This is a genomic window from Streptomyces sp. AM 4-1-1 (assembly GCF_029167625.1).
Taxonomy (GTDB): Bacteria; Actinomycetota; Actinomycetes; order Streptomycetales; family Streptomycetaceae; genus Streptomyces.
In genome coordinates this window covers 2,468,337-2,583,679 of record NZ_CP119145.1, presented here as the reverse complement: position 1 = coordinate 2,583,679, position 115,343 = coordinate 2,468,337, and the positions used below count along the sequence as shown (strand labels likewise).

General features: G+C 70.8%; 93 protein-coding genes, 1 tRNA gene, 3 rRNA genes and 3 pseudogenes (1 of these 100 only partly in view). 57 read left to right on the top strand and 43 right to left on the bottom strand.

Annotated elements, in window-relative coordinates; genetic code table 11:
• Positions 1 to 105: 105 nt before the first annotated feature.
• The 8 genes from PZB75_RS10860 (at position 106) to PZB75_RS10825 (ending at position 7,835) form a co-directional block, all read left to right on the top strand.
• A tRNA-Leu gene (locus PZB75_RS10860) sits at positions 106 to 188 on the top strand.
• A 453-nt stretch (positions 189 to 641) separates the two neighbouring features.
• On the top strand, positions 642 to 1,880 hold the full coding sequence (locus PZB75_RS10855) for a helix-turn-helix transcriptional regulator (protein ID WP_275535092.1): 1,239 nt from the start codon (positions 642 to 644) through the stop codon (positions 1,878 to 1,880).
• Positions 1,881 to 2,251: 371 nt separating this feature from the next.
• Entirely contained in the window at positions 2,252 to 2,437 is a 186-nt protein-coding gene (locus PZB75_RS10850; protein WP_275535091.1) for a hypothetical protein, read from the top strand.
• A gap of 904 nt (positions 2,438 to 3,341) precedes the next feature.
• Positions 3,342 to 4,472 (top strand): hypothetical protein, encoded by a 1,131-nt coding sequence (locus PZB75_RS10845; RefSeq protein ID WP_275535090.1) that lies wholly within the window; start codon positions 3,342 to 3,344, stop codon positions 4,470 to 4,472.
• Positions 4,426 to 4,848: a hypothetical protein gene (locus PZB75_RS10840; protein ID WP_343286225.1), complete on the top strand. Its 423-nt coding sequence runs from the start codon at positions 4,426 to 4,428 to the stop codon at positions 4,846 to 4,848. Before PZB75_RS10845 ends, PZB75_RS10840 begins: the two co-directional genes overlap by 47 nt.
• Positions 4,845 to 5,978, top strand: a complete 1,134-nt coding sequence (locus PZB75_RS10835) for a hypothetical protein (protein ID WP_275535088.1) — start codon at positions 4,845 to 4,847, stop codon at positions 5,976 to 5,978. Before PZB75_RS10840 ends, PZB75_RS10835 begins: the two co-directional genes overlap by 4 nt.
• A gap of 453 nt (positions 5,979 to 6,431) precedes the next feature.
• Positions 6,432 to 7,319 carry a Bax inhibitor-1/YccA family protein gene (locus PZB75_RS10830; protein WP_275535087.1) on the top strand — a complete coding sequence of 296 codons (888 nt, stop codon included), beginning with the start codon at positions 6,432 to 6,434 and terminating at the stop codon, positions 7,317 to 7,319.
• Positions 7,320 to 7,517: 198 nt separating this feature from the next.
• Positions 7,518 to 7,835, top strand: coding sequence for a hypothetical protein (locus tag PZB75_RS10825; protein ID WP_275535086.1), 318 nt, complete (start codon positions 7,518 to 7,520; stop codon positions 7,833 to 7,835).
• A gap of 153 nt (positions 7,836 to 7,988) precedes the next feature.
• Here PZB75_RS10825 and PZB75_RS10820 read toward each other — a convergent pair whose 3' ends face one another.
• From PZB75_RS10820 to PZB75_RS10810, 3 genes and pseudogenes are all read right to left on the bottom strand, one after another.
• Positions 7,989 to 8,852 (bottom strand): hypothetical protein, encoded by an 864-nt coding sequence (locus PZB75_RS10820; RefSeq protein WP_275538668.1) that lies wholly within the window; start codon positions 8,850 to 8,852, stop codon positions 7,989 to 7,991.
• 488 nt (positions 8,853 to 9,340) lie between these two features.
• A complete protein-coding gene (locus tag PZB75_RS10815) occupies positions 9,341 to 10,561 on the bottom strand; it encodes an acetyl-CoA C-acetyltransferase (RefSeq protein ID WP_275535085.1) in 1,221 nt (406 codons plus the stop codon).
• A 407-nt stretch (positions 10,562 to 10,968) separates the two neighbouring features.
• A pseudogene (locus tag PZB75_RS10810) lies at positions 10,969 to 11,913 on the bottom strand (GDSL-type esterase/lipase family protein); the annotation flags it as partial.
• A gap of 153 nt (positions 11,914 to 12,066) precedes the next feature.
• Between PZB75_RS10810 and PZB75_RS10805 the strand changes: the two are divergent.
• Positions 12,067 to 13,467 carry a cystathionine beta-synthase gene (locus PZB75_RS10805; protein WP_275535084.1) on the top strand — a complete coding sequence of 467 codons (1,401 nt, stop codon included), beginning with the start codon at positions 12,067 to 12,069 and terminating at the stop codon, positions 13,465 to 13,467.
• Between the two features lie 508 nt (positions 13,468 to 13,975).
• Here PZB75_RS10805 and PZB75_RS10800 read toward each other — a convergent pair.
• Positions 13,976 to 14,938, bottom strand: a complete 963-nt coding sequence (locus PZB75_RS10800) for a LysR family transcriptional regulator (RefSeq protein ID WP_275535083.1) — start codon at positions 14,936 to 14,938, stop codon at positions 13,976 to 13,978.
• A gap of 130 nt (positions 14,939 to 15,068) precedes the next feature.
• On the opposite strand from PZB75_RS10800, the gene PZB75_RS10795 reads away from it, so the two are divergent.
• On the top strand, positions 15,069 to 16,316 hold the full coding sequence (locus PZB75_RS10795) for an MFS transporter (protein ID WP_275535082.1): 1,248 nt from the start codon (positions 15,069 to 15,071) through the stop codon (positions 16,314 to 16,316).
• Positions 16,317 to 16,389: 73 nt separating this feature from the next.
• Here the strand turns inward: PZB75_RS10795 and PZB75_RS10790 are convergent, their stop codons facing one another.
• Entirely contained in the window at positions 16,390 to 16,818 is a 429-nt protein-coding gene (locus PZB75_RS10790) for a hypothetical protein (RefSeq protein WP_275535081.1), read from the bottom strand.
• 197 nt (positions 16,819 to 17,015) lie between these two features.
• Entirely contained in the window at positions 17,016 to 17,594 is a 579-nt protein-coding gene (locus PZB75_RS10785; protein WP_275535080.1) for a thioredoxin domain-containing protein, read from the bottom strand.
• A gap of 165 nt (positions 17,595 to 17,759) precedes the next feature.
• Between PZB75_RS10785 and PZB75_RS10780 the strand changes: the two genes are divergently transcribed.
• Both PZB75_RS10780 and PZB75_RS10775 read left to right on the top strand, forming a co-directional pair.
• Positions 17,760 to 18,611, top strand: coding sequence for a MurR/RpiR family transcriptional regulator (locus tag PZB75_RS10780; RefSeq protein ID WP_275538667.1), 852 nt, complete (start codon positions 17,760 to 17,762; stop codon positions 18,609 to 18,611).
• 279 nt (positions 18,612 to 18,890) lie between these two features.
• A complete protein-coding gene (locus PZB75_RS10775) occupies positions 18,891 to 19,457 on the top strand; it encodes a hypothetical protein (RefSeq protein ID WP_275535079.1) in 567 nt (188 codons plus the stop codon).
• A 75-nt stretch (positions 19,458 to 19,532) separates the two neighbouring features.
• Here the strand turns inward: PZB75_RS10775 and PZB75_RS10770 are convergent, their stop codons facing one another.
• The 4 genes from PZB75_RS10770 to PZB75_RS10755 all read right to left on the bottom strand — a co-directional run bounded on the left by PZB75_RS10770 (position 19,533) and on the right by PZB75_RS10755 (position 21,989).
• On the bottom strand, positions 19,533 to 19,907 hold the full coding sequence (locus tag PZB75_RS10770; RefSeq protein ID WP_275535078.1) for a hypothetical protein: 375 nt from the start codon (positions 19,905 to 19,907) through the stop codon (positions 19,533 to 19,535).
• Positions 19,908 to 20,077: 170 nt separating this feature from the next.
• Entirely contained in the window at positions 20,078 to 20,557 is a 480-nt protein-coding gene (locus tag PZB75_RS10765; protein ID WP_275535077.1) for a roadblock/LC7 domain-containing protein, read from the bottom strand.
• A gap of 38 nt (positions 20,558 to 20,595) precedes the next feature.
• Positions 20,596 to 21,330 carry a transcriptional regulator gene (locus PZB75_RS10760; RefSeq protein ID WP_275538666.1) on the bottom strand — a complete coding sequence of 245 codons (735 nt, stop codon included), beginning with the start codon at positions 21,328 to 21,330 and terminating at the stop codon, positions 20,596 to 20,598.
• 161 nt (positions 21,331 to 21,491) lie between these two features.
• Positions 21,492 to 21,989, bottom strand: coding sequence for a hypothetical protein (locus tag PZB75_RS10755; RefSeq protein ID WP_275535076.1), 498 nt, complete (start codon positions 21,987 to 21,989; stop codon positions 21,492 to 21,494).
• 217 nt (positions 21,990 to 22,206) lie between these two features.
• On the opposite strand from PZB75_RS10755, the gene hutU reads away from it, so the two are divergent.
• The 13 genes from hutU (at position 22,207) to PZB75_RS10690 (ending at position 39,054) form a co-directional block, all read left to right on the top strand.
• Positions 22,207 to 23,865, top strand: coding sequence for a urocanate hydratase (hutU, locus tag PZB75_RS10750; RefSeq protein ID WP_275535075.1), 1,659 nt, complete (start codon positions 22,207 to 22,209; stop codon positions 23,863 to 23,865).
• Between the two features lie 179 nt (positions 23,866 to 24,044).
• A complete protein-coding gene (locus PZB75_RS10745) occupies positions 24,045 to 25,268 on the top strand; it encodes an allantoate amidohydrolase (RefSeq protein ID WP_275538665.1) in 1,224 nt (407 codons plus the stop codon).
• 314 nt (positions 25,269 to 25,582) lie between these two features.
• Entirely contained in the window at positions 25,583 to 26,911 is a 1,329-nt protein-coding gene (locus tag PZB75_RS10740; protein ID WP_275538664.1) for a formimidoylglutamate deiminase, read from the top strand.
• A 221-nt stretch (positions 26,912 to 27,132) separates the two neighbouring features.
• On the top strand, positions 27,133 to 28,347 hold the full coding sequence (hutI, locus tag PZB75_RS10735; protein ID WP_275535074.1) for an imidazolonepropionase: 1,215 nt from the start codon (positions 27,133 to 27,135) through the stop codon (positions 28,345 to 28,347).
• 63 nt (positions 28,348 to 28,410) lie between these two features.
• Positions 28,411 to 29,787: a GNAT family N-acetyltransferase gene (locus PZB75_RS10730; protein WP_275535073.1), complete on the top strand. Its 1,377-nt coding sequence runs from the start codon at positions 28,411 to 28,413 to the stop codon at positions 29,785 to 29,787.
• 312 nt (positions 29,788 to 30,099) lie between these two features.
• A complete protein-coding gene (locus PZB75_RS10725) occupies positions 30,100 to 31,791 on the top strand; it encodes a glycosyltransferase (protein ID WP_275535072.1) in 1,692 nt (563 codons plus the stop codon).
• A complete protein-coding gene (locus PZB75_RS10720; RefSeq protein WP_275535071.1) occupies positions 31,788 to 32,657 on the top strand; it encodes a polysaccharide deacetylase family protein in 870 nt (289 codons plus the stop codon). Before PZB75_RS10725 ends, PZB75_RS10720 begins: the two co-directional genes overlap by 4 nt.
• 627 nt (positions 32,658 to 33,284) lie before the next feature.
• On the top strand, positions 33,285 to 34,136 hold the full coding sequence (locus PZB75_RS10715) for an STAS domain-containing protein (protein WP_275535070.1): 852 nt from the start codon (positions 33,285 to 33,287) through the stop codon (positions 34,134 to 34,136).
• The gene (locus PZB75_RS10710; protein WP_275535069.1) at positions 34,133 to 34,507 is read left to right on the top strand and encodes an STAS domain-containing protein; all 375 of its coding nucleotides are present in this window, start codon (positions 34,133 to 34,135) and stop codon (positions 34,505 to 34,507) included. The genes PZB75_RS10715 and PZB75_RS10710 overlap by 4 nt, the downstream gene beginning before the upstream one ends.
• Positions 34,504 to 34,926: an anti-sigma regulatory factor gene (locus PZB75_RS10705; protein WP_275535068.1), complete on the top strand. Its 423-nt coding sequence runs from the start codon at positions 34,504 to 34,506 to the stop codon at positions 34,924 to 34,926. The genes PZB75_RS10710 and PZB75_RS10705 overlap by 4 nt, the downstream gene beginning before the upstream one ends.
• A complete protein-coding gene (locus tag PZB75_RS10700; protein ID WP_275538663.1) occupies positions 34,923 to 36,014 on the top strand; it encodes an ATP-binding SpoIIE family protein phosphatase in 1,092 nt (363 codons plus the stop codon). The genes PZB75_RS10705 and PZB75_RS10700 overlap by 4 nt, the downstream gene beginning before the upstream one ends.
• Positions 36,011 to 37,450 (top strand): sensor histidine kinase, encoded by a 1,440-nt coding sequence (locus tag PZB75_RS10695; RefSeq protein ID WP_275538662.1) that lies wholly within the window; start codon positions 36,011 to 36,013, stop codon positions 37,448 to 37,450. The genes PZB75_RS10700 and PZB75_RS10695 overlap by 4 nt, the downstream gene beginning before the upstream one ends.
• Positions 37,447 to 39,054, top strand: a complete 1,608-nt coding sequence (locus PZB75_RS10690; RefSeq protein WP_275535067.1) for a fused response regulator/phosphatase — start codon at positions 37,447 to 37,449, stop codon at positions 39,052 to 39,054. Before PZB75_RS10695 ends, PZB75_RS10690 begins: the two co-directional genes overlap by 4 nt.
• Before the next feature lie 199 nt (positions 39,055 to 39,253).
• On the opposite strand, the gene PZB75_RS10685 is transcribed toward PZB75_RS10690, so the two are convergent.
• The 6 genes from PZB75_RS10685 to PZB75_RS10660 all read right to left on the bottom strand — a co-directional run bounded on the left by PZB75_RS10685 (position 39,254) and on the right by PZB75_RS10660 (position 46,855).
• Positions 39,254 to 39,631: an STAS domain-containing protein gene (locus PZB75_RS10685; protein ID WP_275535066.1), complete on the bottom strand. Its 378-nt coding sequence runs from the start codon at positions 39,629 to 39,631 to the stop codon at positions 39,254 to 39,256.
• 101 nt (positions 39,632 to 39,732) lie between these two features.
• Complete coding sequence (locus PZB75_RS10680; protein WP_275535065.1) at positions 39,733 to 40,737, bottom strand: hypothetical protein; 1,005 nt, start codon at positions 40,735 to 40,737, stop codon at positions 39,733 to 39,735.
• A 44-nt stretch (positions 40,738 to 40,781) separates the two neighbouring features.
• Positions 40,782 to 41,201: a hypothetical protein gene (locus tag PZB75_RS10675; RefSeq protein ID WP_275535064.1), complete on the bottom strand. Its 420-nt coding sequence runs from the start codon at positions 41,199 to 41,201 to the stop codon at positions 40,782 to 40,784.
• On the bottom strand, positions 41,198 to 44,578 hold the full coding sequence (locus tag PZB75_RS10670; protein ID WP_275535063.1) for a hypothetical protein: 3,381 nt from the start codon (positions 44,576 to 44,578) through the stop codon (positions 41,198 to 41,200). Before PZB75_RS10670 ends, PZB75_RS10675 begins: the two co-directional genes overlap by 4 nt.
• Positions 44,571 to 45,779, bottom strand: a complete 1,209-nt coding sequence (locus tag PZB75_RS10665) for a DegT/DnrJ/EryC1/StrS family aminotransferase (RefSeq protein WP_275535062.1) — start codon at positions 45,777 to 45,779, stop codon at positions 44,571 to 44,573. The genes PZB75_RS10670 and PZB75_RS10665 overlap by 8 nt, the downstream gene beginning before the upstream one ends.
• A 128-nt stretch (positions 45,780 to 45,907) precedes the next feature.
• Positions 45,908 to 46,855 carry an RNA polymerase sigma factor SigF gene (locus PZB75_RS10660; protein WP_275538661.1) on the bottom strand — a complete coding sequence of 316 codons (948 nt, stop codon included), beginning with the start codon at positions 46,853 to 46,855 and terminating at the stop codon, positions 45,908 to 45,910.
• Between the two features lie 285 nt (positions 46,856 to 47,140).
• Between PZB75_RS10660 and PZB75_RS10655 the strand changes: the two genes are divergently transcribed.
• Together PZB75_RS10655 and PZB75_RS10650 are read left to right on the top strand one after the other, a co-directional pair.
• Complete coding sequence (locus PZB75_RS10655) at positions 47,141 to 47,509, top strand: STAS domain-containing protein (protein ID WP_275538660.1); 369 nt, start codon at positions 47,141 to 47,143, stop codon at positions 47,507 to 47,509.
• Between the two features lie 202 nt (positions 47,510 to 47,711).
• The gene (locus tag PZB75_RS10650) at positions 47,712 to 48,203 is read left to right on the top strand and encodes an ATP-binding protein (RefSeq protein WP_275535061.1); all 492 of its coding nucleotides are present in this window, start codon (positions 47,712 to 47,714) and stop codon (positions 48,201 to 48,203) included.
• A 221-nt stretch (positions 48,204 to 48,424) separates the two neighbouring features.
• Here PZB75_RS10650 and PZB75_RS10645 read toward each other — a convergent pair whose 3' ends face one another.
• The gene (locus PZB75_RS10645; protein WP_275535060.1) at positions 48,425 to 49,945 is read right to left on the bottom strand and encodes an oligopeptide:H+ symporter; all 1,521 of its coding nucleotides are present in this window, start codon (positions 49,943 to 49,945) and stop codon (positions 48,425 to 48,427) included.
• Positions 49,946 to 50,456: 511 nt separating this feature from the next.
• On the opposite strand from PZB75_RS10645, the gene PZB75_RS10640 reads away from it, so the two are divergent.
• Positions 50,457 to 51,134, top strand: coding sequence for a response regulator transcription factor (locus tag PZB75_RS10640; RefSeq protein ID WP_275535059.1), 678 nt, complete (start codon positions 50,457 to 50,459; stop codon positions 51,132 to 51,134).
• A gap of 39 nt (positions 51,135 to 51,173) precedes the next feature.
• Positions 51,174 to 52,439, top strand: coding sequence for an ATP-binding protein (locus PZB75_RS10635; protein WP_275535058.1), 1,266 nt, complete (start codon positions 51,174 to 51,176; stop codon positions 52,437 to 52,439).
• Positions 52,440 to 52,505: 66 nt separating this feature from the next.
• On the opposite strand, the gene PZB75_RS10630 is transcribed toward PZB75_RS10635, so the two are convergent.
• Positions 52,506 to 53,024, bottom strand: a complete 519-nt coding sequence (locus tag PZB75_RS10630; protein ID WP_275535057.1) for a GtrA family protein — start codon at positions 53,022 to 53,024, stop codon at positions 52,506 to 52,508.
• Between the two features lie 156 nt (positions 53,025 to 53,180).
• Between PZB75_RS10630 and PZB75_RS10625 the strand changes: the two genes are divergently transcribed.
• Genes PZB75_RS10625 through PZB75_RS10615 form a run of 3 tightly spaced genes read left to right on the top strand, consistent with a single transcriptional unit; the run spans position 53,181 to position 56,143 of the window.
• The gene (locus PZB75_RS10625; RefSeq protein ID WP_275538659.1) at positions 53,181 to 54,359 is read left to right on the top strand and encodes a 5-(carboxyamino)imidazole ribonucleotide synthase; all 1,179 of its coding nucleotides are present in this window, start codon (positions 53,181 to 53,183) and stop codon (positions 54,357 to 54,359) included.
• Positions 54,356 to 54,889 (top strand): 5-(carboxyamino)imidazole ribonucleotide mutase, encoded by a 534-nt coding sequence (purE, locus tag PZB75_RS10620; protein WP_275535056.1) that lies wholly within the window; start codon positions 54,356 to 54,358, stop codon positions 54,887 to 54,889. The genes PZB75_RS10625 and purE overlap by 4 nt, the downstream gene beginning before the upstream one ends.
• Positions 54,890 to 54,946: 57 nt before the next feature.
• Positions 54,947 to 56,143, top strand: a complete 1,197-nt coding sequence (locus PZB75_RS10615) for a dipeptidase (protein WP_275535055.1) — start codon at positions 54,947 to 54,949, stop codon at positions 56,141 to 56,143.
• Between the two features lie 83 nt (positions 56,144 to 56,226).
• Here PZB75_RS10615 and PZB75_RS10610 read toward each other — a convergent pair whose 3' ends face one another.
• The gene (locus tag PZB75_RS10610) at positions 56,227 to 56,589 is read right to left on the bottom strand and encodes a VOC family protein (protein ID WP_275535054.1); all 363 of its coding nucleotides are present in this window, start codon (positions 56,587 to 56,589) and stop codon (positions 56,227 to 56,229) included.
• Positions 56,590 to 56,685: 96 nt separating this feature from the next.
• Between PZB75_RS10610 and PZB75_RS10605 the strand changes: the two genes are divergently transcribed.
• Positions 56,686 to 57,189: a CGNR zinc finger domain-containing protein gene (locus PZB75_RS10605; protein WP_275535053.1), complete on the top strand. Its 504-nt coding sequence runs from the start codon at positions 56,686 to 56,688 to the stop codon at positions 57,187 to 57,189.
• A 77-nt stretch (positions 57,190 to 57,266) separates the two neighbouring features.
• Here the strand turns inward: PZB75_RS10605 and PZB75_RS10600 are convergent, their stop codons facing one another.
• Positions 57,267 to 58,610 carry a UDP-glucose/GDP-mannose dehydrogenase family protein gene (locus PZB75_RS10600; RefSeq protein ID WP_275535052.1) on the bottom strand — a complete coding sequence of 448 codons (1,344 nt, stop codon included), beginning with the start codon at positions 58,608 to 58,610 and terminating at the stop codon, positions 57,267 to 57,269.
• Positions 58,611 to 58,807: 197 nt separating this feature from the next.
• On the opposite strand from PZB75_RS10600, the gene PZB75_RS10595 reads away from it, so the two are divergent.
• A complete protein-coding gene (locus PZB75_RS10595; protein ID WP_275538658.1) occupies positions 58,808 to 59,965 on the top strand; it encodes an acyl-CoA dehydrogenase in 1,158 nt (385 codons plus the stop codon).
• A gap of 70 nt (positions 59,966 to 60,035) precedes the next feature.
• On the opposite strand, the gene PZB75_RS10590 is transcribed toward PZB75_RS10595, so the two are convergent.
• The 6 genes and pseudogenes from PZB75_RS10590 to PZB75_RS10565 form a co-directional block, all read right to left on the bottom strand.
• Positions 60,036 to 60,698 (bottom strand): class I SAM-dependent methyltransferase, encoded by a 663-nt coding sequence (locus PZB75_RS10590; protein ID WP_275535051.1) that lies wholly within the window; start codon positions 60,696 to 60,698, stop codon positions 60,036 to 60,038.
• 72 nt (positions 60,699 to 60,770) lie between these two features.
• Entirely contained in the window at positions 60,771 to 61,253 is a 483-nt protein-coding gene (locus PZB75_RS10585; protein ID WP_275535050.1) for a hypothetical protein, read from the bottom strand.
• Positions 61,254 to 61,584: 331 nt separating this feature from the next.
• Positions 61,585 to 62,424: a DUF5753 domain-containing protein gene (locus PZB75_RS10580; RefSeq protein WP_275535049.1), complete on the bottom strand. Its 840-nt coding sequence runs from the start codon at positions 62,422 to 62,424 to the stop codon at positions 61,585 to 61,587.
• 18 nt (positions 62,425 to 62,442) lie between these two features.
• Complete coding sequence (locus PZB75_RS10575; RefSeq protein WP_275535048.1) at positions 62,443 to 62,970, bottom strand: DUF6879 family protein; 528 nt, start codon at positions 62,968 to 62,970, stop codon at positions 62,443 to 62,445.
• Entirely contained in the window at positions 62,951 to 63,181 is a 231-nt protein-coding gene (locus PZB75_RS10570; RefSeq protein ID WP_275535047.1) for a hypothetical protein, read from the bottom strand. The genes PZB75_RS10575 and PZB75_RS10570 overlap by 20 nt, the downstream gene beginning before the upstream one ends.
• Before the next feature lie 437 nt (positions 63,182 to 63,618).
• A pseudogene (locus PZB75_RS10565) lies at positions 63,619 to 63,776 on the bottom strand (SAM-dependent methyltransferase); the annotation flags it as partial.
• A gap of 86 nt (positions 63,777 to 63,862) precedes the next feature.
• On the opposite strand from PZB75_RS10565, the pseudogene PZB75_RS10560 reads away from it, so the two are divergent.
• Positions 63,863 to 64,645 (top strand): annotated as a pseudogene (locus PZB75_RS10560) (DUF5954 family protein).
• A 44-nt stretch (positions 64,646 to 64,689) separates the two neighbouring features.
• On the opposite strand, the gene PZB75_RS10555 reads toward PZB75_RS10560, so the two are convergent.
• Complete coding sequence (locus PZB75_RS10555) at positions 64,690 to 65,979, bottom strand: LCP family protein (protein ID WP_275535046.1); 1,290 nt, start codon at positions 65,977 to 65,979, stop codon at positions 64,690 to 64,692.
• Positions 65,980 to 66,098: 119 nt separating this feature from the next.
• Here PZB75_RS10555 and PZB75_RS10550 point away from each other — a divergent pair, with 119 nt between their 5' ends.
• Entirely contained in the window at positions 66,099 to 66,647 is a 549-nt protein-coding gene (locus tag PZB75_RS10550; protein ID WP_275535045.1) for an acyl-CoA thioesterase, read from the top strand.
• A 204-nt stretch (positions 66,648 to 66,851) separates the two neighbouring features.
• On the opposite strand, the gene PZB75_RS10545 is transcribed toward PZB75_RS10550, so the two are convergent.
• Positions 66,852 to 68,231, bottom strand: a complete 1,380-nt coding sequence (locus PZB75_RS10545) for an LCP family protein (protein ID WP_275535044.1) — start codon at positions 68,229 to 68,231, stop codon at positions 66,852 to 66,854.
• A 276-nt stretch (positions 68,232 to 68,507) separates the two neighbouring features.
• On the opposite strand from PZB75_RS10545, the gene PZB75_RS10540 reads away from it, so the two are divergent.
• The gene (locus PZB75_RS10540) at positions 68,508 to 69,536 is read left to right on the top strand and encodes a glycosyltransferase family 2 protein (RefSeq protein WP_275535043.1); all 1,029 of its coding nucleotides are present in this window, start codon (positions 68,508 to 68,510) and stop codon (positions 69,534 to 69,536) included.
• A gap of 91 nt (positions 69,537 to 69,627) precedes the next feature.
• Here the strand turns inward: PZB75_RS10540 and PZB75_RS10535 are convergent, their stop codons facing one another.
• From PZB75_RS10535 to PZB75_RS10520, 4 genes are all read right to left on the bottom strand, one after another.
• Positions 69,628 to 71,316 carry an LCP family protein gene (locus tag PZB75_RS10535; RefSeq protein ID WP_275535042.1) on the bottom strand — a complete coding sequence of 563 codons (1,689 nt, stop codon included), beginning with the start codon at positions 71,314 to 71,316 and terminating at the stop codon, positions 69,628 to 69,630.
• 48 nt (positions 71,317 to 71,364) lie between these two features.
• Positions 71,365 to 73,122, bottom strand: a complete 1,758-nt coding sequence (locus PZB75_RS10530) for an LCP family protein (protein ID WP_275535041.1) — start codon at positions 73,120 to 73,122, stop codon at positions 71,365 to 71,367.
• A 221-nt stretch (positions 73,123 to 73,343) separates the two neighbouring features.
• Positions 73,344 to 74,975: an LCP family protein gene (locus PZB75_RS10525; protein WP_275535040.1), complete on the bottom strand. Its 1,632-nt coding sequence runs from the start codon at positions 74,973 to 74,975 to the stop codon at positions 73,344 to 73,346.
• 180 nt (positions 74,976 to 75,155) lie between these two features.
• Positions 75,156 to 75,908 carry a TIGR03089 family protein gene (locus PZB75_RS10520; protein WP_275535039.1) on the bottom strand — a complete coding sequence of 251 codons (753 nt, stop codon included), beginning with the start codon at positions 75,906 to 75,908 and terminating at the stop codon, positions 75,156 to 75,158.
• 138 nt (positions 75,909 to 76,046) lie between these two features.
• On the opposite strand from PZB75_RS10520, the gene PZB75_RS10515 reads away from it, so the two are divergent.
• The 3 genes from PZB75_RS10515 (at position 76,047) to PZB75_RS10505 (ending at position 80,216) form a co-directional block, all read left to right on the top strand.
• Positions 76,047 to 77,732: a peptidoglycan recognition protein gene (locus tag PZB75_RS10515; RefSeq protein WP_275535038.1), complete on the top strand. Its 1,686-nt coding sequence runs from the start codon at positions 76,047 to 76,049 to the stop codon at positions 77,730 to 77,732.
• A gap of 86 nt (positions 77,733 to 77,818) precedes the next feature.
• Positions 77,819 to 78,910: an NDP-sugar synthase gene (locus PZB75_RS10510; protein ID WP_275535037.1), complete on the top strand. Its 1,092-nt coding sequence runs from the start codon at positions 77,819 to 77,821 to the stop codon at positions 78,908 to 78,910.
• 220 nt (positions 78,911 to 79,130) lie between these two features.
• Entirely contained in the window at positions 79,131 to 80,216 is a 1,086-nt protein-coding gene (locus PZB75_RS10505) for a DNA-3-methyladenine glycosylase 2 family protein (protein ID WP_275535036.1), read from the top strand.
• 103 nt (positions 80,217 to 80,319) lie between these two features.
• On the opposite strand, the gene PZB75_RS10500 is transcribed toward PZB75_RS10505, so the two are convergent.
• From PZB75_RS10500 to PZB75_RS10490, 3 genes are all read right to left on the bottom strand, one after another.
• Complete coding sequence (locus PZB75_RS10500; RefSeq protein ID WP_275538657.1) at positions 80,320 to 81,669, bottom strand: coenzyme F420-0:L-glutamate ligase; 1,350 nt, start codon at positions 81,667 to 81,669, stop codon at positions 80,320 to 80,322.
• 98 nt (positions 81,670 to 81,767) lie between these two features.
• Complete coding sequence (gene cofD / locus PZB75_RS10495; RefSeq protein WP_275535035.1) at positions 81,768 to 82,724, bottom strand: 2-phospho-L-lactate transferase; 957 nt, start codon at positions 82,722 to 82,724, stop codon at positions 81,768 to 81,770.
• Positions 82,725 to 82,737: 13 nt separating this feature from the next.
• Positions 82,738 to 83,238, bottom strand: a complete 501-nt coding sequence (locus PZB75_RS10490; RefSeq protein WP_275535034.1) for a cysteine dioxygenase family protein — start codon at positions 83,236 to 83,238, stop codon at positions 82,738 to 82,740.
• Positions 83,239 to 84,024: 786 nt separating this feature from the next.
• Here PZB75_RS10490 and PZB75_RS10485 point away from each other — a divergent pair.
• The 3 genes from PZB75_RS10485 (at position 84,025) to PZB75_RS10475 (ending at position 90,418) form a co-directional block, all read left to right on the top strand.
• On the top strand, positions 84,025 to 84,288 hold the full coding sequence (locus PZB75_RS10485) for a WhiB family transcriptional regulator (RefSeq protein WP_017945871.1): 264 nt from the start codon (positions 84,025 to 84,027) through the stop codon (positions 84,286 to 84,288).
• 605 nt (positions 84,289 to 84,893) lie between these two features.
• A complete protein-coding gene (locus PZB75_RS10480; protein ID WP_275535033.1) occupies positions 84,894 to 88,832 on the top strand; it encodes a glycosyltransferase in 3,939 nt (1,312 codons plus the stop codon).
• Positions 88,829 to 90,418: a DUF5719 family protein gene (locus PZB75_RS10475; RefSeq protein ID WP_275535032.1), complete on the top strand. Its 1,590-nt coding sequence runs from the start codon at positions 88,829 to 88,831 to the stop codon at positions 90,416 to 90,418. Before PZB75_RS10480 ends, PZB75_RS10475 begins: the two co-directional genes overlap by 4 nt.
• A gap of 207 nt (positions 90,419 to 90,625) precedes the next feature.
• Here the strand turns inward: PZB75_RS10475 and PZB75_RS10470 are convergent, their stop codons facing one another.
• Positions 90,626 to 91,057 (bottom strand): metallopeptidase family protein, encoded by a 432-nt coding sequence (locus PZB75_RS10470; RefSeq protein ID WP_275535031.1) that lies wholly within the window; start codon positions 91,055 to 91,057, stop codon positions 90,626 to 90,628.
• A 321-nt stretch (positions 91,058 to 91,378) separates the two neighbouring features.
• On the opposite strand from PZB75_RS10470, the gene PZB75_RS10465 reads away from it, so the two are divergent.
• The 8 genes from PZB75_RS10465 to PZB75_RS10430 all read left to right on the top strand — a co-directional run bounded on the left by PZB75_RS10465 (position 91,379) and on the right by PZB75_RS10430 (position 100,158).
• Positions 91,379 to 91,756 (top strand): DUF3499 domain-containing protein, encoded by a 378-nt coding sequence (locus PZB75_RS10465; RefSeq protein WP_275535030.1) that lies wholly within the window; start codon positions 91,379 to 91,381, stop codon positions 91,754 to 91,756.
• 174 nt (positions 91,757 to 91,930) lie between these two features.
• Positions 91,931 to 93,301: a phosphomannomutase/phosphoglucomutase gene (locus PZB75_RS10460; RefSeq protein WP_275535029.1), complete on the top strand. Its 1,371-nt coding sequence runs from the start codon at positions 91,931 to 91,933 to the stop codon at positions 93,299 to 93,301.
• A 472-nt stretch (positions 93,302 to 93,773) separates the two neighbouring features.
• A complete protein-coding gene (locus PZB75_RS10455; RefSeq protein WP_275535028.1) occupies positions 93,774 to 93,956 on the top strand; it encodes a Trm112 family protein in 183 nt (60 codons plus the stop codon).
• A gap of 124 nt (positions 93,957 to 94,080) precedes the next feature.
• Positions 94,081 to 95,217, top strand: a complete 1,137-nt coding sequence (locus PZB75_RS10450; RefSeq protein ID WP_275535027.1) for an SIS domain-containing protein — start codon at positions 94,081 to 94,083, stop codon at positions 95,215 to 95,217.
• A gap of 99 nt (positions 95,218 to 95,316) precedes the next feature.
• Positions 95,317 to 96,486: a mannose-6-phosphate isomerase, class I gene (gene manA / locus PZB75_RS10445; RefSeq protein ID WP_275535026.1), complete on the top strand. Its 1,170-nt coding sequence runs from the start codon at positions 95,317 to 95,319 to the stop codon at positions 96,484 to 96,486.
• Between the two features lie 183 nt (positions 96,487 to 96,669).
• The gene (locus PZB75_RS10440) at positions 96,670 to 97,683 is read left to right on the top strand and encodes a cation diffusion facilitator family transporter (protein ID WP_275535025.1); all 1,014 of its coding nucleotides are present in this window, start codon (positions 96,670 to 96,672) and stop codon (positions 97,681 to 97,683) included.
• A gap of 257 nt (positions 97,684 to 97,940) precedes the next feature.
• A complete protein-coding gene (gene ahcY, locus PZB75_RS10435; protein WP_275535024.1) occupies positions 97,941 to 99,395 on the top strand; it encodes an adenosylhomocysteinase in 1,455 nt (484 codons plus the stop codon).
• Between the two features lie 145 nt (positions 99,396 to 99,540).
• On the top strand, positions 99,541 to 100,158 hold the full coding sequence (locus PZB75_RS10430) for a hypothetical protein (protein ID WP_275535023.1): 618 nt from the start codon (positions 99,541 to 99,543) through the stop codon (positions 100,156 to 100,158).
• 107 nt (positions 100,159 to 100,265) lie between these two features.
• On the opposite strand, the gene PZB75_RS10425 is transcribed toward PZB75_RS10430, so the two are convergent.
• Positions 100,266 to 101,216 carry an RDD family protein gene (locus PZB75_RS10425; protein WP_275535022.1) on the bottom strand — a complete coding sequence of 317 codons (951 nt, stop codon included), beginning with the start codon at positions 101,214 to 101,216 and terminating at the stop codon, positions 100,266 to 100,268.
• A 124-nt stretch (positions 101,217 to 101,340) separates the two neighbouring features.
• Between PZB75_RS10425 and PZB75_RS10420 the strand changes: the two genes are divergently transcribed.
• Entirely contained in the window at positions 101,341 to 102,348 is a 1,008-nt protein-coding gene (locus tag PZB75_RS10420; protein ID WP_275535021.1) for a stage II sporulation protein M, read from the top strand.
• A 121-nt stretch (positions 102,349 to 102,469) separates the two neighbouring features.
• Here the strand turns inward: PZB75_RS10420 and PZB75_RS10415 are convergent, their stop codons facing one another.
• Positions 102,470 to 102,829: a hypothetical protein gene (locus PZB75_RS10415; protein ID WP_275535020.1), complete on the bottom strand. Its 360-nt coding sequence runs from the start codon at positions 102,827 to 102,829 to the stop codon at positions 102,470 to 102,472.
• A 113-nt stretch (positions 102,830 to 102,942) separates the two neighbouring features.
• On the opposite strand from PZB75_RS10415, the gene PZB75_RS10410 reads away from it, so the two are divergent.
• The 3 genes from PZB75_RS10410 to rrf all read left to right on the top strand — a co-directional run bounded on the left by PZB75_RS10410 (position 102,943) and on the right by rrf (position 108,099).
• Positions 102,943 to 104,470: ribosomal RNA gene (locus PZB75_RS10410) — 16S ribosomal RNA — on the top strand.
• 306 nt (positions 104,471 to 104,776) lie between these two features.
• Positions 104,777 to 107,902, top strand: a 23S ribosomal RNA gene (locus tag PZB75_RS10405).
• Between the two features lie 80 nt (positions 107,903 to 107,982).
• Positions 107,983 to 108,099: ribosomal RNA gene (gene rrf / locus PZB75_RS10400) — 5S ribosomal RNA — on the top strand.
• Together the 16S, 23S and 5S rRNA genes form the textbook arrangement of a ribosomal RNA operon.
• Positions 108,100 to 108,227: 128 nt before the next feature.
• Here the strand turns inward: rrf and PZB75_RS10395 are convergent.
• From PZB75_RS10395 to PZB75_RS10375, 5 genes are read right to left on the bottom strand one after another with little or no spacing between them, the layout of a single operon-like run.
• Positions 108,228 to 109,538 carry a DUF58 domain-containing protein gene (locus tag PZB75_RS10395; RefSeq protein ID WP_275535019.1) on the bottom strand — a complete coding sequence of 437 codons (1,311 nt, stop codon included), beginning with the start codon at positions 109,536 to 109,538 and terminating at the stop codon, positions 108,228 to 108,230.
• 10 nt (positions 109,539 to 109,548) lie between these two features.
• On the bottom strand, positions 109,549 to 110,559 hold the full coding sequence (locus PZB75_RS10390; RefSeq protein WP_275535018.1) for a MoxR family ATPase: 1,011 nt from the start codon (positions 110,557 to 110,559) through the stop codon (positions 109,549 to 109,551).
• Positions 110,556 to 111,731: a DUF4350 domain-containing protein gene (locus PZB75_RS10385; RefSeq protein ID WP_275535017.1), complete on the bottom strand. Its 1,176-nt coding sequence runs from the start codon at positions 111,729 to 111,731 to the stop codon at positions 110,556 to 110,558. Before PZB75_RS10385 ends, PZB75_RS10390 begins: the two co-directional genes overlap by 4 nt.
• Entirely contained in the window at positions 111,728 to 112,381 is a 654-nt protein-coding gene (locus PZB75_RS10380) for a DUF4129 domain-containing protein (RefSeq protein WP_275535016.1), read from the bottom strand. Before PZB75_RS10380 ends, PZB75_RS10385 begins: the two co-directional genes overlap by 4 nt.
• A gap of 40 nt (positions 112,382 to 112,421) precedes the next feature.
• Entirely contained in the window at positions 112,422 to 113,627 is a 1,206-nt protein-coding gene (locus tag PZB75_RS10375) for a glycerophosphoryl diester phosphodiesterase membrane domain-containing protein (RefSeq protein WP_275535015.1), read from the bottom strand.
• A gap of 140 nt (positions 113,628 to 113,767) precedes the next feature.
• On the opposite strand from PZB75_RS10375, the gene mtnA reads away from it, so the two are divergent.
• Both mtnA and mtrA read left to right on the top strand, forming a co-directional pair.
• A complete protein-coding gene (mtnA, locus tag PZB75_RS10370) occupies positions 113,768 to 114,913 on the top strand; it encodes an S-methyl-5-thioribose-1-phosphate isomerase (protein ID WP_275535014.1) in 1,146 nt (381 codons plus the stop codon).
• 4 nt (positions 114,914 to 114,917) lie between these two features.
• Positions 114,918 to 115,343 carry the 5' portion of a two-component system response regulator MtrA gene (gene mtrA / locus PZB75_RS10365; protein ID WP_275535013.1) on the top strand. Its footprint extends 264 nt past the window's final position, so the window shows 426 of its 690 coding nt (coding positions 1-426); the start codon lies at positions 114,918 to 114,920; its stop codon lies off the right edge, out of view.

Genomic DNA, 115,343 nt, shown 5'->3' with positions numbered 1-115,343 from the left:
GGACCCTCAAACGGTCAATAAAATAAGACAACCTCGGGTGGCTGTACGGCTGATCGAGGGACGCCCCCCGATAGGGTCATGTGCCAACGCGGAGCCGCGCGCGACGCCCGGATGGTGGAACGTAGACACGGCGAGCTTAAACCTCGCTGCCCCTCGGGGGCGTGCCGGTTCGAGTCCGGCTCCGGGCACTTTTCTTGGTGGCGGCTTCGAGGCGGAAGAGCGAGGACGGGGAGACCGCGAGCCACCAGGTGCAGCGGTGCCCCGGGCCGATCCGGTGACGTGACCCGGAGGGCGAGCGGTTCGGCGACGAGCCCCGGCGAAGGTCTTCACGGATGCCGTGGCTCGTCGCTTGATGCCGTCGCCCTCGCGCGAACCAGCGGCTCGCCAGACTGTGGCCCGAGTCCGATGAGCGCGGGGCGGTTGGCCCGCCCCCGAGCCGCCACCGGCAGTCCCGTAGCAGGAGCCCCGATCTACGACACTCCGGGCGCGGGGCACCACCGTCTGGCCGCAGTGGCTTCGGGGCCGATCGTGAGCGTGACATCCCAAATGGCCACACGACAGAAGTTCGCAAGGTCCTGCGCCAGTACTGGTCCGGGCGGCGGGGGTACCGTTCCTGGTGGACGCCAGAAATGGAGACAGGCATGCCACGTTGGAGTGAGTACACGACCGGCGAGCGCATCAAGATCTTGCGGGGGAAGGCAATCCGGCAGTCGGATCTTGCGGAAATGACCGAATTGTCCCTCCCCACGGTTCGGGGGGCGGAGCAGGACAAGCGACTCACTCTGCCGACACTTATGAAAATCGCCGCCGCGCTACGCGTGGACACCTCCGTCATCCTCGGGCAGCAGGGACCGCGCCGGGCCATGGAGCACGGGGACCGCATCACGATGCGTGACCTGTCCTGTGCCGTCCATGACTCGGCTGTCGGGCTGCTCCCCGCAGGCATCAACGCGCACAGCGCAGCCGAGCTTCGGCGGACCACGAACCGATGCTGGGACCTCTACTGGAAGGGCGACTACGTGGAGGCCGGCGCGGTCACGGCGCTGCTCCTCGCCGAAGCCGGTGCCCACGCGCACGCGCAACCTGCTGACGCGCAGTCCCAGGCGTGGGGCTTCGTCGCTGACGCCTACCGTCTCGCCGCGTACGTAGCGAACCTCATGGGGTCCCGCGACCTGGCGTACGCGGCGATCGGCCATGCGCAGCAGGCAGCGGACCGGGCGGCGGACGACATGCGGGCAGCCCTGGTGGCGTCAGGCCGGTCCTGGATCTATTTGCGGGACGCGCGGCTGGATGAAGCGCTCGCCCTGGCGGAGAAGTCGGCCGTGGACGTCGAGCCCCGGTTCTCGAAGGCGACCGTGGACCAGTTGGTGGCGTACGGCAGCCACGTGAACTTCGCGGCCGTCGTCGCCTCGCGAATGGGAGACAAGGAACGGGCGGCCGATTACCTGTCGCAGTCCCAGGCGACAGGCGCCCGTATGGGGTCCGAGCATCGCGCCCACGGGACCGTCTTCGGGCCGCTGTCAGCGACGACGCAGGCGGTCGGTGTGAACGTCGCACTTGGGCAGACCGGAAAGGCGCTGACGCTCATCGACTCGATCAAGGATGTGTCGGCGCTCTCCGGAGCAGCCCGGAACCGGTACGCGATGGACAAGGCCATGGCGCAGGCCGACGCGAAGATGTTCGATGCTTCGCTGGATACCCTGGAGGAAGCCCTGCTCGCTGCTCCCGAGTGGGCGCGTCATCAGGCGCTGCCCTCCGTGATCGTCCAGAAGGTGGGAGTGGCCAGCACGGCACGGCTGCGCCGGGTGTCGAAGCTGATCGGCGCAGTCCCGGCCGGGACGGGCAGCTTCATGCCCGCGACCGCGAAGACCGCGCTATGACTCGTACGACACGTACCGATCCTGACGCGTAGTCACTTACCACTGCTACGCCCTGTACGACTCCCTGCCTGGCGGATCGGGGAAGTCGTACGGGGCGCTTCTTCATGTCAACGTTCTTCAGAAGCAAGCTTCTTGCATGAACCAGACCCCCCAGCAACGGACTCGCCGCGCAGTCCTGGCCGAGGCGGCAAGCGGCGGTCACCGTGAGGGATTGCCCGCACGCATCTCCAGTGTCCGCGTCGTGCTGTACGACTGCCGACCGGTGGTCCGGGCCGGACAGCCTCTGGCTTCGCACCGCATATTCGCTGAAGCGCGAGACTGGGCGGTCGTCGCGGAACTCGTCGACACGGCACCGCCCGGAACGCCCCGCCATGACGTGGCCGCTCTGGCCGCGCGTCGCCGAGCTGATCGACTCGGGTCAGGCCGACGGAATCGTCACCTCCGCATGGGACACCACCTACGAGGGCATCGTGACGTGGCTGCTGCAGCGCCATGCCTTTGCCGCGTGCATCGGCACAACGCCCGATGTTCCGGCCGGCCTCACGCAAGCAGGCTGACGCGAACCACGCTGCGGACCGTCGCGGCCCGTACGTGAGCCGGTACGCGATGAACTCCCGCTCGCTGCCGAGCTACCGATCGGCCTGGCGCGAGGCTCGCCCCCGCCGGAAGGCGGCGCCCTGGGTGAGGACTGAGGGCGCTTGATTGTGTCGGCCGTTCCGAGCCGCTTCGGATTCCTCGCGTTCGTCGGCCAACCCCGGCCGCGGGTCGCGCACACACCATCCGAACGAAGAATTGAGGAGAGACGAGTCGGAGACCCGTGCGAGGACTGCGGTACTGCTCTGGCTCTGTGCATCCAGTGCGGCGAGGCTTCGCGTTGCCTGGACTGCTGCCCGTACGAGCGGCCCTCGGCGGCCGAGCGGACGCAGCACCAGCTGCGCCGGATCGTACGTGATCACCCTGAGGCAGGACTGTGGGCGGGCGCCGTGGCCGCTCTCGCTCCCGCCATGTTCCTCTGGGCCGGGGTCACCTACCAGCCGATCGGCACCGTACGGACCCTGGGCCTCATCGCCGGTACGGCGGCGTGCTGCGCGTTCCTGATCATGGGGGCGGCCATGCGGAAGGCACCCCTGCCAGGAGAACGGCCGGTGTGCCGGATGCGAGACCGGGCCCCGGACGAACGGTGGGGGTGCACCGCGCTGGTGGCACTGCTGTTGCAGATTGCCTGGCCTGCGTCGGCATGGCTGTCGCCTGAGCACGGAGACAGGAATACCCGCGGCTGTCGTTCCCAGGCAGATCGCATACCGGGTTGGCCTTGTTTCGCCAGAGCCCCATGAGCTCCCTCTTCTTCGGCACCACGAATGGATGGCCGAGCACCTCGGCACGCACGAACAAGGCGGCCATCGCCGCCTGCCCGAGTGCCCTGCACCCGTAGGAAGCGCGATCCCACCAAGGAGGCGGTCGATGACCCTCACCACGAGCGAGAACAAGACGGTGAATGCGGCGCTGCTGCACACCGCGAGCCAGCGGGTCGTCACCCGCGCAGTTGAGGACCTGTGGCCGAACAACGAGATCGTGCTCGGTTCGCAGTGCCCGAGCGTCACTTCCTACGTCTGCCGGGTCACGGTGGACGACGAGGAGTTGGTCGCGAAGTACAGCTGGCTCGGTATCTCCATGGTGTCCATCCTGCGGGGCGCCGGAGGAACATGGGAGGAGGTTCAGGAAGCGCAACGTGCGTACGTCCGGAGCATCGAGCTGCTGACGGCGCGCGAGGCGCAGAATCTGGAGTTCCTTCGTGAGCTCGGGCGCCCTCGGGTATGCGAGACAGCCGGCTTCCACGGGGGAGTCCTCGTCACGCGGATCGCGGCGGGGACGTCTCTGGCTGACGAGCTGGCGGCCCGCCCGTGGGAGACGGACGCTCTCCTCGACGCGGTCCTCCTCGCCCTCGGAGGTCTGCACGGTCCGGCCGGCGCCGAGTGCTTGCGCGGAGCGCCGCCGGTCGGTGAGCGATCCGTCGTCGGCGTCTTCCGCCGGAAGTTCACAGGTTTGAGCGCCACCAGCTATCTGCGGACGCTCGGCCGGGAGAGCGGGCTCCCGGAAAACGAGCGTCAGGAGGTCGTGGAGCTGGTCCGGTGCGCGGTGTGGCGGCTGCTCCGGATGGCCGGTGCGATCTCACCCTGCCGGAACACCGTGGTGTTCGGGGACCTCAAACCCGAGCACGTCTACATCGACGGCCCCCGTCTCAACTTCATCGACCCGGCCGTGCAGTGGGCGGCCGGGCCTCAGCCGGATGTCGCGAAGCTCACCGGCCGGGCGCTCCTCCTCGCCCTCGGACATTCGGCGCGGAGGCGCAGCAGCGAACGCACCCGCTCTCGGCGCGCTCGCGCGGGAGCTGCGCGGGTACGGCGGGACCGTCCTCGTCGTGACGAACCCCGTGGACCTGATGGCCCGCCACTTCGCCGAGGTGTCGGGCTGCGCCCGGGTCTTCGGGATCGGGTCGAACCTCGACTCGGTCCGGTACCGGCTCCTGCTGGCCCGGTACGCCCAGGTGTCCCCGGACCTCGTGCACGGACACGTGATCGGCGAGCACGGTGACCGCGCCGTCGTGTGCGTGTCCACCACCACCGTCGCCGGCCGCCCGCTCGCGATCCCGGTGCACGTGGTCGTGGAAGACCTTCGACGGCGGCCGGCGCTGATCCGTAACGGCATCGGCCGTACCCGCTGCGGGCCCGCCGGTGCCGTGCTGTCCACGCTCTCCAAGGCCCTCGGTCTGGTCGACGGTATCGAGGAGCTGTCCGTGCCGTACGGAGATGTCTGGCTCGGAATTCCGATGCGCTTCACCGGCGGCAGGGCCGTACCGTGCCCACCCTCGCTCACCCGTTCCGAACGCCTGTCTCTGGACTCTGCGGCCAGCAGTCTCCGCGACGCCTACTCCCATCTCCCCGTACATACCGAGAGGATCGCCACATGACCAGCGCCACCCGACTTGAGGCCGCCGCCGCGGCCGTCACCGTGCTCAGCAACCGTACGGAGGTCACGGACTGGGCCCTCCGGTACTTCGGCCCGTGGTGGAACGCCACGTCGGTGGACGCGGCCTCCGTGTGCGCCGGCGCCGTCGTGATCGCGGACGTCGAGCCCGCGGACCATGAGGAGATCACCCTTCTCGTCCGGGACGGCCGGCCCACGGCGACCGTGGACTACGCGAAGCACCCGTTGCTGGTGGCGCGTGACGGCGATGACATCATCGCCACGTCACCTGACGAGACGATCGCGTACCGCAGTACGCCGTCCTCCGGTCGTCTCGTCCTCGCCGGTACCCACGCGCAGCCCCTCGCCCTTGCCGCCGCACGCCTGGCGCGGGAGGCGATCCGTGGTCAGCTCCTGCGGGACGGCTGGGCCGTGCTCCACTCCTCTGCGGTCGTCAGGCCGGACGACGGCGCGACGCTCCTCACCTTTGGCGACAAGGGGGCCGGGAAGACGACCACGGCCCTGCTGCTCGCCTCGCACGGCTGGCAGCTCCTCGCCAACGACCGGGTCCTGGTCCGGCCGACCGGCGAACGGGGCGTCGAGGTCGTGCCCTGGCCGTCCGCCGCCGCGCTCGGCCTCGGGCTGCTCCACTCGCTGGGCTGGGACGTCACCGCGCGGGAGCACCTGCGGGCCGGAGGCAGCTTCCACCCGACCCAGCACGAGTCCGTGACCGAGGCGCTGCTCGCCGGGGACCACACGCCGCTGTGGGAGAACAAGAAGCGCGAGAGGAAGGTCCAGGTGTTTCCGGACCAGTTCCCAGAGCTGTTCGGCGTGCCGCTGGCCACCGGCGGCCGGGCGGCGGCCCTCCTCTTCCCCCGGATCGACGCCGACGCGGCGCCGGACGTCGTCGACGGCACCCGCACGCTGGGAGAGGCGGACTTCATGTCGGGCGCGACGGAGGACCGCTACCCGGACGTCTTCGGGCTTGCTCAAGGCGTGGACGCCGGCGGCAGGGAGAGCGCGCGTACCGAGGTGGCGTCACGCCTCGCCGAACTGCCGCACCGCGCGGTCCGGCTCAGCCACGACATTCCGGCGAGTGCCGCCCTGTTGGGCAAGGTCGCCGGTGCGATCTGACCGCCACCGGACAGAGGGAAGCCAGGAACGGCCGGGGCGGGTTCGTTCGCCGAGGGCAGTGCGTTTTCCAGGTCGGAGTGGGTCGGAGTGGGTGCACGGGCGCGGTTCGAGTCCGGCTCCGGGCACTTCGTCGGTCGGCGCGGTGGTCGGCGGCCTTCCGTCGGCGGCTTTTCGTTCGGGTACGCGACAGGTGGCGTATCCGAAGATCCGCCCCTGGCACCAAGGGCTGTCCCGCAGTCCCTGGTGGGCGTGCGACGACAGCTACGGCACCTCGCGGCGTTGTCGGAAAGTCCCCATACATCCAGTATGCGGACGTCCCTCCGCCTTACGATGCACCGCATCCGACGCCGCACGCTGATCCACCACGGATTGCGGGGCAGCCCTTAGGGTGATTCTTTTGCCTACCCATTACTCTTGTGGCAAGGCCGCGCAGGGTGGCCATGGAGGAGTGAGATGAGGAGCAGCAACCCGGTCTTCTCGCGACGGGGGTTCAGCCGCGACAACGGCTACGCGGGCTTCAACGCGGCGCCGCAGGCCGGGGGCCCCGCAGCGGGTGCGAACCCGTACGCTCAGGGGGCCGCCGCCAACCCGTACGCCACCAACCCTTACGCACAGCAGGACACCCAGTACGGCGTTCCGCAGGCGCCCGCGCGCGGTTCCGTGATGACGATCGACGATGTCGTCACGCGCACCGGTCTGACGCTGGGCACGGTCGTCCTGGGCGCGGTTCTCGCCTGGGCGCTGCTGCCGGTGGACGAGGCGAACCTCGGCAAGTCGTACGGCATCGCGATCGGCGCCGCGCTGATCGGCTTCGTCCTGTCGCTGGTCCAGTCGTTCAAGCGCAAGCCGGTCCCGGCGCTGATCATCGCGTACGCCGCCTTCGAGGGTGTCTTCCTCGGTGTGCTGTCGAGCGCGGTCAGCACGTACATCGGTCCCGGCGTGGTCGTGCAGGCGGTGATGGGCACCATGTGTGTCTTCGCCGGTGTGCTCGTCGCGTACAAGATGCGCTGGATTCGTGTCACCCGCCGGTTCTACGGCTTCGTGATGGCCGCCGCCATGGGCTTCATGCTCCTGATGGTGGTCAACCTGCTGTTCAGCGTCTTCAGCGGCGGTGACGGCCTGGGCTTCCGCAGCGGTGGTCTCGGCATCCTCTTCGGTGTCGTCGGGATCATCCTCGGCGCGTGCTTCCTTGCCCTGGACTTCAAGCAGGTCGAGGACGGCATCGCGTTCGGGGCTCCCCGCGAGGAGTCCTGGCTGGCCGCCTTCGGGCTGACGATGACGCTGGTGTGGATCTACCTGGAGATGCTGCGACTGCTCTCCATCCTCAGCGGCGACGACTGACCCCGCGGTACCGGTCGGCCGGTCGTCGGGGACCGGTGGCGGTACACGGTGAGTACGTGAGAGGGGCTCGCAGGCGCACAGTGCCTGCGGGCCCCTCTCGTGCGCCCGCCCCGCCCCGGTGGGCGGTCCGGCGGTCGGCCGGGGCGGGGGAGCCGCGCGGGTTGGCAGCGGTCCCGCCGGGCCGCGTAGGGTCGCGGGATGCTCGATACGACTCCGTTGATCACCGCCGTGGACCGGTTCGCCGACCGGCTGCGCGCCGCTCCGCAGAGCCGGCTGCGGCGCGGGGCGGCTGCCGAGGGGCTGGCCACCGCCCGGGAACTCGCCGTGCGGGCCCAGCGCATCGAGACGCCGGACCGGCCTCCCCTGCTCCCGCCGGACCTCGGGGTCTTCGTCGTCGGTGATCAACTGGCCGTCGCGGGACACGACTTGGCGGTGGCACTGGCAGCGGCCCCGTCCGAAGAGCTGGACGAGGCCGTGGGGTTCGTGGCGGAGGCGGCGGCTCGGGCCTTCCCGTAGGCCGACCGCTGCCGGGGGCGGCCCCGCGGCGGTGCGGGGCGCGTGTTTCGGGATGGGGTGGTGGGGCGGGGCGGGGGAGGGGTCTCGGGGTGCGGTGGAAGGGTGTTTCCGCGGGTCGGTGCGTCAGTTTCCGCGGGTCGGTGCGTCAGCTGGTCAGAACGAGGCGATGACGCGGTCGGCGAGGATGTACACGTTGTCGTCGCCGCAGGAGAACGTCAGGGCATAGGCCCCCGAGACCCCGGAGCCGCCCAGCAGCACCGGGTGCTGGCCCGACAGCAGTGACTCGGCCAGCCGTTCGGCGGTCTCCCGGTGGCCGGGGGTCATGCAGAGCGTGGTGCCGTCGGCGAAGACGTACACATCGAGCGTGCCGAGCGGTCCGGGGCGGACGTCCGCCAGTTCCGTACGGCTGTCGGCCAGCTCCTCCAGGCGGTTCACCGTGCGCTCGTGGTCGGTGACCACCGGGGTCCGTACCGGTACGAAGTCGGGGTGCGAGGGGTGGCGGCGCCGGGCGGCGGCCAGCTCGGGGGAGTCCTCGGGGAACTCGGGACCGTCCGGCAGTTCGACGGACTCCGGGCCGTCCGGCAGCTCGGCGGGCTCCGTCAGTTCGGTGCGTTCACCCAGCTCGGCCAGCTCCTCCAGCGCTTCGGCGTCGAGGTCCATCGCCTCGAAGCCGGCGAAGTCCGACTGGCGGGGCAGGAAGAACGGCGTCTCCTCACCGGTCCCGGCGAGGCCCCCGAGGAGGGACGGGGCGTCGGCGGCGTCGCGCGCCTCCTGCGCCGCCCAGAACGCACGGGCCTCCGCCAGTTCGCGCTCGCGCTCCTCGGCGAGGGCCTCGGCGACGGCAGCGCGTATCTCGTCGGTCGCGGTGACGGTGGTACGGCTCTGCGGTGGTACGACCGCGGCGCGGGCGCGGTCCTCGGCCAGTTCCGTACGGAGGGCGGAGACCTGCCTGCGCAGCCCGTGGGCGGCGTGCAGAGCAGCGGCGCCCACGGCCGTGGCGGCAGCGGTGGTCAGCAACAGGGCAAGAGGCATGGCGCTCACTGACGTACTCCCGGTTTCAATCGATTCCCCGACTTCCTACCTCAGCTTGTCCGGTGGTCGTGCGCGGTGTCAGTGCATTACGTCACGAAATGGACAGGTCCTTGGACCCGAGGTTTACCTCCCATACCGGCGTGACCTGCGGAAACGCATCTCCCCCAGGAGATACATCACATCCTGGGGGAGATTCGGTCTCGGACGGGGATCGGAACCGGCCATTTTCGGCGGCTCGCGTCGTCCGCCGCAGGGGCGCGGTGCCGGTGGGCGGCCGGTGGTGGTCGGTGGGCGGACGGCGGTGGGTGGTGAGCGGACGTCGGTGGGTGCCCGACGGTCGGGGCGAGTGGGCGTTGATGGGTGCCCGACGGTCGGAGCGAGCGGAGGGTATTGGGTGCTCGCCGGTCGGGGCGAGGGGGCGTCGGTGGGCGCTCGACGGCCGGGGGGAGTGGGCGTCGGTGGGCGGTGGGGGGTCAGCTGAGGCGTTCGATGACCATGGCCATGCCCTGACCGCCGCCGACACACATCGTCTCCAGGCCGAACTGCTTGTCGTGGAACTGGAGGCTGTTGATCAGCGTCCCGGTGATCCGCGCCCCCGTCATACCGAACGGGTGGCCGACGGCGATCGCCCCGCCGTTGACGTTGACCTTCTCCAGCGGGAGCCCGAGATCGCGGTAGGACGGGATCACCTGGGCGGCGAACGCCTCGTTGATCTCGGCCAGATCGATGTCGTCGACGGTCAGCCCGGCCCGCTTCAGCGCCTGCCTGCTGGCCTCGACGGGGCCGTACCCCATGATCTCGGGCGACAGCGCCGAGACACCGGTCGAGACGATCCGGGCCAGCGGGGTCAGGCCCAGCTCGCGCGCCTTGGTGTCCGACATGATCACCAGTGCGGCGGCGCCGTCGTTGAGCGGGCAGCAGTTGCCCGCGGTGACCAGGCCGTCGGGGCGGAACACCGGCTTGAGACCGCGCACGCCCTCCATCGTGACGCCCGCGCGGGGACCGTCGTCCTTCGCGACGACCGTGCCGTCGGGGGTCGTGACCGGGGTGATCTCGCGCTCCCAGAAGCCGTTCTTGAGGGCCTCCTCGGCGAGGTTCTGCGACCGTACGCCGAACTCGTCCATCTCCTCGCGGGTGATGCCCTTGAGCCGCGCCAGGTTCTCGGCGGTCTGTCCCATCGCGATGTACGCGTCCGGCACGAGGCCGTCCTCGCGCGGATCGTGCCAGTCGGTGCCGGCCTGCTCGGCGCGGGCGGCGGTACGGGCCTCGGCCTCGGCGAACAGCGGATTGTGCGTGTCCGGCAGGCTGTCCGAGCTGCCCTTCGCGAACCGGGACACCATCTCGACACCGGCCGAGAGGAAGACGTCACCCTCGCCCGCCTTGATGGCGTGCAGCGCCATGCGGCTGGTCTGGAGCGAGGACGAGCAGTACCGCGTGACCGTGCAGCCGGGGAGGTGGTCCATGCCCAGGTGCACGGCGATGATCCGGCCCAGGTTGTTGCCCTGCTCGCCGCCCGGGAGACCGCAGCCGAGCATCAGGTCGTCGATGTCCCTCGGGTCCAGCTGCGGCACCTTGTCCAGCGCGGTCCGGATGATCGTGGCGGTCAGGTCGTCCGCGCGCAGATCCTTCAGCGAGCCCTTGAAGGCCCGGCCGATGGGGGAACGGGCGGCAGAGACGATCACGGCTTCGGGCATCACACGGCTCCATGAGGGATGGACGGCAGGGCGGCGGCACTGTCATGGAAGCTACCCGCCCGTATCGCCGGGGTCATCGGGCCGGTCGTGTGACGCGGGACTCTTTTCTAAGCGAACGCTCAGTCGGCGCTGTCGGGCACGTGCGCGCCACCGGTGTCCGGGCCCTGGCCCGCGCCGCGTCCGGGCCTGGTCCTCGGGGGCTGCGGCCCGGTGTCCTCCGCGCTGCCTGCGGTGTCCGCGGCGCCTGTCGTGTCCGTGATCTCCGCGGCTGGTGCGGTCCCGGTGGCTCCGGCGGTCCTTGTGGTCCCGGCGGCCTCCGGAGCCTCCGGGGCCTCGGCCGTCCCGGAGCGCCGGTGCGGGTACCAGCGCGGATGCGTATGCGGATGCGGGTGCGGCTCCGCATACGTGGGCAGACGCCGCCACCTGCGGTGCTTGAGCAGGGCCCAGGGTGCCCGGGCGCCCGTCACCTCCGTACCGGCCTCCCGCGCGGCCTGGGAGGCCGCCTCGGCCACCGGCAGCATGTCCTCGCGCCGCGTGCCGTCGAGGCGGTCGGCGTCCGGCCACAGCCCCAGCGCCGCGCACAGGGTGGGCAGCACCGCCATCGAGGCGGTCGCGTACCCCTCCGCGGAGGGGTGGTAGTTGTCGGGGCCGAACAGCTCGCGCGGGTTCGCCTCGAACTCCGGGCCGAGCAGATCGCCCAGCGACACCGTCCGCCCGCCCTGCTCCACCGCACCGATCGTCTGGGCCGCCGCCAGCTGCCTGCTCGCCCGCCGGGCCAGCCAGCGCAGCGGCTGGTACACCGGCTCGATCGTGCCCAGGTCGGGGCAGGTGCCCACCACGACCTCCGCGCCCGCCGTGCGCAGCCTGCGGACCGCCGTCGTCAGACAGCGCACCGACCGGGTGGCGGGCATGCGGTGCGTCACATCGTTCGCACCGATCATGATCACGCAGACGTCGGGGGTGTGGGACCGGTCGGCGAGCAGCAGCGACACCTGCCGCTCCAGATCGTCCGAGGTGGCCCCCGGCAGCGCCACGTTCCGCAGGTCCACCGGGCGCTCCGCCACCGCCGCCAGCCCGGACGCCAGCAGCGCCCCCGGGGTCTGCCCGGCCCGGCGCACCCCCTGGCCGGCCGCGGTCGAGTCCCCGAGCAGCGCGAGGCGCAACGGATCGGCGGGGCCCGCGAACGCCACCCCGTACCGTCCGTCCGCGCTCGGCGGTACGGGCGCGGTACCCCCTCCCACCTGCCGCTTCGCCAGCTGGACCTCGGCCAGCAGGACGCCGACGGCCGCCGCCCCGATCAGTCCGACGCTGCCGCCGCCGTAGGCCGCCCCCGCCGCGATCCGTCGCGCCACCCTCGCTCTCGACACAGCCCGGTCCACCTCTCCCTTGCCGTACCGCCGTACATACAGCTAACTGCCCCGGAAGGACTGTCGCTCAATCTCGTATCGTCCGGCGCCCGGGCGCATACGCTGGCCGGACCATCTCGGAGACCCCGGAGTACACAGGTGCAATTCCACGATTCGATGATCAGCCTCGTAGGCAATACCCCGTTGGTGAGGCTTCGCAGCGTGACGGCGGGCATCCAGGCGACGGTCCTCGCCAAGGTCGAGTACTTCAACCCGGGCGGTTCGGTGAAGGACCGTATCGCCCTGCGCATGATCGAGGCGGCCGAGCAGAGCGGTGAGCTGCTGCCCGGCGGCACGATCGTCGAGCCGACGAGCGGCAACACCGGCGTCGGCCTGGCCATCGTCGCCCAGCAGAAGGGCTACAAGTGCGTCTTCGTCTGCCCGGACAAGGTGTCCACCGACAAGATCAACGTGCTGCGGGCGTACGGCGCGGAGGTCGTGGTCTGTCCCACGGCCGTCGACCCTGAGCACCCCGACTCGTACTACAACGTCTCCGACCGGCTGGTCCGGGAGACGCCGGGGGCCTGGAAGCCCGACCAGTACTCCAACCCGAACAATCCGCGTTCGCACTACGAGACCACCGGTCCCGAGCTGTGGGAGCAGACGGACGGGCGGATCACCCACTTCGTGGCGGGGGTGGGCACCGGGGGCACGATCTCCGGCACCGGCCGTTACCTCAAGGACGTCAGCGACGGCGCTGTGCGGATCGTCGGCGCCGACCCGGAGGGCTCGGTCTATTCCGGCGGCTCCGGGCGCCCGTATCTCGTCGAGGGCGTCGGCGAGGACTTCTGGCCGACGGCGTACGACCGCACGGTCACGGACGAGATCGTTCCGGTCTCGGACAAGGACTCCTTCCGGATGACCCGGCGCCTCGCGAAGGAGGAGGGCCTGCTGGTCGGCGGCTCCTGCGGGATGGCCGTGGTGGCGGCGCTCGAGGTCGCGAAGCGGCTCGGTGAGGACGACGTGGTGGTCGTGCTGCTGCCGGACAGCGGCCGGGGCTACCTCAGCAAGATCTTCAACGACGAGTGGATGGCCGACTACGGCTTCCTGGACAACACGGGCCCGTCCGCCAGGGTCGGCGACGTCCTCGCGCACAAGGCCGGGCCGCTGCCGACGCTGGTGCACATGCACCCGGAGGAGACCGTCGGGGAGGCGATCGAGGTGCTGCGCGAGTACGGCGTCTCGCAGATGCCGATCGTGAAGCCGGGCGCGGGCCACCCGGACGTGATGGCCGCCGAGGTCATCGGCTCGGTGGTGGAACGGGAGCTGCTGAACGCGCTCTTCGCCCAGCGCGCCTCGCTCACCGACCCGCTGGAGAAGCACATGTCGGCCCCGCTGCCGCAGGTCGGCTCGGGCGAGCCGGTCGAGGACCTGATGTCGGTGCTCAGCGGCTCGAAGGGCGAGGACGCGGCGATCGTGCTGGTCGACGGCAAGCCGACGGGAGTGGTGAGCCGGCAGGACCTGCTGGCGTTCCTGGCGAAGGAGTCGAACGCGAAGTAGCGGAGGGGGAGGGAGTGAGGGCGGGTCGTCCGGTCCGGACCTCGGGCTTCCTCGTACCAGGGCCGTCCGTCCTCGGGTTTCCCGGTCCCAGTGCTTCCCGGCCCCGGGTTTCCCGGTCTTCGCGGAAACGGTACGGGCGCGACACATGGACGCAGCGTCCGCTTAACACGCGTCCGGCACATTGGTGGATGTCGGCGGGGAGACCCGCCGGCACCACCTACGGCGACACGGACTACGGAGCGGCTCCCGGACCTCCACCGTCGCCAGGACGTGTGCGTCCGGCTCCGATCCGGGCCCGCGTCCCGGGCGGGGACCGCCGTCGTCCCGGCCCCCGGGCGACCGGGGGCGCGGCGGTCCCCCACCCTGTGGCCCCGGAGGGGCCTCGTACACGGCCCTGCCGGTTGTGGCCGGCCAACCGGTGCCGTCCTGCCGGCCGCGGGTGCGTTGTGACGGTCCGGTACGGGTCCGGTGCCGGTGCGCGGTGGGGTGCCGGAAGTGGCCGTTGGCGTCAGGCGTGTTCGACGTCTCCGTCGCCGCGGTGCGGTGCCGTCGCCCAGGACGGGCGCCAGGTTGCCTCGGGGAGCGGTGCCAGGCTTCCGAAGTGGTTGATGACCGCTCGGAGCCCTGGGTGCGGGTTTGCTCGGGGGAGGAGGAGCGAGAGCGGGTAGGCGAGCGTCGGATTCTCGATCGGGATGCGGCGCAGGTCGTGGCTGGTCGGCCAGATGTACCGGTCGCGCGAGCCCACGAAGGTCGCCACGTCCCGGGAGTCCGCGAGGACGTCGAGGAGTACCTCGTTGCCGAAGTTCGGGCCCGCGGCGTCGACGCGGAGGTCGAAGCCGGTGACGAGCTGGTCGTAGAAGTCCGCCCATTCGCTCCGCGGCGCGATCCCCGGCACCCAGATCCGGTGCCCGCGCAGCTGGGACGGTGTCAGTGTTCGTGCGGAGGCGAGCGGGTGCCTCGGGCCGACGAGGAGTTCCAGCGGGGAGTCGAACGCGTGGATCATCCGCACGTCGCCCGGCAGTGCGGCCGGGTCGGTGACCGAGCGGAACGAGGCGTCGATGTCGCCCGCCTGGACGGCGGCGACCGCCAAGCGCGGGTCGTCGACCCTGAGGGTCACCACGTCGAGCTCGGTTCCGGGACGCGACCGCCAGTAGTCGTGCAGGACGACGGCCTGCGCGGACCGCAGGCCGAGGACGTCGACGCGAAGGGCCCGCGAGCCCGGTCCGATCGCGGTGACGGCACGGTCGGCACCCGTGACGATGTTCCGGGCGTGCGGGAGGAAGGCCTGGCCGTCGAGTGTCAGCTCGACCCCTCGGGCGGTGCGGGCGAACAACCGGACGCCGAGTCCGCGCTCAAGGGTCGCTATCCGCTTCGACACGGCCTGTTGCGTCACGCCGAGCTCGTCGGCCGCGTGTTTCAGCTGTCCGAGCTCGGCCGCGCGCACGAACGATCGCACCGCCTCGGTGTCCATCGATCCAGCATAGGTGTGCCCAACCGATGGTTGTGGCTCGCCCGGGGGGCGGTTGTTTGATCCCGCGACGGTGCGGCCGGTGTGATGCGGGGACCCGAACATCGGTTGTCACGAGGGGCGAGGGAGTCGCATGGGCGTGCGGTTGGGGCGCGATTTCGGTTGGCTGTGGTCGGCCTACGCCGTCAGTACGTACGGGACGTGGATCGCCTTCGGCGCGTTCCCGCTGATCGCGGTCCGAGTGCTGCACTCGTCGGCGTTCGCCGTGTCGCTCCTGGAGGCGGCCGGGCTCGCCGTCGCGGCGATCGTCGCGTTCTCGCTCGGGCCGTGGATCGATCACCGGGCCAAGCGTCCGGTGATGATCGCGATGGACCTGATCCGGTTCGTCGCGGTGGCGAGCGTCCCGATCGGGTACGTCCTCGGACTGCTCTCGTACGGCCAGCTGCTGGCCGTCTCGGTCATCTCCGGCACCGCGGGCATCGCCTTCACCGCCGCGTCCGGCGCGTATCTGAAGCATCTCGTCCGCGGCGATCAACTCCTCGTGGCGAACGGGAGGTTCGAGGGCACGAGCTGGGTGGCGACCTCGGTGGGCCCGCCCCTCGGTGGCGCGCTCGTGGGGCTGCTCGGCCCGGTCGTCACTGTCATGGCCGACGCCCTCAGCTACCTGCTGTCCGCGCTCGGGGTCCTCCGCATCCGTGGAGGCGATGTCGCGGCACCCCACGACCGGGCCGCAGGGCCGCGCGGGGCCGACCTCCTCGACGGCCGGCGGCTCATCCTCCGCGACCCCGTACTGAGGCGCCTGTTCCTCAACTCGGTCCTGGTCAGCGGCCTCATCATGGCCACCGTCCCGCTCCTGTCCGTCCTCCTGCTGGGCCAGTACCACTTCCCGGCCTGGCAGTACGGTCTCGCCTTCGGCATCCCGGCGCTCGGCGGCTTCGTGGGCGCCCGCCTCTCCGCGCCCCTCGTGACCCGCTACGGCCGGTACCGGGTCATGATCGTCTCAGGCCGGCTGCGATCGCTCTTCCCCCTCGGTCTCATGTTCGTCCGTCCCGGCGTCCCCGGACTCCTCACCGTGATCCTCGTCGAGGCCCTGCTGATCACCTGCATGGGCGTCTTCAATCCGATCCACGCGACAGAGCGCCTGCGACGGACCCCCAAGGATCACACCGCCCGGGTCCTCAGTACGTGGAGTGCCGTCAGCAAACTCGCACAGGCCGCCCTGATGGCGGTCTGGGGCGTCCTCGCCACACTCACCAGCCCACTCGCCGCGATCACCCTCTCCGGCGTCCTTCTGCTCGCCACCCCGCTCCTGCTGCCCGAGCGGACACATCTGTCCGACCCCGGGCCCGCCGCGCCGGCCGAGGACGTCCGGGTCGCGTGACGCGCGACTCGGTGCCAGAGCCCGCGAGCCCGGCCTGATCCGAACGAAAGACCCCCTGATGCCGGGAGCGGCACTAGCTCTCCCAGTCGGAGCCGGACCCGCGTGTCTTGTCGCCGCGCTGGAACCACGGCCAACTGCGGGCGGCATGGACCACGTTGACGCCGACGATGCCCAGCCAGGCGACGACCAGTCCCTCGATCCCGGCGTTCACCACCCCGATCGCGGACAGGGGCACCGCCAGGATCAGCGAGATGATCCCGAAGCCGAAACGCTCGCCGAAGTTGCCCATGGGCGGCTCCGGCGAGCGGGCTCCCCGGGCGACGACGATCTGCTGTTCGGCGAGATGGCGCCGGACGCGGCGGTCCAGGGTTCCGTCGAGGCGTTGTTCGACCTTCGCCAGGAACGATTCGACAAGCGCGGGCTCGTACTCCGCCCCCAGCTCACTGCGGGCGTGCAGGGTGGCATCCAACTCACGCTTGAGTTCAGGGTCGCGGGCTTCCATGGTCGTAACGTTACGAAGCGTGGGCCGTCCGGGGCAGTAGGGCTAGCCCCCCAGTCGGCCTCTGGTTGTCCCGCGGGGGCCGGGACAACGCCGCTTCTCGGGCCGTGGAGCGTCCCGGGCCGTGCAGTGTCCCGGGCCGGGTCTCGTCTCAGGCGTGCCGCGTCTCAGGCGTGCCGCGTCCCGGGCCGGGTCTCGTCTCAGGCCGGGAGTTCCGCGAGGAACGCCTCCGGGGTGATCGTGTACCCCATCGGGTTGATCACCGGCAGCGGTGCTCCGTCGAGAAGGACCGTCGGTGTGCTGTCGACACCGCTCGTCCCGAAGGCCGCGGCCACCTCGCGGGCCCACGGCACGTAGGCGCCCGTGGTGACCTTCTGCCGGAAGTCCTCGCCCCGCAGCGCCTCGACCTCCTCGGCGATCCGCAGCAGGGTGGACCGGTCGGCGAACGCGTCGTCGCTCTCGTCGGGCTGCTCGGCGTACAGGGCCCTGAGGTAGTGCATGAACGCCTTCTGCCCCTCGTCGGCCGCCGCCCCCAGCGCCGCCAGCGCCTGGAGGGAGCCGCTGCCGCCCGCCGCGCCGTCGATGAACGTCGCGAAGTGGTACTCGACGGTCAGACGGCTCCGGTCCGCCAGCTCCTCCATGACCGCCCCGAGGCCGTGCTCCATGCGCTTGCAGTACGGACAGCGCAGATCGGCGTAGACGCTCAGGACGTGTGCGGGCTCGGGGTCCCCGTACTGGACGACCGTGCCGCCGAGGCCCGTCGTGTTGGCTGGGGTCATGTCTCCAGGTTCCGGAGCGCGGCGCGATCCCGCAACAGGAGCGGGACGGGGTGACGGGGAGGCGGTGGCCGGTCCTCTGGTTGCATATGGACATGCAGGCTGCTGGCTGGCTGAATGGATCGGTCGGTGCCTGACCGGCACCACGTGCTCTTCGAGGGGGACGGCATGAGCGGGAGCGGCCCGGCGGCGCGGTTGCAGCGGCTCTTCGAGGGACATCGGCTGACACCGACCCAGCGGCGCATCGCGCACTCGATGGTGCGCCGGGCCGCCGATGTGCCGTTCCTGTCGAGTGTCGAACTGGCCGAGCTGGCGGGGGTCAGCCAGCCGTCCGTCACCCGGTTCGCGGTCGCCCTCGGGTTCGACGGGTATCCCGCCCTCCGCCGCCACCTGCGGGAGGTCGCCCCCGGGCCCGCCGAGTCCGCCATGGACGGGACCGAGGAGACGTACACCGAGTACCAGCAGGCCGTGCACGCCGAGATCGAGAACCTGCGGCAGCTCGCCGAACTGCTGGCCGACCCCGGCCCGGTCGAGAAGGCCGGGAAGCTGCTGGCCGCGTCCCGGCCGCTGCCCGTGCTCGGACTGCGCGCCGCGTCGTCGCAGGCCAGGGGGTTCGGTTACTTCGCCGCCAAGGTCCATCCGGACGTCCGGGTGCTGGACGAGGGCGGCAGCATGGTGCACGACCGCATCGACGCGGCGCGCCGGGCGGGGGCGAGCGCCCTGCTCTGCTTCGCGCTGCCGCGCCATCCGAGGGAGGTCGTGGACGCGCTGGTGTACGCGCGGGGGCGCGGGCTGACGGTGGTGACCGTCGCGGACTCGGCGTTCGCGCCCGTCGCGAAGTGCAGCGACCTGCTGATCCCGGCCGCCGTCGGCACCGGCCTGGCCTTCGACACGGCGTGCGCGCCGATGATGCTGGGGCGGGTGCTGCTGGAAGCGATGTGTGACGACCTGCCTCAGGCGCAGGCGCGGCTGGAGGAGTTCGACGCCGCGGCGGCCGCGCGCGGGCTGTTCGTGGAGTAGCGGGCTGTTCGTGGAGCAGGGGAGCGCCGGGGCGGGGGAGCGGCGGAGCCACGGGGTGGAAGTCCCGGTGGTCCGGGCGGCTCCGGTGGTCCGGGTGATTGCGGTGGTCGGGGCGATTGCAGTGGTCCCGGTGGTCCGGGGCGTGGGGTCCCGGTGTGGATGACGGGTTCCGGGCGTTGTTTCTCAGACATTGTTCAGACGCGGCTATTAATCTCCGCGTCCAGCAGCCGCGCCTCCCGGTGCGGCACGGCACGGGAAGTCGCGGAGAGGGGTACGGGCGTGGGACGCGGAGCGCAGTCGTTGGCGAGGGTGGCCGTGATCGTACGGGCCGGGGCCGCGCCGCTGTGGTGGCCCGGGCTGATCGCCGCCGTCGTCGGGGCACTGGTGCCGGGGCTCACCGGCCGGCGGATCGGGCTGCTGGCGGGAGCCGCGCTCTTCCTGATCACCGCGGCCGTCGTCGCGCTCGTCCGTAACCGGCGGTACACCGCCCTCGCCGAGGCGGCCACGCGCGCCGCCCGCGCCGACTTCCTCCAGGACCGGGCGGTGACCGTACGGAACTGGCGGCGCGCCCGTCGTCGGTGGCTGCTCGCCGCCTTCCTGGTCGCGGTCGCCAGTGGATTCGTCCTGCCCGGGGCCGGTGGGCTGATGCTCGCGGGCGCCGGGGCCGGGCTCTGGATCAAGGCGGTCGCGATCGGCAGACGGGAGCGGGCGGCGGACGTCCTGTACTGGGTCCGCACCGATCTGGTCGAGAAGGGTCGCCCCGCCGGTGAGCAGGTCGAGGCGTACCGCACGACCGGTCCGATGGCGGGTGACGCCGCACCCGGTGGGGCACGACGTCACCGCTGAGCCGGGGCCCGGCCCGCCGGAGCCGGAGCGGGAGGGGTGTTCCGGAGCCGCCTTCGCCGGGGGCGCGGAAGGTCCTCAGACCTCCAGCTCGGCCTCGATCCGCCTGAGCTGGTGACGGGCCATCGCCAGGTTGGCCCGGCCGGAGTCCAGTACGAGATAGAGGAACAGGCCGCTGTTCCCACGGGTCCTGAGCAGCCGGATCAGGTGGTACTGGGTGCCGAGGGTGATCAGGATGTCCTCGATCTCGTCCTGGATGCCGAGGTGTTCCATGGTGCGCAGCTTGGCCCGTACGACATCGGTGTTGCCGGCCGCCGCGATCTCCAGGTTGAAGTCCTTGCCGCCGCCGATGGTGCCCAACGCCATCCCGCTGGTGTAGTCGACGAGGGCGGCACCGACGGCGCCCTCGATCGCGGCCATCGCTTCCTTCAGTGACGCTTCGGTGTTGGCCATGAGTGGTGATTCCTTTCCTGGGCGGTCGGGGGGACCGGCTCCGTGATGAGTGGTTTCGGGTGTGGGTTGGTTCGTGTGCGTCGGTTCGTGCGGACGTGACAGTCCGGTGCGGATGTGATGACCGGTAGGGACCGGTACATGTGACAGGCGCGTCAGGCGTGCCGGACGCGTCAGATGTGTGTCTGTGGGTCGTGGGGTGGCTGCGGCATCCGGGTCGGCGGCGGAGTACGCGGTTGCAGGGGTGGCCGGGGCGGGGCGGCGGGCTGGTCGGGGCGTTCCAGTGCGGTGTCGACGAGTTCGCCGATGCGCGCGCTCGCCCGGCGGCCCTCCAGGTGGAGCCTGCCGACGTTGATCCGGTCCTCGGCGAGCAGGGTCAGCACGGCCGACGAGCCCGCCGCGTAGGTCGCGATGTATCCCGCCTCGCCCCGGACGAGGAGTTCACGGAAGCCGCCCCGGCCCGTCGCGTCCGTCATCCGGACGGCGACACCGAGGGCGGCGGCGGTGAGAGCGGCGACCCCCTCGGCCTCCACGCCCGGGGTGTCATGGGCGAGTACGAGACCGTCGGTGCTGGCGGCGAGCGCGCCCGCGAGGAGCGGTACGCGGGCCCGCAGCCGCTGGAGTTCGACGAGGACGTCGGCCTCGGGGACCATCAGCTGTCTCCTCCCGGCACGCTGCCTGAGCGCGCGTATCACAGGGCCTCCAACGCGTCTTTGAGCCGACGCAGCAGAGCGACGTCGGGATCGGCCGTGACCTCGGGGAGCGTGACCCGGCCGGACCCGGCGTCGACCGGTTCGCGTACCGCCGAGACCAGACCGGCCGCCGCCAGCCGGCGCAGGTCCACGAGGGTGTGGAACGCCGAGCGCCCCAGTGCGAGGGCGATGTCCGTGGCGGTCCGCGCCCCGTCCACCAGGCCGAGCACCACCCGCTGACGTGGCGGTACCGACAGGTCGGAGGGCCGGGCCGGGCGGACGAGGGGCGCGGTGTCCGTCTCGGCGTCCGGCCAGATCCGGTCGAGGAGTTCGCGGCGCCGAAGCGTCTCGCGCTGTACGGCCTCGGCCGGTACGGGACGGACGGGACCGATCCAGTGCGACACCCCGTAACGGAATCTCGACGGGGTGCGGGTCGGGGCGAGCGCGAAGAACGCGGCGTCGTACAACGCGCCCAGGTGGCACAGCTCCAGCGCCCCGCCGGGGACCCGCCCGCTGTCGACGAGGTAGCGGCCCACCCGCTGTCCGGCACCGGCCTGGGCGACCGCGTCCCACCAGCCCTCGTGGCGCAGCGCGCCGCTCGTGGTGAGGAGGACGTCGATGCCGGGGGTCGCCGGACTCTCGGCGTGCACCACCTGGCCGTCGGCGAGGTAGAGGGTGCCCCGGTCCCGCATCAGGGCGCCGGTCGCGCGCTCGACCGCGAGCCGCTGGAGCATGGGGGAGAGGGACGCCCCGAAGTCAGGTGCGGAAGGCGGGAGCTGCGGGGCGGAGGGGGGCGCGAGGGGTGCGGTGTCGCGGGCCGCGCGGTTCGGGGGCGCGGTGTTCGGAGCCGTGGGGGGCGCGATGCCGGGGGGTGTGGCCGGGCAGGGCGACGACGTCATGCGAGGACCAGCCGATCCGCCGTCTCGCCGAGCCGTAATCGGGCGAGCGCGAGATTGCCGTCCGCGCGGTCCAGCCACAGATGGAGAAAGATGCTGCTGTCGAAGGCGGTCTCGACGAACCTCAGGATGTGGTAACCGGCCCGTGTGGTGACGATGACGTCCTCGACGGCGGGCCCCCGCACCGGCCCCGTACCGTCGTGCTCCGGCCGTTCGGCCGCACCGCCGGGGCCGCCCGGATCGGCCGGGCCGCTCGAACCGCTCGGGTCGGCCGGGGGGCGCGCGGTGTGCGGATCGTCGGCGAACAGGGCGAACGCGGGCTGTTCCGCCGCCATCCTGGCGACCTCCGCCGTCTCGGCCGCGGTGGCCTCGTGGTCGCCGTTGGGTGAGTCGCCGATGGTGCCGAGGGCGAGGCCACTCGTCCAGTCGACCACCGCGGCACCCCGGGCGCCGGGCAGTCTCATGACTTCGAGCAGGCATTCGTCAATTCCGGGCACGCGGTCTCCCCTCCCGACGTCTTGTACGGCTGTGACCCCGAGGCTACGCAACGTGCCGACGCCGGGTGGCAGTTCTGGCATTTTCCACAGGCATGCGCGAACGGATGCGATACTTCCGGCCCCCTTCCGGCCTTCTCGCGGCGGCGCCCTGTTGACTACGACTATTCATCCGCACAGGATGTGAATGGTTCATTTACATTCGCGAGGAGGCACCGCCATGTCAGGACCCCGCCCCGTACGGGCACCGCGCGGTACGGAACTGAGTGCCCTGGGATGGCAGCAGGAAGCCGCCCTCCGCATGTTGCAGAACAACCTCGACCCCGAGGTCGCCGAGCACCCCGACAAGCTCGTCGTCTACGGCGGCACCGGCAAGGCGGCCCGCGACTGGCGGTCGTTCGACGCCATGGTGCGCACGCTGCGGACGCTCAAGCAGGACGAGACGATGCTCGTGCAGTCCGGGCGGCCGGTCGGGGTCATGCAGACCCACGAATGGGCGCCCCGGGTGCTGATCGCCAACTCCAACCTGGTGGGGGACTGGGCGAACTGGGAGGAGTTCCGGCGGCTCGAAGCGCTCGGCCTCACCATGTACGGGCAGATGACCGCCGGGTCCTGGATCTACATCGGTACGCAGGGCATCCTCCAGGGCACGTACGAGACGTTCGCCGCCGTCGCCGCGAAGCGGTTCGGCGGATCGCTGGCCGGGACGATCACGCTGACCGCCGGACTCGGTGGAATGGGCGGTGCCCAGCCGCTCGCCGTGACCATGAACGACGGTGTCGCGATCTGTATCGACTGCGACCCGCGCGCGATCGAACGGCGCATCGAGCACCGGTTCCTCGATGTGCGCGCCGACTCGCTGGAGCACGCCCTCCACCTGGCCGTCGAAGCGCGTGACGCCCGGCGCCCGCTCTCCATCGGCCTGCTCGGCAACGCCGCGGAGCTGCTTCCCCGGATGCTCGCCGAGGGCGCGCCGATCGACGTCGTCACCGACCAGACGAGCGCGCACGACCCGCTGGCCTATCTGCCGCTGGGCGTCGACTTCGACGACATGGCCTCCTACGCGACCGAGAAGCCCGCCGACTTCACCCGCCGGGCACGCGAGTCGATGGCCGCGCACGTCGAGGCGATGGTCGGCTTCATGGACGCGGGCGCCGAGGTCTTCGACTACGGCAACTCGATCCGAGGTGAGGCACAACTGGCTGGATACAGCCGGGCGTTCGACTTCCCGGGCTTCGTCCCCGCGTACATCAGGCCGCTGTTCTGCGAGGGCAGGGGGCCGTTCCGCTGGGCCGCGCTGTCCGGCGAGGCGTCGGACATCCACAAGACGGACAAGGCGCTGCTCGAACTCTTCCCGGAGAACGAGTCGTTGCACCGCTGGATCAGGATGGCGGGCGAGCGCGTCCACTTCCAGGGACTGCCCGCCCGGATCTGCTGGCTCGGTTACGGGGAGCGCGACCGGGCCGGTGAGCGGTTCAACGACATGGTCGCGAGCGGCGAGCTGGCCGCCCCGCTGGCCATCGGCCGTGACCACCTGGACTGCGGCTCGGTCGCCTCGCCGTACCGCGAGACCGAGGCGATGCTCGACGGCTCCGACGCCATCGCCGACTGGCCGCTGCTGAACGCCATGGTCAACGTGGCTTCGGGGGCGTCCTGGGTCTCCATCCACCACGGCGGCGGTGTCGGCATGGGCCGCTCGATCCACGCGGGCCAGGTCACGGTCGCCGACGGCACGGAGCTGGCGGGCGAGAAGATCCGCCGGGTCCTGACCAACGACCCGGGCACGGGTGTCATCCGGCACGTCGACGCCGGTTACGACATCGCGGAGTCGGTCGCGGAAGAGAAGGGCGTCCGCGTCCCGATGCGGGAGGGCGAGTGACCCCCACCGAACGGGACGCCCCGCATCCGTCGGCAGTCCCGCATCCGTCGACGGCCCCGCACGCGTCGGTGGCCCCGCACACGTCGGCGGCCCGGCACGCGGCGGCCCCGTCCTCGCCGCCTGGCGCCCCGTCCTCGTCGTCCGGTGCCGCGCCCCCGTCCCCGGCCGGGTTCCTGACCATGTGGCGGGAGCTGGCGCCGCTCGGGCGCGACGCCGGGAGCGGCGGCTACCGTCGTCACGCCTGGACGGCCGCCGACGCCGAGTGCCGGGCGTGGTTCCGCGAACAGGCCGAGGCGCGCGGGCTCGGATACGAGGTCGACCGCAACGGCAACCAGTGGGCCTGGCTCGGCGACCCCCTCGGCCCCGACGCCGTCGTCACCGGCTCACACCTCGACTCCGTACCGGACGGCGGAGCCTTCGACGGTCCGCTCGGTGTCGTCTCCTCCTTCGCCGCGCTCGACGAACTCCGTGCCAGGGGCGCGCGGTTCACCAGGCCGCTGGCCATCGCCAACTTCGGTGACGAGGAAGGTGCCCGTTTCGGCCTCGCCTGCGTCGGGTCCCGGCTCGCCGCCGGGCAGCTGACCGTCGACCAGGCGCACCGGCTCCGCGACGCGGCGGGCGTCACGCTGCCGCAGGCCATGGCGGCAGCGGGATACGACCCCGATGCCATCGGCCCCGACCCCGAACGGCTCGCCCGCATCGGCGCGTTCGTCGAACTCCACGTCGAGCAGGGCCGGGCCCTCGACCTCACCGGCGACCCCGTCGGCATCGCCTCAGCGATCTGGCCGCACGGCCGCTGGCGGTACGACTTCCGGGGCGAGGCGAACCACGCGGGCACCACCCGGCTCGCCGACCGGCGCGACCCGATGCTCACGTACGCCGAGACCGTGCTCGCCGCCCGGCGCGAGGCGGAACTCACCGGCGCCCTCGCCACCTTCGGCAAGGTCGCCGTCGAACCGAACGGCGTCAACGCCATCCCGTCCCTCGTCCGTGGCTGGCTCGACTCGCGCGCCGCCGACCAGGCCACGCTCGACGCCGTGGTCTCCGGAATCGAGCGGGCCGCCCGGGAGCACGCCGAGCGGGCGGGCATCGACCTCGACGTCGTACGGGAGTCCTTCACGCCCGTCGTGGACTTCCAGCACGCCCTGCGCGACGAACTGCGCGCGATCCTGACCGGCCGGGCCCGCGGAGGCGCCGCCGACACCGGGCGGGCGGTGCCCGTGCTCGGCACGGGCGCCGGACACGACGCGGGTATTTTGTCCGCTTCGGTCCCTACCGCCATGCTGTTCGTACGGAACCCCACCGGGATCTCGCACTCGCCGGCCGAACACGCCGCCGAGGACGACTGCGCGGCCGGGGTGACCGCACTCGCCGACGTACTGGAAGGTCTCGCGTGCCGCTGAAGACGGAGCCGCCGAACAGCGCCCCTGGTCCACGACCCGAGGACGGGTACGGACACGCCCCCGTGCCCGAGCCCGGGTCCGCCTCCACATCCGGGACCGGCCGCACGTCCGACCCCGGCTGCGGAACCCGGTCCACGTCCGACCCCGGTCGTCGGACTCGGCTCACGTCCGGGCCCCGCGTCAACTCCGGGCCCACGTCCGGCCGTCGCGTCACCAAGCCCGGACCCGGGCCGGTGCCCGGAGCCGATGGCGGCCCGCACCTCCGCCCCGGCCCCGGCCCCGGCCCCCGGTCCGAGCCGCCGCGGCCCGCCGATGTGTCGTACTGGGCGTCCCACGCCTGGCTCGGCGCCCATGTCGAGCCGGGTGTCCTCCTGGACGTGACCGAAGGGCGGATCTCCGCAGTCCGCGTCGGCGTCGGCACCCCGCCGCGGGGTGCCACCGTGCTGCGCGGCCTCACCCTCCCCGGCCTCGCCAACACCCACTCGCACGCCTTCCACCGCGCCCTGCGCGCCACCGTCCAGGTCGGCTCCGGCACCTTCTGGACGTGGCGCGAGACCATGTACCAGGCCGCGTCCCGCCTCACCCCCGACACCTATTACGACCTGGCCCGTGCCGTGTACGCCGAGATGGCGCTGGCCGGGATCACCGCCGTGGGCGAGTTCCACTATCTGCACCACGCACCGGGCGGCGCCCCCTACGACAACCCGAACGCGATGGGCGAGGCCCTGATCGCCGCCGCCGCCGAGGCCGGCATCCGGATCACCCTCCTGGACACCGCCTACCTCGCCGCCGGGTTCGGCCAACCGCCCAACCCCTCCCAACTGCGCTTCTCCGACACCACCGCCGACGCCTGGGCCGAACGCGCCTCCCTCCTCAAGGACAGTGACCACGCCCTGATCGGCGCGGCCGTCCACTCCGTACGCGCCGTCCCCGCCGCACAGCTCGGGACCGTCGCCGCCTGGGCCGAGGAACGGCGTGCCCCGCTCCACGTCCACCTCTCCGAGCAGACCGCGGAGAACGACGCCTGTCAGGCCGCCCACGGCCGCACCCCGACGCGGCTGCTCGCCGACCACGGAGTGCTCGGCCCGCGCACCACCGGCATCCACAACACCCACCTCACCGACGAGGACATCGAACTGCTCGGCTCCTCCGGGACCGGCACCTGCATGTGCCCCACCACCGAACGCGACCTCGCCGACGGCATCGGCCCGGCCGCCGCCCTCCAGGGCGCGGGTTCGCCCCTGTCGCTCGGCAGCGACAGCCACGCCGTGATCGACCTCTTCGAAGAGGCCCGCGCGATGGAACTCGACGAACGGCTGCGCACCCACATCCGTGGCCACTGGACCGCGGGCGCCCTGCTGCGGGCCGCCTCCGCGGACGGTCACGCCGCACTCGGCCGCCCCGACGCGGGCGTCCTCGAACCGGGCGCGTCCGCCGACTTCACGACCATCGCCCTGGACACCGTCAGGACAGCGGGACCGGCGCCCCGACTGGGCGCCGAGACAGCCGTATTCGCCGCCTCCGCCGCTGATGTGCGGCACACGGTCGTGGCGGGTCGTCACCTCGTACGGGACGGCCGGCACACGCTGATCGAGGACGTCCCGGCAGCGCTCGCCTCGGCCGTCGCCGCCCTGCACCGCTGACCCGCCCCACGCCGCCCCCGACCTGCCCCGTGTCCCCGACCCGCCTCGTACCACCGTCACGGCGGGCCCCACGGTCACAGCCGAAACCGCCGCCGCAGCAGGTACCACCGCCACAGTCGGAACCGCCGCCGCAGCAGCAGGCACCATCGCCGCAGCCGAAACCGCCGCCACGGCAGGAACCGCCGTCGCGGCCGAAGTGATGCGAGGAGAAGAACCCCGAGATGACGACGACCGCCATCACCAACATCGCCAGTCTGGTCACCAACGATCCGCTCGCCCCCCTGAGTGACGGAACCTTCCTCGGCCTGATCCGGGACGCGGCCGTCGTCATCGAAGGCGACCGGGTCGTCTGGACCGGTGAATCAAGCAAAGCACCCGCCACTGACAACGCCGTCGACGCCGGTGGCCGCGCGGTTCTCCCCGGCTTCGTCGACTCCCACTCGCACCTGCTCTTCGCGGGCGACCGCACCCAGGAGTTCAACGCACGGATGTCCGGCCGCCCCTACTCCGCCGGCGGCATCCGGACCACCGTCGCCGCCACCCGCGCCGCCACCGACGACGAACTCTCCGCCAACGTCGCCCGCTATCTCGACGAAGCGCTCCACCAGGGCACCACCACCTTCGAGACCAAGTCCGGCTACGGCCTCACCGTCGACGACGAGTCCCGCGCCCTGCGCGTCGCCGCCCGCCACACCGACGAGGTCACCTACCTCGGCGCCCATGTCGTGCCCGACGAGTTCGCCGACGACCCGGCGGGGTACGTCGACCTCGTCACCGGCCCCATGCTCGACGCCTGCGCCCCGCACGCCCGCTGGATCGACGTGTTCTGCGAAAGGGGCGCCTTCGACGGCGACCAGGCCCGCGCCGTCCTCACCGCGGGCCGCGCCAGGGGCCTGCACCCGCGCGTCCACGCCAACCAGCTCGGTCACGGCCCCGGCGTCCAGCTCGCGGTCGAACTCGACGCCGCGTCCGCCGACCACTGCACCCATCTCACCGACGCCGACATCGACGCCCTGGCCCAGGGCCGTACCGTCGCCACCCTGCTGCCGGGCGCGGAGTTCTCCACCCGCGCGGCCTGGCCCGACGCCCGCCGCATCCTCGACGCGGGCGCCACCGTCGCCCTCTCCACGGACTGCAACCCCGGCTCGTCGTTCACCTCCTCCATGCCGTTCTGCGTCGCCCTCGCCGTACGCGACATGGGGATGACCCCCGACGAGGCCGTCTGGTCCGCCACCGCGGGCGGCGCCGCCGCACTGCGCCGCACCGACGTCGGCCGCATCGCCCCCGGCGCCCGCGCCGACCTGCTCCTGCTCGACGCCCCGAGCCACGTCCACCTCGCCTACCGGCCCGGAGTGCCCCTGGTCGCGGGGGTCTGGCAGCGCGGCGAGCGGGTCGTGGACGCTCACCGGACAGGGCGGCCGTCTACCGCTCGGTGACCGTCCCCAGTACCGTTTCGGGCAGCGTGACCCAGGGGACAGGCCGTAGACCGGGGGGTCCAGTTGAGCGGTCGGCGCGTACGCGTGGTCAGGCCCGGGGAGCTGGGCTCGCGGGAGATCGCGGCCTGGCGGGAGCTGCGGGCGAAGTCCGGCGCACCGGCCAGCCCGTTCATGGAACCGGAATTCACCCTGGCCGTCGGCAGGGTCCGCCCGCGCGCCCAGGTGGCCGTGATCGGGGAAGAGAGCGGAGAGGGCGACGAAGGCGAGACCGGCGACCGCCCCGGTCACACCGCGACGCACACCGCCCATCACATCGCGACGCACAACGCCGGCCACACCGCGACGCACACCTCCGGTCACACCGCGACGCACACGGGTGGGGACATCGCCGGGGACATCGCGGGGTTCCTGCCCTTCGAGAGGCGACCGCTCGGCCACGGCACCGCCATCGGCTTCGGGGTGTCCGATGTCCAGGGCCCCGTACTCCGCCCCGGCCTGGTCCTCGACGAACGGGCCGTGCTCCGCGCCTGCGGGCTCTCCGCCTGGGAGTACGACAACCTCGAAGCGGGCCAGGAACTCTTCGACCCGGGCGCCGCCCATCCGTACCCCTCGTACGTCATCGAGATCGGCGACGGCTACCAGGCGTACGAAGCGGGTCTGCGCGTCCGCTCGCCCACCTTCCTGCGGACCACCCTCGCCAAGGAGCGCAGGCTCGGCCGCCGGGTCGGCGAGGTGCGGTTCGTCCTCGACGAACGCGATCCGGCGATGCTGCGTACGCTCATGGGCTGGAAATCCGACCAGTACCGCAGGACCGGCCGCCGCGACCGGTTCGCGAAGGGCTGGATCAGCGACCTCGTCACGTTCCTGTCGCACACCCGTGCGCCCGGCTGCGCCGGACTGCTGTCGGTGCTGTACGCGGGGGACCGGCCCGTCGCCGCGCACTTCGGACTGCGCTCGCGGACCGTGCTGTCCTGCTGGTTCCCGGCGTACGACCCGGAGTTCGCCACGCACTCGCCGGGGCTGATCCTCCATCTGCGGATGGCGGAGGCGGCGGCCCGTGACGGCATCGGACTGCTCGACCTGGGGCGCGGCGCGGCCGAGTACAAGGATGCGCTGAGGACGGGCGAGCTGACGGTGTACGAGGGCGCGTCGACGCGCCCCGGCGCGGGCGCGGCGCTCCGGTGGATCGGCCGCGAGCCGTCGCGCCGGGCCCACACCTTCGTACGGGACAGGCCCCGGCTCGCGGGTCTCGCGCGGCGGAACCTGGAACGCGCCGGGCGGCTGCGCGCCGCGACACGGACCGGGCAGGAGCGCCTGGACAGCCAGGAACGTCCGAACGGGCCGGAGCGTCCGAACGGGCCGGAGCAGCCCAACGGGCGGACGGGGGCGGGTGACACGACCGACTCGACCGACAGGGCCACGGGCCACGGCCACCGGTAGCGCCACGAGGCAGGGCCGGTCGGGCCATGGGCCACGGGCACGGGCCACGGAGCGCGACCAATAGCGCACGACGGACGACCGGTCGAGCCACGGAGCGCGACCGACAGGGCCACGACCGACAGCGCCACGGGCCATGACCGACAGCGCCACGGGCCATGACCGACATGGCCGGGCCGCAGGGTACGACCGACAGGGCCACGCGGTACGGGACACGGGCCGGCGGCGGGCGGGTGCGACGCCGCGACCGGGAGACGGGACGGGACGCACATGCCGTACGGACAGCGGGAGCGACCGCCGCACCGGGAGCCGCGCTTGCCGCGCATCCATGACATCGCCGTGGCCGAGCTGGAGCTGGACGGGCCCCACGGGTGGGAGCTGCGGCCCGTGCCCGGCGGCCCGCCGCCGCTGCCCGGCCGGAACGACGGACGGGACCGGCAGGTCTTCGCGCTCGTACGGTTCCGGGGCCGCCCGGTCGGCACGCTGCTCGGCCGCGTCCGCGCGGGCGACGACCCGGCCGCCGCGCTCGCCGCCCAGGCGGCCGACCGCATCACCCTCCCAGGCGGACCGGACCCGCAAGCCTGGGGCCCGGAAGGCCGGAACTCGCACGTCTGGGACCCGCAAGCCCAGGACCCGTACGCCTGGGACCCGCATGGCCGGTACCCGCAAGCCTGGGACCCGTACGCCTGGGACCCGCAAGGCGGGTACCCACAAGCCCAGGACCCGCAAGGCCGGTACCCGCAAGGCCGGTACCCGCAAGGCCGGTACCCGTACGCCTGGGACCCGCAAGGCCGGTACCCGCAAGCCCAGGACCCGCAAGGCCGGTACCCGTACGCCTGGGACCCGCAAGGCCGGAACCCACAAGCCCAGGACCCACAAGCCCAGGACCCGGAACTCCGGCAGCAGGGTCCAGGGCCGGGCCGGGACCCCGACGGTGAGCGGTTCGTCGAGCCGCCCCTCACCACGGTCGTCGTCGCCACCCGCGAACGCCCCGGACAGCTCGCCCGCGCCCTCGACTCGCTCCTCGCCCAGGATCACCCGGACTTCGAGGTCGTCGTCGTCGACAACGCCCCGGCCACCACCGCCACCCGCGACCTCGTCGCCGCCGAGTACGCCGCGAGGGGCGTCCGCCATGTCACCGAGCCCGTGCCCGGACTGGCCGCCGCCCACAACCGGGGCGTCGCCGTCGCGGCGGCCGGGATTCTCGCCTTCACGGACGACGACGTGATCGCCGATCCGCACTGGCTGACCGCCCTCACCACACCGTTCGCGGCCGACCCGCGCATCGGCTGCGTCACCGGGCTGATCCTCCCCGCCCGGCTGACCACGCCCGCGCAGATACTCCTGGAGAGCCACGGCGGCTTCGCGAAGGGCTTCGCCGCCCGCCAGTACGACCCGGCGCGTCCGCCCGCCGACGAACCGCTGTTCCCGTTCACCGCGGGACGGTTCGGCTCCGGCGCCAACATGGCGTTCCGCGCCGGACCGCTGCGGGCCGTCGGCGGCTTCGACCCGGCGACCGGGACCGGGACCCCCGCCAGGGGCGGCGACGACCTCTACGCCTTTGTGCGTGTTCTCGCCGCCGGTCACCAACTCCGGTACACGCCGGACGCGTTGGTCTGGCATCACCACCGTGAGCGCTGGCAGGACCTGCGCGACCAGGCGTACGGGTACGGGGCCGGGCTCACCGCCTGTCTCACCGCGCTCCTCGTCCGCCACCCCGCGCTGCTGCCCGCTCTCCTCGCCCGGCTGCCGCGCGGACTCGCCCACGCCCGCGCGATGACCGCGTCCCGCACCGTGGCGCCGGGGGACCTGCCGGGCCGTCTGCTGCCCGGAGAACGCACGGGGTTCGGCGGTGGAGGAGCCCTCGGCGCGCACGACGCCCGGAGCCACCCCTGGCCCCGGCACCTCTCCCGGCTGGAACGCCGGGGCATGCTGTACGGCCCGATCGGATACGTGCGCGCCCGCCACCGGGTCCGCTCCCTCCCGTTGCCGTGGGAGTCACGATGACCGCCGGGCGGGGTGCGGCGGCCGTCGTCGTCCCCGTACTCCTCTATCACGCGGTGATGGAAGATCCGCCCGACTGGATCGCCGAATTCACCGTGCGGCCAAGGGACTTCGCCGCCCACCTCGATCTGATCGAGTCGTCCGGGCGGACCCCCGTGCCCGTCGGCGTCCTCGCCGACGCGCTGGCCGGCCGCCCCGGCGGGTGTGCTCCGCTGCCGGCCCGGCCCTTGGTTCTCACCTTCGACGACGGATTCGCGGATCTGCCGGGCCCGACCGCCGAGGCGCTGGCCGCGCGGTCGATGCCCGGCACCGCGTATCTCACCACCGGAGCGCTCGTCCGCTCCCCCCACGTCGGCGCGGGGCCCACCACCGACCGGGGCGGGACCCGGGGGAGCCTGCTGCCGCCCGCCCCGATGATGCGGCTGGACCGGGCGCCGCTGCTGGAGCGGTACGGGATCGAGGTCGGCGCCCACACCGTCACCCACCCCCAGCTCGACACCCTGCCCGCCGCCGCTCTGCGTCGTGAACTCGGCGACTCCAAAGCGGAGTTGGAGGACGTGCTGGGACATGAGGTGGTCCATCTCGCCTATCCGCACGGCTACAACAGTCCGGCCGTGCGCCGGGCGGCGCGGACCGCCGGATACCGGAGCGCGGTCGCCGTCCGGCACGCGCTCAGCTCGACGGACGACGAGCCGTACCGCATCGCCCGGCTGATCCTGCGTCGCGGTCACACGGTCGCGGACATCGAGGCATGGCTGTCCGGCGTAGGCGCGGCCGTCGCGCCGTTCCCGGACGCGCTGCCCACCGTCGGCTGGCGGCTCTGCCGACGCGCCCGCGCCGCACTGCGCGGTCCGGTCTTCGCGGGCTGAGCCCGGCCACCCCGGGCCCGTCCCCGCCCCCTGCCGCCCCGCCCCGGCCCGTTCCGTAGTCCCCGCCCCCTGCCGCTTCGGCCCGTTCCGTGGTCCCCGCCGCCCGCCGCCTGCCGCCCCGGCGCCGCTCCGTGCTCCCCGCCGCCCGCCGCCTCGCCCCGGCCCGTTCCGTGATCCCCGACACCATGCGCCCGTGCGCCCATGTCAGGACGGCTGCCATTCCGGCCGCATGGCCAGGTCAATTGCCGGGAGCTCCCGGCGTGACACCTTCGTAACGACCTCCCCCGCGATAGGGAGGCCGTAAGCGGGAAACGCCACACACAGCCCTGTTCCCGTCCATAATCGGGTCGTTCCACAATGCGGTCGTCGTTTCGGTCACATTCGTGTTGTGGCCGAAACGAGCGGCACTCTCGGACGAAAGCACGAGAACCGACCGCCTTGCCTGATTGCCGGGGACTTCCCCGTCGACGGGGGCGGACGTGTTCCCCGCTCCCTGGTATGTACGCCCGTCGGAACGGGAGATTCCTTCGTGCGCGCACACTCAGGGAGATGCCGTACGCTTCCCTCTGATTGTCGGATCAAGTCGGTTGTCGGACCATATTATTCAGGGTGTAAGGAGTAACTGCGATGGCGAAGCAAAACGCCTCCGCCGAGATGGTGAAACTGCTCTCGGCCGACAGCCAGGAGGTCACGGCCGGGTGGGTGGAGCGTGTCTCCGGCACCCTGGGCGGCAGACTGAGCCGGGCGGAGCTGGACCGTGAGCTGCGCGAGCTGTACACGGCGCTCCAGGAAGCGCTCCGGGCGGGCGGTCAGGACCTCCACGCCGAGGAGCTGTCCGAGGTCAGGGCTCTGCTCACCGAACTGTCGCGCAACCGCGCCCGCCAGGGCTTCACGCCGAGCGAGACCGCGATCAGCGTGTTCGCGCTGAAGGGGGAGCTGGAGAAGGTTCTCCAGGACGGCTCCGCCCAGGAGATCCAGGCGTATCTGCGTCTCGCCCGACTGCTCGACGAACTCGGTCTGTTCACGATCGAGACGCACAGCAGGGCGCGCGAGGAGATCATCAGCGCCCAGTCCGACCAGCTGATGGAGCTGTCCACCCCTGTGGTCAAGCTGTGGGACGGCGTGATCGCCGTGCCGCTCGTGGGGACCCTCGACTCCGCCCGGACCCAGGTCGTGATGGAGAAGCTTCTCCAGGCACTGGTGGACACCGGCTCCGAGCAGGCCATCATCGACATCACCGGGGTACCGGCGGTCGACACACAGGTCGCCCAGCACCTGCTCAAGACGATCGTCGCCGCCCGCCTCATGGGCGCCGAATGCACCGTGTCCGGAATCCGGCCGCAGATCGCCCAGACGATCGTGGCGCTCGGCATCGAGTTCGGTGACATCGTGACGAAGGCCACCCTTGCGGACGCCCTCCAGCTCGCGCTGAAGAAGTCGGGCATCGACCTCGTCGCTCACCAAGGGTCCCGTCGATGACCGAGCGCGTACCCGTCCTGCAGATCGGTGACGTCCTGCTGGTCTCCATCCAGGTGGACCTTGAGGACCAGACCGTCCTCAACCTGCAGGAGGACCTGGCCGAACAGATCGTGGCCAAGGCGGCCCGCGGTGTCGTGATCGACATCACCGCGGTCGAGATCGTCGACTCCTTCGTGGGACGCATGCTGGCCACCATCGCGGCGATCTCACGCATGCTGGACGCCGAGACCGTGGTGGTGGGGATGCGTCCGGCGGTCGCCATCACACTCGTCGAACTCGGTCTTTCGCTGGGTGGGGTGCGTACCGCGCTCAACCTGGAAAAGGGGCTGACGCTGCTGCGTCGGTCAGACACCCGCCCGGACCGGGCATGATCCCCCCTTGGGCCGCTGAGGAACCACCGCAGACGCACCCCATCGTCAGCAACGACGACATCGTGCGTGCCAGGCAACTGGCCAGGGCGCTCACCCAGCGGTGCAAGCTGTCGCTCGTCGACCAGACCAAATTCATCACAGCGGTCAGCGAACTGGCCCGTAACACCCTGATCTACGGCGGTGGTGGCGTGCTCACCGCCGGCGCCGTCCGCAAGAACGGGAAGCTGGGCGTGGCCGCCGTCTTCGAGGACTCGGGGCCGGGCATCCCCGACGTGGAGCAGGCGATGACCGACGGCTGGACGTCGGGCAGCGGGCTCGGACTCGGGCTGAGCGGCGCGCGACGGCTCGTGGACGACTTCGACCTGTCCACCGAGGCCGGCCGCGGCACCACCGTGACCGTGGTGAAGTGGACGCGATGACCGAGTTGAGCGGCCGTACCGTGCCGGCCTGTGAGGACATCGCGTGGTTCCGGGCGGAGCCCTCCCTGCCGTCGATGGCGAGGGGGGCGGCGGCCACCCTGGCCCGCCGGATCGGCCTGAACAGCCACCGGGCCTCGGAGGTGGCGCTCGCCGTCACCGAGGCGGCGACCAATCTGCAGCGCCACGCGGTGGACGGCTCGCTGCTGCTGCGGGTGCTGCGCACCGAGGACCGCGCGGGTGTGGAGTTCGTCACCGTGGACACCGGGCCCGGCATGACCGACCCGGTCGCCGCACTGTCCGACGGGGTGTCCACGGCGGGCACGCTCGGCATCGGGCTCGGTGCCGTGGCCCGGCTCGCCGACACCTTCGACCTGCACTCCGTCCCGGGGCGGGGCACGGTCCTGGCCGCCCAGTTCTGGTCGCGGAACCCCGGCGACGCCTTCATGGCCACGCCGGGGCAGCCGCCCACCGCCCCCGCGGTCGTGGCCGGCATCACCCGCCCGATCAGCGGGGAGACCAGCTGCGGCGACGCCTGGGCCGCCCGCGTCGATCCGGGTGACAGCCCGTCCGGCGGGGGAAGCCGGGAGCGGGCGCTGCTCGTCATGGTGTGCGACGGGCTCGGCCACGGGCCGCTCGCCGCGCTGGCCTCCGAGGCGGCCGTGAAGGCGTTCCACCACACGTCCGCGCGCCAGCCCGAAGGCATCCTGAACGACATCCACAAGGCGCTGCGCGGTACGCGGGGCGGCGCTGTGGCCGTGGCCCGGATCGAACCGGACGCCGGTCTGCTCCGCTACTGCGGCATCGGCAACGTCGCCGGTTTCCTCCTCGGCCCCGAGTCCCGCAACGGGCTGCTGTCGGCCCCCGGCATCGTCGGCCAGCAGATGCGCACCCTCCGGACGTTCGAGCAGCCACTCGTTCCCGGCGGCGCCCTCGTCATGCACTCCGACGGGCTGACCGAGCGCTGGACGGCGGGGGCGATACCGAATCTGCTCCGCCACACCCCGACCGTGATGGCGGGTCATCTGTTGCGCGAGGCAGCGGTACGCCGCGACGACGCAGGGATCGTGGTCGTCAAGGGGGCATGGTGAGTACGTTCGCCACCGACCCCGAGTCCGTGCTGGCGTTCGCCATCGGCTCGGCACAGGACATCTTCGCGCTCCGGCGCAGCGGTCAGGCGGCGGCCGAGGTCCTGGGACTGCCCCGGCAGGACCAGGTGCGGCTGGCGACCGCGCTGAGCGAACTCGGACGCGACCGGCTCGGCTGCGACGGTCTGGCCGTGACGTTCGCACTGCACAGCGAGGGTCCGCCGTCGCTCGTCGTCGTACTCGCCTGGGACCACGGCACCCGTCCCGGCCCGGAGTCGCTGGAACTGGCCGCCCGCCTCGTGCACCGGGTGCGGTACGAGGAGGGCTCCCCGCGAAGCCGAGTCGTCATCGAACAGCCCGTGCCGATGGCCGACACCGCCCCCGCCCTCAGGCACACCCGGCTGCGCGACGCCCTGCACCGCACCACTCCGACCACCCTCGTCGAGGACCTACGCGCGCAGACCCGCGACCTGATCTCGACGATCGAGGAGACCCGGGCCCAGCGCGAGGAACTGCGTCGGCTCAACGAGGAGTTGGAGGAGACCAACAAGGGTGTCCTGGCCCTCTACACCGAGCTGTCCCAGGAGTTGGAGGAGACCAACAGCGGTGTGGTCGCCCTGCACGCCGAACTGGAGGACAAGTCCCGCCAGTTGCGGGAGACGAGCGAGGCGAAGACCCGGTTCTGGACGAACATCAGCCATGAACTGCGCACCCCCGTCAACGCCGTGGTCGCCCTCTCCCGCCTCCTCCTGGCGCCCGACTCACCGGATCTGAAGGACGAGCAGCGGCAGCAGGTCTCGCTCATCGCCTCGGCGGGCCACACCCTGCTCGCCCTGGTCGGCGATCTCCTCGACGTCGCCAAGGCGGAGTCGGGACAACTGCACCCGCACCCGGCCCCGGTCGATCTGCGGACCCTGTTCGGTCAGCTCGGCGGGCTGATGCGCGGCACGGTGCACTCGGAGGGCGTCGCTCTGGTGATGCCCGAGTCCGGCACGCTTCCGGTGGTGGTCACCGACGAGGTGCTGCTGAGCCGTATCCTGCGCAACCTCCTGTCCAACGCGCTGAAGTTCACCGAACACGGTGAGGTGCGCCTGGACTTCACCACGGACGGGACACCGACCCCCTGGCTGGTCTTCACGGTCACCGACACCGGCGTCGGCATCCCGCGGGGCGAACTCAAGCGGATCTTCGAGGAGTTCTACCAGGTGCGCGGCCCGCACCAGCGGGGCCGACCGGGCACCGGCCTCGGACTGCCGTACGCCCGTACGCTCGCGGAACTGCTGGGCGGCACGCTCACGCTGACCAGCACCCCGGGGGTCGGTACCCGGGTCGAGGTGCGGCTCCCCGACCTGCCGACGCCTCCCGCGGTGGAGAGACCCGACACCGCCGACGCCCCGCCCGCCCCGTCCGACGCGCCCGCCGACGGGACCCACCGGTGAACTCCGACGCGAGCCGTGACGACGCACCCGCGACCGTGCTGGTGATCGACGACGACGAGGTGAACCGGTACGTCCTCACCAGCTGGCTCGGCCGCGCCGGACACACCGTGATCGCCGCGGCCGACGGGAGGACGGGACTGGCGCTGCTGGCCGAGTCCGGGACGCCCGGCCCGGAAGCCGCGATCATCGACGTACGGCTGCCCGACATGAGCGGCTTCGAGGTGTGCGAGCGCATCAAGAGCGACCCCGCGACCGTCGGGCTGCCGGTGATCCACATCTCCGCCGCCGCCGTCACGCCCGAGGACCACGCGCAGGGCCTGCGCCGCGGGGCCGACGCGTACCTCAACCAGCCCATCGACCCGGTGGAGCTGCTGGCCACCGTCACGGCCACGCTGCGTTATGCCAGGGCCAGGCGCCGGGCCGAGCGCCTGGCCGAGCGGCTGGTCACGCTGAACCGGACCACCCTCGACGTCTACCGGGCCGTCGGCTTCCACTCGTTCGCCACCGCCGCGACCGGCGGCGCGGCGGACCTGCTGTCGTGCGCCGCCACCGCCGTGTTCCTGACCCCGCAGGGCCAGGCCGTCCGCAGCGAGGTGGAGGGCCCCGGAGCCACCCCCCGGCTGGTGCCCACCGACCCCGATCTGCTGGGCCGGCTCTCCGGCCACGCCCTCCGCAGCGGTACGGGGGCCGAGATGACGGTCCTGCCACGGGCCCGGTGGCGGATGCTGGTACCGGGCGGTCAACTGGACGAGGACGTCGCCCTGATGGTGGCCCGCACCAAACACGGCCGCCCGCCGGTCTGTTTCGCCGTACCCGCCGCCGCGGTCCCCGGGCCCGACGGGCAGAAGCTGTTCCAGCAACTGGTCCACGCCTGCGCGCTGTCGCTGGAGGCGCTGCGCAGCTACAACGAGGAGCACTCCCTCGCGCTCTCCCTCCAGCGGACGTTCCTGCCGGACCGGCTGCCGAGCGTGCCGGGCGTCGAGATGGCGTTCCGGTACCTGCCCGCCTCGACACACACCGAGATCGGCGGCGACTTCTACGAGGCCATCCGGACGGACGACGGACTGCTGCTGGCGATCGGCGACGTCGCGGGACACTCACTGGCCGCCGCCACCGTGATGGGTGAGGTGCGGCACGCGCTGCGCGCCTACGCCCTGGAGGGCCACACCCCGCACCACATCAACGAACGCCTCGAATCACTGCTCGCCTACTCGCGGCCGGGCGTGACGGTGACCCTGTGCGTGATCCTCATCGAACCCGGCGGACGCCGTGTCCATGTGTCCAACGCCGGGCACATCCCACCGCTGCTGGTCAGGCCGGACGGGCCCGCGACCTTCGTCCACGAACACGGACCGCTGCTGGGGCTCGACCTTCCGCACCCGCCGTCGACCGTGGTGGACACCGTCCCCGGCACACGTCTGGTGCTGATCACCGACGGCCTGGTGGAGGTGCGCGACGAGGACCTGGACGACAGCCTCAACAAGTTCCGGGCCGTCGCCGAGGCCGGACCGGCCGAGCCGGAGGCCCTGTGCGAAGAGGTGCTGCGGACGTTCGGCGAGAACAAGGACGACGACATCGCCCTGCTCGTCGTCCGGCTGGACTGACCTACGGGCTGTCCCGCGATCCCTGGTGGGCGTGCGACGACAGCTACGGCACCTCGCGGCGTTGTCGGAACGTCCGCATACATCCAGTATGCGGACGCTCCTCCGCCTGGCGATGCACCGCATCTGACGCCGCACGCTGATCCACCACGGATCGCGGGACAGCCCTTAGCCACCGGCCGGAGCCCGCCCCGGCTGTCGGTCAGTCCTCGGTGGCGTGTGCCACGTCCGGGTAGATCCGCAGCGCCCGGTCCGCGCCCGTGATGGCCAGCAGACGGCGGAGCTGCGGCGGCGGGGCCGCGATCCGCAGCGACGTCCGCTTGTGCACCCGTACGAGCAGATTGAGGAAGCTGGAGTCGGCGAAGGCGAGGGCGCTCGTGTCGAGGATGACGACCGGGTAGGTGGCGGCGGCCGTCTCCAGCGTGGCCCGCAGACCGGAGATGTTGTCCGCGTCGACCTCACCTTCGGCCGTGACGATCCAGGTGTCGCCGAGCGCGTACTCACCCCCGAAGGCTTGGTGCAGGGCCTGCGCGGCAGGACCCGAGTGATCGGCGTTCTCCGGAGTGTGGGAGCTGGACACGTTCCCAGTATGACAAGGTCCGGTGGTGTCGTGTCGGGTCGGGTGATGTCGATGCGACGACAGTCCGTGACCGGTAAGTGCCGTTACGGGTGGGGTTCGGTTCACCGTGGAGGCGGCTGGTTCAGATACGGATCGGCGACCGCCTCGCGCAGCGCCTCCCAGGACGCGTCACGGGCGAGCGAGAGATCACAGCCGGGGCCGGGGTCACGGCCGTTCCACTGGAGCGCCGCGTACACACCGTCGAGCCGCTTCAGCACGGACGGCACCCGCGCGTACCAGCGGGCCTGGGCGCGTGGCCGCGACGGGTCGTCCGCCGTGCCGAACTCCGAGAGCATCAGCGGCTTGCGGGCGGAGAGGTGACTCCGTATCCAGTCGTGCGGGGCGGACTGCGTCTCCTCGAAGGACCGCCAGGGCGCCTGGTGACAGCGGTAGTAGTTGTACTGGTTGTAGCCGATCCAGTCGACGTACGCGTCCCCCGGGTACAGCCGGGGGAAGAGGGCGTCGTGCCCCGGATAGCCGGTGATGATCCACGTCCACACCACGTTCGTCACCCCCAGCGCCCGGAACCTGTCATGGATGTGGCGGTACGCGGCCACGTAGTCGGCCGGGGTCCCGGCGGCGGGGGTACGGGTGTCCATCTCCAGGTCGAAGGAGAGGAACACCGGCTTCCGGTACGCCCCGATCCGCCTGGCCTGCACGTCGATCACCGCGGTGTCGAGCGCGCCCGCCGCGATCTCCCGCCAGCCGGGCTGCTGTGCGGGGGCGCCGCCCCACCACTTGCTCTCCCACGACAGCAGCAGCATCCGGTCGGCCCCGACCTCGCGCTCCTGCTCGGTCAGCAGCTCGCCCTCCGGGCTGCCGAGGGACATGTCGTGGTACGTGTACACGATGTCCAGCCGGCGCCCGATCCGTGCCTCGTAGGCGAGGACCTTCTCCTGGAGATCCGCCCTGTCGTGCCGGACGTACGCCCCGAACCACGCGCCGCAGCGGGGCATCAGCGGCGCGGTCGGCCGACGGCACCGCTCGTGGTGTCCCGGGGCCCCGGCGCCCGGCCCCGAGGAACGGTCCAGGGCGAGGAGTGCCACGAGCAGCAGGCACACGGACACGGCGGACACGGTCCACGGCCCGCCGCGGCGGCGCCGGTACGCCGTCACGGCGGCGGCCCCCTCCGCGCCGGGGAGCCGCCCCACCGGGGGCAGCAGGCGGCGAGCGTGGCCAGCGCGGTGAGCGGCAGCAGGACGCGCGGGCCGCTGAAGGTGTGCGTGGCCATCAGGACGGTGGCCAGGACGACGAGCGCGCCGACGCTCAACAGGACGGCCAGCACCAGGAGTTCCAACCGGTCCGAGTCCCGTTCGTGGTGCGTGTCCCACTCCTCCACCGGCCCGACGGCCCGGCGGCGGTGGAGCGCGGGCCGCAGCACCCGCAGCACGGCCGCGCCCGGCCCCGTGAGCAGGAACACCGCGACGGGCGCGACCCGCAGTGGTGAGCCGCCGGGCAGCGCGGTCGCGGCGACCGCCAGCCAGCCCGTCAGGGGCGGCAGCAGCCTGAGCGCGAGTGAACGGAGCGTCACCGGGTCCCGCTCCTTCCCGGCCCGTCCCCGCCGCCGTCGTCCCCGCCGCCCGCGCCGTCCTCGTCCGCACGGCCCCCGTCTCTGTCATCCGCACCCTCCGCGCGCAGCTCGAAGACGACACCGGCACCGCTGCGGGCCACCTCGCGGAACAGCGGCGAACCGGCCAGCGCGCGCTCGATCCGCCGTAACTGCCCGACCGTCAGCATGCCGTTCATCTCCGAGTCTGCGATCTGCCCCCGGGTCAGCAGGAAGTACGCCCGTCCCGGCGCCCGCACCCCCGCCATGTCCCGGGCCAGCACGGTGGCCGGATCGCGCAGGATCTCCCGTACGTGCGCCTTCGAGTCGTCCAGGAACCAGTAGTGCCGCAGCCGCCAGTATTCCTCGTACGCCAGCGGGTAGTTGCGGTGCGCCCCCACCACCAGCGAGTCGTCCGGGGCCCGTTCGATGAGCCCGCGCACGAGCGCCACCTCGTCGGGCGGGAAGTAGCTGAGGCGGTCCTTGCCCGCGTAACTCGGTACGAAGGCCGCGGTGAGCGCGAGCAGCACCACGGCGGGCGGCACCACGGGCCGCCACCCGGACGCGACCGGTGGCGGACCGCCGCCCGGCACCTGCCCGGCGGGCTCGGGCGCGGCGGGCGCGGCGGGCGCGGCGGGCAGCAGGACCGCCGCCGCGAAGAAACACGCGCCCGGCAGCATGAACAGCAGCACCCGGAAGATCATCTCGCTGCCGTAGTCGTTGGCCACCAGCATCAGCGACGGCACCGCGGCGATCAGCAGCAGCGGCCCGGCGCGGCGCCGCAGCACCGGTCGGCGCAGCACGCCCAGTGCGGCGAGCAGCAGGACGGAGCCGGAGAGCAGCCGGGACACCCAGGAGACGACCACCGGCCCGGTGCCGGTGGGCTTCGCCCCGTACCCCGCCTCCAGGTTGTGGCCGACGTCCCCGAACGAACGCACGATCTCGGGCACGGCCTCCCGGATGAAGGGCAGGGAGGCGGTGAGGTTCCACGCCAGGAAGACCAGCACGACCGTCAGGAGCAGCGTCCAGTCCCGGTAGCGGCGGGTCGCGCAGAGCACGGCGACGCTCGCCAGCAGCATCACCGGGGTCAGCTGGTGGGTGATGACCACGGCCAGCACCGGCGGGATCAGCACCAGGGACCACCGGGCGTCGTACGGCCGGGCGCGTCGGCGCAGCACGACGGCGATCACCCCGAGGTACAGCACGAAGGCCAGGGACTGGGGCGAGAAGTAGTCCTGTCCCACCCAGTCGGCCACGAGGAACAGCCACACGGCGGTCCACACCAGGCGCCGGTCCTGGGTGAACGTGCGGTAGATCAGCAGCAGAGGGGGGAGCAGCAGCAGGCTGGAGACCAGCGGCCACCACGCCAGGTACGGCAGCGCGTCGGCCGTACCGGTCAGCCGGACCAGGGCGGCCGCGGCCGCGAAGAAGCCGGGCCACTGGTCGTACACCGCCAGATCGCCGAGCTGTTCGCCGGACTGGAGCCCGCCCGCGGTGAGCAGATGACCGATCACCGCGTCGTGCTTCCACGCCCAGGAGTACAGGGGCGTCGGGTAGACCAGTGCCTGGGTGGCGCGTTCCATGACGACGAGGGCCACCACATGGGCGAGCGACCACCAGTGGGAGCGCAGCGGGTCGCGTACGCAGATCCAGAAGCCGAGCGTCAGCAGCGCGAGCGCCGCCCAGAACGCCGGGTGCACCGCACCGGCCAGCCCGAAGTCGCCGAGCCCGTCGGGGGCGGTGTGCCGGACGGCGTACAGCCACAGCGCGAGCGCCCCGACGAGCGGTCCACCCAGGCGCAGCCCCCTCGCGAGGCGCGGCGGGGGCGACGGACGCGGTGCGGGCGGACCGGCGAGACCGCCCCCGGCCCCGCCCTCGCCCCCGGACCCGGGCCCGGCCCGGCTCCCGGACCCGGCCTTGTCCCCGCTCCCGGCCCCGTCCCCGCTCCCGGCCCCGTCCCCGCTCCCGGACCCGGCCCGGCCCCCGCTCCCGCGCCCGGCCCCGTCCCCGCCTTCCCCCCTGCCCCCGCTGAGCGCCGCCCGCAGCCCCAGCGCCGATACGAGCGCCACCCCGGTCATGCTCAGCAGCACCGCCCACCCCGCCCCGTCGATCCCCACCGGCCCGAGCAGCAGCGCCGCACTCCCCAGCACCAGCGCGCACATGACGCCCTGGACGGCGGCGAGCGCACCCGTGCGGCCCTGCACCCGCAGCACCCCGATGTACAGCTCCACGACCACCCGGGGCAGCGCGGCGGCGGCCAGCAGCCGCAGCACGAGCGCTCCGTGCTCGGCGTAGGCCGGGCCGAACGGGGCGAGGATCGGCCGGGCGAGGACGATCAGTACGAGCACGACGGGCACCAGCAGCACCGCCATGCGCCGCAGCGCCCCCCGCACCCCCTCCGCCAGCCGGCCGGGACTGTGCGAGGCGTGCGCGGTGAGCGAGGAGGCCATGTTGACGGCCATGAACTCCATGGTGCCGCCGACGGTGTACGCGATGTAGAAGAAGCCGTTGTGCGCGGCGTCGAAGCGGACCGCGACCATCACCGGCAGCAGATTGATCATGGTGAGGCTGAACAGCGCGCCGACCGAGTCCCCGGCGAGGAAGCCGCCGATCTCCCGGAGCGTGGGCGGCTCGCGGTCCCGGTCCGCTCGGGCCTGTTGCGGGATGAGCCGCCGGAAGACCAGCCAGCCCAGCGGCAGTACGGACAGCGCGATGGCGGCGGCCCAGGAGACGAAGACGCCGAGGACCGGCAGCGCGGTCGCGAACACCGCGAGCAGCAGCAGCTTCCCCACGGAGAACACGGCGTTGCCGACCGGCACCCAGACCGCCCTGCGCAGCCCGGTCAGCACCCCGTCCTGGAGGGTCAGCACCGCCCAGGCGACACAGGAACCGGTGAAGAGGAGCCCGGCGGACAGCGTGCCGAGCGGTGCGTAGGAGGGGCCCCACCGGTCGAGGGTGAGCAGGAAGACCGCGCAGGCGACGACGACCACGGCCGAACTCACCAGATAGGCGCGGGCCACCAGCGAGGCGGTGGCCCGTCCGGCCCGGGGCACGTACCGCACCACGGCGCCGATCATCGTGGTCGCGGTGACCGAGGCGAGCAGCCGCATGGCGGCGATGGCGGCGGACCCCTGTCCGACCGACTCCTCGCTGTAGTAGCGGGCAGCCAGCAGCCAGAAGCCCAGACCGAGTCCGGCGGAGACGCCGGTGGAGAGCATCAGCGCGTAGGCGTTGCGGAACATCGGGTCCGCGCCCCCGTGCGCACCGCCCGTGCCGGCTCCCGGCCGGTCGGGGACCTGTTCCGGGGCGGCCCGGCGCGCCCCGCCGTCCGGGGAGTTGCCGACGCGGACGGCGTCAGCCACCGCGCCGCGTTTCCGCCGGCCCGATCCCCGCCCCGGTGAGGACGTCGACGACCCGGTCGGCCAGCAGTGGATCGACCGGGAGCGCGTGCCGGGCGAACCAGGCCGCGTCGGCGGGTGCGGGGGACGGCTCGGTGAACGGGTCTCCCGCGTAGGCGTCGAGCGGCGGATCGTAGAGGTAGCCGACGGTGATCCGCCGCCGGGCGAGCGCGGTGATCGCCGCGTCCCGGTCGTCGACCAGCAACGGCACCCGGAACAACGGCTGTACGGGCCGGAGCGCGGCGCCAGGAGCGGCCCAGCGGGTGGCGAGGAGGCGCCGGGTCCCGGCGCGGTGCGCGGCGAGCCGCCCGTCGAGCCGCCCGAGCAGCCGCTCCAGCCGGCGCAGCCGTGACCGTCCGGGGGTCGCCCGGTAGTCGTGCAGATCGACGCGGACCCAGGAGTGGAGGCCGGACAGCGACGGCCCCCGGTCCAGGGCCTGTTCCAGCTCGGTGGGCCGTAACGGCATGCGGATTCCCGGGCGTTCCTGGAGGCCGAGCAGGCGCAGGCCGGCCCGGGCGGCCGGGGCGAGCCGCAGTCCGCGTACCGCCGCCTCGGCGTACGGCCGTACGGCGTAGGTGAGTTCGGCGCGGCGGCGGACCGGATCGAGGAGCGCGTCGCGGGCCAGCTCCAGCGGGGCGCGCAGCCCGGGGTCGGCGAGGGCGAGGAAGCCGCCGGTCCTGGCGCCGACGTGCTTGGAGAGGCTGAACACGGCCGCGTCGCCGAATCCGCCGACCGGCCGACCCGCCGTCGCGCTGCCGATGGCGTGCGCGCAGTCCTCGAAGAGGGGGATGCCCAGGCGGTCGCAGCGCGCCCGCAGCCGGGGCGCCGGGTCCGGATTCCCGTACAGATTGGTGGTCAGGACCGCCGACAGACCGCTCCACACGGAGGCGGGTACGGCGTCCACGTCGAGGGAGCCGTCGGTGGCGCGGAGCGGGGCCTGGACGGGACGCAGACCGGCGGCGAGCACGACGAAGAGGATCACGTCGTCGTTGACGGGGGACATCAGGACCCGGCCGCCGGGCGGGCACCAGTGGCGCAGGGCCACGTACAGCCCCAGCCGGCCCGACGGCATGTACAGGCACTCCCGGCCGAGCCGGGCCCGCATCGCGGTCTCCAGCGCCGTGTACGCCGTCGGACCGCACTGACCATGAGCCGTACGCGCCATGTGTGTTCCCCCCAGAACCCCCGCCCAATGTGACCCAGTCCGGGACCCTCGTCAACAACGCGGAAGGACCCGCCCCTGACGGGAACGGGTCCTTCCGCGGTGCTCGTGAGGGGGCGGCCCCTCGGCGGTCATTCGTCCAGGGTCAGGCCCTTGCGGAGCTTCACCAGGGTGCGCGAGAGCAGCCGGGAGACGTGCATCTGCGAGATGCCCAGCTCTTCGCCGATCTCCGACTGCGTCATGTTGGAGACGAACCGCAGCGAGAGGATCATGCGGTCGCGCGAGGGCAGCGAGGCGATCAGCGGCTTCAGGGACTCGATGTACTCGATGCCCTCGATGCCGTTGTCCTCGTAGCCGATGCGGTCGGCCAGCGCGCCCTCGTGGTCGTCCTCCTCCGGCTTGGCGTCGAGCGAGCTGGCGGTGTACGCGTTGCTCGCGGCCATGCCCTCGACGACCTCGTCGTTGGTGATGCCGAGCCGGTCGGCCAGCTCGGCCACGGTCGGCGACCGGTCCAGTTGCTGGGCCAGCTCGTCACCGGCCTTCGCCAGGTCGAGCCGCAGTTCCTGCAACCGGCGCGGGACGCGCACGGACCAGCTGGTGTCGCGGAAGAAGCGCTTGATCTCGCCGACGATGGTCGGCATGGCGAAGGTCGGGAACTCGACGCCCCGGCTCAGCTCGAACCGGTCGATCGCCTTGATCAGGCCGATCGTGCCGACCTGGACGATGTCCTCCATCGGTTCACTGCGGGTGCGGAACCGGGAGGCGGCGAACTTGACCAGGGCGAGGTTCAGCTCGACCAGGGTGTTGCGGACGTACGCGTGCTCGTGGGTGCCCTCTTCGAGCCTTTCGAGCCGTTCGAAGAGCGTCCTCGACAGCGCCCTGGCGTCCAGCGCCCCCACCTTGGCGTAGGGCGGGATCTCGGGGAGCCCGTCGAGCGCGCCGGGATCGGTGGCGAGGGGGTCTTCGGTGCCGCTCGGACCGGTCGTGACGGTCGTGGCGGAATTCTCGGATTGTTTCGGTCCCTGAGGACATGCCGACGGCGCGTCGTGGGTACGCGGTTCGTCGAGCCGGGGTGACATGGTCTCCTCCATCGTTCTCGGCATATGGCTGCCGATGCCCATACGTGTTCCTGCGGTGAAGCGGCGCCTCCAAAGCCGGTCGTGATTCGGGTGTCCCTCTACCCTTACCCGGTCGGCACCAAGACTTACAAGCGCCAATTGATGCTATATGTCCGGTTTGTTGAGGTCTTCGACTACCGCGAGGCGTACGAAACGCGTACTGTTTTACGAACGTCGGCGGCAGCCCAGGGCTGTCCCGCGGATGTTCAGGCAAACGAAGCGACGAACGGCGAAGAGGAATCGGGCATGGACCGCGGGACGGTCGGCAGTGCGAACCGGGGTCGACTTCAGGTCGAGATCCGGACCGAGGGGCGCAGCGAGGTTGTGACGCCGGTGGGTGAACTCGATCACCACACCGCCGATCTGCTGCGGGAACCTCTGGAGAGCGCGGTCGAGCAGGGGCGTACGCGCCTGGTGGTCGACTGCTCGCAACTTGAGTTCTGTGACTCCACCGGGCTGAACGTGTTGCTCGGCGCTCGCCTGAAGGCCGAGGCGGCCGGGGGAGAGGTCCATCTGGCGGGAATGCTGCCGGTGGTGGCCAGGGTCTTCGAGATCACCGGGGCCGAGGCGGTCTTCACCGTCCACGACTCCCTCGAAGCGGCTCTGAACGCCTGATCGTGACGTGCCCCGTGGCTCCGGCCCTCATGACTGTCGCCCGCGTCACGCGATCAGTGCGTGCGAGTGGGTGTCGTCACTGCCCGACCGGGCAGGAGTCATCCCGGCGGAGTAGTGAGTTGCCTGCCGGTCTTTATCTGTTCAATATCTGTACCTGTATCTGTTCAATGGCGACATGGTGAATCGGTGAGGTGAAGCGCTGATGAGCACCACCCGGCAGCATCCGCCGGGCGGCCTCGGTCGCGAGCCGGAGGGCGGCGGCCCGGCCGCCGCCGTACCCGTCGACCGGCAGTGGCGCACCTTGTCACTGTCGCAGGTCAGCGGCATTGTGCCGACGGCCCGCGATTTCGCCCGCCAGGCACTCCACGAGTGGGGCTGGCTGCCCGCGGCGAGCGCCGATCGGCGGGCCGCCGCCGAGGACGTCCTGCTGGTGGTCTCCGAGCTGGTCACCAACGCCTGCCTGCACGCGGAGGGGCCCGAGGAGCTGCGCATCGCGTGCTCCCCGAAAGTGCTGCGCGTGGAGGTCGTCGACGGTGGCGCGGGCCAGCCCGCACCCCGTACCCCGCACCGCGCGGGCCGGCCCGGCGGGCACGGCATGTTCATCGTGCAGCGGCTCTGCCTGGACTGGGGCGTCATGCGGGTGCCCGACCAGCCGGGCAAGACCGTCTGGGCGGAGCTGGCCGCTCCCGCGTAACGCGTGCCTGTGGTCCTCACGAAGGAGCGCGCCGACCCGGCGCGCTCCTTCGCTCTGTCCGTGCCCTCGCGTGTGAGTCCGTGCCACTCCTGCCGACGCTTCGGCCCCTTTCACGCGCGGACCCGTACGCCGACGCGGTACGTCCCGTACGCCACGGACGGCGAGGGGCCGCCGCGTCCGGCGAACCGGTGCGGCGGCCCCTCGTGCGGTGCCGTGCGAGGTCAGCGCACGTCGCCCATGAGCGTCTTGACCTTCCTGCGGTACATGAAGACCGCGATCCCGGCCAGACAGGCGAGGACGGCCTCCAGGGCGACCGCGCCCGATCCGCTGAGGTCGACGCCGCCGATGGACAGCAGACCGGTCACCGAGTCGCCCGCGGTGACGGCGAGGAACCAGACGCCCATCATCTGACTGGCGTACTTCGCCGGGGCCATCTTCGTCGTGACGGAGAGGCCGACCGGGGACAGGCACAGCTCGCCGACGGTCTGGATGAGATAGATGCCCACCAGCCACATCGGGCTGACCAGCGTGCCGTCCGACGCCATGGCCATCGGGACCAGGAAGAAGAAGAACGAGACACCGATGAAGAACAGGCCGACGGAGAACTTGGAGACCGTGCTCGGCTCCTGGTTCCGGCGGCTCAGCCAGACCCAGATCCAGGCGAAGACCGGGGCCAGAGCCATGATGAAGACCGGGTTCAGCGACTGGTACCAGGACGACGGGAACTCGACGCCGAGCAGTGATCCGGCCGCCTTCCCCTCGCCGAACGCCTGGACCGTGGAACCGCCCTGGTCGTAGATCATCCAGAAGACCGCGGCGGCCACGAAGAACCAGATGTATCCGGACATCTTCGTCTGTTCGGAGGCGGACAGGTCCTTGTCGCGCTTGATGCGGAGCAGTACGCCCGCGGGGATGACCAGACCCAGCAGGGTCAGCGGCACCATCGCCCAGTTGAGGGTGAAGTGACCGGTGCCCCCGACGACGCCGTAGAAGACGACGGCGATCATCAGCCAGATCAGACCCTTGCGCAGCCAGGAGACGCGCTCCTCGCGGGCCAGCGGGGTCGGGACCCGGCTGCTCTCCGGGCTCAGGTACTTGCCGCCCAGCAGGAACACCAGCAGGCCCAGCCCCATCCCGACGGCCGCCAGCGCGAACCCGAGGTGCCAGCTGACCGTCTGACCGATCGTTCCGATGAGCAGCGGAGCGACGAAGGCACCGATGTTGATGCCCATGTAGAAGATGGTGAAGCCGCCGTCACGGCGCGGGTCGTTCGGGTCCTTGTAGAGATGGCCGACCATCGTCGAGATGTTGGCCTTCAGCAGACCGGAACCGAGCGCCACGAGCGCCAGCCCGGCGAAGAAGAAGCCCTGTCCGGGCGCCGCCAGCGTCAGATGGCCGAGGATGATGATCCCGGCGCCGATGCCGACCGTTCTGCGCGGGCCCCAGACCCGGTCGCCGAGCCAGCCGCCGGGCATCGCCAGCAGATAGACCATCGACATGTAGACGGAGTAGATGGCCGTGGTGGTGGCCAGGTCCATTCCGAGACCGCCGCCCTGGCTGCCGGATTTGGCCTCCGGGCCGCCGGACAGCAGGTACAGGGTGAGCAGGGCCCGCATGCCGTAGAAGCTGAAGCGCTCCCACATCTCGGTCATGAAGAGGGTGGCCAGGCCGAAGGGGTGGCCGAAGAAGGTCGGTCCGGAACCAGTCGTACTGGCCGGGTCCTTCGTCAGGCTGGACGCCATGGTCGATCCTTGCTAGGTCGGGACGCGTCGCCGTACGAACGTGACGCGCCCGGTGGGGGGTAGCCGGCACCGGCACGGCCGCGCCCCACCCCGACGCCCGGGGGGTTCGTTCCGGCACTCCGTCGGAGCGAACCCGGGTACGGGGGCCGACCGCATCGGGAACCACGCCCGGACCGAGTGCTCGCGGGCTCGCGTCGTTTCGCGTTCTCGCGGTCTCGTGTTCCGGGCCCGGCCCACAGGTCATTGACTGAAGGTCGGGACTGGCGGGTACCAGTCCGTACTCAGGTCGCTCCCCGGCGTTGGGCGGCCGGAACATCCCTGAGTGGTGCAACAGGCGTCGAGCAACCATACGACACGCCAATGCCGGAAATAAAAGGACCTGAGACGTGGATCACAGGGGAACGCGTGTCGGCACTCACACTTTCGAAGGTGGCACCCGGATTCCCACCCACTCCCGAAGGGCTTGTGGATCACCACACGGCCGACGTCCCACGCGGTCTACCATCACCTCATGACCCGTGTACTGCTCGCCGAGGACGACGCTTCCATCTCGGAGCCGCTGGCCCGCGCCCTGCGTCGGGAGGGATACGAGGTCGAGGTCCGCGAAGACGGCCCGACCGCCCTCGACGCCGGCCTCCAGGGCGGCATCGACCTGGTCGTGCTCGACCTGGGGCTGCCCGGGATGGACGGCCTCGAAGTCGCCCGCCGGCTCCGCGCCGAGGGCCACACCGTGCCGGTCCTGGTGCTGACCGCCCGCGCCGACGAGGTCGACACGGTGGTCGGCCTCGACGCGGGCGCCGACGACTACGTCACCAAGCCCTTCCGGCTCGCCGAACTCCTCGCCCGGGTCCGCGCCCTGCTCCGCCGGGGCGCCACCGAACCCGTCCCGCAGCCCGCCACCCACGGCGTCCGGATCGACGTCGAGTCGCACCGCGCCTGGATGGGCGAAGAGGAACTCCAGCTCACCGCCAAGGAGTTCGACCTGCTCCGGGTCCTCGTCCGGGACGCCGGCCGGGTCGTCACCCGGGACCAGCTGATGCGCGAGGTCTGGGACACCACCTGGTGGTCGTCGACGAAGACCCTCGACATGCACATCTCCTGGCTCCGCAAGAAGCTCGGCGACGACGCGGCCAACCCCCGCTACATCGCCACGGTCCGGGGCGTCGGTTTCCGGTTCGAGAAGAGCTGACGCGCGGGGTCCAGGAAGAGCTGACGGACAGAGACAGCCATGCGCCGGAGACTGATCAATTCCACGCTCGCCGTGGTGCTCGTGGTGATCGCCGTCTTCGGCGTCTCCCTCGTCATCGTCGAGACCCGCACCATCAGCAGCAGTGCCCAGGAGAGCGTCGACTCCGAGGCGCTGCGGCTGATCAGCGTCGTCGAGAGCCGGCTCCTCGGCGAGGAGCGGATAAACCCCGTCGTCCTGGCCGAACAGGTCGACGACAGCCGCTACGCCGTGGTCAGGATTCCCGGCCGGCCCGCCCTCGAAGTCGGCAAGCAGCCCACCGGCAGCGTCATCCGCAGCACGGCCGTCGGGGACCGGGGCGAGAAGGTCACCGTCGAGGAGTCCCGCTCCGCCGTCACCCGTGAGGTCGGCCGCACCCTCATGATCATCGGTGCGGTGGCGCTCCTCGCGATCGTGTCCGCGGTGCTCCTCGCCGTACGGCAGGCCAATCGGCTCGCCTCGCCGCTCACCGATCTCGCCGAGACCGCCGAACGCCTCGGCTCCGGCGACCCCCGGCCCCGCCACAAGCGGTACGGAGTGCCCGAGCTGGACCGGGTCGCGGACGTCCTCGACTCCTCCGCCGAACGGATCGGCCGGATGCTGACCGCCGAGCGCCGCCTCGCCGCCGACGCCTCCCACCAGCTGCGCACCCCGCTGACCGCGCTCTCCATGCGGATCGAGGAGATCTCCGCCACCGACGACCTGGACACCGTGAAGGAGGAGGCGAACATCGCCCTCACCCAGGTCGAACGCCTCACCGACGTCGTGGAACGGCTGCTGACCAACGCCCGCGACCCGCGTACCGGCTCCGCCGTCGTCTTCGACCTCGACGAGGTCGTCAAGCAGCAGATCGAGGAGTGGCGCCCGGCCTACCGCAGCGCGGGCCGCGCCATCGTCTGCTCCGGGAAGCACGGCATGCGGGCCGTCGGCACCCCGGGCGCGGTAGCGCAGGTGCTCGCCGCGCTGATCGAGAACTCGCTGATGCACGGCGGCGGCACGGTCGCGCTGCGCACCCGGGTCACCGGGAACCAGGCGGTCATCGAGGTCACGGACGAGGGCCCCGGCGTCCCGCCCGACCTGGGCGCGCGGATCTTCGAGCGCACCATCAGCGGCCGCAACTCCACCGGGATCGGCCTCGCCGTCGCCCGGGACCTCGCGGAGGCGGACGGCGGCCGGCTCGAACTGCTCCAGCAGCAGCCCGCCGTCTTCGCGCTCTTCCTGAGCAGGGTCGCGCTGGACCGGAGACCGCCGGAACGCCCGGTCCGCTGAGCCGCGGGACCGGCCGCCCCGGTCCTCGCCCCCGCCCCGGCCTCGGCACGGGCAGGGTCCGGCGCGTCAGCGGACGGCGGGGTCGGCCACCTCTACGGCTTCGGGTCGTCGCTGTTCCAGAAACCTCTCCGCGCTGAGCACGGCCTCCCTTGCGGGCAGGGCCTTGAACACCCAGGTCCGGTAGGACCAGAAGCGGAACAGGGTGGCGATCCCGATGCCCAGGATCTTGAAGACATTGCTCTGGACCGGGCTGTTCCAGCCGAAGCCGTACGTGGCCGTGTACAGCACACCGTTCTCGATCACCGCGCCCGCCGCGCTGAACAGCAGGAACAGCACCAGTTCCCGGGTCCGGCCGCTCTTGTCACGGTCGCGGTACGTCCAGTAGCGGAAGCCGACGTAGTTGAAGAGGATCGCGACGAAGGTCGCCAGCACGCTGGCCCGCACCACCTGGAGGTCCGACACGTGCCGCACCAGGTTGAAGACCACGATGTTGACCAGCAGACCTATCGCGCCGACCGCGCCGAACTTGGCGACCTCCCGGGCCAGCAGATCCAGCCGGGTCCGCAGTGCGCCCCGTTCGTTCATGGTGATCGCTCAACCCCGTCCGATCGGTTGCGTCAACCCGGTCATGCTAACCAGCCCGGCCGTGTCACGCCCCCGGATCGGCCCGAAGCCCCCGGGGGAAGCCCCCCGCTCCACGACCTCCCCCGCCGCGGTACGGGCGGGAGCGCCGACCGGGGCATCGTCGGGGCACCCCGGGACGGCGGATACCCTGGAGGAGTGACGTTTCCGGTAGTCGGCATGGTCGGCGGCGGTCAGCTCGCCCGCATGACCCACGAGGCGGGCATCCCCCTCGGCATCAGATTCAAGCTTCTCAGCGACACCCCGCAGGACTCGGCGGCCCAGGTGGTGAGCGATGTCGTCGTCGGCGACTACCGCGACCTGGACACGCTGCGCGCCTTCGCGCGCGGCTGCGACGTGATCACGTTCGATCACGAACACGTGCCGACCGAGCACCTGCGCGCCCTGGAGGCGGACGGCATCCCCGTGCGCCCCGGCCCGGCCGCGCTGGTGCACGCCCAGGACAAGGGGGTGATGCGCGCGAAGCTCATGGAGATCGGCGCCCCCTGCCCCCGCCACCGGATCGTGGCGGACGCGGCCGACGCCGCGGAGTTCGCGGCCGGGACCGGCGGCTTCCCGATCATCCTCAAGACGGTCCGCGGCGGATACGACGGCAAGGGCGTCTGGGTGGTGCGCTCCGAGGAGGACGCCGAGCAGCCGTTCCTGGCCGGGGTGCCCGTCCTGGCCGAGGAGAAGGTCGACTTCGTACGGGAGCTGGCGGCCGACATCGTCCGCTCGCCGCACGGCCAGGCCGTCGCCTACCCGGTCGTCGAGTCGATCCAGGTGGACGGCGTCTGCGACACGGTCATCGCCCCGGCCCCCGGGCTGGACGAGCGGCTGGCCGGAGAGGCCCAGCAGCTCGCCCTGCGGATCGCGGCCGAGCTGGGCGTCGTCGGACACCTCGCGGTCGAACTGTTCGAGACCCGGGACGGGCGCATCCTCGTCAACGAGCTGGCGATGCGCCCGCACAACTCCGGGCACTGGACCCAGGACGGCGCGATCACCTCGCAGTTCGCCAACCACCTGCGGGCCGTGCTGGACCTCCCGCTCGGCGACCCGCGTCCGCGCGCCCCCTGGACGGTCATGTGCAACGTCCTCGGCGGCGACTACCCGGACATGTACCAGGCGTACCTGCACTGCATGGCCCGCGACCCGCAGCTCAAGATCCACATGTACGGCAAGGACGTGAAGCCCGGCCGCAAGGTCGGCCACGTCAACACCTACGGCGACGACCTGGCGGACGTGCGCGAGCGCGCCCGGCACGCGGCCGACTACCTGCGAGGAACGATCACCGAATGACCTCCACCGGCGCACCCCTGGTCGGCATCGTCATGGGCTCCGACTCCGACTGGCCCGTGATGGAGGCGGCGGCCGAGGCGCTCGACGAGTTCGAGATCCCGTACGAGGTCGACGTCGTCTCCGCGCACCGGATGCCCCGCGAGATGATCGCGTACGGCGAGCAGGCGGCCGATCGCGGTCTCAAGGCGATCGTCGCGGGCGCCGGCGGCGCCGCCCATCTGCCCGGAATGCTCGCCTCCGTCACCCCGCTGCCCGTCATCGGGGTACCCGTTCCGCTGAAATATCTGGACGGCATGGACAGCCTGCTCTCCATCGTGCAGATGCCCGCCGGGGTCCCCGTGGCCACCGTCTCCGTCGGCGGCGCGCGCAACGCGGGCCTCCTCGCTGCCCGTATCCTCGCCACCCACGACAGCGAACTGCTGGCCCGCATGCGGGAATTCCAGCAGGAGCTGAACGACCAGGCCACCGAGAAGGGCAAGCGGCTGCGGGCCAGGGTCCAGGGCGCGGACTCCTTCGGCTTCGGCAAGTAACCGCTCGCCCGACGTACCAGGCACCAAGCAGCGGCACGGAGCAGGGAGCTCACGACCATGGCGGACCAGCTGACCCGGGCGATGGAACTCCTCGCCGACCATCCCGTCGTCGACGGCCACAACGATCTGCCGTGGGCACTGCGCGAACAGGTCGGCTACGACCTCGACGCCCGTGACATCGCCGCCGATCTGACCGGACTCGTGCACACCGACATCCCCAGGCTGCGCGCCGGGGGTGTCGGCGCGCAGTTCTGGTCGGTGTACGTCAGCGGATCGCTGACCGGTGACGCCGCCGTCAGCGCCACCCTCGAACAGATCGACGTGGTCGCCGAGCTGCTGGAGCGCTATCCGCTGGACCTGCGGCGCGCGCTGACCGCCGACGACATGGAGCGGGCCCGCGCCGAGGGCCGTATCGCCTCCCTGATGGGCGCCGAGGGCGGGCACTCCATCAACAACTCGCTGGGCACGCTCCGCGCGCTGCACACACTGGGCGTGCGGTACATGACGCTCACCCACAACGACAACGTCGACTGGGCGGACTCGGCGACCGACCGCCCGGCCGTCGGCGGTCTCTCGCCGTTCGGCCGCGAGGTCGTACGGGAGATGAACCGCGTCGGGATGCTGGTCGACCTCTCCCACGTGGCCGCCACGACGATGCGTGACGCGCTGGCGACCTCCGAGGCGCCGGTGATCTTCTCGCACTCCTCCGCCAGGGCGGTCTGCGACCACCCGCGCAACGTCCCCGACGACGTGCTGGCGCGGCTGCGGGTCAACGGGGGCATCGCCATGGCCACCTTCGTACCGAAGTTCATCCTGCCGGAGGCCGTCGAGTGGACGCTCGCCGCCGACCGGAACATGCGCGAACACGGTCTGCACCATCTGGACACCAGCCCGCCCGCGATGCGCGTCCACTCCGACTTCGAGGCCGCCCACCCCAGGCCCCGGGCCACGGTGGACACGGTCGCCGACCACCTCGACCACATGCGGGCCGTGGCCGGGATCGACCACATCGGCATCGGCGGCGACTACGACGGCACGGCCTTCCTCCCGGAGGGGCTTGAGGACGTCGCCGGATATCCGCACCTGATCGCGCGGCTCCTCTCGCGCGGCTGGTCCGAGACCGATCTCGCGAAGCTGACCTGGCGCAACGCCGTACGGGTGCTGCGCGAGGCGGAGTCCGTCGCCCGCGAGCTGCGCAAGCAGCGCGGTCCCTCGCACGCCACGATCGAGCGACTGGACGCCCCGCAGGACTGACGGCCGGCCGGGGACGACCGGCGGACATGACGAACGGGACGCCCCCGCACAGGGGCGTCCCGTTCGTCATGCGGCGCGAGGTGTCAGTCGACGCACAGGCAGAACGGATGGCCCACGGGGTCCGCGTAGACCCTGAAGGACGGGTGGCTGTCCGCCGTGTCCAGCACGGTGGCACCCAGGGCGAGCACGTCGCGCTCCGCCGCGTCCATATCGGTGACCGTCACATCCAGGTGGAACTGCTGCGAGCCCTCGGTGCCGGGCCACGTCGGCGGTACGAAGCCGGGGACGGCCTGGAACGCCAGGGGGGTTCCGCTGTCCGTCCTGAGGGCGACCCATCCGTCGCCGTCGTCCTCCGGCCGGCCGCCGAGCAGTCCGGAGTAGAACTCCGCGAGCGCGACGGGATCGGGGCAGTCCAGGACAACGGCCCTCTGGGTGGCGATGGCCATGGTGTTCCTCCTCGGATCGACGGACAAGTTACCGGTATCGCGCTTCATGCGGTAACGGTTACTGCATGCTGCCGCATCTGAAGTAACGTCGCAACCATGAACGAGAGGGCGCCCGCACCCGGGGGGCTCGCGCTGATCGAGGCGCTGGTCAACACGCTGGACGTCGAGACCGGTGCGGACACGCTCGACACGCCGGAGGGCCGGGCGGCCTTCACCCTCACCGAACGGGATCTCCCCGGCATCCGCACGCTCCGCGAGGCGCTGCGCGCCGCCTGCCTCGCACACGCGGGCCACGCCCCGCCCGGGGCCTCCTCGCTGAACCGGCTGCTCGCCGAAGCCCCTCTGCTGGTCACCGTCGACACGGCGGGCGCGGTCGCGCTGCGCCCGGCGAGGGACCCGGACGCGCTGCTGTCCCGTGTCGCGGCGGTCATCGCCGACGCGGCGGCCGACGGGACCTGGGCCCGGCTGAAGGCGTGCGAGGCCGAGGACTGCCGCTGGGTCTACTACGACCGCAGCCCGGCGGGCCGGCGCCGCTGGTGCTCGATGTCGGTCTGCGGGGCCCGCAACAAGATGCGCACCTACCGCGCGAAGCGCGCGTGACCGCCGGGGCCCCGGACCCGGGCCGCGCATGACTGCCGGGGCCCGGACCCCGGACCTGGGACCCGGCCGGGTCCGGCTCAGGCGCGGGGGCGGCCCATCGCCCGGTAGGTCCAGCCCGCAGCCCGCCACCGCTCGCTGTCCAGCGCGTTGCGGCCGTCCAGGACGGTCCGGTGCGCCACGGCCTCGCCCAGCTCCACCGGGTCCAGCTCACGGAACTCGCGCCACTCCGTCAGATGCAGCACCACGTCCGCGCCGCGCACCGCTTCGAGCGCCGAGTCCGCGTAACCGAGGGTCGGGAAGAGCTGCCGGGCGTTGTCCATGCCCTTGGGGTCGAAGACCGTGACCTGGCCGCCCTGGAGGTGGATCTGTCCGGCGACGTTGAGGGCGGGGGAGTCCCGTACGTCGTCCGAGTCCGGTTTGAACGTCGCGCCCAGCACCGCCACCCGCCGTCCCAGGAAGGAGACCCCGCCGACGGCCTCCCTGGCCAGCTCCACCATGTGGCCCCGGCGCCGCATGTTGATCGAGTCGACCTCGCGGAGGAAGGTCAGCGCCTGGTCGGCGCCCAGCTCGCCGGCGCGTGCCATGAAGGCCCGGATGTCCTTGGGCAGACAGCCGCCGCCGAAGCCGATCCCGGCCCGCAGGAACTTCCGGCCGATCCGCTCGTCGTGGCCGATCGCCTCGGCCAGCTTCGCCACGTCCCCGTCGGCGGCCTCGCAGACCTCCGCCATCGCGTTGATGAAGGAGATCTTCGTGGCGAGGAAGGAGTTCGCGGCGGTCTTCACCAGCTCGGCGGTCGGGAAGTCGGCCACCACGAACGGCGACCCCTCGGCGACCGGGATCGCGTACACCTCGCGCAGCAGCTTCTCGGCCCGCTCGCTCTCCACACCGACCACGATCCGGTCCGGGTGCACGGTGTCCGCCACGGCGAAGCCCTCGCGCAGGAACTCCGGGTTCCAGGCCAGCTCGGCGTCCGCGCCGACCGGGGACAGCTCGGCGAGCCGGGCGGCCAGCCGGGCGGCGGAGCCCACCGGCACGGTCGACTTGCCGACCACCAGGGCGGGCCGGGTCAGATGCGGGGCCAGCGATTCGAAGGCGCTGTCCACGTAGCTCATGTCGCAGGCGTACTCGCCGTGCTTCTGCGGAGTGTTGACGCAGACGAAGTGCACATCGCCGAACGCGCCGACCTCCTCCCAGGAGGTGGTGAACCGCAGCCGGCCGCTGGACCCCTCGATGCCGGCGACATGCCTGCGGAGCAGTTCCTCCAGGCCCGGTTCGTAGAACGGCACCCGTCCCGCCGACAGCAGCTCGATCTTCTCGGGCACCACATCGAGGCCGAGTACGTCGAAGCCCAGTTCCGCCATGGCCGCGGCGTGCGTGGCGCCGAGGTAGCCGGTGCCGACCACGGTGATCTTGAGGGCCATGGAGTGCTCCTGAGGGGTGCGGACAGGCGTGCGGTGAACGAGCATAGTCGGGGCGCCCCAAGGGCGTTCGGACCGGCTCCCGCGCTGGTCATCACGGTTGTCGTGAAGCTCACGTGACGCTCTCGTATGCCGGGGCGGCGGCTGGGCCCTAAAATTGGGTTACTTAACGGTAGTTAGCATCCAGGGGAGTGAGTGTCGTGGCGGGTTCGACCGATTTCGACCTGTACCGTCCGGCCGAGGAGCACGACATGCTCCGCGAGACGGTCCGGGCGCTCGCCGAGGCGAAGATCGCCCCGCACGCGGCGGCGGTGGACGAAGAGGCCCGCTTCCCGCAGGAGGCGCTCGACGCGCTGGTCGCGTCCGACCTCCACGCCGTGCACGTCCCCGAGGAGTACGGCGGCGGCGGAGCCGACGCGCTCGCCACGGTCATCGTGATCGAGGAGGTGGCCCGCGTCTGCGCCTCCTCCTCCCTCATCCCGGCCGTGAACAAGCTCGGCTCCCTGCCGGTCATCCTCTCCGGCTCCGAGGACCTGAAGAAGAAGTACCTGGGCCCGCTCGCCAAGGGCGACGCGATGTTCTCGTACTGCCTCTCCGAACCGGACGCGGGATCGGACGCCGCCGGCATGAGGACCAGGGCCGTCCGCGACGGCGACTTCTGGGTCCTCGACGGGGTGAAGCGCTGGATCACCAACGCGGGCGTGTCCGACTTCTACACGGTCATGGCCGTCACCGACCCGGCCAAGCGCTCCAGGGGCATCAGCGCCTTCGTCGTCGAGAAGTCCGACGAGGGAGTCTCCTTCGGCGCCCCGGAGAAGAAGCTCGGCATCAAGGGCTCTCCGACCCGCGAGGTCTACCTCGACAACGTCCGCATCCCCGCCGACCGCATGATCGGTGACGAGGGCACGGGCTTCGCCACGGCGATGAAGACCCTGGACCACACCCGCATCACGATCGCCGCCCAGGCGCTCGGCATCGCCCAGGGCGCCCTCGACTACGCCAAGGGATACGTCCAGGAGCGCAAGCAGTTCGGCAAGCCGATCGGCGACTTCCAGGGCGTCCAGTTCATGCTCGCCGACATGGCGATGAAGCTGGAGGCGGCCCGCCAGCTCACCTACTCGGCCGCGGCCAAGTCCGAACGCGTCGACGCCGACCTCACCTTCTTCGGCGCCGCCGCCAAGTGCTTCGCCTCCGACGTGGCGATGGAGGTCACCACGGACGCGGTCCAGCTGCTCGGCGGCTACGGCTACACGCGCGACTACCCGGTGGAGCGCATGATGCGCGACGCGAAGATCACCCAGATCTACGAGGGCACGAACCAGGTCCAGCGAATCGTGATGGCGAGGAACCTGCCGTAGCCCGGCCTCGGCGGCCCGACGAGCGCCCCGGCCCGAAGGGGTGGGGCGCTCGCGGCCGTTCCCTTCCGGGTCAACGCCGCACGCCACGTACGATCAGCGTTCCGATGTGCCCCTCGGCCGGGGCGTCCAGGACGGTGGCCTCGACCTCCTCGAAACCACTCCTCGCCAGCAGCGCGGCCCATGTGCGGGGTGTGTAGCTGTACCGGTAGGTGAACATGGCCTTGCCCGCGAAGCCGCCTTTGTACATGCCCTGGGGGCCGTAGGCCCCTGGGATGGCCGGAGGTTGGGAGAAGACCAACCTGCCACCAGGGTTGAGCCGTTTGGTGATGAGGGGGAAGAGCTTCACCGGGTCGGTGAACCAAACCGCTCCGAAGATCGAGTAGATGGCGTCGTACGTCTGCGTGCTCGCAGCGAAATGCTCAAGCGCTTCCGCACAAATGAACTCCGCCCCCATAGGTCCCCAGCGTTCGGTGAGGTGCTTGACGGCCACCGGAGACAGGTCCAGGCCCGTGACTTTGACTCCCTGGTTCAGAAGGAACGCCAACGCTCGCCCAGTACCGCAGCCGATTTCCAGTGCCGTTTTCGGCGAACCCAGGAGTTCAGGCCCTGGGCCGTGGCTGGCGTACTGCGTCCAGCCGAGCACCGGTTCAGCCTCCAAGGCCTTGTCCTTCGTGCTCTCGGCGAAGGCGTCCCAGAGTTCGCGTTCAGAGTCGATGTTGTGCTGGGCGGGCAACTGTCGTCCTCGGTTCCACATTGGTTCGGTGCCCCGCCCTGGGGAAGGCGGGGCACCCCGTACAGGGCGGCGCTAGTGGCTGTCGGGCGCCTTGTTGTCGCATGGCGAGCACTCCGCCGCGTCCATGCCCCACAGCTCGTCGTCCACGGCGAATCCGTTCTCCCTCAGGATGTCGGCCGTCCGAGTCACGGTGCCGTCGCAGCGCCGCTGGATCAGGGGAGCGTGGTGCTTGTACTGGCCGCTGTTGTATTCGTCGCACAGAGCGAAGTACAGCGGAGTGTCCAGGATCAGGGCGTGAACGGCCACGTCCACCGTGTAGCCGACGCCCATGTCCACGCCCTTCCGCTCCATGGCGGTGATTGTGTACGCGATGGCCTCGTCCAGCAGCCGTTCGGCAGTGTTACGGGTCATGACGCTGTTGTCGCGCAGCAGGAGGGCGATTTCTCGATCCCACAGCGTCGGCTCGGTGTCGGTGATCAGGTGGGGTACTCGATGGGCCAGTGCGTTGAGGATGATCTGAGGCTCACGAGTACGGGTCTGAACTGCTGTGCTCATCGTGCGTACCTCCAGGGAGAAGGGTTGCGTGGAGCGTGCGGGCTGGCCAGTTGCGCTCAGACGCCGTCCCGGATACGGCGCTCACTTTCGGGAGCACACGGGTTAGCCGCGTGAACGGGGCAGCGACACAGAAGGAAGCGGTTCGACGCGGAAAGCTTCGAAGCGGGTGCCACCTCATGCTTCGGAACCCGCTCCGTGATGCCGTCCCTCGTCACTCGATAGACCGCGATGGTCATCGCCATGCTTGCCTCCGGCTGTCAACTGGCTGTGGCAAGAACGGTAGGAAGAGAGGCAGCCAAGCAGGGCCGATGTTGCACGGTGTTGTACGCCTTCATTCCTCGGTGGCGTCGAGGGCCTTCCTCATCAAGGCTTTGGCATTCGAGCCGTACACAGCTGCTCGTGCCATCTGAGCGAACGCGCTCAGGTACACGTCGATCTCGGCTCGATTCGTCACTCGGACCATGGCTGTCAAGGTTTCCACCTGAACTTCGCGATCATCGAATGCGTAGAAGGATTCGACGGGCCATACCGGGCGGCGTGACATGTGGGGGATGATTCCGAAAGCCAGGTTGGGGTGCCCGATGACGGACATGAAGTGTTCCAGTTGTTGCGCATGCTGCGGAGGGTCGGTCATCGGCATGTACAGGGCCGACTCCTCGATGAGGACGGACACTTGATTGCCCCGGAGAGTGGCGGCCGAGCGCTCCAGACGCGCCCGTACGGCGTCCTCGACATCGTCGGGAAGCCCCCTGAAGCGACGGATCGTACGGAGAATGCCCCGCGCGTACGCCTCCGTCTGGAGCATCCCGGGGAGGACCCCGCAGCTATACACACGGAAGGAGCGTGTCTCCTGGTAGATGCCGTTGCGTTGCGCCTTGCTGAGGCCGCCCTTCAAGTACTGGGTCCACTGGACATACAGGGTCTTGGCCGTGCGTGTGGTCTCTATCAGCGCTTCAGCTTCTTCGGGCCTTCCGCATGCCGTGCACCATGCGCGGAGGTCGGCGGGCTTCGGGATCGTCTTCCGGTGCATGATCCGGTGAGCCTTGGAACGGTCCCAGCCGCACAGAGCGGCCAGCCGGGCCCCCGATAGATCGGCGTCTTCCATCATGCGAGTAAGCCGGTCGGCAACTGCTTTATGGGCCTCTTCAGCCGTCGACAGAGGTGAGGTCATGGACTGGCCGCTGTTCTGTCAGACGTCGTACTTGTCGTGCGGGACAGCTCGCTCCCAGACGGCCTCGAACATGTCAGCACACCGTTCCGCCACGCCCGCGTCGTCCGTGAAGTCCGTGTGCATCCAACGACCGTCACCATCGAAGACGTTGAACTGGACCAGCTTGCCGTCAAAGAGCCAGAAATCGTTTCCAGGCAACAGCAGGTCGGACGCCTGCCGACGCGGCAGCCACCGGACTCCCTCCCCGCAAGCGACGTTGCCATACGTGACGTAATGCTCCCACTTGATGTAGTCCGAGACGGGCTCACCCACCACCCGCGCGCGGTGCACCGCCACACCTTTTGCGGTCATGTCCTGGATGAGTCCGTGCCAGTCCTCACGCCACCATGACGAGCGGTCATCCCAGTCCTTCCGTTCCCCTGCTAGCCAGGCGTCGAAGGCAGGGTGTTCCCCGGGGACGGCGTATGCATCGCGGGTCTCAAGGTGCACTGCTGAGCGCTCACACTGCCTGAGCAGATCGGCGAACTCAGCCAGACTCTGCGACACGGATAGCCTCCTTGAGGAGCGGGATCATCCTCGGTTCCAGAACGATCAGCGTCTCATCCTCGGCTCGCGGCGAGTCAGCCACCGTCCGAGCCTGCACGTCTTCCCCGGCCCGCCGCGCCTGTACGAGTAGCCGTCGGTCGTCATCCACCCAAACCGCAGGGCACCCGTTCACGTCAGACTCGGGATCTTTACCGATGAAGGTGTAGCCCATGGTGCGCCCTTCCTACTGGGAACGTTGCACTGCGTTGCAGTCTGTTACACGAGTCTCACCCTTTGGGTTGGTGAGGTCAAGAGGACGGTTGTCGGTTCTGCGTGCGGCACGGGGCCGCGCGCCCGTCATCGCAGCATCCTGGCCAGCCGTTGGTCTCGCGCGATCATGGGGAAATGCTGGGGGACACCCCTGCAAGGGGGTGTTCTCGCAAGTCGGAGCAGCAGAGGCTGTAAAGCACCTGGATCTACGGAGGCACGAACCAGGTCCAGCGAATCGTGATGGCGAGGAACCTGCCGTAGCCCGGCCTCGGCGGCCCGACGAGCGCCCCGGCCCGAAAGGGCGGGGCGCTCGCGGCCGTTCCCTTCCGGATCAACGCCGCACGCCATGTACGATCAGCGTACCGATGTGCCCCTTGGCTCCCGGCGTTCGGTCAGGTGCTTGACGGCCACCGGTGACAGATCCAGACCGGTGACCTCGCCCCCCGGCTGAGCAGGAACGCCAACGTCCGCCCGCTGCCGCAGCCGATTCCCGGCGCCGTTCCCGGTGACCCCAGAAGCTCCGCGCTCGGCCCGTGTCCGGGGTACTGCGTCCAGCACGGCCCCCGGCGGTCACCCCCGTCCCATACGCGGTGACTTCGGCGGAACGGCTGACGGCCCGTGTCCACATCGGCACACTGGGTGCGTGGTTGATCACCCAGGGAAGTCCCCCGGCCATCTGGTCATCAGTGTCCGGCGCCGCGCCGACCCGGTGTCCGAGGCACCGAGGCGGACGCCTTCGTGGCGGCGCGGAAGTATCCGAAGGTCCTGATCCGTGGGCCGCTCTTCGGTGTCGCGGAACAGCGGCGCGGGGAGCGGCCCCGCTGGCGTCTGCTGGACGACATGGACACCGGGCTTCCCCAGGACGCGCGTGACGGGCTGAACTCCCGTCTGTGGTTCAAGGCGAGGGACGACGCGGAGGACCGCCGGGAGCGGAGGTCGCTGCTGGACGCGGTGGCCCGGCTGGACGCCGAGCCGGTGAACGAGGTCTCGGCCGCCGGGACGCGCTACCGGGTCGTACGCGCCGACGAGTTCGCCCGGGTCGGGGACGGCGGTCTCGAACCGCCCCGACCGACGGACGTGGACTGCGAGGACTGGGACCCGGACGCGGCGGAGGTGTCACGTACGAAGGGGTTCGTGATCGACCACGCGGCGGCGGTCGGGCCGACGGAAGGGCTCGACCGGCTCGGGCTGGTGTCCCTCCCGTACACCTCGGAACGCTTCCCCGCCGACGTACTGGCCGACTCCCGGCGGGCGTTGACCACCCACCCGGGGGCGGTGCTTCCGCATCGTCCGCGTCGAGCGCATGATGCGCGTCGGCCCCGACGGTCCCGAGCGGCCCCGTCCCTCGGACATGGACGACCACCCGCCCATGAAGATCCATCCCGACATGGACGAGTGGGGGAACGTCACCCACCACGGGGAGTGAGGGCAGGAGGAGCGGGTGCCGCGTGGCCGGCGGCACCCGCGTGGTCAGTTGCCGGTGACGGTGACCTTGTCGTCCTTCTTCAGCTGCTCCACCAGCTGCTTGACCTTGGCCTTGTCCCAGGCCAGATCACCGCCGACACTGCCCGAGATCGGCATGTTCATCGACGTGCCGTCGCCGCTGGTGACGCCCTTCATCGCGAAGAACATCTGGCCCAGGGACCACAGCGACATGTCCTTGTCGACGACCAGCGTGTCCAGGCCGGCGCCCATCACGGGGTACAGCTTGAACGGGTTGAGGACGGTCGACGGCGTCGCCGTCTGGTTGGCCAGCGCCGCGAGGAACTTCTGCTGGTTCTTCGTACGGGCCAGGTCGGCCTCGGCGAACGCGTAACGGGTCCGTACGAAGGCGAGCGACTGCTCGCCGTTCAGGGTCTGCTTGCCCGCCTTGAAGTCGGCGCCGGACTTCTTGTCCTTGAACGCCTTGGGGATGTCCAGCTCCACCCCGCCGATCGCGTCGACGATCTTCGCGAAGCCGCCGAAGCCGATCTCGACGTAGTGGTCGATCCGCAGCCCGGTGTTGAACTCGACGGTACGCACCAGGAGTTCCGGCCCGTCCTCGGCGTACGCCGCGTTCAGCTTGGTGAAGCGGCCACGGGCCGGGTAGTCCTTGCCGGAGTCGGAGCCCTTGTACGAGGGGATCTCGACGTGCGAGTCGCGCGGCAGCGAGATCAGCGTCGGACCGTTCGAACCGTCGTGCAGGATCATCATCGAGTCGGTGCGGCCGCTGTCCTTCGGGCCTCCGGTGTGGAGCTTCTGCTTGTCCTCGTCGGTCATGCCCTCGCGGCTGTCGGAACCGACGATCAGATAGTTGGTGCCCTCGCCCTTGGAGGGCCGCTCGATGACCTTGGACAGGTCGACGTCCCGCTTGAGCTTCGAGTCCGCCCAGAAGTACGTGGAGACGGAGACGGCGAGGACCACGATCACCAGGGTCAGGGTGCCGATCTTGATCCTGCGGCGCCAGTTCGGCGCCGGGCGCCCCCGCACGTATCCGCTGTCGCCGCCACCCGCGCGGTTCCCGTCCCGGCCGCCCCCGCCGCCGCCGTAGACCTGGCCCGTGTTGTACCCGCTGTCGAACGGGACGCCCTCGTCGGCGCCCGCCCGCTCGGGCCGGCGCTGTGCCGGCGGGACCGGACGCTGCCTCGGCGGGGCGGGCCGCTGCTGCGGAGGGACCGGCTGCCGCTGGACGTGCCGCATCACACGGGCGCTCTCGGGCTGCGGGCTCTCGCTGCCGCGCCCGAAGCGGTTCTCGCTGCGGTCCTCGGGCCATTCGTTCATACCCACCAGTGTGCGGGCCGGGCGTGTCGGTAATACAGGGCGCACGGGAAATCGGTCCAGGGCTGTTGCGAACCTGATGCATTGCGGGTCCGTCGTGGCCCCCACATAAGGTGGAGGGCATGACAGATCAGGCCCCGCGCCCGGAGGGCGACATTCCGGGCAAGCCGACCGCGGCGTCCCGGACCACTCTCAGCCACATCATGACCGGCAGCGACACGAACCTGCTGGGTACGGTGCACGGCGGCGTGATCATGAAACTGGTCGACGACGCGGCGGGCGCGGTGGCCGGGCGGCACTCCGGCGGGCCCGCGGTGACGGCCTCCATGGACGAGATGGTGTTCCTGGAGCCGGTCCGCGTCGGTGACCTGGTGCACGTCCGTGCCCAGGTGAACTGGACCGGCCGCTCCTCGATGGAGGTCGGCGTCCGGGTCATGGCCGAGCGGTGGAACGAGTCGACCCCGGCCCAGCAGGTCGGCAGCGCCTATCTGGTGTTCGCGGCGGTCGACGGGGACGGCAGGCCCCGCCCCGTACCGCAGGTGATCCCCGAGACGGAGCGCGACAAGCGGCGCTACCAGGAGGCCCAGATCCGGCGCACCCACCGCCTGGCCCGCCGCCGCGCGATCAAGGAGCTGCGCGAGAAGCGCGTGGCCGACGGCATCGACGACTGACAGCCCTCGTCCTGCCGTCCCACTACGGCCCGGGACGCACGGCGCCGGCCGCGCACGCCCTCCTCCAGCGGTCGCTGCCTCACGGATGCGGGCCCGGCCGCCCGCTCCCCCGGGGCCCGGCCGCCCGCATCCTCCGCTGGCCCGCCCCTCGGGTGACCGCGTCGGTCGTGGGCGGATCTCCCGCCCCTCGGGTGACCGCGTAGGTCACCGGCAGACCTCCTGGTCCCCGGTGACCGCGTCGAACTCGCCCCGGTGCTGTTCCTCGGCCCGCACCGGCCGCACCTTCCGGAAGTCCGCGCCCACCGTCACCCTCATCGTCCCGCCCTGCCCCACGACCGCCCGCAGCTCGCTGCCGGGCAGGGCCTCGGCCAGGGACTTCGCGGACCGGTCCCAGCGCGGGTCGTAGGTGATCAGGGTGCGTTTCAGGTCACGCGTGGTCCCGTTGAGCGGTTGGCCCGTGGTGGCGAAGCCGGAGGCGCGCAGCTCGCGGTCGACGTCCTGCCCCAGGCCGTCCTTGGGCGTCCCGTTGTGGACCCGTACCCGGATCTGTTCCGGCGCGACCTCCACCGTCGTCGCCGGCCGCGCGTCGTCCCGCTGCCCCTTCGGCCGCCGCGGGGTGAGCGGCTTGTCGTCCCGCAGTGCCTCGAACAGCTTCTTCGACTTCGCCGGGTCCCACTTGACCGTCGAGCCGATGCCCTTGACCGGATAGCCGGGGTTCCCGACCGGTACGGAGGTGAACTCGGACGAGGCGGGGGTGAAGCCGCGCATGGCCCTGCCGATCTCCAGCAGCTGTTCCGTACCGAATCCCCGGTCGGCCCGGACCGAGCTGAGCATCGACGACGCCACCTGCTGGAACTTCGCCGGGTTCAGCAGCACCCCGCTGCTGGTCGTCTGTTTGATCAACGACGCGAAGAACGTCTGCTGGCGCCGCATCCTGCCGAGATCGGCGGCCCCGTCGACGTGCCGGGAACGTACGTACTGGAGCGCCTGTCCGCCGTCCAGCTCGTGGCTGCCCGCGGCGAGGTCGAGTCCGGTGTACGGGTCCTTCATCGCCCGGGGCGTGCAGATCCGTACCCCGCCGAGGGCGTCCACCGTCTTCATGAAGCTGGTGAAGTCGACCTCCAGGTAGTGGTCGACCTTGACGCCGGTCATGTGCTCGACGGTCCGCACGGTCAGGCCGGGGCCGCCCTCCGCGTAGGCGGCGTTCAGCTTCAGCGGATGGGCCTCGTGGTGCTCGCCGGTGGTGCGGTCGGTGTGCTCGGGGACCTCGGCGTAGCTGTCGCGCGGCAGGCTGACGACGGCGGCCCGGTCCCGGTCGGCCGACAGGTGCACCAGCATGATCGTGTCGGTGCAGTTGCAGGGCGTGCCGCCCAGGCGGTACTTCGCCTTCTGCGCCCGGGTGATCTTCTCGCGGCCGTCGGTGCCCACCAGCAGCAGGTTCATGCCGTGGCCCGCGCGTGGTCTGTTCTTCATGTCCTTGAACGGGTCGATCCGGTCGATGCCCGTCTCCAGGCCGCTCACCAGCGCGTGGCCGATGCCCCCGGCGCCGAGCACCAGCACGGACAGCCCCGTCACCAGCCGCATGCCCCACCGTGGCCGTCCGGGCCGCTTTCCGGATCTGCGCGGCGGGAGGGGAGCCCGGGGACGTGGCGGTCGGGGGGAGCGCTGCGGCATGGGCATGCGGGGTGACACCTCCGCGGTGCGAGGGGGAATCGTTCGCACGGTAGGCCAATATGATCTTCAGTCCGGGAAGTGGCCCGGGGGCGCGCGTCCGCGTCCCCCGTTCGCGGTAACGTGGCGGCTGGATACCGCTGTTTCCTGGGGGAAGACCCCAGCTCCCGAGGACCCCCCGAGGACCACATGTCTGCCGCGCAGCACCCCGCCGTCTCCGTGATCATGCCGGTGCTCAACGAGGAACGTCATCTCAGGAACTCCGTCCGGCATATTCTCGAACAGGAGTACGACGGTGAGATGGAGGTGGTGATCGCGCTCGGCCCTTCGACGGACCGTACCGACGAGATCGCCGCCGAGCTGGTACGGGAGGACTCCAGGGTCCACACCGTCCCGAATCCCACGGGCCGCACCCCCGCCGCGCTGAACGCCGCGATCAAGGCATCGCACCACCCGATCGTGGTACGGGTCGACGGTCACGGCATGCTCTCGCCGAACTACATCGCGACCGCCGTCCGTCTCCTGGAGGAGACCGGCGCGCAGAACGTCGGCGGCATCATGCACGCCGAGGGCGAGAACGCCTGGGAGGACGCCGTCGCCGCCGCGATGACGTCGAGGATCGGCGTCGGCAACGCGGCCTTCCACACGGGCGGCAGCGCCGGACCGGCCGAGACCGTGTATCTGGGCGTCTTCCGCCGCGAGGCACTGGAGAGGGCGGACGGCTACAACGTCGAGTTCATCCGCGCCCAGGACTGGGAACTGAACTTCCGCATCCGCGAGGCCGGCGGGGTGATCTGGTTCTCGCCCGAGCTGAGGGTCCAGTACCGGCCGCGTCCCTCGGTGAGGGCGCTCGCCAAGCAGTACAAGGACTACGGCCGGTGGCGCCATGTCGTCGCCCGCTACCACGCGGGCTCGATCAACGTGCGGTACCTGGCGCCCCCGGTCGCCGTCTGCGCGATCGCCGCCGGGCTCGCCGTCGGCGCCGCCGTCACCCCGTGGGCCTTCGTCGTCCCGGGCGGGTACGTCGCCGCGATCGTGGCCGGGTCGGTCCCGGCGGGCAAGGGCCTGCCGCTGAGGGCCCGGGTCCACATCCCGGTGGCGCTGGCCACCATGCACATGTCGTGGGGATTCGGCTTCCTCACCAGCCCGCGCTCACTCGCGCGGAAGGTCATCGCGAGCCGCCGCCCCTCGATGCGGGAACAGACCGTCCGATCGTGAAGCACCGGCCGGGGCACCGGTCATGACGCCCCATCAGCCGCGAGGAGCCCCGCCGGACGACCGGTGGGGCTCCTCGCGTACCGGCCGCGCGCTACCAGGTGAAGGCCGGGTTGACGTGCATGCACTTCGACTCGTCCTCGCCGTTGAGCGCGTTCGCCGATTTCGGGGGGGCCTTGTCCGCGACGGGCTTGGGGTACTCGCCGTCCTCACGCCAGTCGGCTCCGACGGTCAGCGTGATCCCCGGGACGTCGGTCGACTTCTTCACCGAACCCACCGGGATACCCAGCGCCTTGGCGACCGCCTGGGCATCTCCCTGCATCTCGGAGCTCGGGAACAGGATGCCCGTCCGCGCGGCCGGCGTGCCGTTCTGCGGGTCCACGGCCGCCTTGGTGAAGCCCTTGCCGGTCAGCAGCTCGGCCACCGAGGTGGCCCGCCCCTTGGCCGGCGCCTGGGTGGCGCTGCCGCTGCCGTTGCGTACGCTCACCGCTATCTCGGCCGGGGCCGCGGACGGGAGCTGCGGGGTGGGTGAGACCTTGCGCTTCGACTTCTTGCCGTCGAGCGGGACGTCGTCGCGGATCATCCGGAAGAGCTGATCGGCGTCCCCGGCCTTGGGGAAGACCCGGCCCCGGAGCGCGCCCTCGCCGTACACATTCGGCATGGTCGTCATGGTCAGACGATCGGTCGGCGCCTTCTGCAACTCATCGGCCAGGTCGTACAGCTTCTTGACCGTGTCGAGTCCCTTGTCGACCGTCAGCGCGTTCGTCGCCGACTCGGCGAGACCCATCAGCTTCCCGGGGTCGGTCAGCTTGGTGCCCTTGCGCAGCTCACGGACCATGGAGTTCATGTACATGTGCTGGGCCTCGACCCTGCCGAGGTCGCTGCCGTCACCGAAGCCGTACCGGGTACGCAGCCACTGGAGCGCCTGCTTGCCCTTGACCTTGTGGGTGCCCTCCGGCAGCCGCAGGCCCGAACCGTGGCCGTCGCTGGTGTGCGAGTAGATGTTGGCGTCCACGCAGACCGGGACGCCGCCTATCGCGTCGGCCATCGAGACCACGCCCGAGAAGTCGATCATCATGAAGTGGTCGATGGTGATGCCCGTGAGCTCGTACCAGGCGGCCACCGTGCAGCCGGGGCCGCCGCGCCCCAGACTCTGGTTCGTCTGGACGTTGCCCGTGCTGGCGGAATAGACCTTGCCCGTCTTGGGGTCCGTGCACTTGGGCATCTTCAGCATGGTGTCGCGCGGCATGCTGACCACCGAGATGTTGCTGCGGTCCGCGGACAGATGGAGCAGCATCTGTACGTCCGCGAGGGGCGGGGCGCCGAAGGTGTCCTTGGCCCCGCCCAGTTCCTGGTTCGCCTTGGAGTCCCGGGCGTCGGAGCCGATGAGAAGGATGTTCAGCGGGGTCTGGCCCGCGGCGTTGGCCTTGTGGTCGGCCATCTTCTTGTCGCCGAGGGTCAGGTCCGCCTTGCGGAGGTTCCCGTTGAGGTGGTTGTAGTAGATGTATCCGGCGCCGGCCGTGCCGAGTATGAGCACCGAGACCGCGGCGGCGGACCAGCCCAGTATTCGGCGCTTGGTGCTCTTGCGCGGAGGGTTCTTCCGCCGTCCGGGGCGCTTGCCCGTGCCACCGGACGGGCCGCCCGCCGACCCGTTCGCCTCCGCGCCGCCTCCCCCTGATCCGCCCTTGCCCGCCCCGTCGTACAGGCTCTCGTCCCAGCCGAGCTGACCGGCGTGCCGGACGCGCGGCCGCGTCCCCTCCCCAGGCGTACTGCTTCGTCCCACCGGACCCCCCTGCTGTTCAGACCGTGTGTACGGCGCGGTGACGGGTCGTCACTTCGCGCACTCCGCCTTGTCGGCGCTTGCCTTCTGGATGTCCTTCGGCGCCGTCTTCGGGCCGGTGATGGGCACGCCCGCGCCCTTGAAGTCCGCCCCCAGGGTCAGCACCATCGGCTGAAGCTCCTCCGCGTCCGTGCCGCTCTGCTTGAGGGCCGTGGCGGGCAGTCCCATCATGTCGGCGAGCGCGCGGGCCTGGTCGGCCTGGTTCGGCGCGTACGCCAGCGTCGTCGTGGGGGACTTCGTGGGAGCGTTGGCCTTGTTCGTCGACTTCGGGACGCCCTTGTCGTTCTGCAGCCAGCTGACCGTCTGCTGCGCGCCTCCCGGCACGTTCCCGCCGTTCAGGACGTCGACCCGGACCTCGCCGGGCTGGGCGCGGGGCCCGGTGAGGACCGCCTGCTGCTTGCTCTTGGCGGTCCTCTCCTTCTCCTTCACCTCGGTCAGCGAGGTGTCCTCGCGCATCATCGCGAACAGCGGCTCGGACCTGCCCTTGTCGAGGACCACCGTGGCGGCGACCCTCTCGGCCGGGTTGTCGACCACCGGCACTGTGACGAAGGTGATGTTCTCCGTGTTGACCTTGCCGAGTTCCTGGGCGAGCGACGTCAGCTTCTTGACCGAGCCGATCCCGGAGTCCACCGTGAGCGCCTTGGTCGCCGCGTCCGCCAGCTTGTACAGCTTCGGGGGACTGGAGAGGGTGTCGTCCGACTTCATCTGCCGGATCATCGAGCCGATGAACTGCTGCTGCACCTTGATGCGGTCGAGGTCGCTCTCGTTGCCGAAGCTGTGCCGGGTGCGGACGAACGCGAGCGCGTCCTCGCCCATGATCCGGTGCTCGCCCGCCGGCAGATCCAGGTGCGAGTCCTTGTCCTTGACGGCCTTGGTGAGACAGACCTTGACGCCCCCGACGGCGGTGGACAGCTCCTTCACGGCGTTGAAGTCGACCATCATGAAGTGGTCGACCTGGAGGCCGGTGATCTCCTTGACGGTCCGCATGGTGCAACCCGGGTCGCGGCCCGACTGGCCGAGGCTCACGTTGAAACGGATGTTCGCGGTGCCCGGGACGACCTTCTCCGAACCGTCCGACTGCTTGGTGGTGCAGTCCGGGATGTCGGTGATCAGGTCGCGCGGGATGCTCAGCGCCGTCGCGTTGGAGCGGTCCTCGGAGACGTGGAAGAGGATGTTGGTGTCGGCGTGGCCCTCGCTGCCCTTGTCGCCGTAGCCCTCGTTCCCTTTGCCGGTCCGCTTGTCCGTGCCGATGATGAGGATGTTGAGGGGGCCGTCGGACAGGACGTCCTTGTTACCCGCGTCTCCGACGTCGACGGTGCTGAGGTTGCCGTTGAAGTGCTGGTACAGGGCGTAGGCCCCGGCCGAACCGGCGACGACCACGAAGGCCATCACCCCGCCCGTCCACAGCAGCGCCTTCTTCCTGCCCGACTTCTGCGGCCTGCGCTTGCGGCGGCCGGCGGCCGTCTCCGGCGTACGGGAATCCTTGCCCGGGTGGCGGCCACGCTGGCTCGGCACCTCGCGGCGCGGTCCGGCGGTCCGGCGCGCTCCGGCTCCGGTCTCGGCCGTGCGCGGGGTCGCTCTTCGTCCGCCGGGACGCGTACGGGACGTACCCGGAGAACCGGCGGCCGAGCCGCCCGACGCCCCACCGGAGTTGTCCAGTCGCAGCTCGTAATTACCGGTGTGCGGGTTGAGCACCCACTGGTCTGCGGGGTCGATGTCGTCCGCCCGCCCACGGCCTTGCGCATCCACGGTTGCTTGAGTCCTCCGTCGGTGCCACGCGAGACGCCTCCCCCGAAAGCGCTCGATCTCTCGATCCAGGAGTACGCGGCCAGATGGCCGGAAGCACCGGATCGCGTCACACTATCCGTCCAGTTCGGTGTACAACGACGCGCGTGACACATTCCACGCCGTTTACAACCGGGCATTCAGTGCATTCCGCGCTGAACGCCGATGGTGTCTTGGTAATTGCTTTACTGCTTGCACAGGTCGGTCGCGGCGTTGTTGCCCGAGTAGGTGGGTGCGGGGCTGGGGTCGCCGGAGGCCGTGGCGCCCGGTTTCCGGCCGTTCTCGCCGCCCTCCGTACCGCTCCCCGACGGGTTCTTCGAGTCGCCGTCCCGCTGCGAGTCCCTCTCCTTCCTGAACTGCTCGGCCGGAACCACCGCCACGGGTGCGTCCTCGCGCAACTGCTTGAACAGCCGCCCCGCGTCGGGTTCGACCAGCTCGTCCCGGTTCGGGTCCTGGGTGTACGGCTTCCGGGGCACGGTCAGGAACTGCACCTTGTCGGTCGGTACGTCCCGCATCCCGCGCACCAGGTCGTACAGGTCCTTCAGGGTGTTGAGCCCGGGATCGGTGGTGAGCGACTTGGTCGCCGCGTCCAGCACCGGGAAGAGGCGGGTCGGATTGAGCAGGACGCCGTTGCTCTGCATCTTGTTCACCAGCGCGCCGAGGAACTGCTGCTGGCGGTCCATCCGCTCGGTGTCGCTGCCGTCGCCGATGGACTTGCGGGCCCGTACGTATCCGAGGGCCTGCTCGCCGTTGAGCTTCTGGCGTCCGGCCGGGAGCTTGAGATGGGCGTCGTCGTCGTTGATCGGCTTCTTCAGGCAGACGTCGACACCGTCCACGGCATTCACCATGTCCTTGAAGCCGTTGAAGTCAACGACCATGTAATGGTCGATCCGAATGCCGGTCATGCCCTCGATCGTGCGGATCGTGCACGCGGTTCCCCCCATTTCGAAGGCCGAGTTGAACTGGGCGAATTGCTGGCGCGTGGACTTCCCGTCCTTTATGTGGCAGCTCGGGATGTGCGCCATCAGGTCGCGCGGGATGGACACCGCGGTGGCGCTCTTCCGGTCCGCGGCGATGTGCAGCAGGATCGTGGTGTCCGAGCGCTGGCTGCCGCCGTCGTCGCGTCCGTACTCCCGGTTGTCGCCGGACCGGGTGTCCGAGCCGATGAGCAGGATGTTCTCGGCGTCCAGCGCGACCTGCTTGGGACGTTCCTTCTCGTACACCTTGAGCTCGGCGGCGGTGCCCGTGTCGGTCTTGATGTTGGAGTCGAGCTTCCGGTACAGCCACCAGCCGGTGCCCGCCGCGGCGAGCACGACGAACGAGGCGCCGAGCGCGGTCCAGCGCAGCCAGTGACGTTTCGCCTTGGGTGCGGGACCGGCGGGACCGGCGGGACCGGTCGGCTCATCGGGTTCCGAGGGACCGGCGGGGTCGGTGGGGTCGGCCTGGTCGGCGTGGGTGACAGGTGTCGCCGGGCCGGCCGCGCCTGTCTCCGTACCGGTGTCCGCGCTCGCGTCCGTGCCGGTACCCGCTTCCGTACCCGCGTCGGCGTCCGTACCCGCGCCGGCTTCCGTATCCGCGTCGGCGTCCGTACCCGCGCCGGCTTCCGTATCCGCGTTGGCGTCCGTACCGGCGTCCGTACCCGCGCCGGTTTCCGTACCGGCCTCCGACGCGGGTGTGGCCTCGGGCTCGGGGCGTGACTCGTCCGCGCTCCGGCTCCGGCCGCCCTTCCTGCCGGTGCCCTCGCCGTCGGCACCGCCGTCTGCCTTCCCGGTGGCCGGGTGATCCGGGTCGGCCGGTGGGCCAGCACTGTCGGTCACGTCTGCGTCCATCCTTCACGTTCGGCGGCGCGCTGGGCCGCCGGTCGCAGGAGTAGACGGCTGAACCTCACGCTTGGTTGTGCCTGGTGTGGTCTGTACCGCGATCATGTACCGGAGTTGATGCTCAAGCCCGAGGGCTCGGCCCGCTGTGGGCCGTACGAGTGCCCCTCAGGGCGCTTGTCATACCGCCGTGTTGGTGACTCGCTCGCTCTCGACCCGCTTTTCGAGCCCGCTGTCGCCCAACTGTCCGAGATGTCGGCACAGCACCACGGAACCCCCGGCGGCCAGCGGAGCGAACAGTCCGGCGGACAGCCCCTCCCAGGAGTCGTACGTACGGCCGGTCAGCAGCCTCGATCCGGCGGACAGGCCCAGCCCGACGGCGTCCTCGCGGGCCCGCGCCACCAGGCGCGCGGCCGTCAGCTCCGTACCGCCGACGGCGAGCGCGGGCGCGTCCGGGTCCACCGGGGCGTACGGGGCGAAGCGGTCGCCCTGGCCCGGCACCTCGACCGCGTAGTCCGCGAACCCCTCGGGCGGCTGCGGGAACCGGCCGCCCAGCGGGCGCAGCGCCAGCGCGACCCGCTCGCCACGGCAGGCGCGCGCCGCGTCCAGCGTGTCGGGGCCGCTGACGACGAGATCGGCTGCGGCGGGATCGCCCTGTACGTCGGCGACGACACCGACCGAGGAGCACGCGAGCAGCCACACCGCGGACTGCCAGTGCGCGGGCAGCAGGAGGGCGAGCCGGTCGCCCGGCTCCGCGGCCAGGTCACCCTGGAGCAGATTGGCGGTCTTGGCCACCCAATTGGCGAAGGTGGCCACCGACAGTTCGACGCGTTCACCGGTCGCGTCGTCGTAGAAGGTGATGAGGGGGCGGGCCGGGTCCGCGGCGAGCGCGGATCGCAGCAGGTCGGCGGGGGTGCGATCACTGGCGTTCATCCGCGCAAGATTACGCGGCGAGGCGGGCGGGGGCGGGGCTCGCGGCGACGCGGGGGGCCGGTCCGACGGACGGCCCATCAGCTGACCGCGTATGTCTCGGGTGGCCGGACTTATGGGGGTATGTGAAGGATCATATGTATGCGAGCTCTTCTCACTACCTCAGTCGGCGTTGTGTGTGCGACAGCCCTCGCGTTTCCGTCGGCCGCGCCGGTCGACGCGGCCCCTGCCGCCACTCACCCGAGCGCCGCCCCCGCCCCAGCCATCGCCCCAGCCTCCGTCCCCGCCCCAGCCTCCGTTCCCGCCCTCGCTTCCGCACTCGCCCCGTCGCGAGGTGTTCCCCCGCGGGCCGTTTCGGCGCCGGCCCGTCCGAGGGCCGCCGCGACCGGTGCGCTCCCCGGCTCCACGCAGTCCCTTCCACTGGCCCCGCTCACCACCGCGAGCGACCGCGCCGCAGGCGTACCCGCGGAACAGGGCCTCCCCGGACCACGCACGGTCCGCCCCTTCTCCCTGGTCGGTGTCGTCTGGGACGACGTCAGGACCGAACTCCACGGCACCGTCCAGGTCCGCACCCGCGCCACCGGTGGCACCGCGTGGTCGGGCTGGCAGGATCTGGAGACGCACAACGCCGAACACTCCGCGGACCCCGGCACCGCCGAGGGCGACGCGAGCACGGTCCGGGGCTCGACCGCCCCGCTGTGGGTGGGCGACTCGGACGGTGTGGAGGTACGCGTACGACCGCAGGCCCCGGACCGGGCGGAGGAGCAAGGCCAGGACCAGGACCGGGACCGCGTCTCGGCCCAGGACCGGGGTGCGGCCGCCGCCCCCGTACCCCTGCCCGCCGGGCTGCGTCTGGAGCTCGTCGACCCGGGCGCGGACCCGGCGGTGGCCCCGGAGACGGAGACGGACGCGGGTGCGGAGGAGGAGACCGAGACGAACACGGAGGCAGGCTCGGACGCGGACCCGGAGGAAGGCACGAACGCGGCCTCGGAGGAAGACACGGACGCCGAGGCGGGCGCGCAGGCGGCCACCGCCCGATCCGTACCCGTCACCGGACCCGCCGAAGAGATCGCGGGCCGGAACGACGCCGGTCTCGCCGCCGCCATGGCCGCCGCCGCCAAGGTCAACGCGGGCCTCGCACCGCTCGGCGCCCCCGCCATCCCCGCACCCGGCAAAGCGGCGCCCGGGGCCGCGCCCGCCGCCGGGACCCGTACCCACCCCTTCATCGGACCTCGCCCACGGATCATCACCCGCAAGGGCTGGGGCGCCGACGAGAAGCTTCGCGAGCGCGCGTTCGGCTACACCAAGGCGGTCAAGGCGGCCTTCATCCACCACAGCGCCACGGGCAACAACTACCGCTGCTCACAGGCCCCCGCGCTGCTCCGCGGTATCTACCGCTACCACGTCAAGAGCAACGGCTGGCGCGACATCGGCTACAACTTCGCCGTCGACAAGTGCGGAAACATCTACGAAGGACGGGCCGGGGGAGTGGCCAAACCCGTCCTCGGGGCGCACACCCTCGGCTTCAACACCAACAGCATGGGCGTCGTGGTCCTCGGCACCTTCGGCTCCGCCAACCCGCCCGCCGCCGCGGTGAAGGCGGTGGAACGCCTCACCGCCTGGAAGCTCGGCCTGTACGGCGTCAACCCACGCGGCAAGGTGACGCTGGTGTCCGGCGGCGGGAACAAGTACAAGAAGGGCAGAAAGGTCACGCTCAACGCCATCTCCGGTCACCGGGACGGCTTCTCCACCGAATGCCCCGGCATCCGCCTCTACCGCAAGCTCGGCACGGCACGGGCCGGCTCGGCCCGCCTCCAGGGCCGCTGACCAGGGCGGCCTGGCGGGGGCGGGGGCGGACGGTCCGCATACACTGGCCTGCCGGCCCCGCCCCCGCAGGAAGCAGAGACAGTGCTGTGACAGTGGCAAGAGAAGCGATCCTGCTGGTCGGCGGCAAGGGCACCCGGCTGCGTCCACTCACCGTGCACACCCCGAAGCCGATGGTTCCGGCGGCGGGCGTCCCGTTCCTGACGCACCAGCTGGCACGGGCACGGGCGGCCGGCGTCGAGCACATCGTGCTCGCCACGTCCTATCTGGCGGAGGTCTTCGAGCCGTACTTCGGTGACGGCTCCTCACTCGGCCTGCACATCGAGTACGTCACCGAACGCGAGCCGCTGGGCACCGGAGGGGCGATCCGCAACGTGGCGTCCCGGCTGGCCTCGGGCCCGGACGAACCGGTTCTCATCTTCAACGGGGACATACTGACCGGCCTGGACATCCGGGCCCTGACCGCCTCGCACTCCTCCTCGGGCGCGGACGTCTCCCTCCACCTCACCCGGGTCGAGGACCCGCGCGCCTTCGGGCTGGTGCCGACGGACCCGACGGGCCGGGTCACCGCGTTCCTGGAGAAACCGCAGACCCCGGAGGAGATCGTCACCGACCAGATCAACGCGGGGGCGTACATCTTCCGCAGATCGGTCATCGACACCATCCCGGCGGGCCGCCCGGTCTCCGTGGAACGCGAGACGTTCCCCGGACTGCTCGCCTCCGGCGCACACCTCCAGGGGATGGTCGACTCCACGTACTGGCTCGACCTGGGGACTCCGCAGGCGTTCGTGCGCGGTTCCGCCGACCTGGTCATGGGCCGCGCGCCGTCACCGGCCGTCCCGGGGCGCTGCGGCGACCGGCTCGTCCTGCCGACGGCGTCCGTCGCGGACGACGCCAAGCTCACCGGCGGTACGGTCATCGGCGACGGCGCGCGCATCGGACAGGGGGCCCGGATCGAGGGCAGCGCGATCCTGGCCGACGCCGTCGTGGAGCCGGGCGCGGTGATCTCGGACTCCCTGGTCGGGGCGGGTGCCACGATCGGCAGCCGTACGGTGCTCAGGGGCGCGGTCATCGGCGACGGGGCGCGGATCGGCGCGGACAACGAGCTGCGCGACGGGGTACGGGTCTGGTGCGGAGCGGTCGTCGCGGACGCGTCGATCCGCTTCTCGTCCGACCAGTAGCGGGCGCCGGGCACCTGACGGGCGAACCGGGCGCCGAGGCACCCGGCGGGGAGGCGAGACGCGGGGACACCCGGCGGGCGGGCCGGGCGCCGGGACGGCCGGCGGTGGGCCGAGCGGTGGACGGGGCGGGGAACACCCGGCGGAAGAGGGGGCGGCGTCCGGAACGTCGCCCGTGCGCTTACCCTCGGAAGTCTCTCCCCGACTCTCAAGGACCCCCCCCGTGGCCGGACGCTTCGCCCCCCGTACGACACGAGCGACCGTGCCGCACCGGAACCACGCCGCCGATGCCCGTGACACCGCCTCGCCGGGACCGGGAGCGGGCCCGGCACCGGACACCGGGAACGATCCCGACCCGCACGCACCGAGGACGGCCGACCCCGCCGCACCCCTCACCCGGGCATGGACCCCGCCCCACCCGCTCGACCTGCGGCTCGTCCTGGGACCGTTGCGTCGGGGCCCCGCCGACCCGACCTACCGGGCGCTCCCGGACGGCTCCGTCTGGCGGGCCTCCCGCACCCCGGCCGGCCCCGGCACCCTCCGGCTCGTCGCGCGCGGCGACCGCGTCGAGGCGACGGCCTGGGGGCCGGGCGCCGCCTGGCTGCTGGACCGGCTCCCCACGCTCCTCGGCGCCGAGGACGACCCCGGCGCCTTCGTCCCGCGCCACCGGCTGCTCGCGCTGACCGAACGCCGACGCCAGGGCCTCCGGCTGCTGCGCACCGGACTGGTCCTGGAGTCGCTGATCCCGTCGATCCTGGAACAGAAGGTCACCACCGACGAGGCGTACCGTGCCTGGCGCCTCCTGCTCCGGACCCACGGCACCCCGGCGCCCGGCCCGTCGGACGCCGGATTCGGCAGGTCCGGCCTGTACGTGATGCCTGACGCGCGGACCTGGTCGCTGGTCCCGTCCTGGGAGTGGCACCGCGCGGGCGTCGACGCCAAGCGCTCCTCGACGGTCCTGCGCGCGGTCCGCGTGGCCCGTCGGCTGGAGGAGGCGGCCACGATGGAACTGCCCGAGGCGATGGCCCGTCTGCAGGCGGTGCAGGGCATCGGCCCCTGGACCGCGTCCGAGACCCTTCAGCGTTCGAACGGCGCCGCCGACGCGGTCTCGGTCGGCGACTACCACCTCCCCGGCATCGTCGGACACGCCCTCGCGGACAACCGTCACGCCGACGACGAGGAGATGCTGAGGCTGCTGAGCCCGTACGAGGGCCAGCGCCACCGGGCCACCCGGCTGATCCTGCTCTCGGGCCGGACGCCGCCGCGCCACGGTCCGCGCATGACACCGCGCGACATAGCCCGCCTCTGACCCGGCCCGGCGGACCCGACGGGGAAGAAGGCCGGAGGCCCGGACCACGCGACGCGACGCGATACCTCCGGGGCCCGTCCTCATCGCCCGCGCGGTCCGGTCCTCACCGCACGGTGACGAAGTCCTCCACGTCACGGGCCGGCCGGTCCCTCGGCGGCGCCGCCGGGCGTCCCACCGCCACGGCACCCAGCGGGTCCCACGACTCGGGCAGGTCCAGCGCCTCGCGGACCACCTCGCGGCAGAACATCGTCGACGACACCCACGCCGACCCGAGCCGTTCGCCCGCCAGCGCCACCAGGAAGTTCTGGATGCCCGCGCCCGCCGCGACCACGAACATCTCGCGCTCGGCGGTGTCCCTGCGCTCGTCGCCGTAGGTGTGCGAACCGTCCATCACCAGGCACGGCACCACCAGACAAGGAGCCCGGCGCAGCACCTCGCCCCGACGCACCCGCCTGGCGATCGACTCCTCGGTTCCGCCGTCCCGCCGCAGATCCGCGATCCACGCGTCCCGCATCGCGTCGAGCAGCCGGGTCCGTGTCTTTGCCGACTCCAGGAGGACGAACCTCCACGGCGTCGTGTGGTGCGGGGCCGGCGCCGTCACCGCGGCGGCCACCGCGCGTCGTACCGCACCCGGGTCCACCGGGTCGTCCGTGAACTCCCGCACCGTCCGCCGCTGGGTCACCGCCTCCCGTACCGCCTCCGACGTGCCGAGGCGGAACATGTCGTCCGCCGCGCCCCGCACCAGCGCCCGCGCGCCGTCCGCCGCGGCGCCGTCCTCCGCCACCACGTGCGCCAGTCCCCGGACCACCGCCACCGGCAGTCCGGTGGCCTTGCCCTTCACCAGGTCACCGGCCGAGGCCAGTTCGTCGGCGGTGGCGACGACCGTCGCGCTCAGCGGATTGCCGTACGCGTCGGTCCCGCCACGCAGATCGTCCAGCACCCGCACCCCGGCCGCGCCGATCGCGACATCGGTCAGCCCGGTGCGCCAGGGACGGCCGAAGGTGTCCGTGACGACGACCCCGACGCGTACCCCGAGCGCGTCCCGCAGGCCGTCCCGGATCGCCCGCGCCGACGCGTCCGGGTCCTCGGGCAGCAACAGGACCGTCCCGGCGGGGGTGTTCGACGCGTCGACCCCGGCGGCGGCCATGACCAGACCCTGCCGGTTCTCCACGATCCGCAGCGTGCCGCGCCGGGCGACCACCCGGACCGTCTCGGCGTCGATCGCCGCCTCACGGTCCGTGGCCTCGACGATCCGGCCCTCCGCCTTGGAGACGATCTTGGAGGTGACGAGCAGGACGTCCCCGTCGGCCAGCCCGGGTCGGGTCGCGGCGATCAGCTCCGCGAGATCGTCCCCGGCCCGCACCTCGGGCATCCCGCCCAACGCCCACACCCGGTACGAGGGCCCGCCCCCGCCGTCACCTCCGGTCACGGCCCCGGTCCCCGGCCCGGCCATGGCCCCGTCCCCGGTCAGGGCCCCGGCCCCGACGGTGACGCTCCCGCTTCCGGAACCCGGGTCCGTTCCGGCGGCCGCCCCACCCGCTGCCGCCGCACTCATGCCCGTACCTCCTCGGCGAGCGTCAGCGCCTGCCGGGCCATCTCGGCGGTCGCGGCCACGTCCGTCATCATCAGCGGCACCGCGCGGCAGCGGATGCCCGCGCTCTCCACCTCGTCGACCACCCCGGCGTCCACGGTGTCGACCAGCCATCCGTCGAGCAGCCCCGATCCGTAGTGCCGGGCGACCGCGGCGGCCGTCGACTCGACGCCCACCGCCGCGAGGACCTTGTCCGCCATGCCCCGCACGGGCGCGTCCCCGACGATCGGGGAGAGTCCCACGACGGGCACCCCGGCCTCGGCGATCACCTCGCGGATGCCGGGCACGGCGAGGATCGTGCCCACCGACACGACCGGGTTGGACGGCGGGAAGAGGATGACGTCGGCCTCGCCGATGGCCTCCAGCACCCCCGGCGCCGGCTCGGACCGCTCCGCGCCGACCGGCACGATCGCCCGCGCGGGCACGGAGGCCCGCAGCTTCACCCAGTACTCCTGGAAGTGGATCGCCTTGCTCTCGCCGTCCAGGTCGACCGCCACGTGCGTCTCGATCCGGTCGTCGGACATCGGCAGCAGCCGGACCCCCGGCTTCCAGCGGGCGCAGAGCGCCTCCGTGACCGCGCTCAGCGGATAACCCGCGCCGAGCATCTGCGTACGGACGATGTGTGTCGCGAAATCACGGTCGCCGAGCCCGAACCACTCCGGCCCCACGCCGTACTCCGCGAGCTCCGTCTTCACCTGGAAGCTCTCGTCGGTACGCCCCCAGCCCTGTTCCTCGTTGATGCCACCGCCGAGGGTGTACATCACCGTGTCGAGATCGGGACAGACCTTCAGCCCGAACAGATGGATGTCGTCACCGGTGTTGCCGATCACCGTGATGTCCGCGTCCGGCGCCGCCCGCTTGAGGCCACGAAGAAAACGAGCACCGCCGATACCGCCGGCCAGAACCACAATGCGCATACGGAGCAGTTTGTCAGGCGGGTACGACATCGCGGGCGGCCGGGGCGCACCGCGCCGCGTGCATCGGCATTTCGGTCAACCCCGGGTGGTAGACGTGCAGACTGACGGCCGGTTCGAGCGAATCGTTGACCACTTCGTGGACGTATCCGGGGGCGAAGACCCGCTGCCCGCCGGTCCGCAGCAGCCGGGTCCCGCGCTCGGTGCGCTCGGTCAACTCGCCCTGTAGCACGGTCAGTACACCGGACGAGCGGCCGTGGTCGTGCGAGCCGCTGCCCTGTCCGGGAACCCAGCTCAGCAGCCACACCTCGTAGCCGGGGCCGGTGCGCAGCCGGTGGTACCAGCGGCCGGCCGTGTCGTAGCGGACGAGGGGCGCCCACCGCGCGCGGTCGGCGGCGACGGCGCGGGCGAGCCCGGCGAACTCGGCCACGGTCGACGGGTGCTCGCGGGCGGGCCGGAGGAGGTGCTGGACCTCAAGGATGTCGCCTGCGATCTGGAGATCGCTGTCATTGTTCATGGCTGCGGTGCGTCCTCGGCGGGAGAGGTGAGGTACGGGTGGGGGTGCGGAGACCAGGTACCGGATACCGGGGCGCCGTCGGAGCCGGTAGGCCACCGGACGGCGAGCGGGGGGCGGGAAGCGGCTGAGACCTGGTGCCCGGAACTGCGGCCGTAGGCGGGTCGGTGCGCGGACCGGAGCTTGTGGAGAAGCGGCGGAGGCGGGACCGGGGCGCTACGGAATCAACAGCTGGGACAGCAGGGACAGCTGAACGAGCCGGAACAGCAACAGCGGACCTGGACAGCGGAGCGGAACCCACAGACGTGGGCGGCGTACATCGCTGCGGTCACTGACATGCGGTCCAGGAGACCGGCTCGGCCGTCCGCCTGTCAACTCAATGCCCGATTTGGCCGATAATGTTTCACCTGTTCCGGTCGCCGGGGGCGGGGAGAGGTTTGCGTATCGGCTTCAGCGGAGACATGGCGCTTCAGTCATGCCGGTAAACACCGGTCTCCGTGACCGGGCTGTGATCCATGTCGCTTCGGTGATCGAATCGAAACATCGCCGCGGCCCCGGGAGTCTCACTTGGTGAGGCTTGTGATCACGGAGGGGCCTGTGGCATATGTCAGGTTTTTGGCTATATGAATACTTACCGCATACCCTTGGTTCCGCAGAGTGAATACTGGGCCCAATAGCAGATCTCGGCTTGACTGGCACGGAGATACACACTTGTAATTTCACTCGTGTCGTTCGGTCGATCAGTAACGACCGCATCACGGGGACGCAAGAGACAGACGAGGGGCGCACATGACCGAGCTGTTCCAGCAACTGCTGGTCGAGGACGCGGACGAGGAGCTCGGCTGGCAGGAGCGCGCGCTCTGCGCCCAGACCGACCCCGAGTCCTTCTTCCCCGAAAAGGGCGGGTCCACCCGCGAGGCGAAGAAGGTCTGCCTGGCGTGCGAGGTCCGTTCCGAATGCCTTGAGTACGCGCTGGCCAACGACGAGCGGTTCGGAATCTGGGGCGGACTCTCCGAGCGGGAGCGCCGCCGCCTGAAGAAGGCCGCCGTCTGAGCGGTACGGGAAGACGGACAGCGGGACCCAGGGTCTCTCCCGCGGATCACGCGGGGCTCGCGGGACCCGGCACCGCTCCTTGAGCCGGCCTGATCCAGAACGAAGGACCCCAGGCGTCCGGCCCCGCTCCGCGCTCGACGGCCGGGACGGAACGACCTGTGACGGCCCGCCGCCCGCGCGCTCAGCGACGCGGGCGGCGGGCCGTCGTCATGATGTCCGCCTGTCCGCTCCGCGTCTGCCCGGCCGATGTCTGTCCGGTCCATGTCTGTCCGACGCGCGTCTGTCCGGCGCGCGCCCGTCGGTTCGTGCGTCTGCCGGTTCGTACGCCCGTCGGCTCGTACGCAGTCGGTCCGGGCGCCCGGCCGGGCCGGTGCGGGTCACGGCCCGCGTGACCGGTGACCCGGCCGCTCCTCCGCCTCGTCGGCTCCCCGCCCCTGGTCCGGCCCTTCGAGCCCTCTGTTCAAACGCTCGGCGCCGCTCCTCCGGTCCGTACCGTTAGTGTGGGGCCCCGTCCGAGACGCGCCAATGCCCAGACGGAGCGCGCGTGTACACCGATGCAGCCCCCGGGGGACGACCCCGGACCCGGCCGGAGGGCCCGTACCTCGATGTCCGTGCACAGCCACTCGACGGCGCCGTACGCGGCTGCCGCCGCCCCAGAGTTCCCCCGGCACGTCGTCACCGCCGTGCTCGTCTCCCATGACGGCGCCCGCTGGCTGCCCGACGCGCTCGCCGGACTGCTCGGGCAGGACCGCCCCGTACAGAACGCCGTCGCCGCCGACACCGGCAGCGCCGACGACTCCGCGCGACTGGTCACCGAAGCGCTCGGTGACGAACGCGTCCTGCACCTCGCGCGCCGTACGAGCTTCGGCACCGCCGTCGAGGAGGCGGTCCGCACGGCCGGCGTGCTCACGCCCGACGACCTGCCCTATCTGAAGCGGCCCAGCGCCTGGGACCCCGTCAGCAGGACCTGGCAGGACGACGCCCACGAGCTGCCCGAGCTGCCGCACGGCGAACCCGTCCAGTGGCTCTGGCTCCTGCACGACGACTGCGCACCCGACCCCGGCGCCCTCACCGAGCTGCTGCGGGTCGCCGACGCCGACCGCCACGCCGCCATCGTCGGCCCCAAGCTCCGCGGCTGGTACGACCGCAAGCAACTCCTCGAAGTCGGCGTGTCCATCGCCAACAGCGGGCGCCGCTGGACCGGACTCGACCGGCGCGAGCAGGACCAGGGCCAGCACGACCAGGTCCGTACCGTCCTCTCCGTGTCGTCCGCCGGCATGCTGATCCGCCGTGACGTCTGGGACGAACTCGGCGGGTTCGACCGCAGACTTCCGCTGATGCGCGACGACGTCGACCTGTGCTGGCGCGCCCACGCCGCCGGTCACCGCGTCCTCGTCGCCCCCGAGGCCGTGCTCCGGCACGCCGAGGCGTCCGCCAGGGAGCGCCGGCCCATCGACTGCGCCGGACGATCCGTCGTCGGCCCGCACCGCGTCGACAAGGCGGGCGCGGTCTACACGATGCTCGTCAACGCCCGTGGAGCTGTCCTCCCGTACGTCCTGCTGCGGCTTGTCCTCGGCACCCTGCTGCGCACCCTCGCCTACCTCGTCGGCAAGGTGCCAGGCCAGGCCGTCGACGAGGTCACCGGGTTCCTCGGCACCCTGCTGCGCCCCGGCCGGATCGTCGCCGCCCGACGGGCACGCGGCAAGGGCGCGGTCGAGGCGAGCGAACTGCGCGCGCTGTTCCCGCCGCCCGGTGCGACCGTCCGCGCCACCGTCGAACAGGTCGCGGGCAACTTCGGCGGCGGCTCCGACGCCGACTCGGGCGGCTCGCGGCACGGAGTCGCCGAGTCCGGCCCCGGTGGTGACGACGCCGACTTCCTGGAGATCGAACAGTTCGCACGGCTCAAGCGGATCGGACGCAAGCCGGGACCCGTACTCTTCGCGATCCTGCTCCTCGTCTCGCTGGTCGCCTGCCGCGGCCTCCTCGGCGGCGGTGCGCTGGCGGGCGGGGCGCTGCTGCCCGCCTCCCCGGACGTCTCCGACCTGTGGGCGCGGTACGCGGACGCCTGGCATCCGCTCGGGACCGGCGGCACCCAGACCGCCCCGCCCTACCTCGGCATGATCGCCGCGCTGTCCGCCCTCTGCTTCGGCAGCACCGGAATCGCGCTCACCCTGCTGCTGGTCTGCTCCGTCCCGCTCGCCGGACTCACCGCGTACTTCGTCTCCCGGCCGCTCCTCCAGTCCCGGCTGCTGCGCGCCTGGGCGAGCGTCGCGTACGCCTTCCTGCCCGCGGCGACCGGCGCGCTGGCGACCGGCCGCCTCGGCACCGCCGTCCTGGCCGTCCTGCTGCCGCTGATCGCCCGCGCGGCCGTCTCGGCGCACGGGCTGCGCGGCGGCGGCTCCGGCGCACCACGCGGCAGTTGGCGTGGCACCTGGGCGTACACCCTGCTGCTGACCCTCGCGATGGCGTTCACGCCCGTCGTGTGGCCGCTCGCGCTGGTGCTCGGCATCGGTGTGCTGGTGCTGCGCAGGCGCGACATCGTGGCGTACGGCCTGCGCTTCCTGGCCGCGATCGGCACCCCGCTGGTGGTCCTCGCGCCCTGGTCGCTGTCGCTCCTCACCCACCCTTCGTCCTTCCTGAAGGAGGCGGGTCTGGACCTCGGTACGGGCACGGCCTCCGCGTTCGACCTGTTCGGGATCAGTCCCGGCGGCCCCAAGGGCGCGGGCAGCGTCCTGTTCATCGGCATCGTGCTCGCGGCGCTCGCCGCCCTGCTGCGCGGTGAACGGCAGTTCGCGATCCGCTGCGCCTGGGCGACCGCGCTCGTCGGGCTGTTCTTCGCCGGACTCACCAACGGATCGGGCTGGGCCGGACCGGCCACCCTCGTCCACGGGGCCGCGCTGATCGCGGCAGCGCTGCTCGGCGCGGACGGCGCGCGCGTACGCGTCGCGGAGCTCAGCTTCGGATGGCGCCAGCCGGTCGCCGTGCTCATCGCCCTCGCGGCGGCGCTGGCCCCGGTGGTCGCCGCCGTCGGCTGGATGATCGGCGGCGCGGCCGGCCCGCTGGAGCGACGCGACCCGGTGCAGGTGCCCGCGTTCGTCGCCGAGGAGAGCGGCACCCGGGACCAGCCGAGGACCCTGGTGCTCGGCGGCACCTCGTCCGCGTCCGTCACCTACAGCCTGGTCCGCGGCTCGGGCGTCCGGCTCGGTGACGCCGAGCTGATGGCGGCGGGTGACGGCAACGCCCATCTCGACAAGGTCGTCGCGAACCTGGTCGCGGGCTCGGGCGCCGACCAGACCAGTCAGCTGAGCGGCTTCGCGATCCGTTACGTCCTCGTACGCGACGGAGCACCCCGTCGGATGAGCCGGGTCCTCGACACGACCCCCGGCCTCAGCCGGCTCAGCCAGCTCGACGGCAGCGCCCTGTGGCGGGTCGACCGCCAGATCGCCCGCGCCATGATCATCCCGGCCGGGAAGAGCGGCGAGGAACTGCCCGTGGGTTCCCTTCCCGTCGAGGCGCACTCCAAGATCCCGGAGGGCGGCTCCGGCCGGGTGCTGCGGATCGCCGACGCCGCGGCCCCCGGCTGGCACGCGACGCTCGACGGGAAGGCGCTGAAGAAGAAGACCGTCGACGGCTGGGCGCAGGGTTTCGAACTCCCCGGCGAGGGCGGGAAGCTGGATCTGACGTACGAGACACCGCTGGCCCACACCGCCTGGATCTGGATTCAGGTGGCGGTCACGGCCTTCCTGCTGGTGCTCGCCCTGCCGGGCCGCCGCCGCGAGATCGACGACGACCTGCCCGAGGAGACCGTCGCGGTCCCCGCGGAGCCGGTCGCGGGCGAGGGCCGCAGGGCGCGCAGGCTGCGCGCGGCGGCGCAGGCGGAGACGGACGCGGCGACGGGTCCGGACAGGGCGGGGGGCCCGGACAACGCGGCGGGAGGGGAGGCGAGGGAGCCGGGCGGCCCGGCCGAGCACATCCCCGCGCAGCAGACTGCCGATCCGGTGGCCGAGTCCGCGAACGACCCGTACGCGCAGTCCGCGGGGAACGACTCGTACGCGCAGTCCGGGGGGAACGACCCGTACGCGCAGTCCGCGGGGAACGACCCGTACACGCAGTCCGCAGGGAACGACCCGTACGCCCCGATGCCGCGACACGAGCCGGAACCCCAGCGGCAACAGGCGGCACCACAGCAGCAGTACGGCGGATGGGACGACGGCCAGTACCAGGGCACCGACCCCGCCTACCCGCAGTACCAGGGCGGTCAGTACGGCGGCGAGCAGTACCAGCAGCCGGACGCGCACCAGCCCGACGCGTACCAGGCGGACCCGTACCGGCCTGAGCAGTACCAGCCCGACGCGTACCAGCAGAACGGCGCGTACGACCCGTACGGCTACGCCCAGCAGCAACACCCGCAGCATCCAGAACATCCGCAGCACCAGCCCCACCAGCAGCCGCAGGGCCCCGACGACAACGGCGACGAGAACCCCGGCCCGGCCCACGGCTCCTGGCCGACGACCGGTAACACATCGCGAGGCGAGTCCGAGTGAAGTCCACCCCCCTTTCCCTCATCGCGGGCGCGGTCGCCCTCGCCGCGGTCACCGGCTTCGCCGCGCTCACCGCGCCCGGCGACCAGAACCCGGCGGAGGCGAAGACCGCGGTCCGGCTGCCCGTGGAGCGGTCGAGCCTGGTCTGTCCCGCCCCCAGCATCTCGGACCTCGCCGAGACGACGTACACGTCGTACACCCCGGCGGGGCAGAAGGGCGGCGAGGCGGGCACCGCCGACCTCAAGGCCGCGGCCGACTCCTCGGGGGACGTGGAGGACGACGCCACCACCGACGAGGACACCAAGGACGACGAGGCCACCACCGATGACAAGGACGGCAAGGACGACAAGAAGACCGATAAGTCGCCGCCCCCCGCGAAGGCCGGTGCCGGTGCGGAGAAGTCGGTCGTGGCGCTCAAGGAACCCGGCAAGCCGGTCACCGCCAAGGGATCGGGCGCCTCGTCCCCGGCCCTCGTCGGTACCGCCACCGGCCGTCTGGCCCCCGGCTGGACCGCCCAGCAGACCACCACGGTCGCCGCGGGTGCCTCCCGCGGTCTGCTCGGTGTCAGCTGCACCGGGCCGGACACCGACTTCTGGTTCCCCGGCGCCAGCACCACGAAGAACCGTCAGGACTACGTCCACCTCACCAACCCCGACGACAGCGCGGCTGTCGCCGACATCGAGCTGTACGGTCCCGGCGGCTCCCTCAAGTCCGATGTCGGCGAAGGCATCACGGTCCCGGCCAGGTCCAGCGTCCCGGTCCTGATCTCCACCCTGACCGCCGAGATCGTGCCCGATGTGACCGTCCACGTCACCACCCGCAGCGGACGCGTCGGCGCGGCCATCAGGACCGCGGACGAGGCAGCGGGCAGCGACTGGCTGGCCGCCTCCGCCGACCCGGCCGGCACCCTGGTGCTCCCGGGCATCCCGGCGGACGCCACCTCCGTACGGCTGGTGGCCTTCGCCCCCGGGGACGACGACGCGGACCTGAAGGTGCGACTGCTCGGCAAGAACGGCCCGATCTCACCGGTCGGGAACGACTCCCTCCACGTCAAGTCCAAGATGACCGCGAGCATCGACCTGAAGGACCTCACCAGGGGTGAGCCGGGTTCGCTGCTGCTGACCCCGAACGGGCGGGACACCCCGGTGGTCGCGGCACTGCGCGTCGTCCGGGGCACGGGCGCCAAGCAGGAGATCGCCTACATCCCCGCCACCGGACCGGTCGGCCGACAGGCGAGCGTCGCCGACAACCGGGCGACGGGCTCGACCCTCTCGCTGACCGCGCCGAACGCCACCGGCACGGTCAAGGTCACCGCGTCGGCGGGCAGTGAGGGCGGCGCCCAGGTCGTCAAGACGTACACCGTCAAGGCCGGTACGACGATCGCGGTCACGCCGCCGGTGCCCTCCGGGCTCAAGGGCAGCTACGCGCTGACGGTCGAGACGGAATCGGGCGGCCCGGTGCACGCGGCGCGCACGCTGGCCGTTCCGAAGGACGGCATCCAGATGTTCACGGTGCAGACCCTGTCGGACGACGGGGGCACGGTGGAGGTCCCGACCGCCGAACAGAACCTGTCGGTACTGGAGAAGTGAACGAGCGGGTGCGGGGGCGCCCCGGCCCGAGCGGGTACGGGTGCGGGGGCGCCCCGGCCCCCGTACCCGCTCGCGGAGGCACCTCGCCTCCGCATCCACTGCACCCGCTCGGGCGGAGGCACCTCGCCTCCACCCCCGCACCCGCTCCGGCGGAGGCGCCGCGCCACGTCCGTACCCCTCGCCCTGCCCCTCGCCCGCCCCCTCGGTTCAGTCCTGCCCGTAGCGGGGATCGACCGACTCGGGCGCGAGCCCCAGCAGTTCCGCCACCTGCTCCACCACCACCTCGTGCACCAGCAGCGCACGCTCGTCGCGGCTCTTGGTGCGGATCTCGACCGGGCGCCGGTAGACGACGATCTGCGCGGGCCGCCCCTTCTTCGCGGAGAGCGCGCGCCCCAGCGGGACCGTGTCGCCGGGTTCGCCCGGCACGTCCAGGACGAGGAAGTCCACATCCGCCAGTTGCGGCCAGCGCCGCTCAAGTCGCTCCACCGAATCCTGGACCAGGTCGCGGAACGACTCCGCCCGGCTGGCCGAGAGTGGTACCTGCGGTGGTGCCACCGGCCCCCGCATGCCGCGGCCATGGCGGTCGCGTCGGCGGGGCCGCGGCTCGGGCGGGTGGTGGGGCGGTACGGGACTGTCCATCACTGACGCAGGGTAGCTCCCCGGGACCCCGCCGGGCCCCGGGTCCTGGCCAGGCCGGAGCATGTTCACTCTTGAACATTTCAGCCAAGCTTGAGGCCGAAATCAGCCCCGTGTCCGACCACTGATCTTTCGTTGAATGACGGTATTCATACCGATTCGCGACCGGAATCGGAGCGGTCAAGGCCCCCGCGCCGACACCGCGAGCCGGGCCGGACCAGTGGCCGGAAGGGGCGCCATGCCGGGGGAAGGGGCACGACACGGTCGTGTGACCCGGGGGCGAGTCGTCGCAGCCCGCTCAAGAGTGCGGTAACGTCCAATATCGTGAGCCCTGTACGTCGCTGTTCGCGCACCGCGTGCGGCCGCCCTGCCGTCGCGACACTGACGTACGTCTATGCCGATTCGACCGCGGTCCTCGGCCCGCTCGCCACCTACGCCGAGCCCCACTGCTACGACCTCTGCGCCGAACACAGTGAGCGGCTCACCGCGCCACGGGGCTGGGAGGTCGTCCGGCTCTCCGACGGCTCCGCCCCCGCGCGCCCCAGCGGCGACGACCTCGAAGCACTCGCCAACGCGGTACGGGAAGCGGCCCGCCCGCAGGACCGCGCGCCGAACGCGCCGGGCCGCGGCCCACGCGCGGCGGATCCCATGGAGGTCGCGCGCCGCGGCCATCTGCGCGTGCTGCGCTCGCCCGACTCCTGACCCCCGAGTGGGCCCCGACTCCCGAGTGGGCCTGACTCCCGAGTGGCCCCGACTTCTGAGCGGGTCCTGGCGCCCGCAGGTCACCGCCCCTGAGCCCCGACCCCTGAGCCCCGCGAGGGCGCGGATTCCGGCCAGGTAGTTTGGGCGGTTCCAGATACCTCAGGAGGACCGGCCGTGGCTGCTGATCTGTCGCAGATCGTGAAGGCGTACGACGTGCGCGGAGTGGTACCCGATCAGTGGGACGAATCCCTGGCCGAACTCTTCGGGGCGGCCTTCGTCCGCGTCACCGACGCCGACGCCGTCGTGATCGGTCACGACATGCGGCCGTCCTCGCCCGGCCTCGCGGACGCCTTCGCGCGCGGAGCGGCGGCCCTCGGCGCCGACGTCACGATGATCGGGCTGTGCTCCACCGACCAGTTGTACTTCGCCTCGGGGCAACTGGATCTGCCGGGTGCGATGTTCACCGCCTCCCACAATCCGGCGCGGTACAACGGCATCAAGATGTGCCGGGCGGGCGCGGCACCCGTCGGCCAGGACACCGGCCTCGCCGAGATCCGCGCCCTGGTCGAGAAGTGGTCCGGGACCGGCGAAGGCGCCCCGTCGCCCGCCGCCGTCCCGGGCACCGTCAGCGAACGGGACACCCTCACCGACTACGCGGCCCATCTGCTCGGTCTCGTCGACCCCTCCTCGATCCGCCCGCTGAAGGTCGTGGTCGACGCGGGCAACGGCATGGGCGGCCACACCGTCCCCACGGTCTTCGCGGGGCTGCCGGTGGAACTCGTACCGATGTACTTCGAGCTGGACGGTACGTTCCCCAACCACGAGGCCAATCCCCTCGACCCGAAGAACATCGTGGACCTGCGCGCCCGGGTGCTGGCCGAACAGGCCGACATCGGCCTCGCGTTCGACGGCGACGCGGACCGCTGCTTCGTCGTCGACGAACGGGGACTGGGCGTCTCCCCGTCCGCGATCACGGCCCTGGTCGCGGCGCGCGAACTCGCCCGTAACGGCGGCAAGGGCACGGTCATCCACAATCTGATCACCTCCTGGTCCGTTCCCGAGGTCGTGCGCGAACACGGCGGCACCCCCGTCCGCACCCGTGTCGGCCACTCCTTCATCAAGGAGGAGATGGCCAGGACCGGCGCGATCTTCGGCGGCGAGCACTCCGCGCACTACTACTTCCGCGACTTCTGGAACGCCGATACGGGAATGCTCGCCGCACTCCACGTCCTCGCCGCGCTCGGCGGCCAGGAAGGCCCGCTGTCCGAACTGGTTGCCGAGTACGACCGCTACTCCGGCTCCGGTGAGATCAACTCCACCGTCGACGACCAGGCAGGGCGAATGGCGGCGGTACGGGCCGACCACGCCGGCCGGGACGGCGTCACGACCGATGAACTCGACGGCCTGACGGTGACGGCGGCGGACTGGTGGTTCAACCTCCGCCCCTCCAACACCGAGCCCTTGCTCCGGCTGAACGTCGAGGCACGCGACGAGGAGACGATGGAGGCGGTACGGGACGAGGTCCTGGCCCGCATCCGCGCGTGAGCGGCACTTGAGGGGGACCGTCCGCGCGCGCCTCGGCCTGCCGCGCGCCCGTCCGAGGTGACGGCCGCGTGGTGACGGCTGCTCGATGACGGCCGTCCGGTGCCGACTGCCCGGTGACGGCCGTCCGGTGACGACTGAGCGTGGTCGTCACCCGTGACGGCCACCCGATGATGGGCAGCCGGTCACCCGTCACCGCCACCACCCGGTCACCGCCACCCGGTCACGGTCTCTCCGAGCCTGACATCGCCGCTCCACCCACCTCCCGCACCTGCACCCGCACCTCCCGCACCTCCCGCACCTCCCGCACCTCCCGCACCTCCCGCACCTCCCGCACCTGCACCCGCACCTCCCGCACCTCCCGCACCTCCGCGCTCCCGCCGGACCGCGTCCCGATGACCCCGGCGGTAGGCTGGCACACCCCGGTCCGCGGGAACCCGCGAATCCGGACCGCATGCTCGAAGGGACCCACCTCATGCCGCTCGAAGCCGGCCTTCTGGAGATTCTCGCCTGCCCGGCCTGCCACTCCCCGCTCGACGACCGGACGACGGCCGAGAGCCCCGAGCTGATCTGCACCGGCACGGACTGCGGTCTGGCCTACCCGGTGCGGGACGGCATCCCCGTCCTCCTCGTCGACGAGGCCCGCCGCCCCGCGTAACAGCCAACGAGCCGCGGGACGTGAGCGTCCGTCGGACCGGGGCGGCGGCCACCGACCCGCCCCCGTACGACAGCGTCCGCACCCCGCGTACCAGGACCCGCATGGTGATCGGAGGCCCACCCCCATGCTCGACGAGTCCCTGCTCGACGCCCCGGAAGAACTGGCCCGAGCCGACCGCCGCGGCCTGCTCCGCGGCGCCGCCGAGGCCGGGGCCCGCGTCCGGGCCGCCACCCAGCACGCCACCGACGCCGGAATCACCGGGCTGAACCCGGAGGGCCGGCCGCGCGCCGTCCTGGTCGCCGGATCGGGCACCGCCGCTGCCGGGGTCGCGGACCTGATCGCGACCCTCGCGAGTTCCGCCCTGCCCGTCACCCGCATCCGGCCGACCGGTGTCGCACCCGCCGCGGGCGCCCTGCGCTGGGCACTCCCCGGCTGGGCCGGTTCCGTGGATCTGCTGCTGATCGCCACGGCCGACGGCACCGAACCGGGCCTCACGCTCCTCGCCGAACAGGCGTACCGCAGGGGCTGCACGGTCGTCGCCGTCGCCCCGCGCAACTCACCCCTGCGGGAGACCATCGGCGGGACGCACGGCCTCGTCGTGCCCATGGCCACCGCCCCGCACGGTGAGTACGACGCCGAGACCTCGGCCGCGGGCCCCGGCACCCTCTGGGCGCTGTTCACCCCGCTGCTCGTCCTGCTGGACCGGGTCGGTCTGGTCGACGCACCGCCCGAGGCGCTGGGACGCGTCGCCGACCGCCTCGACCGCACTGCGGAACGCTGCGGCCCGGCCGTCGTCACGTACAGCAATCCGGCCAAGACCCTCGCCGCCGAACTCGCCGACAGCCTGCCCCTCATCTGGACGGAGGGCGCGGCGGCGGGCCCGGCCGGACGCCGATTCGCCGCCGTGCTGGCCGAACTCGCGGGCCGCCCCGCCCTCGCCTCCGAACTCCCCGAGGCACTTCCCGCCCACGGCGTGCTCATGGCCGGCGCGCTCGCGGCCGGGGCCGACCCGGACGACTTCTTCCGCGACCGGATCGACGACCCGGAGGCCCTGCACGCCCGGGTCGTCCTCCTGCGCGACCGGCCCGTCGGCGGACTGAGCGCCGCGCCGGCCGCCCGTGAACTCGCCCTCGGTCACTCCACGCCGATCAGCGAACTCGAACCGGAGGAGGGGAGCGAACTCGAAGCCCTCGCCGAACTCCTCGCGGTCACCGACTTCGCCGCCGTCTACCTCGCCCTGGCCTCGGCGAACCGCGCCTGACCGGTTCCCCGACGCACGGCTCCACCACCGCCCGTCCGTCCCCTCACTCCCTCCGCCCGCCCCTACTCAAGTTCCGCGCATCCCACGAGGACGAACTCCATGGACCGGCTCTTCAACCCCGTGCGCCCCTACGCCTGGGGGTCCACCACGGCCATCCCCGATCTGCTCGGCATCGCCCCCACCGGCGAGCCACAGGCCGAGATGTGGATGGGTGCCCACCCAGGAGCCCCCTCACGCGTCACCCGCCCCGACGGCCCCACCGGGCAGCCCCTCACGGACGTCATCGCCGACGACCCCGAACACGAGCTGGGCCCGGCCACCGTCCACAAGTTCGGCCCGCGCCTGCCGTTCCTCCTCAAGCTGCTCGCGGCCGGCGCGCCGCTCTCCGTACAGGTCCACCCCGACCTCGCGCAGGCCCGCCGGGGGTACGAGGACGAGGAGCGCCGCTCGGTCCCGATCGACGCCCCCGAGCGCACGTACAAGGACCCGAACCACAAACCCGAGCTGATCTGCGCGCTCACCCCCTTCGACGGCCTCTGCGGATTCCGCCGGCCCGCCGCCGCGGCCGACACGATGGCCGCTCTCGACGTCGACTCCCTCAAGCCGTACGTCGATCTCCTCCGCGCCCGTCCCGAGGAAGCGGCCCTGCGCGAAACCCTCACCGCGATCCTGACCGCGGACCCGGTGGAAACGGCAGCCACCGTCACCGAGGCCGCGTCGGCGGCCGAACGCATCGGCGGCGCCCACACCCCGTACGCCCGGATCGCCCAGCAGTTCCCCGGCGACCCGGGCGTCATCGCGGCGATGCTCCTGAACCGGGTGCGGCTCAAGCCGGGCGAAGCCCTGTTCCTCGGCGCGGGCGTCCCGCACGCCTATCTCTCGGGCCTCGGCGTCGAGATCATGGCCAACTCGGACAACGTGCTGCGCTGCGGACTCACGCACAAACACATCGACGTCCCCGAGCTCCTGCGCGTCGTCCGCTTCGAGGCGACCGACCTCGACATCCTGCGCCCCGAGGCGTCCGCGACCGGCGAGGAACGGTACGAGACACCGGCCGACGAATTCCGGCTGTCGCGGTACGCGCTGGCGCCCGCCGCCGCACCCCTCGACCTCACCGTGGCCACCCCGCAGATCCTGTTGTGCACCACGGGCGCCGTCCGGGCGGGCGACCTCGACCTCACCCCGGGCGGCGCGGCCTTCGTACCCGCCGGAGAACGGGCCGAGGTGTCCGGCGCGGGCACACTGTTCCGCGCCACGGTGGTCATCTGACGTAACGTCCGCGTCAACGGGTACCTGACGGTCCGGCCGCCGCAGCCGCCCGGAACACGATCCGGCGGAACCGGCCGACCCGACCGCCATCCGGCGGATCTCATCGGCCCCACGGCTGCGAGAATGTCGCGCCGTGCCCGGCCGACAGGGCCGTGGCACCGAACGAAGGGACACCAGGCACCGATGAGCGCGTCAGGCGGAACCAAGGCGATCGTGGCGGCGCTCGGCGCCAACCTCGCGATCGCGGTGGCCAAATTCGTGGCGTTCCTGTTCAGTGGCTCGTCGTCGATGCTCGCGGAGAGCGTCCACTCGCTGGCCGACTCGGGCAACCAGGGCCTGCTGCTGCTCGGCGGCAAGAAGGCCCAACGTGAGGCAACCCCCCAACACCCCTTCGGCTACGGACGCGAGCGGTACATCTACGCCTTCCTCGTCTCCATCGTCCTGTTCTCGGTCGGTGGCATGTTCGCTGTCTACGAGGGTTACGAGAAGATCAAGGACCCGCACCAGATCGACGCCTGGTACTGGCCGGTCGGCGTGCTCGTCTTCGCTATCGTCGCCGAGGGCTTCTCCTTCCGTACGGCCATCAAGGAGTCCAACCAGACCCGTGGCTCCCTCTCCTGGCGCGAGTTCATCCGCCGGGCGAAGGCCCCCGAGCTTCCCGTCGTCCTGCTGGAGGACTTCGGCGCGCTGATCGGTCTCGTCCTGGCGCTCGCGGGCGTCGGCCTCGCCCTCGGAACCGGCAACGGCGTCTGGGACGGCATCGGCACCCTCTGCATCGGCGTCCTGCTGATCGTCATCGCGATCGTCCTCGCCGCGGAGACCAAGTCCCTGCTGCTGGGTGAGGCCGCGGGCACCGACCAGGTCGAGAAGATCAAGGCGGCGGTCGTCGACGGCGACACCGTCACCGGCATCATCCACATGCGCACCCTCCATCTCGGCCCGGAGGAACTGCTGATCGCCGCCAAGATCGCGGTCCAGCACGACGACACGGCCGCCGAGGTCGCCCACGCCATCAACGCCGCCGAGGCCCGCATCCGCGACGCCGTCCCCATCGCCCGGGTCATCTACCTGGAACCGGACATCTACAACGAGACCGCGGCCGCGGCCGGCACCAACCCCGGCAAGGCCCCGGGCGGTGACCCCGACGACGCCGGGCCCGCCCCGGCCGACGCCCACCCCACCGAATCCGGCCACTGACCACCGCGGACCGGCCCCGATCTCGCCCCCCGGCCCCTCCCTTTCCGGACGGGCTGGGGGACACCGGGCCGACCGGTGTAGATTCGTCTGGCAAGCCAGACGTCGCTGCTGATGGCGGTCGATCGGCCCGCACGCGCGGACCGGCCGAGGGAGAGAGGGCCTCCGACGGACTGCGCTGCGGGGTCCGGGCATACGTGTGCCCGCCGCCGCAGAGACAGCCGTGCCCACCCTCGACCCACTACGAGGAGCAGCCCGTTATGACGACGGTCGCCAAGCAGGACTTCAAGGTCGCCGACCTCTCCCTCGCGGAGTTCGGCCGCAAGGAGATCACGCTCGCCGAGCACGAGATGCCCGGCCTGATGTCGATCCGCAAGGAGTACGCCGCCGCGCAGCCGCTGGCCGGCGCCAGGATCACCGGTTCGCTGCACATGACCGTGCAGACGGCGGTACTCATCGAGACCCTGGTGGCTCTCGGTGCGGAGGTCCGCTGGGCCTCCTGCAACATCTTCTCCACCCAGGACCACGCGGCGGCCGCCATCGCCGTCGGCCCGAAGGGCACCCCGGAGGCCCCCGCGGGCATTCCGGTCTTCGCCTGGAAGGGCGAGTCGCTGGAGGAGTACTGGTGGTGCACGGAGCAGGCGCTGACCTGGCCGAACACCCCCACCGGCGGTCCGAACATGATCCTCGACGACGGCGGTGACGCCACCCTCCTCGTCCACAAGGGCGTCGAGTTCGAGAAGGCCGGAGCGGCCCCGGACCCGTCGACGGCGGACAGTGAGGAATTCGCCCAGATCCTCACCCTGCTGAACCGCACCCTCGGCGAGGACCCGCAGAAGTGGACGCAGCTGGCGTCCGAGATCCGCGGTGTCACCGAGGAGACCACGACGGGTGTCCACCGCCTGTACGAGATGCAGCGCGACGGCAAGCTCCTCTTCCCCGCGATCAACGTGAACGACGCGGTCACCAAGTCCAAGTTCGACAACAAATACGGCTGCCGCCACTCCCTGATCGACGGCATCAACCGTGCCACGGACGTCCTCATCGGCGGCAAGACCGCCGTCGTCTGCGGCTACGGCGACGTGGGCAAGGGCTGCGCGGAGTCCCTGCGCGGCCAGGGCGCCCGAGTGATCATCACGGAGATCGACCCGATCTGCGCGCTCCAGGCGGCGATGGACGGATACCAGGTCGCCACCCTGGACGACGTCGTCGAGCAGGGCGACATCTTCGTCACCACGACGGGCAACAAGGACATCATCATGGCCTCGGACATGGCCAGGATGAAGCACCAGGCGATCATCGGGAACATCGGCCACTTCGACAACGAGATCGACATGGCCGGCCTGGCCAAGATCCCGGGCGTCGTCAAGGACGAGGTCAAGCCCCAGGTCCACACCTGGAAGTTCCCCGACGGCAAGGTGCTCATCGTCCTCTCCGAGGGCCGCCTGCTGAACCTGGGCAACGCCACCGGGCACCCCTCCTTCGTGATGTCCAACTCGTTCGCGGACCAGACGCTGGCCCAGATCGAGCTGTTCACCAAGCCGCAGGAGTACCCGACCGACGTCTACGTGCTGCCCAAGCACCTCGACGAGAAGGTCGCCCGGCTCCACCTCGACGCGCTCGGCGTACGGCTCACGACGCTCCGCCCGGAGCAGGCCGCGTACATCGGCGTCAAGGTCGAAGGCCCGTACAAGTCCGACCACTACCGCTACTGACCGGCATCAGCACCAGCACCGGCTGAGACCCGAGCGGCACGAGCGGTTCGGCTCAGCAGCAGGTCCGAGCGCAGGCCCCCGCACCCCCGTGGCGGGGGCCTGCCCCGTACCCGCGACGCACAGCCCGAGGAACCAGAAGGACCCCATGCCCCGCGGCCGTTATTCGCTCCACGATCTCCACGATCACACCCCCCTCGGCGAGGAACACTTCCACTGCGCCCCCGGTCCGTCCGGCTGGCGTTACGTCTCCCAGGTCATCTCCCCCTCCGGCGACCACCAGGGCTCCGTCGATCTGACCCTCGACGAACTCGGCCGCCCCATCCGTCTCGAACTCCACGCCTCCAGCTGGCAGATCCGCGGCGCCGCCCTGGACGGCCTCACCTGGGTCCGCACCGATCCGACCGGCACGCACGCCACCGAAGGCAATGTCCGCGGCCACTCCTTCGCAGGCACGTCCCCCGCCTTCCTGGTCGCCACAACCCGACTGCTGCGCCTCGCCCCTGGTTCCCCCGCGACCCGCGTCCGTCTGGTCACCTTCACGGACCCGGTCCTCGCCCCCCGTACCGTCGACCAGTCCTGGGCGCTGGTGAACAGTGAAGCGCACGCCACTGACAACGGGCCCCTGACCGTGGACGAATACCAGGTCAACGCCCTGGACACCGGCGAACAGCACAGCGTCCACATCGCGGGTGACGTCGTCCTCCAGGCCCCTGGAGTCGAACTCGAAGACCTGGAGACCCCGCCCTCGGCCCCGCCTCGCTGAGGACTCCGTCCGCGATTGCCTCTTCCTGTGTTTCCCGGTCGCCGCGCGTACGCGACGACGGCCACGGCACCTCGCCGCGCCGATCCGCCGGGGACCACGGACCGTCCTCAGGCAGGCGGCGCGAACCCGGTCGGGGCCTCTCCCGACCGCTTCCCACCAGAGCCGCCAGAACCACCGGCCCCACCAACCTCACCGATCCGGACGACCCCGCTCGCCGGCGCCCCTGACACACCACCGGCCCCGGCCCACTCCACCCGTGCCTGTCCCTGTGCCTGTGCCTGTGCTTGTCCACGCTCCCGAGCGCGCTCCGCGAGCGCGTGCAGCCGCCGCGCCTCACGCGTCTGCCGCTCATGCACCACACCGGCCAGATACGCCGGGGCGGGAACGCCCTGCGGCACCGGAACCCCGGTCCGCGCCACCAGCTCCCCGGCCAGCCGCTGTGCCATGAACTGCTCGACCCCGGGGTCCAATTGGCGCATCCGCGTCAGGTACTGCCGTATCTCCAGCCACACCCCGTCCGGCACGGCCGACAGATCCAGCCCGGCGAACCGCCCGACCAGCCAAGGCGGCGGCGGAGGCACCGCCGTCGCCCGCGAAGCCGGCACCCGCTCCCGTACGACGAGCGTCCCCGCGAAGACATCGCCCAGCCGCCGCCCCCGCGCCGACACCAGTGACGCGATGCAGGCGATGACCCCGAACACCATCAGGATCTCCACGACCCCCATCGCCCCGCGCACCAGCGCGTGCCGGAACCGGATCGGCCCGCCGTCGTCCCGTACCACCCGCAGCCCGCACGCCAGCTTCCCCAGCGACCGGCCGTGGCTGAGCGTCTCCACCGCGATCGGCGCCCCCACCAGTACCAGCAGGAACGCCGCCACCCCTATCGCCGCACTCGCCGCCTCGTCCAGTGACGGGCTCGCGACGGCCAGCCCGATCGAGACGACTACGAACGCCGCCATGAGCACCATGAGGTCGATGGCCACCGCCAGCGCCCGACTGGGCAGCCTCGCGGGCCGCAACCCCAGTACGACCGCGTCCCCGGTCACGAGTTCACTCATCGCTGCTCACCCTCCCCAACCCTTGCCGACCCCTCGGAGCCCCAGTCTGCCAAGCTGACCCGGCAGCGCGCCGCGATAGCCGTACGGCCTCCGTACGCCACCATGCCTGGAGCAGCAGCCGACCATGGACCTCGACGTCTTCGTGACCGCCCACCACCCCGAGTGGGACCGCCTCGACCAGCTTCTGCGCCGGGGCCGCCGCCTCACGGGCGCCGAGGCCGACGAACTCGTCACCCTGTACCAGCGCACGGCGACCCATCTCTCCCGGCTCCGTTCCAGTGCGCCGGATCCCGCGCTCGTGGGACGGCTCACCCAGCTCGTGGCGCGCGCCCGCTCCACCGTGACCGGCACCCGGCGGGCCTCCTGGCGCGACCCCGTCCGGTTTCTGACAGCGGGCTTTCCCGCGGCGGTCTACCGCTCCCGCCACTGGTGGGTCCCCACGGCCGTCCTGTCTGTACTCCTCTCCGCGCTCATCGGCTGGTGGATCGGCACCCACCCGGAGGTCCAGTCGGCCATCGCCGCCCCGGACGACCTCCGCCGACTGACCCGTCCGGGAGGGGAGTACGAGACGTACTACTCCAGCCACCCCGCGGCCTCGTTCGCCGCCCAGGTGTGGACGAACAACGCGCAGGCGGCCGCCATGTGCCTGGTCCTGGGGGCGTTTCTCTGTGTCCCGGTGATCTGCATCCTGTTCGTGAACGTCCTCAACCTCGCCGTCGGCATCGGCCTGATGTCCTCCGCCGGCCGCCTCGACACCTTCCTCGGCCTGGTGCTGCCGCACGGTCTACTGGAACTGACGGCGGTCTTCGTCGCGGCGGGCACCGGCCTCCGCCTCGGCTGGACGGTCATCGACCCGGGCCCCCGCACCCGCCGCTCGGCCCTCGCCCGACAAGGCCGGGCAGCCGTGGGCATGGCCATCGGCCTGGCCCTGGTCCTCTTCGTCTCCGGTCTGATCGAAGGCTTTGTCACGCCGTCGGGTCTCCCCACCTGGGCCCGCATAGCCATCGGCGTCGCGGTGGAAGCTGCCTTTCTCGTCTACGTCTACGTCCTGGGCGGCCGCGCCGCTCGGGCCGGCGAGCACGGCGACCTGGACGAGGCCGAACGCAGCGCCGAACTGCGCACGGCAGCCTGATGTGCGTACGTCTCCACCGAGCTGCTAGTCTCCTCCTCGCCCGCAAAAACCGTTGACACGGTTCGCGTGGGGAGGTAGATTCGAACGGTTGCCTCGAACTGGACAGGTTCGGGCTCAACGGTTAATCTCTGTCTCGCTCCTGCGGAAATGAATTTTCTGCGGAGCCATTCGATTCCCTCATCCGGATCACGAAGCCGATTAGCTCGGCCGAAATGCTTCTGATAAAGTCGGGGTCAGCCGAAAGGCAAAAGGCCACTCCAAAGGCCACCGGAATCAAATTCGGACCGGAAACGGAACGAAAAAGAGTCTGGTAAGGTTGGAAACACAGAAGGGAAGCGCCCGGAGGAAAACCCGAGAGGGTGAGTACGAAGGAAGCGTCCGTTCCTTGAGAACTCAACAGCGTGCCAAAAGTCAACGCCAGATATGTTGATACCCCGGCCTGTTTCGGCAGGTTGGTGGTTCCTTTGAAAGTCCTGTTCACCGGTCCTTGTGGCTGGGGGCAGGCAATGACACAGCGAGGACGCTGTGGATGACCGGTCTTATTCCGACCGGTTGTTCCGCTCTCGTGATGTGTGTCCCGATTACGGGAAAACATTCACGGAGAGTTTGATCCTGGCTCAGGACGAACGCTGGCGGCGTGCTTAACACATGCAAGTCGAACGATGAAGCCTTTCGGGGTGGATTAGTGGCGAACGGGTGAGTAACACGTGGGCAATCTGCCCTGCACTCTGGGACAAGCCCTGGAAACGGGGTCTAATACCGGATAATACTCTGTCCCGCATGGGATGGGGTTGAAAGCTCCGGCGGTGCAGGATGAGCCCGCGGCCTATCAGCTTGTTGGTGGGGTGATGGCCTACCAAGGCGACGACGGGTAGCCGGCCTGAGAGGGCGACCGGCCACACTGGGACTGAGACACGGCCCAGACTCCTACGGGAGGCAGCAGTGGGGAATATTGCACAATGGGCGAAAGCCTGATGCAGCGACGCCGCGTGAGGGATGACGGCCTTCGGGTTGTAAACCTCTTTCAGCAGGGAAGAAGCGCAAGTGACGGTACCTGCAGAAGAAGCGCCGGCTAACTACGTGCCAGCAGCCGCGGTAATACGTAGGGCGCAAGCGTTGTCCGGAATTATTGGGCGTAAAGAGCTCGTAGGCGGCTTGTCACGTCGGTTGTGAAAGCCCGGGGCTTAACCCCGGGTCTGCAGTCGATACGGGCAGGCTAGAGTGTGGTAGGGGAGATCGGAATTCCTGGTGTAGCGGTGAAATGCGCAGATATCAGGAGGAACACCGGTGGCGAAGGCGGATCTCTGGGCCATTACTGACGCTGAGGAGCGAAAGCGTGGGGAGCGAACAGGATTAGATACCCTGGTAGTCCACGCCGTAAACGTTGGGAACTAGGTGTTGGCGACATTCCACGTCGTCGGTGCCGCAGCTAACGCATTAAGTTCCCCGCCTGGGGAGTACGGCCGCAAGGCTAAAACTCAAAGGAATTGACGGGGGCCCGCACAAGCAGCGGAGCATGTGGCTTAATTCGACGCAACGCGAAGAACCTTACCAAGGCTTGACATACACCGGAAAGCATCAGAGATGGTGTCCCCCTTGTGGTCGGTGTACAGGTGGTGCATGGCTGTCGTCAGCTCGTGTCGTGAGATGTTGGGTTAAGTCCCGCAACGAGCGCAACCCTTGTCCTGTGTTGCCAGCATGCCCTTCGGGGTGATGGGGACTCACAGGAGACCGCCGGGGTCAACTCGGAGGAAGGTGGGGACGACGTCAAGTCATCATGCCCCTTATGTCTTGGGCTGCACACGTGCTACAATGGCCGGTACAATGAGCTGCGATGTCGTGAGGCGGAGCGAATCTCAAAAAGCCGGTCTCAGTTCGGATTGGGGTCTGCAACTCGACCCCATGAAGTCGGAGTTGCTAGTAATCGCAGATCAGCATTGCTGCGGTGAATACGTTCCCGGGCCTTGTACACACCGCCCGTCACGTCACGAAAGTCGGTAACACCCGAAGCCGGTGGCCCAACCCCCTTGTGGGGAGGGAGCTGTCGAAGGTGGGACTGGCGATTGGGACGAAGTCGTAACAAGGTAGCCGTACCGGAAGGTGCGGCTGGATCACCTCCTTTCTAAGGAGCATTCTTGCCAGGTTCCTCCGGGGGTCTGGTCAGAGGCCAGTACACCGGCGAGTGTTCGGTGCTGGTGGCTCATGGGTGGAACGTTGACTATTCGGTCTGGTTGGGTCTTGTTCATTAGTACTGCTTCGGCGTGGAACATGAAAAAGGTTTGACTGGTCCGGGCACGCTGTTGGGTGTCTGAGGGTATGGCCGTATGGTCGCCTTCGGTTGCCGGCCCCAGTGCACTCACCTTTTCGGGGTGGGGTGATGGGTGGCTGGTCGTTGTTTGAGAACTGCACAGTGGACGCGAGCATCTGTGGCCAAGTTTTTAAGGGCGCACGGTGGATGCCTTGGCACCAGGAACCGATGAAGGACGTGGGAGGCCACGATAGGCCCCGGGGAGCTGTCAACCAAGCTTTGATCCGGGGGTGTCCGAATGGGGAAACCCGGCAGTCGTCATGGGCTGTCACCCGCTGCTGAACACATAGGCAGTGTGGAGGGAACGAGGGGAAGTGAAACATCTCAGTACCCTCAGGAAGAGAAAACAACCGTGATTCCGGGAGTAGTGGCGAGCGAAACTGGATGAGGCCAAACCGTATGTGTGTGATACCCGGCAGGGGTTGCGCATGCGGGGTTGTGGGAGTTCTCTTGATCAATCTGCCGATTGGTCGGCAAGTCAGAAACCGTTGGTGTAGGCGAAGGACATGCGAAAGGTCCGGCGTAGAGGGTAAGACCCCCGTAGCTGAAACATCAACGGCTTGCTTGAGGATTTCCCAAGTAGCACGGGGCCCGAGAAATCCCGTGTGAATCTGGCGGGACCACCCGCTAAGCCTAAATATTCCCTGGTGACCGATAGCGGATAGTACCGTGAGGGAATGGTGAAAAGTACCGCGGGAGCGGAGTGAAATAGTACCTGAAACCGTGTGCCTACAAGCCGTGGGAGCGTCGCGCATCGAGCTTGCTCGGTGCGTCGTGACTGCGTGCCTTTTGAAGAATGAGCCTGCGAGTTTGCGGTGTGTTGCGAGGTTAACCCGTGTGGGGAAGCCGTAGCGAAAGCGAGTCCTAATAGGGCGTTTTAGTAGCGCGCTCAAGACCCGAAGCGGAGTGATCTAGCCATGGGCAGGTTGAAGCGGAGGTAAGACTTCGTGGAGGACCGAACCCACCAGGGTTGAAAACCTGGGGGATGACCTGTGGTTAGGGGTGAAAGGCCAATCAAACTCCGTGATAGCTGGTTCTCCCCGAAATGCATTTAGGTGCAGCGTCGTGTGTTTCTTGCCGGAGGTAGAGCACTGGATAGGCGATGGGCCCTACCGGGTTACTGACCTTAGCCAAACTCCGAATGCCGGTAAGTGAGAGCGCGGCAGTGAGACTGTGGGGGATAAGCTCCATGGTCGAGAGGGAAACAGCCCAGAGCATCGACTAAGGCCCCTAAGCGTACGCTAAGTGGGAAAGGATGTGGAGTCGCAGAGACAACCAGGAGGTTGGCTTAGAAGCAGCCATCCTTGAAAGAGTGCGTAATAGCTCACTGGTCAAGTGATTCCGCGCCGACAATGTAGCGGGGCTCAAGCGTACCGCCGAAGTCGTGTCATTTCAGCATGTACTCCTAACGGGGGCTGGGATGGGTAGGGGAGCGTCGTGTGCCGGGTGAAGCAGCCGCGGAAGCGAGTTGTGGACGGTTCACGAGTGAGAATGCAGGCATGAGTAGCGATACACACGTGAGAAACGTGTGCGCCGATTGACTAAGGGTTCCTGGGTCAAGCTGATCTGCCCAGGGTAAGTCGGGACCTAAGGCGAGGCCGACAGGCGTAGTCGATGGACAACCGGTTGATATTCCGGTACCCGCTTTGAAACGCCCAGTACTGAATCAGGCGATGCTAAGTCCGTGAAGCCGGCCTGATCTCTTCGGAGCTGAGGGTAGTGGTGGAGCCGACGATCCAGACTTGTATTAGGTAAGCGATGGGGTGACGCAGGAAGGTAGTCCAGCCCGGGCGGTGGTTGTCCCGGGGTAAGGGTGTAGCCCGTTGTGCAGGTAAATCCGTGCAACATGGAGGGTGAGACCTGATGCCGAGCCGATTGTGGTGAAGTGGATGATCCTATGCTGTCGAGAAAAGCCTCTAGCGAGTTTCATGGCGGCCCGTACCCTAAACCGACTCAGGTAGTCAGGTAGAGAATACCGAGGCGTTCGGGTGAACTATGGTTAAGGAACTCGGCAAAATGCCCCCGTAACTTCGGGAGAAGGGGGGCCATTTCTGGTGATTGGGCTTTGCTCCATGAGCTGGGGGTGGCCGCAGAGACCAGCGAGAAGCGACTGTTTACTAAAAACACAGGTCCGTGCGAAGCCGTAAGGCGATGTATACGGACTGACGCCTGCCCGGTGCTGGAACGTTAAGGGGACCGGTTAGTGCGCTTTCGGGTGTGCGAAGCTGAGAACTTAAGCGCCAGTAAACGGCGGTGGTAACTATAACCATCCTAAGGTAGCGAAATTCCTTGTCGGGTAAGTTCCGACCTGCACGAATGGCGTAACGACTTCTCGACTGTCTCAACCATAGGCCCGGTGAAATTGCACTACGAGTAAAGATGCTCGTTTCGCGCAGCAGGACGGAAAGACCCCGGGACCTTTACTATAGTTTGATATTGGTGTTCGGTTCGGCTTGTGTAGGATAGGTGGGAGACTGTGATGTGGCCACGCCAGTGGTTGCGGAGTCGTCGTTGAAATACCACTCTGGTCGTGCTGGATGTCTAACCTGGGTCCGTGATCCGGATCAGGGACAGTGTCTGATGGGTAGTTTAACTGGGGCGGTTGCCTCCTAAAGAGTAACGGAGGCGCCCAAAGGTTCCCTCAGCCTGGTTGGTAATCAGGTGTTGAGTGTAAGTGCACAAGGGAGCTTGACTGTGAGACCGACGGGTCGAGCAGGGACGAAAGTCGGGACTAGTGATCCGGCGGTGGCTTGTGGAAGCGCCGTCGCTCAACGGATAAAAGGTACCCCGGGGATAACAGGCTGATCTTCCCCAAGAGTCCATATCGACGGGATGGTTTGGCACCTCGATGTCGGCTCGTCGCATCCTGGGGCTGGAGTCGGTCCCAAGGGTTGGGCTGTTCGCCCATTAAAGCGGTACGCGAGCTGGGTTTAGAACGTCGTGAGACAGTTCGGTCCCTATCCGCTGTGCGCGTAGGAATATTGAGAAGGGCTGTCCCTAGTACGAGAGGACCGGGACGGACGAACCTCTGGTGTGCCAGTTGTCCTGCCAAGGGCATGGCTGGTTGGCTACGTTCGGAAAGGATAACCGCTGAAAGCATCTAAGCGGGAAGCCTGCTTCGAGATGAGTATTCCCACCTCCTTGAGGGGTTAAGGCTCCCAGTAGACGACTGGGTTGATAGGCCAGATGTGGAAGCCTGGTAACGGGTGGAGCTGACTGGTACTAATAGGCCGAGGGCTTGTCCTCAGTTGCTCGCGTCCACTGTGTTGGTTCTGAAATAATGAACGGCTGTGTTGTTGTCCGGTTGGTTCACATTTTCATAGTGTTTCGGTGGTCATTGCGTTAGGGAAACGCCCGGTTACATTCCGAACCCGGAAGCTAAGCCTTTCAGCGCCGATGGTACTGCAGGGGGGACCCTGTGGGAGAGTAGGTCGCCGCCGAACTATTTGTGACGGGAAAGCCCCGTGCCCTTGTGGCACGGGGCTTTTCTGCGTTCTCAGGAACTTTCGACTTTCAGGGTGCGACGACCATGCCCGTCCCCGGCCTGATGACCGGGGACGGGCATGGTCGGTCACAGGCGTCCTGCTGCCTTGAGGGCCAGATACGTGTCGGCTAGGTTCGGCGCGAGGGCGTCCGGGGTGGCATCGACGACGACGACGCCCTGACGGCGGAGTCGGTCGGCCGTGGTGTGTCGCTCGGCCCGCGACCGAGCCGCCGCCGCAGCCCCGTACACCGCGTCCACTGTGCCCCGGGCAGCTGCCATCCGCTCGACCCGCGGGTCGGCGACCGCCGCGAGGACCACCGTGTGCCGCTGGGTGAGCCCTGAGAGCACGGGAAGCAGCCCTTCCTCGATGGGCGCGGCGTCCAGGCCGGTGAACAGCACGATCAGAGAGCGCCTACGCGCCGCCGTCAGGGCGGCCGTGCTGAGGCCGCGAGCATCCGTCTCGACCAGACTCGGCTCCAGCGGTGTGAGAGCGGTGACCGTGGCCGGCAGGACATCGCCCGCTGCTCGACCCCGCACCTGGGCGCGGACGCGACGGTCGTAGGCCAGGAGGTCCACACGGTCGCCTGCACGGGTGGCCAGAGCCGTCAGGAGCAGAGCCGCGTCCATCGCCGCGTCCAGGCGGGGCGCATCACCGACACGACCGGCCGACGTGCGGCCGGTGTCGAGGACCAGCAGGACATGACGGTCCCGTTCAGGACGCCAGGTGCGAACCGCGACGGAAGTTTGACGCGCTGTGGCCCGCCAGTCGATGGATCGCGTGTCGTCACCGGCCACGTACGCGCGCAGGCTGTCGAATTCGGTTCCCTCACCACGGACGAGAACGCTGGTGCGGCCGTCGAGTTCGCGAAGCCTCGCGAGCCGGGACGGAAGGTGCTTGCGGCTCGTGAACGGCGGAAGAACCCGCACCGTCCATGGAACGTCGTGGCTGCCCTGCCGAGCGGCCAACCCCCAGGGGCCGAACGAACGGACGGTGACGCGGTCGGCGCGGTGTTCGCCACGACGGATAGGGCGCAGAAGGGTGTCGAGTCGGCGGCGCTCGCCCGCAGGGACCGTCAACGCGTGCCGGGAAGCCCGGAGTTCGGCGCCGGGCAGCCAACTGCTGGGCGGCCAGGCGTCGCGCAGTTGGGCCCGCAGACGGCGACGCGAGGGATTGGTGACGGTGAGTTGCACGGCCGCGCTCTCGCCGAGTCGAACTGTTGTGTCACCGGATCGGGTGAATTGGAGCATTCGTACTGGTGCTGCGCGGCAGTAGTCGCACAGAATTGCCAAAGAGAGCGGTGCGTTGACTGCGAGCAGGCCCGTCCAACTCGGGGCGAGGATGCCCACGGGGAGTGAGCCCAGGGCGGCGAGCAGAGCGGTACGTCCGGTGAGGGCCACGGTCACCGCCTCATCGGGGTACGGGGACGTGGGCGAGGACAGCCGTGATGACGGAGTCGGGGGTGACTCCCTCCATCTCCGCCTCGGGCCGCAGGTGGATGCGATGACGGAGTGTGGGAAGCGCCAGGGCCTTTACGTCATCAGGAGTGACGTAGTCGCGGCCGGTGAGCCAGGCCCAGGCGCGGGCGGTGGAGAGCAGAGCGGTGGCACCTCGGGGAGAGACACCGAGGGAGAGCGAGGGGGAATCACGCGTGGCACGGCAGATATCGACGACATAACCGGCGATCGCGGGGGAGACCGTGGTCCGGGCGACGGCGTCGCGGGCGGCTTGCAGGTCGGCGGGACCCGCGACGGGGGCTATGCCCGCCGCCTTGAGGTCCTGAGGGTTGAAGCCCTCCGCGTGACGGGTCAGGACGCTGATCTCGTCGTCGCGCGACGGCAGGGGCACCGTCAACTTGAGGAGAAAGCGGTCGAGTTGGGCTTCGGGGAGGGGATAGGTGCCCTCGTACTCGACAGGGTTCTGGGTCGCCGCGACCAGGAAGGGGTCGGGCAGCGGTCGGGGCGTGCCGTCGACGGTGACCTGGCGTTCTTCCATCGCCTCCAGCAGTGAGGACTGGGTCTTGGGAGGGGTGCGGTTGATCTCGTCGGCCAGAAGGAGGTTGGTGAAGACAGGGCCGGGCTGGAAGGAGAACTCCGCGGTGCGGGCGTCGTAGACGAGAGAGCCCGTGACATCGCTCGGCATCAGGTCAGGCGTGAACTGGACGCGCTTGGTGTCCAGTTCCAGAGAGGCGGCGAGCGCGCGGACGAGGAGGGTCTTGGCGACGCCGGGTACTCCTTCCAGAAGGACATGGCCTCGGCACAGCAGTGCGACGACGAGCCCGGTCACGGCCGGGTCCTGGCCGACCACGGCCTTGGCGATCTCCGAGCGCAGAGCTTCCAGAGAGGCGCGGGCCCGGTCGGCACTCCCGGCGGTCGCGTCGGGCTCGGTGGTCGCGGCGGGCTCCGGGGTCGGGGCGCTCATGAGGTACGTACCTCTCTTTCGAGGGTGTCGAGTTGGTCTGCCAGCAGGACCAGAGCGGCGTCGTTGGCCGGTGCCGGTCCGAAGAGCAGGGCGTGAAGGTCGCCGTCGCCCCGGCGCGGGCGCACGGAGACGGCGGGGAGCAGCACGGCAGGGGTGTGGGCATCGGACGGTGAGACGCCTACGAAGGGGGCGATGCGCGTGCGGGTGGCGGAGCGGAGTTCGGCGGCCGCGCGGTCGCGTGCGTTCGCCTTGCGGTAGAGGCGGGCGCGGCCTTCGGTGGATTCGGAGGCCCGGATGACGACGGGCAGTTCCTCGGTCACCAATGGGCCGAGTCGGCGGGCTCGCCAGAGGGCGGCGAGTGCCGCGGCCACGGCGAGTTGCATAGCGCCCCACAGCCAGCCGGACGGGATCAGTTCGATGAAGGTGCGGTCGGCGTCGCCGTCGGTGACGGAGGAATCAGCGAGCGAGGGGAGGTACCAGACCAGATGAGGGCGGGAGCCGAGAAGTTGAAGGGCCAGCGAGGCGTTGCCCTGGTGGCCGAGGCGGTTGTTGTACAGGAGGTCGGGGGAGCCGATGAGTACCGTCTCGCCTCCGTCGTGTTCAGGGAGGAGAAGGAGGGTCGGCAGTCCGGCACTGGGGTAGCAGGCGGTGGCGTCGGAGTTGTCCGCCGTGTAGCGGACGCCTCCCGTCTCGGCGTCCTCGGCGTTGCGGGCGGCGGGCAGGGCGCACCGCGGTGCGTGTGCGGTCACCGGGCGGGCGGTGTGGGTGTGAACGCCGGGGGCCAGTGCGGGTACGGACTGTTCCGGGGCGAGGAGGACGGTGCGGCCGGTGGTGGAGGCCGTGGAGCGGAGTGTCCGTTGCCCCGTCCCGGTCAGCAGGTCGGGTGTGGTGATGAGCAGGGTGGCGTCGGGGGCGGCCGCCGCGACGGTCTCGTCGAGTGTGGTCGTCACACGGACGGACACCCCTCGTTCCTGGAGGAGTTGGGCGACGGCCCGGCTGCCCTGCGGGTCGGCGGAGCGTGGGTCGAGGCGGCCGTGGTGGTCGTCGGAGTGGATGGCGGCCAGTCCGATCCCGGTGCAGAGCAGAACGAGCAGGGCGAGCAGCGGACCGCGGGTCCGGGACCAGATGTGACCGGGGCCGGCGGCAGTCGATGTGGTGGTGACCGCGGTCATTCGGCTGTTCCTCCGGTCGCGGCCGTCAGCCGCGGCTTCGCGTTCCCGAGGTCGGTGTCGAGGGTGCGCAGGGTCAGATACGACTGCCGGTCCGCTGTGCGCCCGCCGTATGTGATGTCGTCGAATTCCTTGGCGGCGGTGCGCAGTCGGGTGGCGTGGTCGGGCAGGGCACGGCCGGCTTCGGCGGCGGCCTCGTCGGCCGTGCGGCCGGGGCCGTCTTCGAGGAGGGCGCGTTCCTCCAGGGAGCGGACGATGCCGCGTACACATTCCTGGACGGCTTCGTTCCAGCGGTGGGCGGCGGCGTGCGCCTCGGCGACGGCCCGGTGCTCGGCGGCGCTGCGGAGGTGGGAGTCGAACAGGGCGGAGTCTGTGCGGCTGGTTCGCTGCGGCGTGCCGAGCCGCCACCAGAGGGCGGCGGCCAGGCCGATGAGGAGCAGTGTGAGGACGGCCAGGCCCAGCGGGCCGCCCGGGGCGCTGCCGGAGGCGGCGTCGAGGAGACCGCCGATCCAGTCCCAGAGCCGGTCGATGCCGCGTTCGAGGAGATTGGGGTCGTTCTGGTGGTACCCGGGATCGGACAGTTCGCGTTCGGCGGCCTCGCGGGCGGGGACGCGCGGAATGACGATCGGTACGTCGTCGCCCGTGAGGTTCATCAGCCGTCCTGTTGTCACGTCCCCCGCCCCCGTTACCGCATCAGCTCCTGAGGGTGTCGTAGCCGGGGAGCCCCGCGGCTCGGGCGAGGTCGATGTCGAGAGCTTCCCGGCGGATGCGCTGGTCGATGTAGAGGAGGACCATCACGCCGGCGGTGAGGGGGTAGGTGATCGTCGAGACGATCACGTCACCGATGCCTGCGATGATCAGGAACGGCCAGCCGAAGTCCTGCGGGTCGCCTTCGAGGACGGAACCGATGCCGCCGCCGTCCGACGCCACGGCGATGATGCCGAACGGGATGCTGACGATCAGGGCCACCATGAGTGTCAGGACGTAGGTGAGCGCCAGGATGCCGAACGTCCGCCACCAGGCGCCGCGGACCAGCTTCGCGGAGCGGCGCATCGCCTCGGCGATGGACTGTTTCTCCAGTATCAGCGCCGGAGAGGCCAGGCAGTAGCGGATCAGCAGCCAGACCGTGACGAGGAGGCCGCCGAGCCCGCCGAGTCCGAGGAGGACGGCTCCCGCGACGGAGCCGAGCAACAGGCCGGGCAGCATCGCGGTCAGCATGATGGCGGCTGCCATGACGCCCAGCAGCAGGGACAGGCCCAGTAGGCGCAGAAGGCGGGGCCGTGCCTCGGACCAGGCGTCGGAGAGCGATACGGGGCGTCCGAGGGTCGCGCGGCTGACCACCACGGTGAGGAGTGCGCTTGTGAGGAGCGTGGCGATCAGCACGATGACCGTGGAAAGGGCGCTGCTGGTCAGGGAGCTCGACGTCGATTCGGCGACCTGCCGGATCGCTTCCGATCCGGTGGCCTTCGGATCGATCGATCTGGGCTTCGGGAGCACGTAGCGCTCCAGAAGGGTGATCGCGGTCTGGGCGATCACCGAGATGGTGAGGGAGATGCCGAGGACCGTGCGCCAGTGGGCGCGCATGGCGGAGACCGCGCCGTCGAGGATTTCGCCGACGCCCAGCGGACGGAGTGGGATGACACCTGGTTTCGCGGCCGGTGGGCGGTTCCAGCCCGGGCCCGGCGGTCGTCCGCCGCCCCAGCCGGGGGAGGGCGGGGGCACACCGGGGCCGGCGGAGGGCATGCCCGGTGGGGACCACTGTCCCGGAGGGGGCTGCGAGGTGGACCACTGACCTGCGGGGCCGGCTCCGTCGACGGGTTCGGAGGGACGGGGGACGCCCGTCTCCCGGTCGCCGGAAGGGGCGGATCCGGGCGGGACCCAGCCCGGAGTGTCGTTCATTCTCGCTCCTTAACGGTCCTGTCCGCTCATCGGGGCGACAGGTTGGCAGCCATCGTGCCACGCGATGGTCATATGCGGGCCGGGCTCCCTGTCTGTTCCGTGCCCTCAACGGGTGGTGGCTCACCGGGCAGACTGGGCGGATGGCTGATCAGGACAGACAAACATCCGTGGGCGTCGGGCCCTCCGCGCCTCCCACGATCCGTTGGGACGAGTCTCCCGGAGGACCTGTGCTGGTCCTTCTCGATCAGCGGCGGCTGCCCGCCGAGGAGGCCGAGCTGGTGTGCGCCGATGTGCCCGCGCTGGTCGGGGCCATCAGGGCGCTGGCCGTGCGGGGGGCTCCGTTGCTCGGGATCGCAGGGGCCTACGGGGTCGCGCTCGCCGCCGCGCGGGGGCATGACGTGGCCGAGGCGGCCGGGGTGCTGGAGCGGTCGCGGCCCACGGCCGTGAACCTGGGGTACGGGGTGCGGCGGGCGGCGCGGGCGTATGAGACGGCGGTCGGGAAGGGGGCGGGACCGGAGGCGGCGGCGGAGGCCGCGCTCGCCGAGGCGCGGGCGCTCCACCGGGAGGACGCCGAGGCCAGCCGGCTCATGGCGGGGCGGGGACTCGCTCTCCTGGACGAACTGCTGCCCGGGGACAGCCATCGGCTGCTGACCCACTGCAACACCGGTTCGCTGGTCTCGGGCGGTGACGGGACGGCCTTCGCGGTGGCGCTCGCCGCACATCGGGCGGGACGGCTGCGGCGGCTGTGGGTGGACGAGACCCGGCCGCTGCTGCAAGGGGCCCGGCTGACCGCCTATGAGGCGGAGCGGAGCGGGATGGCGTACAACTTGCTCACGGACAACGCAGCGGGTTCGTTGTTCGCCGCGGGGGAGGTGGACGCCGTACTCATCGGTGCCGACCGGATCGCAGCGGACGGATCGGTGGCGAACAAGGTGGGGAGCTACCCGCTCGCCGTGCTCGCGAAGTACCACCATGTGCCGTTCATCGTGGTCGCGCCGGTCACGACCGTGGACCTCGCGACTCCGGACGGTGCGTCGATCGTGGTGGAGCGGAGATCCGGGCGGGAGGTGACGGAGTTCACATTCCCGCAGGTCGGGGTGGTGGGCGCGGACGGGGGCGGGATGTCCGTGGCGCCTTCGGGGGCCCAGGCGTACAACCCCGCTTTCGATGTCACGCCGCCGGAACTGGTGACGGCGATCGTCACGGAGGAGGGCACGATTTCCCCGGTCACAGGGGTCGGACTAGCAGAGCTGTGTGCCAGGTCATGCCAGGTAACGATTAGCTAATGGGATGATGTCGATTATGAAGGGACGCGTCCTTGTCGTCGATGACGACTCCGCACTCTCCGAGATGCTCGGAATTGTGCTGCGTGGTGAAGGTTTCGAGCCGTCGTTCGTAGCGGACGGTGACAGGGCACTCGCGGCATTTCGTGAGGCCAAGCCGGACCTGGTGCTGCTCGACCTCATGCTGCCCGGACGGGACGGCATCGAGGTCTGCAGGCTGATCAGGGCCGAGTCCGGTGTGCCGATCGTCATGCTCACTGCCAAGAGCGACACCGTCGACGTGGTGGTGGGCCTGGAATCCGGGGCCGACGACTACATCGTCAAGCCGTTCAAACCGAAGGAGTTGGTCGCCCGGATCAGGGCACGTCTGCGGAGGTCCGAAGAGCCCGCGCCGGAACAGCTCACCATCGGTGACCTGGTCATCGACGTGGCC

What these genes read in the sequence shown, in the direction of transcription:
- PZB75_RS10855 (WP_275535092.1), top strand. Translation starts at nt 642, where the DNA reads ATGCCACGTTGGAGTGAGTACACGACCGGCGAGCGCATCAAGATCTTG.
- PZB75_RS10850 (WP_275535091.1), top strand. Translation starts at nt 2,252, where the DNA reads ATGACGTGGCCGCTCTGGCCGCGCGTCGCCGAGCTGATCGACTCGGGT.
- PZB75_RS10845 (WP_275535090.1), top strand. Translation starts at nt 3,342, where the DNA reads ATGACCCTCACCACGAGCGAGAACAAGACGGTGAATGCGGCGCTGCTG.
- PZB75_RS10835 (WP_275535088.1), top strand. Translation starts at nt 4,845, where the DNA reads ATGACCAGCGCCACCCGACTTGAGGCCGCCGCCGCGGCCGTCACCGTG.
- PZB75_RS10830 (WP_275535087.1), top strand. Translation starts at nt 6,432, where the DNA reads ATGAGGAGCAGCAACCCGGTCTTCTCGCGACGGGGGTTCAGCCGCGAC.
- PZB75_RS10825 (WP_275535086.1), top strand. Translation starts at nt 7,518, where the DNA reads ATGCTCGATACGACTCCGTTGATCACCGCCGTGGACCGGTTCGCCGAC.
- PZB75_RS10815 (WP_275535085.1), bottom strand. Translation starts at nt 10,561, where the DNA reads ATGCCCGAAGCCGTGATCGTCTCTGCCGCCCGTTCCCCCATCGGCCGG.
- PZB75_RS10800 (WP_275535083.1), bottom strand. Translation starts at nt 14,938, where the DNA reads ATGGACACCGAGGCGGTGCGATCGTTCGTGCGCGCGGCCGAGCTCGGA.
- PZB75_RS10795 (WP_275535082.1), top strand. Translation starts at nt 15,069, where the DNA reads ATGGGCGTGCGGTTGGGGCGCGATTTCGGTTGGCTGTGGTCGGCCTAC.
- PZB75_RS10790 (WP_275535081.1), bottom strand. Translation starts at nt 16,818, where the DNA reads ATGGAAGCCCGCGACCCTGAACTCAAGCGTGAGTTGGATGCCACCCTG.
- PZB75_RS10785 (WP_275535080.1), bottom strand. Translation starts at nt 17,594, where the DNA reads ATGACCCCAGCCAACACGACGGGCCTCGGCGGCACGGTCGTCCAGTAC.
- PZB75_RS10780 (WP_275538667.1), top strand. Translation starts at nt 17,760, where the DNA reads ATGAGCGGGAGCGGCCCGGCGGCGCGGTTGCAGCGGCTCTTCGAGGGA.
- PZB75_RS10770 (WP_275535078.1), bottom strand. Translation starts at nt 19,907, where the DNA reads ATGGCCAACACCGAAGCGTCACTGAAGGAAGCGATGGCCGCGATCGAG.
- PZB75_RS10765 (WP_275535077.1), bottom strand. Translation starts at nt 20,557, where the DNA reads ATGGTCCCCGAGGCCGACGTCCTCGTCGAACTCCAGCGGCTGCGGGCC.
- PZB75_RS10760 (WP_275538666.1), bottom strand. Translation starts at nt 21,330, where the DNA reads ATGCTCCAGCGGCTCGCGGTCGAGCGCGCGACCGGCGCCCTGATGCGG.
- hutU (WP_275535075.1), top strand. Translation starts at nt 22,207, where the DNA reads ATGTCAGGACCCCGCCCCGTACGGGCACCGCGCGGTACGGAACTGAGT.
- PZB75_RS10745 (WP_275538665.1), top strand. Translation starts at nt 24,045, where the DNA reads ATGTGGCGGGAGCTGGCGCCGCTCGGGCGCGACGCCGGGAGCGGCGGC.
- hutI (WP_275535074.1), top strand. Translation starts at nt 27,133, where the DNA reads ATGACGACGACCGCCATCACCAACATCGCCAGTCTGGTCACCAACGAT.
- PZB75_RS10720 (WP_275535071.1), top strand. Translation starts at nt 31,788, where the DNA reads ATGACCGCCGGGCGGGGTGCGGCGGCCGTCGTCGTCCCCGTACTCCTC.
- PZB75_RS10715 (WP_275535070.1), top strand. Translation starts at nt 33,285, where the DNA reads ATGGCGAAGCAAAACGCCTCCGCCGAGATGGTGAAACTGCTCTCGGCC.
- PZB75_RS10710 (WP_275535069.1), top strand. Translation starts at nt 34,133, where the DNA reads ATGACCGAGCGCGTACCCGTCCTGCAGATCGGTGACGTCCTGCTGGTC.
- PZB75_RS10705 (WP_275535068.1), top strand. Translation starts at nt 34,504, where the DNA reads ATGATCCCCCCTTGGGCCGCTGAGGAACCACCGCAGACGCACCCCATC.
- PZB75_RS10700 (WP_275538663.1), top strand. Translation starts at nt 34,923, where the DNA reads ATGACCGAGTTGAGCGGCCGTACCGTGCCGGCCTGTGAGGACATCGCG.
- PZB75_RS10665 (WP_275535062.1), bottom strand. Translation starts at nt 45,779, where the DNA reads ATGGCGCGTACGGCTCATGGTCAGTGCGGTCCGACGGCGTACACGGCG.
- PZB75_RS10660 (WP_275538661.1), bottom strand. Translation starts at nt 46,855, where the DNA reads ATGTCACCCCGGCTCGACGAACCGCGTACCCACGACGCGCCGTCGGCA.
- PZB75_RS10655 (WP_275538660.1), top strand. Translation starts at nt 47,141, where the DNA reads ATGGACCGCGGGACGGTCGGCAGTGCGAACCGGGGTCGACTTCAGGTC.
- PZB75_RS10650 (WP_275535061.1), top strand. Translation starts at nt 47,712, where the DNA reads ATGAGCACCACCCGGCAGCATCCGCCGGGCGGCCTCGGTCGCGAGCCG.
- PZB75_RS10645 (WP_275535060.1), bottom strand. Translation starts at nt 49,945, where the DNA reads ATGGCGTCCAGCCTGACGAAGGACCCGGCCAGTACGACTGGTTCCGGA.
- PZB75_RS10640 (WP_275535059.1), top strand. Translation starts at nt 50,457, where the DNA reads ATGACCCGTGTACTGCTCGCCGAGGACGACGCTTCCATCTCGGAGCCG.
- PZB75_RS10635 (WP_275535058.1), top strand. Translation starts at nt 51,174, where the DNA reads ATGCGCCGGAGACTGATCAATTCCACGCTCGCCGTGGTGCTCGTGGTG.
- PZB75_RS10630 (WP_275535057.1), bottom strand. Translation starts at nt 53,024, where the DNA reads ATGAACGAACGGGGCGCACTGCGGACCCGGCTGGATCTGCTGGCCCGG.
- purE (WP_275535056.1), top strand. Translation starts at nt 54,356, where the DNA reads ATGACCTCCACCGGCGCACCCCTGGTCGGCATCGTCATGGGCTCCGAC.
- PZB75_RS10615 (WP_275535055.1), top strand. Translation starts at nt 54,947, where the DNA reads ATGGCGGACCAGCTGACCCGGGCGATGGAACTCCTCGCCGACCATCCC.
- PZB75_RS10610 (WP_275535054.1), bottom strand. Translation starts at nt 56,589, where the DNA reads ATGGCCATCGCCACCCAGAGGGCCGTTGTCCTGGACTGCCCCGATCCC.
- PZB75_RS10605 (WP_275535053.1), top strand. Translation starts at nt 56,686, where the DNA reads ATGAACGAGAGGGCGCCCGCACCCGGGGGGCTCGCGCTGATCGAGGCG.
- PZB75_RS10600 (WP_275535052.1), bottom strand. Translation starts at nt 58,610, where the DNA reads ATGGCCCTCAAGATCACCGTGGTCGGCACCGGCTACCTCGGCGCCACG.
- PZB75_RS10585 (WP_275535050.1), bottom strand. Translation starts at nt 61,253, where the DNA reads ATGAGCACAGCAGTTCAGACCCGTACTCGTGAGCCTCAGATCATCCTC.
- PZB75_RS10580 (WP_275535049.1), bottom strand. Translation starts at nt 62,424, where the DNA reads ATGACCTCACCTCTGTCGACGGCTGAAGAGGCCCATAAAGCAGTTGCC.
- PZB75_RS10570 (WP_275535047.1), bottom strand. Translation starts at nt 63,181, where the DNA reads ATGGGCTACACCTTCATCGGTAAAGATCCCGAGTCTGACGTGAACGGG.
- PZB75_RS10555 (WP_275535046.1), bottom strand. Translation starts at nt 65,979, where the DNA reads ATGAACGAATGGCCCGAGGACCGCAGCGAGAACCGCTTCGGGCGCGGC.
- PZB75_RS10550 (WP_275535045.1), top strand. Translation starts at nt 66,099, where the DNA reads ATGACAGATCAGGCCCCGCGCCCGGAGGGCGACATTCCGGGCAAGCCG.
- PZB75_RS10545 (WP_275535044.1), bottom strand. Translation starts at nt 68,231, where the DNA reads ATGCGGCTGGTGACGGGGCTGTCCGTGCTGGTGCTCGGCGCCGGGGGC.
- PZB75_RS10540 (WP_275535043.1), top strand. Translation starts at nt 68,508, where the DNA reads ATGTCTGCCGCGCAGCACCCCGCCGTCTCCGTGATCATGCCGGTGCTC.
- PZB75_RS10520 (WP_275535039.1), bottom strand. Translation starts at nt 75,908, where the DNA reads ATGAACGCCAGTGATCGCACCCCCGCCGACCTGCTGCGATCCGCGCTC.
- PZB75_RS10515 (WP_275535038.1), top strand. Translation starts at nt 76,047, where the DNA reads ATGCGAGCTCTTCTCACTACCTCAGTCGGCGTTGTGTGTGCGACAGCC.
- PZB75_RS10500 (WP_275538657.1), bottom strand. Translation starts at nt 81,669, where the DNA reads ATGGCCGGGCCGGGGACCGGGGCCGTGACCGGAGGTGACGGCGGGGGC.
- cofD (WP_275535035.1), bottom strand. Translation starts at nt 82,724, where the DNA reads ATGCGCATTGTGGTTCTGGCCGGCGGTATCGGCGGTGCTCGTTTTCTT.
- PZB75_RS10490 (WP_275535034.1), bottom strand. Translation starts at nt 83,238, where the DNA reads ATGAACAATGACAGCGATCTCCAGATCGCAGGCGACATCCTTGAGGTC.
- PZB75_RS10485 (WP_017945871.1), top strand. Translation starts at nt 84,025, where the DNA reads ATGACCGAGCTGTTCCAGCAACTGCTGGTCGAGGACGCGGACGAGGAG.
- PZB75_RS10480 (WP_275535033.1), top strand. Translation starts at nt 84,894, where the DNA reads ATGTCCGTGCACAGCCACTCGACGGCGCCGTACGCGGCTGCCGCCGCC.
- PZB75_RS10470 (WP_275535031.1), bottom strand. Translation starts at nt 91,057, where the DNA reads ATGGACAGTCCCGTACCGCCCCACCACCCGCCCGAGCCGCGGCCCCGC.
- PZB75_RS10455 (WP_275535028.1), top strand. Translation starts at nt 93,774, where the DNA reads ATGCCGCTCGAAGCCGGCCTTCTGGAGATTCTCGCCTGCCCGGCCTGC.
- PZB75_RS10450 (WP_275535027.1), top strand. Translation starts at nt 94,081, where the DNA reads ATGCTCGACGAGTCCCTGCTCGACGCCCCGGAAGAACTGGCCCGAGCC.
- manA (WP_275535026.1), top strand. Translation starts at nt 95,317, where the DNA reads ATGGACCGGCTCTTCAACCCCGTGCGCCCCTACGCCTGGGGGTCCACC.
- PZB75_RS10440 (WP_275535025.1), top strand. Translation starts at nt 96,670, where the DNA reads ATGAGCGCGTCAGGCGGAACCAAGGCGATCGTGGCGGCGCTCGGCGCC.
- ahcY (WP_275535024.1), top strand. Translation starts at nt 97,941, where the DNA reads ATGACGACGGTCGCCAAGCAGGACTTCAAGGTCGCCGACCTCTCCCTC.
- PZB75_RS10430 (WP_275535023.1), top strand. Translation starts at nt 99,541, where the DNA reads ATGCCCCGCGGCCGTTATTCGCTCCACGATCTCCACGATCACACCCCC.
- PZB75_RS10425 (WP_275535022.1), bottom strand. Translation starts at nt 101,216, where the DNA reads ATGAGTGAACTCGTGACCGGGGACGCGGTCGTACTGGGGTTGCGGCCC.
- PZB75_RS10420 (WP_275535021.1), top strand. Translation starts at nt 101,341, where the DNA reads ATGGACCTCGACGTCTTCGTGACCGCCCACCACCCCGAGTGGGACCGC.
- PZB75_RS10390 (WP_275535018.1), bottom strand. Translation starts at nt 110,559, where the DNA reads ATGAGCGCCCCGACCCCGGAGCCCGCCGCGACCACCGAGCCCGACGCG.
- PZB75_RS10385 (WP_275535017.1), bottom strand. Translation starts at nt 111,731, where the DNA reads ATGACCGCGGTCACCACCACATCGACTGCCGCCGGCCCCGGTCACATC.
- PZB75_RS10380 (WP_275535016.1), bottom strand. Translation starts at nt 112,381, where the DNA reads ATGAACCTCACGGGCGACGACGTACCGATCGTCATTCCGCGCGTCCCC.
- PZB75_RS10375 (WP_275535015.1), bottom strand. Translation starts at nt 113,627, where the DNA reads ATGAACGACACTCCGGGCTGGGTCCCGCCCGGATCCGCCCCTTCCGGC.
- mtnA (WP_275535014.1), top strand. Translation starts at nt 113,768, where the DNA reads ATGGCTGATCAGGACAGACAAACATCCGTGGGCGTCGGGCCCTCCGCG.